The sequence below is a fragment of the Sphingomonas hankookensis genome (assembly GCF_022664465.1).
In the GTDB taxonomy this organism is placed as follows: domain Bacteria; phylum Pseudomonadota; class Alphaproteobacteria; order Sphingomonadales; family Sphingomonadaceae; genus Sphingomonas; species Sphingomonas hankookensis.
The window spans coordinates 959,261-1,074,603 of record NZ_JAKREV010000001.1 but is presented as its reverse complement, the minus strand read 5'-3'; the positions used below and the strand labels follow the sequence as shown (position 1 = coordinate 1,074,603).

89 protein-coding genes, 1 tRNA gene, 1 CRISPR repeat array and 1 riboswitch (2 of these 92 running past the window's edge) are annotated in these 115,343 nt (G+C 67.4%); of the genes, 52 read left to right on the top strand and 38 right to left on the bottom strand.

Features of this window, described 5'->3' with window-relative positions; translation table 11 throughout:
* The 3 genes in view from MF610_RS04965 to MF610_RS04955 are tightly spaced (at most 43 nt apart) and all read right to left on the bottom strand, a layout consistent with a single transcriptional unit that may run on beyond the window.
* On the bottom strand, positions 1 to 486 hold the start of the coding sequence (locus MF610_RS04965; protein ID WP_242193315.1) for a type II and III secretion system protein family protein. The gene continues 1,161 nt to the left of window position 1, outside the view; the window shows 486 of its 1,647 coding nt (coding positions 1-486); its start codon is at positions 484 to 486; its stop codon lies off the left edge, out of view.
* Positions 486 to 1,532 carry a Flp pilus assembly protein CpaB gene (gene cpaB, locus MF610_RS04960; protein WP_242193313.1) on the bottom strand — a complete coding sequence of 349 codons (1,047 nt, stop codon included), beginning with the start codon at positions 1,530 to 1,532 and terminating at the stop codon, positions 486 to 488. Before cpaB ends, MF610_RS04965 begins: the two co-directional genes overlap by 1 nt.
* Before the next feature lie 43 nt (positions 1,533 to 1,575).
* A complete protein-coding gene (locus tag MF610_RS04955) occupies positions 1,576 to 2,049 on the bottom strand; it encodes an A24 family peptidase (protein ID WP_242193311.1) in 474 nt (157 codons plus the stop codon).
* 47 nt (positions 2,050 to 2,096) lie between these two features.
* On the opposite strand from MF610_RS04955, the gene MF610_RS04950 reads away from it, so the two are divergent.
* From MF610_RS04950 to MF610_RS04935, 4 genes are all read left to right on the top strand, one after another.
* The gene (locus MF610_RS04950) at positions 2,097 to 3,056 is read left to right on the top strand and encodes an alpha/beta fold hydrolase (RefSeq protein WP_242193307.1); all 960 of its coding nucleotides are present in this window, start codon (positions 2,097 to 2,099) and stop codon (positions 3,054 to 3,056) included.
* Positions 3,053 to 4,147, top strand: coding sequence for an NAD(P)/FAD-dependent oxidoreductase (locus MF610_RS04945; protein WP_242193306.1), 1,095 nt, complete (start codon positions 3,053 to 3,055; stop codon positions 4,145 to 4,147). Before MF610_RS04950 ends, MF610_RS04945 begins: the two co-directional genes overlap by 4 nt.
* A 74-nt stretch (positions 4,148 to 4,221) precedes the next feature.
* Positions 4,222 to 5,799, top strand: a complete 1,578-nt coding sequence (locus MF610_RS04940; RefSeq protein ID WP_242193303.1) for an aldehyde dehydrogenase (NADP(+)) — start codon at positions 4,222 to 4,224, stop codon at positions 5,797 to 5,799.
* Positions 5,800 to 5,924: 125 nt separating this feature from the next.
* A complete protein-coding gene (locus tag MF610_RS04935) occupies positions 5,925 to 6,068 on the top strand; it encodes a hypothetical protein (protein ID WP_242193302.1) in 144 nt (47 codons plus the stop codon).
* A gap of 243 nt (positions 6,069 to 6,311) precedes the next feature.
* On the opposite strand, the gene MF610_RS04930 is transcribed toward MF610_RS04935, so the two are convergent.
* The 4 genes from MF610_RS04930 to ispH are packed head-to-tail and all read right to left on the bottom strand — an operon-like array spanning position 6,312 to position 9,332.
* Positions 6,312 to 6,977, bottom strand: a complete 666-nt coding sequence (locus MF610_RS04930; protein WP_242193301.1) for a spermidine synthase family protein — start codon at positions 6,975 to 6,977, stop codon at positions 6,312 to 6,314.
* Positions 6,974 to 7,429 carry a ribonuclease HI gene (rnhA, locus tag MF610_RS04925; protein ID WP_242193300.1) on the bottom strand — a complete coding sequence of 152 codons (456 nt, stop codon included), beginning with the start codon at positions 7,427 to 7,429 and terminating at the stop codon, positions 6,974 to 6,976. The genes MF610_RS04930 and rnhA overlap by 4 nt, the downstream gene beginning before the upstream one ends.
* Complete coding sequence (gene thrB, locus MF610_RS04920) at positions 7,426 to 8,379, bottom strand: homoserine kinase (RefSeq protein ID WP_242193298.1); 954 nt, start codon at positions 8,377 to 8,379, stop codon at positions 7,426 to 7,428. The genes rnhA and thrB overlap by 4 nt, the downstream gene beginning before the upstream one ends.
* A complete protein-coding gene (ispH, locus tag MF610_RS04915; protein WP_242193296.1) occupies positions 8,379 to 9,332 on the bottom strand; it encodes a 4-hydroxy-3-methylbut-2-enyl diphosphate reductase in 954 nt (317 codons plus the stop codon). The genes thrB and ispH overlap by 1 nt, the downstream gene beginning before the upstream one ends.
* 266 nt (positions 9,333 to 9,598) lie before the next feature.
* On the opposite strand from ispH, the gene MF610_RS04910 reads away from it, so the two are divergent.
* The 6 genes from MF610_RS04910 to MF610_RS04885 all read left to right on the top strand — a co-directional run bounded on the left by MF610_RS04910 (position 9,599) and on the right by MF610_RS04885 (position 16,102).
* Positions 9,599 to 10,249: a hypothetical protein gene (locus MF610_RS04910; RefSeq protein ID WP_242193287.1), complete on the top strand. Its 651-nt coding sequence runs from the start codon at positions 9,599 to 9,601 to the stop codon at positions 10,247 to 10,249.
* Positions 10,250 to 10,576: 327 nt separating this feature from the next.
* Positions 10,577 to 10,665: riboswitch (glycine riboswitch) on the top strand.
* A gap of 169 nt (positions 10,666 to 10,834) precedes the next feature.
* Positions 10,835 to 12,037, top strand: coding sequence for a glycine cleavage system aminomethyltransferase GcvT (gene gcvT, locus MF610_RS04905; protein WP_242193285.1), 1,203 nt, complete (start codon positions 10,835 to 10,837; stop codon positions 12,035 to 12,037).
* Positions 12,038 to 12,052: 15 nt separating this feature from the next.
* Complete coding sequence (gcvH, locus tag MF610_RS04900; RefSeq protein ID WP_242193283.1) at positions 12,053 to 12,424, top strand: glycine cleavage system protein GcvH; 372 nt, start codon at positions 12,053 to 12,055, stop codon at positions 12,422 to 12,424.
* Positions 12,425 to 12,614: 190 nt separating this feature from the next.
* Positions 12,615 to 13,973 (top strand): aminomethyl-transferring glycine dehydrogenase subunit GcvPA, encoded by a 1,359-nt coding sequence (gene gcvPA, locus MF610_RS04895; RefSeq protein WP_242193281.1) that lies wholly within the window; start codon positions 12,615 to 12,617, stop codon positions 13,971 to 13,973.
* Complete coding sequence (gene gcvPB / locus MF610_RS04890; protein WP_242193278.1) at positions 13,970 to 15,544, top strand: aminomethyl-transferring glycine dehydrogenase subunit GcvPB; 1,575 nt, start codon at positions 13,970 to 13,972, stop codon at positions 15,542 to 15,544. Before gcvPA ends, gcvPB begins: the two co-directional genes overlap by 4 nt.
* A 45-nt stretch (positions 15,545 to 15,589) precedes the next feature.
* A complete protein-coding gene (locus tag MF610_RS04885) occupies positions 15,590 to 16,102 on the top strand; it encodes a CcdC protein domain-containing protein (RefSeq protein WP_242193275.1) in 513 nt (170 codons plus the stop codon).
* Here MF610_RS04885 and MF610_RS04880 read toward each other — a convergent pair.
* Together MF610_RS04880 and MF610_RS04875 are read right to left on the bottom strand one after the other, a co-directional pair.
* Entirely contained in the window at positions 16,099 to 17,049 is a 951-nt protein-coding gene (locus MF610_RS04880; RefSeq protein ID WP_242193267.1) for an acyltransferase family protein, read from the bottom strand. The two genes, MF610_RS04885 and MF610_RS04880, sit on opposite strands and share 4 nt — an antisense overlap.
* Before the next feature lie 98 nt (positions 17,050 to 17,147).
* Complete coding sequence (locus MF610_RS04875; protein ID WP_242193265.1) at positions 17,148 to 18,044, bottom strand: DMT family transporter; 897 nt, start codon at positions 18,042 to 18,044, stop codon at positions 17,148 to 17,150.
* A gap of 94 nt (positions 18,045 to 18,138) precedes the next feature.
* Between MF610_RS04875 and MF610_RS04870 the strand changes: the two genes are divergently transcribed.
* A complete protein-coding gene (locus tag MF610_RS04870; protein WP_242193263.1) occupies positions 18,139 to 18,471 on the top strand; it encodes a hypothetical protein in 333 nt (110 codons plus the stop codon).
* A 67-nt stretch (positions 18,472 to 18,538) separates the two neighbouring features.
* Entirely contained in the window at positions 18,539 to 20,071 is a 1,533-nt protein-coding gene (locus tag MF610_RS04865) for an aminoacyl--tRNA ligase-related protein (RefSeq protein ID WP_242193262.1), read from the top strand.
* A 246-nt stretch (positions 20,072 to 20,317) separates the two neighbouring features.
* Here MF610_RS04865 and MF610_RS04860 read toward each other — a convergent pair whose 3' ends face one another.
* The gene (locus tag MF610_RS04860; RefSeq protein WP_242193258.1) at positions 20,318 to 20,785 is read right to left on the bottom strand and encodes a DUF3597 domain-containing protein; all 468 of its coding nucleotides are present in this window, start codon (positions 20,783 to 20,785) and stop codon (positions 20,318 to 20,320) included.
* Positions 20,786 to 20,893: 108 nt separating this feature from the next.
* On the opposite strand from MF610_RS04860, the gene MF610_RS04855 reads away from it, so the two are divergent.
* From MF610_RS04855 to MF610_RS04845, 3 genes are all read left to right on the top strand, one after another.
* Positions 20,894 to 23,134: a ribonuclease R family protein gene (locus MF610_RS04855; RefSeq protein ID WP_242193256.1), complete on the top strand. Its 2,241-nt coding sequence runs from the start codon at positions 20,894 to 20,896 to the stop codon at positions 23,132 to 23,134.
* The gene (locus MF610_RS04850) at positions 23,131 to 24,636 is read left to right on the top strand and encodes a DUF389 domain-containing protein (protein ID WP_242193254.1); all 1,506 of its coding nucleotides are present in this window, start codon (positions 23,131 to 23,133) and stop codon (positions 24,634 to 24,636) included. Before MF610_RS04855 ends, MF610_RS04850 begins: the two co-directional genes overlap by 4 nt.
* Before the next feature lie 80 nt (positions 24,637 to 24,716).
* Positions 24,717 to 25,985 (top strand): methyl-accepting chemotaxis protein, encoded by a 1,269-nt coding sequence (locus MF610_RS04845; protein WP_242193250.1) that lies wholly within the window; start codon positions 24,717 to 24,719, stop codon positions 25,983 to 25,985.
* Positions 25,986 to 26,309: 324 nt separating this feature from the next.
* On the opposite strand, the gene MF610_RS04840 is transcribed toward MF610_RS04845, so the two are convergent.
* Entirely contained in the window at positions 26,310 to 28,088 is a 1,779-nt protein-coding gene (locus MF610_RS04840; protein WP_242193249.1) for an ABC transporter transmembrane domain-containing protein, read from the bottom strand.
* A gap of 217 nt (positions 28,089 to 28,305) precedes the next feature.
* Here MF610_RS04840 and MF610_RS04835 point away from each other — a divergent pair, with 217 nt between their 5' ends.
* Positions 28,306 to 29,538 carry a polyhydroxyalkanoate depolymerase gene (locus MF610_RS04835; RefSeq protein ID WP_242193247.1) on the top strand — a complete coding sequence of 411 codons (1,233 nt, stop codon included), beginning with the start codon at positions 28,306 to 28,308 and terminating at the stop codon, positions 29,536 to 29,538.
* Between the two features lie 58 nt (positions 29,539 to 29,596).
* Here MF610_RS04835 and MF610_RS04830 read toward each other — a convergent pair whose 3' ends face one another.
* A complete protein-coding gene (locus MF610_RS04830; protein WP_242193245.1) occupies positions 29,597 to 30,076 on the bottom strand; it encodes a pyridoxamine 5'-phosphate oxidase family protein in 480 nt (159 codons plus the stop codon).
* 138 nt (positions 30,077 to 30,214) lie between these two features.
* Between MF610_RS04830 and MF610_RS04825 the strand changes: the two genes are divergently transcribed.
* From MF610_RS04825 to MF610_RS04790, 8 genes are all read left to right on the top strand, one after another.
* Positions 30,215 to 30,289: transfer RNA gene (locus MF610_RS04825), tRNA-Gln, on the top strand.
* A gap of 98 nt (positions 30,290 to 30,387) precedes the next feature.
* Complete coding sequence (locus MF610_RS04820) at positions 30,388 to 32,361, top strand: site-specific integrase (protein ID WP_242193244.1); 1,974 nt, start codon at positions 30,388 to 30,390, stop codon at positions 32,359 to 32,361.
* Positions 32,362 to 32,965: 604 nt separating this feature from the next.
* Positions 32,966 to 33,730: an aminotransferase gene (locus MF610_RS04815; protein WP_242193239.1), complete on the top strand. Its 765-nt coding sequence runs from the start codon at positions 32,966 to 32,968 to the stop codon at positions 33,728 to 33,730.
* A complete protein-coding gene (locus MF610_RS04810) occupies positions 33,730 to 37,356 on the top strand; it encodes a DEAD/DEAH box helicase (RefSeq protein ID WP_242193236.1) in 3,627 nt (1,208 codons plus the stop codon). The genes MF610_RS04815 and MF610_RS04810 overlap by 1 nt, the downstream gene beginning before the upstream one ends.
* A 433-nt stretch (positions 37,357 to 37,789) precedes the next feature.
* The gene (locus tag MF610_RS04805) at positions 37,790 to 39,502 is read left to right on the top strand and encodes a MobA/MobL family protein (protein ID WP_242193235.1); all 1,713 of its coding nucleotides are present in this window, start codon (positions 37,790 to 37,792) and stop codon (positions 39,500 to 39,502) included.
* A gap of 36 nt (positions 39,503 to 39,538) precedes the next feature.
* The gene (locus MF610_RS04800; protein ID WP_242193233.1) at positions 39,539 to 40,507 is read left to right on the top strand and encodes a hypothetical protein; all 969 of its coding nucleotides are present in this window, start codon (positions 39,539 to 39,541) and stop codon (positions 40,505 to 40,507) included.
* A 141-nt stretch (positions 40,508 to 40,648) separates the two neighbouring features.
* Positions 40,649 to 41,179 (top strand): hypothetical protein, encoded by a 531-nt coding sequence (locus MF610_RS04795; RefSeq protein WP_242193232.1) that lies wholly within the window; start codon positions 40,649 to 40,651, stop codon positions 41,177 to 41,179.
* The gene (locus MF610_RS04790; RefSeq protein WP_242193229.1) at positions 41,179 to 41,811 is read left to right on the top strand and encodes a hypothetical protein; all 633 of its coding nucleotides are present in this window, start codon (positions 41,179 to 41,181) and stop codon (positions 41,809 to 41,811) included. Before MF610_RS04795 ends, MF610_RS04790 begins: the two co-directional genes overlap by 1 nt.
* A gap of 378 nt (positions 41,812 to 42,189) precedes the next feature.
* Here MF610_RS04790 and MF610_RS04785 read toward each other — a convergent pair whose 3' ends face one another.
* Complete coding sequence (locus tag MF610_RS04785) at positions 42,190 to 43,317, bottom strand: DNA N-6-adenine-methyltransferase (protein WP_242193228.1); 1,128 nt, start codon at positions 43,315 to 43,317, stop codon at positions 42,190 to 42,192.
* Positions 43,318 to 43,839: 522 nt separating this feature from the next.
* Here MF610_RS04785 and MF610_RS04780 point away from each other — a divergent pair.
* From MF610_RS04780 to MF610_RS04730, 11 genes are all read left to right on the top strand, one after another.
* A complete protein-coding gene (locus MF610_RS04780; protein ID WP_242193227.1) occupies positions 43,840 to 46,041 on the top strand; it encodes a S8 family serine peptidase in 2,202 nt (733 codons plus the stop codon).
* A 21-nt stretch (positions 46,042 to 46,062) separates the two neighbouring features.
* Complete coding sequence (locus tag MF610_RS04775; protein WP_242193226.1) at positions 46,063 to 46,842, top strand: hypothetical protein; 780 nt, start codon at positions 46,063 to 46,065, stop codon at positions 46,840 to 46,842.
* A 12-nt stretch (positions 46,843 to 46,854) separates the two neighbouring features.
* On the top strand, positions 46,855 to 47,331 hold the full coding sequence (locus MF610_RS04770) for a hypothetical protein (protein ID WP_242193225.1): 477 nt from the start codon (positions 46,855 to 46,857) through the stop codon (positions 47,329 to 47,331).
* A gap of 33 nt (positions 47,332 to 47,364) precedes the next feature.
* Complete coding sequence (locus tag MF610_RS04765; RefSeq protein ID WP_242193224.1) at positions 47,365 to 47,760, top strand: lysozyme inhibitor LprI family protein; 396 nt, start codon at positions 47,365 to 47,367, stop codon at positions 47,758 to 47,760.
* Positions 47,761 to 47,950: 190 nt separating this feature from the next.
* Positions 47,951 to 51,739, top strand: coding sequence for a DNA methyltransferase (locus tag MF610_RS04760; protein ID WP_242193223.1), 3,789 nt, complete (start codon positions 47,951 to 47,953; stop codon positions 51,737 to 51,739).
* A gap of 88 nt (positions 51,740 to 51,827) precedes the next feature.
* Positions 51,828 to 52,652 carry a helix-turn-helix domain-containing protein gene (locus MF610_RS04755; RefSeq protein WP_242193221.1) on the top strand — a complete coding sequence of 275 codons (825 nt, stop codon included), beginning with the start codon at positions 51,828 to 51,830 and terminating at the stop codon, positions 52,650 to 52,652.
* Position 52,653: 1 nt separating this feature from the next.
* Positions 52,654 to 54,810, top strand: a complete 2,157-nt coding sequence (locus tag MF610_RS04750) for a DEAD/DEAH box helicase family protein (protein WP_242193220.1) — start codon at positions 52,654 to 52,656, stop codon at positions 54,808 to 54,810.
* Entirely contained in the window at positions 54,803 to 55,000 is a 198-nt protein-coding gene (locus tag MF610_RS04745; protein ID WP_242193218.1) for a hypothetical protein, read from the top strand. Before MF610_RS04750 ends, MF610_RS04745 begins: the two co-directional genes overlap by 8 nt.
* Complete coding sequence (locus MF610_RS04740; protein ID WP_242193216.1) at positions 55,000 to 56,952, top strand: AAA family ATPase; 1,953 nt, start codon at positions 55,000 to 55,002, stop codon at positions 56,950 to 56,952. The genes MF610_RS04745 and MF610_RS04740 overlap by 1 nt, the downstream gene beginning before the upstream one ends.
* 11 nt (positions 56,953 to 56,963) lie before the next feature.
* Entirely contained in the window at positions 56,964 to 57,332 is a 369-nt protein-coding gene (locus MF610_RS04735; RefSeq protein ID WP_242193214.1) for a hypothetical protein, read from the top strand.
* Between the two features lie 11 nt (positions 57,333 to 57,343).
* Positions 57,344 to 58,381 (top strand): hypothetical protein, encoded by a 1,038-nt coding sequence (locus tag MF610_RS04730; RefSeq protein ID WP_242193212.1) that lies wholly within the window; start codon positions 57,344 to 57,346, stop codon positions 58,379 to 58,381.
* A 172-nt stretch (positions 58,382 to 58,553) separates the two neighbouring features.
* Here the strand turns inward: MF610_RS04730 and MF610_RS04725 are convergent, their stop codons facing one another.
* Positions 58,554 to 59,096 carry a hypothetical protein gene (locus tag MF610_RS04725; RefSeq protein ID WP_242193210.1) on the bottom strand — a complete coding sequence of 181 codons (543 nt, stop codon included), beginning with the start codon at positions 59,094 to 59,096 and terminating at the stop codon, positions 58,554 to 58,556.
* 555 nt (positions 59,097 to 59,651) lie between these two features.
* Between MF610_RS04725 and MF610_RS04720 the strand changes: the two genes are divergently transcribed.
* The 3 genes from MF610_RS04720 to MF610_RS04710 all read left to right on the top strand — a co-directional run bounded on the left by MF610_RS04720 (position 59,652) and on the right by MF610_RS04710 (position 61,483).
* On the top strand, positions 59,652 to 60,125 hold the full coding sequence (locus MF610_RS04720) for a hypothetical protein (RefSeq protein WP_242193208.1): 474 nt from the start codon (positions 59,652 to 59,654) through the stop codon (positions 60,123 to 60,125).
* 90 nt (positions 60,126 to 60,215) lie between these two features.
* On the top strand, positions 60,216 to 60,434 hold the full coding sequence (locus MF610_RS04715; protein ID WP_242193205.1) for a hypothetical protein: 219 nt from the start codon (positions 60,216 to 60,218) through the stop codon (positions 60,432 to 60,434).
* Positions 60,431 to 61,483 carry a site-specific integrase gene (locus MF610_RS04710; protein WP_242193204.1) on the top strand — a complete coding sequence of 351 codons (1,053 nt, stop codon included), beginning with the start codon at positions 60,431 to 60,433 and terminating at the stop codon, positions 61,481 to 61,483. Before MF610_RS04715 ends, MF610_RS04710 begins: the two co-directional genes overlap by 4 nt.
* Positions 61,484 to 61,528: 45 nt before the next feature.
* Here MF610_RS04710 and MF610_RS04705 read toward each other — a convergent pair whose 3' ends face one another.
* Positions 61,529 to 62,692 carry an MFS transporter gene (locus MF610_RS04705; protein ID WP_242193203.1) on the bottom strand — a complete coding sequence of 388 codons (1,164 nt, stop codon included), beginning with the start codon at positions 62,690 to 62,692 and terminating at the stop codon, positions 61,529 to 61,531.
* Positions 62,693 to 62,709: 17 nt separating this feature from the next.
* Positions 62,710 to 63,744, bottom strand: a complete 1,035-nt coding sequence (locus tag MF610_RS04700; RefSeq protein ID WP_242193607.1) for an aldo/keto reductase — start codon at positions 63,742 to 63,744, stop codon at positions 62,710 to 62,712.
* 89 nt (positions 63,745 to 63,833) lie between these two features.
* Between MF610_RS04700 and MF610_RS04695 the strand changes: the two genes are divergently transcribed.
* Positions 63,834 to 64,742, top strand: a complete 909-nt coding sequence (locus MF610_RS04695; RefSeq protein WP_242193201.1) for a LysR family transcriptional regulator — start codon at positions 63,834 to 63,836, stop codon at positions 64,740 to 64,742.
* Positions 64,743 to 64,975: 233 nt separating this feature from the next.
* Positions 64,976 to 66,766 (top strand): ABC transporter ATP-binding protein, encoded by a 1,791-nt coding sequence (locus tag MF610_RS04690; protein ID WP_242193199.1) that lies wholly within the window; start codon positions 64,976 to 64,978, stop codon positions 66,764 to 66,766.
* A gap of 104 nt (positions 66,767 to 66,870) precedes the next feature.
* On the opposite strand, the gene MF610_RS04685 is transcribed toward MF610_RS04690, so the two are convergent.
* On the bottom strand, positions 66,871 to 67,605 hold the full coding sequence (locus MF610_RS04685) for an SDR family NAD(P)-dependent oxidoreductase (RefSeq protein ID WP_242193198.1): 735 nt from the start codon (positions 67,603 to 67,605) through the stop codon (positions 66,871 to 66,873).
* Between the two features lie 132 nt (positions 67,606 to 67,737).
* On the opposite strand from MF610_RS04685, the gene MF610_RS04680 reads away from it, so the two are divergent.
* A complete protein-coding gene (locus MF610_RS04680) occupies positions 67,738 to 68,049 on the top strand; it encodes an ArsR/SmtB family transcription factor (RefSeq protein WP_242193197.1) in 312 nt (103 codons plus the stop codon).
* On the opposite strand, the gene MF610_RS04675 is transcribed toward MF610_RS04680, so the two are convergent.
* Positions 68,050 to 68,910, bottom strand: a complete 861-nt coding sequence (locus MF610_RS04675) for an aldo/keto reductase family oxidoreductase (RefSeq protein ID WP_242193195.1) — start codon at positions 68,908 to 68,910, stop codon at positions 68,050 to 68,052.
* Positions 68,911 to 69,002: 92 nt separating this feature from the next.
* Between MF610_RS04675 and MF610_RS04670 the strand changes: the two genes are divergently transcribed.
* Complete coding sequence (locus MF610_RS04670; protein ID WP_242193192.1) at positions 69,003 to 69,899, top strand: LysR family transcriptional regulator; 897 nt, start codon at positions 69,003 to 69,005, stop codon at positions 69,897 to 69,899.
* On the opposite strand, the gene MF610_RS04665 is transcribed toward MF610_RS04670, so the two are convergent.
* On the bottom strand, positions 69,896 to 70,726 hold the full coding sequence (locus tag MF610_RS04665; RefSeq protein ID WP_242193605.1) for an aldo/keto reductase: 831 nt from the start codon (positions 70,724 to 70,726) through the stop codon (positions 69,896 to 69,898). The genes MF610_RS04670 and MF610_RS04665 overlap by 4 nt on opposite strands.
* Before the next feature lie 108 nt (positions 70,727 to 70,834).
* Complete coding sequence (locus tag MF610_RS04660) at positions 70,835 to 71,116, bottom strand: DUF427 domain-containing protein (protein ID WP_242193603.1); 282 nt, start codon at positions 71,114 to 71,116, stop codon at positions 70,835 to 70,837.
* 204 nt (positions 71,117 to 71,320) lie between these two features.
* Here MF610_RS04660 and MF610_RS04655 point away from each other — a divergent pair, with 204 nt between their 5' ends.
* Together MF610_RS04655 and MF610_RS04650 are read left to right on the top strand one after the other, a co-directional pair.
* Complete coding sequence (locus tag MF610_RS04655; RefSeq protein WP_242193190.1) at positions 71,321 to 71,518, top strand: hypothetical protein; 198 nt, start codon at positions 71,321 to 71,323, stop codon at positions 71,516 to 71,518.
* A 5-nt stretch (positions 71,519 to 71,523) separates the two neighbouring features.
* On the top strand, positions 71,524 to 72,174 hold the full coding sequence (locus tag MF610_RS04650; protein ID WP_242193188.1) for a UPF0149 family protein: 651 nt from the start codon (positions 71,524 to 71,526) through the stop codon (positions 72,172 to 72,174).
* A 117-nt stretch (positions 72,175 to 72,291) separates the two neighbouring features.
* Here MF610_RS04650 and MF610_RS04645 read toward each other — a convergent pair whose 3' ends face one another.
* A complete protein-coding gene (locus MF610_RS04645; protein WP_242193186.1) occupies positions 72,292 to 72,690 on the bottom strand; it encodes a VOC family protein in 399 nt (132 codons plus the stop codon).
* Between the two features lie 63 nt (positions 72,691 to 72,753).
* Positions 72,754 to 73,470: a glutathione S-transferase family protein gene (locus MF610_RS04640; protein ID WP_242193184.1), complete on the bottom strand. Its 717-nt coding sequence runs from the start codon at positions 73,468 to 73,470 to the stop codon at positions 72,754 to 72,756.
* A gap of 130 nt (positions 73,471 to 73,600) precedes the next feature.
* Here MF610_RS04640 and MF610_RS04635 point away from each other — a divergent pair, with 130 nt between their 5' ends.
* The 4 genes from MF610_RS04635 to MF610_RS04620 all read left to right on the top strand — a co-directional run bounded on the left by MF610_RS04635 (position 73,601) and on the right by MF610_RS04620 (position 76,031).
* Positions 73,601 to 74,140, top strand: coding sequence for a TetR/AcrR family transcriptional regulator (locus MF610_RS04635; RefSeq protein WP_242193182.1), 540 nt, complete (start codon positions 73,601 to 73,603; stop codon positions 74,138 to 74,140).
* Positions 74,141 to 74,341: 201 nt separating this feature from the next.
* Positions 74,342 to 74,959: a glutathione S-transferase family protein gene (locus MF610_RS04630; protein WP_242193179.1), complete on the top strand. Its 618-nt coding sequence runs from the start codon at positions 74,342 to 74,344 to the stop codon at positions 74,957 to 74,959.
* Between the two features lie 390 nt (positions 74,960 to 75,349).
* On the top strand, positions 75,350 to 75,670 hold the full coding sequence (locus tag MF610_RS04625) for a hypothetical protein (protein ID WP_242193177.1): 321 nt from the start codon (positions 75,350 to 75,352) through the stop codon (positions 75,668 to 75,670).
* Positions 75,671 to 75,809: 139 nt separating this feature from the next.
* Positions 75,810 to 76,031, top strand: a complete 222-nt coding sequence (locus MF610_RS04620; protein WP_242193176.1) for a hypothetical protein — start codon at positions 75,810 to 75,812, stop codon at positions 76,029 to 76,031.
* Positions 76,032 to 76,057: 26 nt separating this feature from the next.
* Here the strand turns inward: MF610_RS04620 and rtcR are convergent, their stop codons facing one another.
* A complete protein-coding gene (gene rtcR, locus MF610_RS04615) occupies positions 76,058 to 77,650 on the bottom strand; it encodes an RNA repair transcriptional activator RtcR (RefSeq protein ID WP_242193175.1) in 1,593 nt (530 codons plus the stop codon).
* Positions 77,651 to 77,906: 256 nt separating this feature from the next.
* Here rtcR and MF610_RS04610 point away from each other — a divergent pair, with 256 nt between their 5' ends.
* From MF610_RS04610 to MF610_RS04600, 3 genes are all read left to right on the top strand, one after another.
* Complete coding sequence (locus MF610_RS04610) at positions 77,907 to 79,133, top strand: RtcB family protein (protein WP_242193173.1); 1,227 nt, start codon at positions 77,907 to 77,909, stop codon at positions 79,131 to 79,133.
* Between the two features lie 55 nt (positions 79,134 to 79,188).
* On the top strand, positions 79,189 to 80,202 hold the full coding sequence (gene rtcA / locus MF610_RS04605; protein ID WP_242193171.1) for an RNA 3'-terminal phosphate cyclase: 1,014 nt from the start codon (positions 79,189 to 79,191) through the stop codon (positions 80,200 to 80,202).
* 254 nt (positions 80,203 to 80,456) lie between these two features.
* On the top strand, positions 80,457 to 82,415 hold the full coding sequence (locus MF610_RS04600; protein WP_242193169.1) for an AAA family ATPase: 1,959 nt from the start codon (positions 80,457 to 80,459) through the stop codon (positions 82,413 to 82,415).
* A gap of 186 nt (positions 82,416 to 82,601) precedes the next feature.
* Here the strand turns inward: MF610_RS04600 and MF610_RS04595 are convergent, their stop codons facing one another.
* The 15 genes from MF610_RS04595 to drmD all read right to left on the bottom strand — a co-directional run bounded on the left by MF610_RS04595 (position 82,602) and on the right by drmD (position 112,741).
* A complete protein-coding gene (locus MF610_RS04595) occupies positions 82,602 to 83,333 on the bottom strand; it encodes a GntR family transcriptional regulator (protein ID WP_242193168.1) in 732 nt (243 codons plus the stop codon).
* Entirely contained in the window at positions 83,330 to 84,211 is an 882-nt protein-coding gene (locus MF610_RS04590) for an N-acetylmuramic acid 6-phosphate etherase (protein WP_242193166.1), read from the bottom strand. The genes MF610_RS04595 and MF610_RS04590 overlap by 4 nt, the downstream gene beginning before the upstream one ends.
* On the bottom strand, positions 84,208 to 85,779 hold the full coding sequence (locus MF610_RS04585) for a sodium:solute symporter family transporter (RefSeq protein ID WP_242193164.1): 1,572 nt from the start codon (positions 85,777 to 85,779) through the stop codon (positions 84,208 to 84,210). The genes MF610_RS04590 and MF610_RS04585 overlap by 4 nt, the downstream gene beginning before the upstream one ends.
* 5 nt (positions 85,780 to 85,784) lie before the next feature.
* Positions 85,785 to 88,520 carry a TonB-dependent receptor plug domain-containing protein gene (locus MF610_RS04580; protein WP_242193162.1) on the bottom strand — a complete coding sequence of 912 codons (2,736 nt, stop codon included), beginning with the start codon at positions 88,518 to 88,520 and terminating at the stop codon, positions 85,785 to 85,787.
* A gap of 232 nt (positions 88,521 to 88,752) precedes the next feature.
* A CRISPR array of direct repeats spans positions 88,753 to 94,271; the repeat unit is 29 nt; unit sequence GGGTGGATCCCCGCGGGTGCGGGGGAGAC.
* Positions 94,272 to 94,368: 97 nt separating this feature from the next.
* Positions 94,369 to 94,698, bottom strand: coding sequence for a type I-E CRISPR-associated endoribonuclease Cas2e (gene cas2e, locus MF610_RS04575; protein ID WP_242193153.1), 330 nt, complete (start codon positions 94,696 to 94,698; stop codon positions 94,369 to 94,371).
* Positions 94,698 to 95,600, bottom strand: coding sequence for a type I-E CRISPR-associated endonuclease Cas1e (gene cas1e, locus MF610_RS04570; RefSeq protein ID WP_242193151.1), 903 nt, complete (start codon positions 95,598 to 95,600; stop codon positions 94,698 to 94,700). Before cas1e ends, cas2e begins: the two co-directional genes overlap by 1 nt.
* Positions 95,600 to 96,367, bottom strand: a complete 768-nt coding sequence (locus tag MF610_RS04565) for a type I-E CRISPR-associated protein Cas6/Cse3/CasE (protein ID WP_242193149.1) — start codon at positions 96,365 to 96,367, stop codon at positions 95,600 to 95,602. Before MF610_RS04565 ends, cas1e begins: the two co-directional genes overlap by 1 nt.
* Positions 96,364 to 97,095, bottom strand: coding sequence for a type I-E CRISPR-associated protein Cas5/CasD (gene cas5e / locus MF610_RS04560; protein ID WP_242193146.1), 732 nt, complete (start codon positions 97,093 to 97,095; stop codon positions 96,364 to 96,366). Before cas5e ends, MF610_RS04565 begins: the two co-directional genes overlap by 4 nt.
* Positions 97,092 to 98,306 carry a type I-E CRISPR-associated protein Cas7/Cse4/CasC gene (cas7e, locus tag MF610_RS04555; protein ID WP_242193143.1) on the bottom strand — a complete coding sequence of 405 codons (1,215 nt, stop codon included), beginning with the start codon at positions 98,304 to 98,306 and terminating at the stop codon, positions 97,092 to 97,094. Before cas7e ends, cas5e begins: the two co-directional genes overlap by 4 nt.
* 18 nt (positions 98,307 to 98,324) lie before the next feature.
* Complete coding sequence (gene casB, locus MF610_RS04550; RefSeq protein ID WP_242193134.1) at positions 98,325 to 98,858, bottom strand: type I-E CRISPR-associated protein Cse2/CasB; 534 nt, start codon at positions 98,856 to 98,858, stop codon at positions 98,325 to 98,327.
* Positions 98,848 to 100,386, bottom strand: a complete 1,539-nt coding sequence (locus MF610_RS04545; protein ID WP_242193132.1) for a hypothetical protein — start codon at positions 100,384 to 100,386, stop codon at positions 98,848 to 98,850. Before MF610_RS04545 ends, casB begins: the two co-directional genes overlap by 11 nt.
* 22 nt (positions 100,387 to 100,408) lie before the next feature.
* Complete coding sequence (gene drmB, locus MF610_RS04540) at positions 100,409 to 102,271, bottom strand: DUF1998 domain-containing protein (RefSeq protein WP_242193129.1); 1,863 nt, start codon at positions 102,269 to 102,271, stop codon at positions 100,409 to 100,411.
* Complete coding sequence (gene drmA / locus MF610_RS04535) at positions 102,268 to 105,708, bottom strand: DISARM system helicase DrmA (RefSeq protein ID WP_242193127.1); 3,441 nt, start codon at positions 105,706 to 105,708, stop codon at positions 102,268 to 102,270. Before drmA ends, drmB begins: the two co-directional genes overlap by 4 nt.
* Positions 105,705 to 109,544 (bottom strand): Eco57I restriction-modification methylase domain-containing protein, encoded by a 3,840-nt coding sequence (locus MF610_RS04530; RefSeq protein WP_242193125.1) that lies wholly within the window; start codon positions 109,542 to 109,544, stop codon positions 105,705 to 105,707. Before MF610_RS04530 ends, drmA begins: the two co-directional genes overlap by 4 nt.
* Entirely contained in the window at positions 109,541 to 112,741 is a 3,201-nt protein-coding gene (drmD, locus tag MF610_RS04525) for a DISARM system SNF2-like helicase DrmD (protein WP_242193123.1), read from the bottom strand. Before drmD ends, MF610_RS04530 begins: the two co-directional genes overlap by 4 nt.
* 167 nt (positions 112,742 to 112,908) lie before the next feature.
* Here drmD and cas3 point away from each other — a divergent pair, with 167 nt between their 5' ends.
* A protein-coding gene (cas3, locus tag MF610_RS04520) for a CRISPR-associated helicase Cas3' (RefSeq protein WP_242193121.1) crosses the window boundary here: on the top strand, positions 112,909 to 115,343 show its 5' portion. The gene runs 73 nt beyond the window's last position; the window shows 2,435 of its 2,508 coding nt (coding positions 1-2,435); the start codon lies at positions 112,909 to 112,911; the stop codon falls past the right edge of the window.

Sequence of the window (115,343 nt, the reverse complement as noted above, 5' to 3'; positions counted from 1 at the left end):
CGCGCTGTCGGCGGGCGACGCGATCGTGCCGTTGATGACCGCGATCTGGCCGACCGTGATCACGCGGATATCGGCTTCGGGCATCGCCGCTTTCAGCATACGGTCGAGCGAAGTCAGGTTCTGGCCGACGCGGACATTGGCCGAATAGACAACGCTGCCGCCGGCGCTGGTGGCGAAGATGGTCGCTTCGCCATCGGCCTTGCCGAACAGGTGGATCTGGCGCGGGTTGCCGACATAGACGTCGGCGACCGTGGGGTTCGACACCCACACGTCGGCGACGTTGCTGGGCAGGGTGATCAGCTCGCCCTGGCCGATCGACAGCTGCACATCGGTGGACGGGCGCATCGTGCCGGCGGGCGTGCCGACGCGTGCGGCGCGGACGCCGCCAGTGCCCGGCGCGGCGACGGCCGGTGCCGCCGATCCCGCGACCAGCGCGATCGACAGCGTCGCCGCCACCGACCGGTGAAAGAGCTTCAGACCGCGCATCACTTGTTCCCCCCGACCGACACAGCGGTCACATCATTTCCGCGGGTGATCCGCACGACCGGCCCGGTCGGTACCGCCGGTGCGGCGGGCGCGCCCGGCGTCGACGTCGTCGTCATGGTACCCGGTTCGCCCGATGGTCCGGAGGACGTCCCGCTGGCTTTGCCGGGCACCGAGCTGCGCTGGAACCGTGAGACGTCGGCGCCGGTCGAGAAGGTCGAGCTGCCATCCACCGGACGGCTCGCGATCTTTTCGAGGGCAGCCTTTTCGGCCTTCGCATCGCCATTGGCGGGCAGCTGTACGTCGCCGCTGGCGATCGCTTCCTCGAGTTCCGAACGATTGTCGGCGATGGAGCGCAGCGACAGCGACAGCGTGCCGACGGTCTGCGCCACCGCGATCTTTTCCGCGATGCGCGGCGTCGCCTCGACCGTGACGGTCGAATAGGTCGATACCAGCGTCTTGCCCTGATCGTCGGTATTCTTGTCGGTGCGCTGATCGGTCGCCAGCACGCGCAGGTTGCGCAGGAACGTTTCCGACGCCTTGAGCGGCGGACCGTCGCCGCCGCCGGCCACGGTCTGCGTCAGCACCAGGTCGACACGGTCGCCCGGAAAGACGAACCCCGCGACCGCGCTCTGCGCCGACACCGGCACCGTCACCGCGCGCATCCCCGGACCGAGCGCGGCGGCGAGGAAGCCACGGTCGCCCGGCTTCACCAGCGCCCCCTGCGTGATCGGCTGGCCAGCGGGAATGCCGAAGCGGACGACGGTGCCGACCAGGTTGCGCGATTCCGGCATCGATTCGAGGAAATAGGCGTTTTCCACCAGTTCCTTCGGCCATGGCTGGAACCGCAGTGCGGTCGCGTCGATAATGGTGCCGACCGGCAGCGCCTTGGTCGCGACCATGACGCGCGGGCCGTCGACCGGTGCTTCGACCGTCGTCGCCGCGGCGATCGGGGTGGAGGCGCCCGACATCAGCGTGCGCGCCATGAATGCGGTAATGCCCGCTACCACCAGCGCCCCAATCAGCAGGAACAGTTTGCGAGAGTCCATGACGTCGGAGGCCTTTCAATTCGCCTGGCCGGTTGATTCGCCGTTAAGCATCACCGAAATGGGTTAAGAACGGGTTCGCGACCGCGAGCATGCCCGCAATGGCGATGGCGATTCCGTATGGAATCTCCGGCATCTGCTCGGTCCGCCGCCGCCAGCGATCGGCGAGGAACAGGAGCGTCAGCGCGCCGCCGACGAGCGACATCATCACCAGCATCGACAGCACGGCGCCGGGCGGCAGCCACAGCGCCAGCGCGCCGATCATCTTCACGTCGCCGCCGCCCATCTGTCCGGCGACGAACGCCGCGAAGAACAGGGCGAAGACGAGGAGCGCCACGCCCAGCTGCCACGCCATGTCGATCCCCGACAGGCCGTTGGCCCACCACCAGGCGGGCGCCAGCAGCGCGATCGCCGCATTCTTCCAGTTCGCGATTTCGCGGGTACGCGCGTCCTCGATCCCGGCGATGGCCAGAAGCACGACCAGCGCGAACGCCAGCCAAGGAACGACGATATCCCCCATGTCGTTAACCCCTAGACGTAAGGGGTTTCCAAACCGTAACCGGACCCATGGCCGCACACGCCCTGTACCGCCGCGCGATTCCCGCCGCCGCCGCCATCACTCGGTGGCAGGCGCCCGACGGCTGGTCGCATCGCCGGTTCGATTGGACCGCCCCCGCCAATGTCCGCCCGCGCGGCAGCCTGTTGTTCCAGACCGGGCGTGGCGACGTGTTCGAGAAATATCTGGAGACGTTCGCCCACTGGCATGTCCGTGGGTGGAGCATCACCGCGTTCGACTGGCGCGGGCAGGGCGGGTCGGGGCGGTGCACCCCGGCGGGCGATTGCGGGCATATCGACCGGTTCGAAACCTATCTCGACGACCTTGCCGCCTTCTGGGACCAGTGGGACGCCGCTGGACCGCGCGTGCTGATCGGCCATTCGATGGGCGGGCATCTGGCGCTGCGTGCCGTCGTCGAGCGGCGGATCGATCCGGCGGCGTGCGTGCTGGTCGCGCCGATGCTGGGGCTGCGTTCGCCGATCGGCCCGCGTTTCGGCGAACGGATGGCACGGTTGCTCGCCGCGATGGGCAGCCCGCTGCGCCCGGCATGGCAGGGTAACGAGCGTCCGCATACCCTCAAGTCGCGCGAGACGATGCTGACGCACGATCCGGCGCGCTATGCCGACGAGGTGTGGTGGCACGGGACCGACGCGATGTTGCGCACCGGCCCGCCCAGCTGGCGGTGGGTGATCGATGCGTTCCGATCGACGCGCGAACTGCGGACCAATCCGGCACTCGGCGACACGCAGGTGCCGATCCAGATGCTGGTGGCGGAGGCCGATGCGCTGGTCGATGCGCGCGCCGCGATCGCGATCGCCGCGCACCTGCCCGATGTCGAACTGCTGCGCTTCGGCGCTGAATCGGCGCACGAGATATTGCGCGAGGCCGACCCGGTCCGCGGCCGCGCCATCGCCGCGATCGACGCGTTCCTCGACGCCCGCGCGCCCGCGCCGCAGCGGACCCACGCATGACGCGTCGGCGGATTGCGATTGTCGGCGCGGGGATGGCGGGGGCGAGCCTTGCCGCCGAACTGGCCGCGACCGACGACGTCATCCTCCTCGAGGCGGAGGCGCAGCCCGGCTTCCACGCGACCGGGCGGTCGGCGGCATTCTGGTCCGAAACCTATGGCGGGCCGCTGGTCCAGCCGCTGACGACCGCGTCGGGGCCGTTGCTGCACGCACCGCCCGCCGATTTTGCCGAACAGGGGTTTTTGCGGACGCGCGGCGAGTTGCTGCTGGCACGCGACCGTGGCGTGCTGGAGGGGTTGGCGCGGGATTTCGCCGCGACCGGCGTGCCGATCGACTGGCGCGATCCGCACCGTCAGGTGCCGGGGCTGCGCGGCGAGTGGCATGCGCTGTGGTCGCCGGGCTGTGCCGATATCGATGTCGCGGCGCTCCACGCCGCCTATCTGGCGAAGGCGCGGCGTGGCGGGGTCGAGCTGCGCTGCGACGCGCGGCTGACGCGCGCGTGGCGGAATCGTGGCGTCTGGCGGTTGATAACGGAAGCAGGCGATGCGGTCGATGCCGATATCGTCGTCAACGCGGCGGGCGCGTGGGCGGATGCGATAGCGCAGATGCTCGGCGCCGCGCCACTCGGCATCGCACCCTACCGCCGGACGGTGGTGCAGGTGCGGGTCGATCCGCCCGCCTCGCCCGACCTGCCGCTGGTGATCGACGCCGCGGGCGGTTTCTATTTCAAGCCCGAGCCCGGCGGGCGGCTATGGTTGTCCCCGCATGACGAGACGCCCGACCGCGCGCACGACGTCGCCGCCGAAGAGATTGACGTGGCGCTGGCGATCGACCGGTTCGAAGCGGCGGTCGACTGGCGGGTCGCGGCGGTCGAGCGGCGCTGGGCGGGCCTGCGCAGCTTCGCACCCGACCGGTTGCCGGTGTACGGCTTCGACCGCCAGGTGCCGGGCGTCTTCTGGTGCGCGGGGCAGGGCGGCTTCGGCATCCAGACCGCGCCCGCCGCCGCCCGCCTCTGCGCAGCGCTGCTTGGGCGCGGAAATGGACCGGACGGGGTCGACGCGGCGGTGTATTCACCGCATAGATTGTCGGAGTAATCAACGTCCGCCATTTACGTTAGCGCTATCAGTGCCTATCTGATTGCCAACGCCATCAGCCCAAGAGGATGCACATGACGATCACCGGCGAACTGTTCCTGGGATCCAAGCGGGTTGCCCGCGACGATCTGTTCCAGGCCTATGACCCCGCCACCGGCGCGCTGTTCGGCGAGGGCTTTTCGAAGGGCACCAAGGAAGACGCCGACGCCGCCTGTGCGCGCGCGGCCGAAGCCTTCCCGATCTATGCCGCGCTGCCGCTGGAACAGCGCGCCGGCTTCCTCGACGCGATCGCCGACGAGATCGAGGGGCTGGGCGACGCGTTGATCGAACGCGGCAGCCGCGAGACCGGCCTGCCGGTCGCGCGCCTGACCGGCGAGCGCGGTCGCACCTGCGGCCAGCTGCGCCTGTTCGCCAAGGAAGTGCGCGACGGCGCGTGGCAGCGGCTGCGCATCGACCATGCCGATCCGGCGCGGGCGCCGGTGCCCAAGCCCGACTTGCGGCTGCGCACGATCCCGGTCGGTCCGGTCGTGGTGTTCGGGGCATCGAACTTCCCGCTCGCCTTCTCGACCGCCGGTGGCGACACCGCGTCGGCGCTCGCGGCGGGCTGCACCGTGATCGTGAAGGCGCATCAGGCGCATCCGGGCACCGCCGAACTGGTCGCCTCGGCGATCATCAAGGCGGCGGAAAAGACCGGCATGCCCGATGGCGTGTTCTCGATGGTGTCGGGCGCGGGGCAGACGATCGGCACCGCTTTGGTCGCCGATCCGCGCGTGCAGGCGGTCGGCTTCACGGGATCGCGCAGCGGCGGCACCGCGCTGATGAAGGTCGCGCAGGACCGTCCGCAGCCGATCCCGGTCTATGCCGAAATGTCGTCGATCAACCCGGTCGTGCTGATGCCCGAGGCGCTCAAGAACCGCGGCGAGGCGCTGGCCAAGGCCTATGTCGGATCGCTGAGCATGGGCGCGGGGCAGTTCTGCACCAATCCCGGCCTCGTTCTCGGCATCGCCGGACCGGAGCTGGACGCGTTCCTCGACGTCGCAGGCGATGCGCTGCTCGGCACCCCGGCGCAGGTCATGCTGACCGACGGCATCCACAAGGCGTACGAGGAAGGCCGCGCCAAGCTGGCGTCGAGCCCGGCCGTGACGCTGGTCGGCGAAGGGCAGGCGCCGGACGGCCCGACCCGCGGCCGCGCGGCGATCTTCGCGGTGTCGGGCAAGGACTTCATCGCCGATCCGGCGCACGCGCACGAAGTGTTCGGCATGTCGTCGGTCGTGGTGAAGTGCGCCGATGCCGACGAACTGGTCGAGGTGCTGAGCAAGCTCGAAGGCCAGCTGACCGCGACGCTGCAGATCGACGAGGGCGATTACGCCGACGCGCGCAAGCTGATCCCGGTGCTGGAACGCACCGTCGGCCGCATCCTGTGCAACGGCTGGCCGACCGGTGTAGAAGTTGCCCATGCCATGGTACATGGCGGCCCCTTCCCAGCGACGTCGGACGGGCGCACGACCTCGGTCGGGACGCTCGCCATCGACCGTTTCCTGCGGCCGGTATCGTATCAGGACTTCCCGGCGGAGTTGCTGCCCGACGCGCTGCGCGAAGGGAACCAGCAGGGTGCGCTGGCACGGATCGACGGGGCGTGGACGCTCGGTTGATCGCCGTCTGATCCGCTCGCGCGGATGCGGTGCCGGCCCGAGGGAGCGGATCGGCACCGCACGGACGGAAAGAAGGGGGCGGCGGGTCGTTGATCCGCCGCCCCCTTTGCGGTTGGATGGAGCCCATGGACGACGATACGATCATCGATACCCCCGAAGGCCCGAAGCGCTGGGGCGACTGGAAGAAGAAGAATCCGGTGCAGGTGCCGTCGCGGCGGACCAAGGGCAAGGATTTGCCGAACAAGGTGAAGATTCGGACGGAGGAGTGAAGGGTTTGGTGCAACCACCGTTCTCGGTATCTACCTCTCCCCACCTACCCCGTTCGGTTCGAGCAGCTTCGAGCTTGTCGAGAAGCGTCTGTCGAGAACGCCCTGTTTGGGGCAGGCGGGTTCTCGACAGGCTCGAACCGAACGGTGGTGAGGGTGGCTTGCTGCCGATAGCTCTACCCCTGCGGAACCCCGTTCTCGACAAGCTCGAACCAAACGGGGAAGGGGAGAGGGTAGTGAAACCCCCTACCGTCGCCCGGCCAACCAGATCACATGCCGCGCGCCTTTGGTCCCGCGCGCCCGTACCACCTGCTCATCCACCCCATAACCGCAGTCCTTCAACCGCTTGGTGAACGCCACATCGGCATAGGCCGACCAGATCGCCAGCACCCCGCCGGACCGCAGCGCGCGCTGCGTCACCTGCAACCCGCGCGTCGAATACAGTTTGTTGTTCCCGGCATGGGTCAGCCCGTCCGGACCGTTATCGACGTCTAGCAGCACCGCGTCCCAGCCGCCCTCTTCGATCGCCCACGCCACATCGCCCACCGCGATCCGCACGCGCGGGTCGTCGAGACAGCCGTCGAAGATATGCGCCAAGGGTCCGCGCGCCCATTCGACGATCTTGAGCACCAGTTCGGCGACCACCACCTCGGCATCGCTTGGCAGGATGCGCAGCGCCCGGCGCAGGGTAAAGCCCATGCCCAGCCCACCGATCAACACCCGCGCGCCCTTGCGTCCGGTCAGATGCGCGCAGCCGAGATCGGCCAGCGCTTCTTCCGACGCCGACATGCGGCTGCTCATCAATTCGTTGCGGTCGAGGACGATCATGAAATCGTCGCCACGCTGGACGAGGCGCAGTTCGACATTGTCGCCGGGGACCTGCGCCGTGTCGATCAGGACGCGCGGGATCATCGCTGCGCCACCGCGGCATCGCTCGCCAGCTTGTCGGCGCGCTCGTTGTCGGGATGGCCGGCATGGCCCTTTACCCACACCCATTCGATGCGGTGCGGCTTGGCGGCGGCGAGCAGTGCCTGCCACAGTTCGGCATTCTTGACTGGCTGTTTCGCGGCGGTCTTCCAGCCGTTCTTCTGCCAGCCTTTGATCCACTTGGTCAGGCCGTCCATTACATAGCGGCTGTCGGTCGACAGGATCACGCGGCACGGGCGCTTGAGCGCGTTCAGCCCCTCGATCGCGGCCATCAATTCCATGCGGTTGTTGGTCGTCTCGCGCTCGCCGCCCGACAATTCGCGTTCGCGGCCATCGGCGGCGCGCAGCACCGCGCCCCAGCCGCCGCGTCCGGGATTGCCCTTGCACGCGCCATCGGTCGCGATTTCCACGCGGGGGAGTTCGGGGGTGTCGGTCATGCGAACGCGGTCGGGTTCGCGTCGTACCAGTCGAGCCGGCGCAGATAGGCGAGCGGGTCCTTGCGCGTCACCAGCGCGTCGGCGGGCGTGTTGATCCAGTCCCAGGCGCGGGTCAGCAGGAAGCGCAGGCATGCCCCCTTCGCCAGCAGCGGCAGCGCGGCGACCTCGGCATCCGACAGCGACGCCTGTGTCCGATAGCCCGCCAGCAACGCCTGCCCGATCACGGGGGCGAGCGGCTGCCCTTTCGCATCGAAGCTCCACGCCGAATGGGTGATCGCGACGTCATAGGCGATGATGTCGGTGCAGGCGAAATAGAAGTCGATAAGGCCGGTAACGCGGTCGCCCAGCATCAGGACGTTGTCGGGGAACAGATCGGCATGGATCGCCCCGGTCGGCAGGTCGCGCGGCCAATCCGCCACGACCGCGTCGAGCGCATCGCCTACCCGCGCGCGCAAGCCGGGCTGGATCGTGTCGAGCTGTTCGGCGCAATCGGCGAACAACTTCGGCCAAGCTGCGACGCCCATCGAATTGGTGCGGGTCGGCGCGAAGTCGCGCAGGCTGCGATGCAGCGCGCCCAGCGCCGCGCCGGCGGCATGGGCCTGTTCGGGCGTCGGATGGCTGACCGACACCCCGGACAGGAACTCGATCAGGCAGGCAGGACGTCCCTCCAGCGTCTGGATCACCTGTCCCGCGCGGTTGGGCAGTGCGCGCGGCACCGGGTTGCCGGTGTCGGCCAGCGCATCGGTCATCGCGAAGAAAAACGGCAGGTCGGCCAGATCGACCCGCTTTTCATACAGCGTCAGGATGAACCGCCCGGTGGTGGTGTCGACCAGATAGTTGCTGTTCTCGACCCCCTCGGCAATCCCCTTGGCTGAAACCAGTTCGCCATGGTCGTAGCCGCTCAGGAAGCGCGCGAGCGCCTCCGCCGACACCTGCGTATAGACGGCCATTACGCGGCTTCGAGGCCGCGCGGCAGCTTGAAGGCGATGGTTTCGCGCGTCATTTCGACCTCGCGCTCGGTCACCTCGAAGCGTTCGGCGATCCGGTCGACCAGCTCGCGCACCAGTATTTCGGGGGCCGACGCCCCGGCGGTGATGCCAAGCGTACCGACGCCGTCGAGCCATGCGAAGTCGAGTTCGGCGGCGCGCTGGATCAGCTTGGCCGAGGTGCCTTCGCGCTCGGCCACTTCGACCAGTCGTACCGAGTTCGACGAATTGGGGGCGCCGATCACCAGCACCATGTCGCAGCTCTGCGCGATCGCCTTCACCGCATTCTGCCGGTTCGACGTGGCGTAGCAGATGTCGTCGGCCTTGGGCGCGACGATCGTCGGGAAGCGGGCGATCGTCGCCTCGACGATGGCGCGGGTGTCGTCGACCGACAGCGTCGTCTGCGTCAGGAAGGCGAGGTTGTCGGGATCGGCGGGGGCAAGTTTCGCAACGTCCTCGACCGTTTCGATCAGCGTCATCTGGCCGGCAGGTACCTGTCCGAAGGTGCCGATGACTTCCGGGTGGCCGGCATGGCCGACGAACAGGATGTGGCGGCCCGATGCCACCAGCCGTTCAGCCTGGCGATGGACCTTCGACACCAGCGGGCAGGTGGCGTCGAGATATTCGAGGCCGCGCTCGCTCGCCGCCGCGGGCACCGACTTGGGCACGCCGTGGGCGGAGAACACGACCGGCACGCCATCGGGCACCTGGTCCAGTTCCTCGACGAAGATTGCTCCCTTGGCCCTCAGCGAGTCGACCACGAACTTGTTGTGGACGATCTCGTGCCGGACATAGACCGGGGCGCCATGCTTCTGGATCGCCAGCTCGACGATCTGGATGGCGCGATCGACCCCGGCGCAAAAGCCGCGCGGGGCTGCGATCAACAGTTCGATGGCGGAGCGCTGGGTGTCGGTCATGGCCGATGCGCTTACAGCTTGTTGACGGGCAGGCCAAGTCGTGTGGGGTTTGGGGGCACGGTAGCCCGTGCCCGATGGTGCCAGCCCGTTCCCCCACCCGACCACCCATTCAGCATACTTGCTTGGGGCGCCGGGTGGGGGAGCGGGCTGGCACCGCCCATCTCGAAAGCGACTCGATTGCTTGCACGCGCGAAAGCCGGTTCCTATGAAGCGTGACGATCAGGAGGCGCGGCATCGCCGCACCCGTGCATAAGGTACAGATTTCCGTGACCCTCCGCAAAACCGCCGCCGTCGCTACTCTCGCCCTCGTGGCGCTGTCGGGGTGCAAGCGCACCGGCGAACTGGACGTCACGCAGGGCGTCGGCATTTCGGCGGTGCGGTCGGCCTGTCCGGTCGCGGGCGTGCCGGCCGGGACCGGCGACATCACGCTGTTCGACCCGCCCGCCAGCCGCGATGCGAAGGCGATCGACGTCGTCGCGACGCTGACCAACGTCCGCGCGACCTGTGTCGAGGGGACGGACACGATCAACAGCGCGCTGACCTTCGACGTACAGGCCCGCCGCATTCGCACCGACGCCGCGCGGACGGTCACGCTGCCCTATTTTGTGTCGGTCGTGCGCGGGGGCACGCAGGTCGTGTCGAAGCGGGTGGGCCAGATCACGCTGAGCTTCGCGGCGGGTGAAGCGCGGGCATCGGCGCAGGGGCAGGGCACCGCGATCGTCGACCGCGCCGCCGCAACGCTGCCGCAGGAAACCCGCAACCAGATCAACCGCCGCCGCAAGCCCGGGGACCAGGACGCAGCGATCGATCCGCTGTCCGATCCGGCGGTGCGCCAGGCGGTGCTGTCGGCGACGTTCGAGGCGCTGGTAGGCTTCCAGCTGACCGACGAGCAGCTGCGGTACAATGTCACGCGCTGAATTCGTCGTTCCCGCGAAGGCGGGAACCCATACACGCAAAGGCAGCGACTCTTGCTCGAACGTCAGCGGTTATGGATTGCCGCCTTCGCGGGAATGACGAGTTGGTGTGGTAGTTCAGAACCCGCCATCCCGGCCCAAGCCGGGATCCACGAACAGGTGACGTCGCAGCTCCATTGATACGGCCCGTATCTATGGATCCCGGCCTACGGCGGGATGACGAGGTTTGTTGGAGCATCGGGCGTATCCGTCCGCTCGCCCACACCGCTTTCCCGATTGACTAATCCCGGCCTCCGAGCCAGAGCTTCGCGCATCGAAGGCTTGTAGCCGACGCCATGCGCGGGAGAGTGCGGAGCGATCCGCCGCCGAAGGAGCAACCGCCCCGGAATCTCTCAGGCAACAGGGACCGCGCGGTGGCACAAGATACTCTGGAAAGCGTCGCGGCCGAACCGGTCGGACCACCGAAGGGGTAAGCAGGGCCAAGGTCCTCGCGAAAGCTCTCAGGTTCCGTGACAGAGGGGGCGATGGTCGCAGACGGGCGCTTGCCCGTGCGTCCGTCGTTTGACCCATGCACGAAGGACGCGGCCCATGAGCGACATTGCCCCCGAACCCGCCCACGAACTGCGCGCCGACGGCACCGATCCGGTCGAGGAACTGCCGCCGCAGGTCTTGCCACTCGATGCATGGCATCGTGCGCAGGGCGGGCGGATGGTCCCGTTCGCGGGCTATACCATGCCGGTCCAGTATGAAGGCATCATGGCCGAGCATCTGTGGACGCGGGACAGCGCCGGGTTGTTCGACGTCAGCCATATGGGCCAGCTGGTGATCCATGGGCCGGATACGACTGCTGCCCTCGAAGTGCTGCTGCCCGGCGACCTGCGTATCCTGAAGCCCGCCAAGATGCGCTATTCGCTGCTGCTCGACGAACAGGGCGGCATCCTCGACGACCTGATGGTCACGCGGCTGGATGCGGCTGATCCGGGTATCCCGTTCCCGATGGACGCGGCGGCGGGCGACGACGCCTTCTACATGGTCGTCAACGGCGCGACCAAGTATGACGATATCGGCCATCTGCGCGAACACCTCGCCGACGAGATCACGCTCAACCACCTCGACGACCGCGCGCTGCTGGCGTTGCAGGGGCCGAAGGCGGTCGATGCGCTCGATCGCATCGTGCCGGGCGTCGCCGCGCTGACCTTCATGACCGCAGGTAGCTTCGCGTGGAACGGCCACGCGCTGTGGGTCAGCCGCTCGGGCTATACCGGCGAGGACGGCTATGAGATTTCGCTGCAGGAGGACGCCGCGACTGCCTTTGCCGAAGCGATCTGCGCCGAGCCGGAGGTGAAGCCGATCGGCCTCGGGGCGCGCGATTCGCTGCGTCTTGAGGCCGGGCTGCCGCTCTATGGCCATGACCTCAGCCCCGACACGACCCCGGTCGCCGCCGATCTGGGTTTCGCGCTGTCGAAGCGTCGCCGTGAAGAGGGTGGCTTCCCCGGTGCCGAGCGCATCCTTGCCGAACGCGCCGCTGGCCCCGCGCTCAAGCGGATCGGCGTGATCGTCGACGGGCGCCAGCCGGTGCGCGAGGGTGCCGAAGTCGTAGACGCCGACGGAAGTGTCGTCGGCCACGTCACCTCGGGCGGCTTCGCGCCCAGCGTCCAGGCGCCGATCGCCATGGCCTATTGTCCGCCGGCGCTGGCGGAAAGCGGGGCGATCACCCTGCGCCAGCGCGGCAAGTTGCATCCGGCGCGCGTCGTGCCGATGCCGTTCGTCCCCCATCGTTACGTCCGTTAAGAGGGAGTTGCCCCGATGAGTCGTTTTTTCACGCAGGAACATGAGTGGATCGAAGTCGACGGTGAAGTCGCGACGGTCGGCATCACCGAATATGCCGCCGGCCAGTTGGGCGACATCGTGTTCGTCGACGTGCCCGCCGATGGCCGCGAACTGACCAAGGGCGACGATGCCGCCGTGGTCGAATCAGTCAAGGCCGCCTCCGACGTCTACACCCCGGCATCGGGCGTTGTGATCGAGGGCAATGCCGCGCTGACCGACAACCCCGCGCTGGTCAACGAAGACCCCGAAGGCGGTGGCTGGTTCTTCAAGCTGACGCTGCGCGACGACAGCGAGCTGGGCGAGCTGATGGATGAAGAGAAATACGCGGCGTATGTCGCGCGACTGTAAGCGACCTGCGATCACCCGCCCCCCGTTCGTGCTGAGTAGGGGTTGAGCGCAGTCGAAGACCCGTATCGAAGCACCTTGCCACAAACGATCCTTCGATACGCCCTTTCGACAAGCTCAATGGCTACTCAGGACGAACGGGGGTGGCGGTTGGCATTTCCGGCCCGCCCCCGGCGGACCAACAAGGACCATCATGCGCTATCTTCCCCTGACCCCGACCGACCGCGCGGATATGTTGTCCGTGATCGGTGCCGACAGCATCGACGCCCTGTTCGTCGACGTCCCCGAAGCCGCGCGGCTCGACGGGCCGGTGCCCGGCTTGCCCAACCATGCCAGCGAGCTGGCGGTCGAGCGGCATCTGTCGGCGCTGGCGGCAAAGAACGTCGCGGCGGGGTCGGTGCCGTTCTTCCTCGGCTGCGGCGCCTATCGCCACCATGTGCCGGCCAGCGTCGATCACCTGATCCAGCGCGGCGAATATCTGACGGCGTACACGCCCTATCAGCCGGAAATCGCGCAGGGCACGCTGCAGATGCTGTTCGAATTCCAGAGCCAGGTCGCCCGGCTGCTGGGCTGCGACGTCGCCAACGCATCGATGTACGACGGCTCGACCGCCTGCTGGGAAGCGGTGACGATGGCGCGTCGCGTGACGCGCAAGGCGAAGGCGGTGTTTTCGGGCGGGGTGCATCCGCATTACGTCTCGGTCGCAAAGACCATGGCGAAGTTCACCGGCGACGTGCTGGCGACCTCGCTGCCGGAACTGAGCGCCGCCAGCGATGACGATGCGATTATCGCGGCGATCGATGGCGATACCTCGTGCGTCGTCGTGCAGTATCCCGATATCCTCGGCCGCATTCCCGACCTGCAACGCATCGCCGACGCGGCGCATGCCGTAAAGGCGCTGCTGATCGCGGTGGTGACCGAGCCGGTGGCGCTGGGCGCGATCGAGGCGCCGGGCAATCTGGGTGCCGATATCGTCGTCGGCGAGGGGCAGTCGATCGGCGTCGGGCTGCAATTCGGCGGTCCCTATGTCGGCCTGTTCGCCTGCTCTGAAAAGCTGGTGCGGCAGATGCCGGGCCGGCTGTGCGGCGAGACGGTCGATGCCGAGGGCAAGCGCGGGTTCGTGCTGACGCTGTCGACCCGCGAACAGCATATCCGCCGTGAAAAGGCGACGTCGAACATCTGCACCAATTCGGGGCTGTGTGCGCTCGCTTTCTCGATCCACCTGACGCTGTTGGGGGAAAAGGGGCTGCGGCAGCTGGCCGAGGTCAACCATGCCAAGGCGTGCGCCGCCGCCGACCGACTGGCGCAGGTGCCGGGCGTCGAACTGGTCAACGACAGCTTCTTCAACGAATTCACGCTGAAGCTGCCGACCGAGGCGCGGCCGGTGGTGCGTGAACTCGCTGATCGCGGCGTGCTGGCGGGCGTATCGCTCGGCCGGCTCTATCCGAACGACGCGGGCCTCGCGAACGGACTGGTCGTGGCGGTCACCGAAACCGTGACCGAAGAAGATATCGAGGCGCTGGCGACGGCGCTGACGGAGGTACTGGCATGAGCGTGAACCAGAGCGGCTGGCGTCCCGAAATGGGCGATGCCTCGCAAGCGGCGCAGACGACCTTCACCGGCAATCGCGCGCTGATGCTGGAAGAGGCGCTGATCTTCGAGATCGGCTCGAACGAGACGACCGGCGTCGATATCGACGAAGCTCCCAAGGTCGCGTCGCGTCTGGGCAGCCATGCCCGCAAGGGCGCGATCGGCCTGCCCGGCCTGTCGGAGCCGGAAGCGGTGCGTCATTATACCCGCCTGTCGCGGCAGAATTATGCGATCGACCTCGGGCTGTTCCCGCTGGGCAGCTGCACGATGAAGCATAACCCGCGCCTCAACGAGCGGATGGCGCGCCTGCCGGGCTTCGCTGATCTCCACCCGCTAGGTCCGGTCGACACGGTGCAGGGCGCGCTGGAGGTGATCCACCAGCTGGCGCACTGGCTGGTGACGCTGACCAACATGGATTCGGTCGCGATGAGCCCGAAGGCCGGCGCGCATGGCGAGTTGTGCGGCATCCTCGCGATCAAGGCGGCGCTGGAGAAGCGCGGCGAGGGGCATCGCAAGGTCATCCTCGTGCCTGAATCGGCGCACGGCACCAACCCGGCGACGGCGGCCTTTGCAGGCTTCACGGTCAAGGACATTCCGGCGACCGCCGACGGCCGCGTCGATACGCAGGCGCTCAAGGACCGGCTGGGTCCGGACGTCGCGGGGGTGATGATCACCAACCCGAACACCTGCGGCCTGTTCGAGCGGGACCTGAAGGAAATCTCCGACGCGGTCCATGCGGCGGGCGGTTACGTCTATTGCGACGGCGCGAACTTCAACGCGATCGTCGGCCGGGTGCGGCCGGGCGATCTCGGCGTCGATGCGATGCACATCAACCTGCACAAGACCTTCTCGACGCCGCATGGCGGCGGCGGTCCGGGGTCGGGGCCGGTAGTGTTCTCGAAGGCGCTGACCCCGTTCGCCCCGCTGCCCTTCGTCGAGCAGCAGGACGGCAAGTTCGTGCTGGTCGAGGAAGAGACGGCGGGCGAGCATCACGCCGACAGCTTCGGCCGGATGGTCGCGTTCCATGGCCAGATGGGCATGTTCACCCGCGCGCTGAGCTACATCCTCAGCCACGGCGCCGATGGCCTCAAGCAGGTTTCGGAAGACGCCGTGTTGAACGCCAACTATATCCTGCGCAGCCTCGACGACACGCTCGACGCGCCGTTCGGCCGTAGCGGGCCGTGCATGCACGAGGCGCTGTTCAGCGATTCGAACCTGGCGGAGGGCTTCTCGACGCTCGACGTGGCCAAGGGGCTGATCGACGAGGGCTATCACCCGATGACGGTGTATTTCCCCCTGGTCGTCCACGGCGCGATGCTGGTCGAACCGACCGAGACCGAGAGCAAGGCCGCGCTCGACCAGTTCATCGGCGCGCTCAAATCGGTCGGCGAACGGGCCAAGGCGGGCGATCCGGCGCTGAAGTCCGCGCCGCACTTCGCGCCGCGCCGGCGCCTCGACGAAACGCTGGCGGCGCGCAAGCCGGTGCTGGCGTGGAAGGAAAGCGTTGCGCCGGTGGCCGAAGCCGCCGAATAATCGCACCCGCCCCGTCCGATCACCGGGCGGGGCGGGGGACTTGCCATGAACGGACAAACGGGCTGGCTGCCCACGCTGATGCCGATCGCCATCGTCGCGCTGGTCGTCGGACTGCGCTGGTGGCGGGGGCAGAACATGCGCCTGCTCCGGCTGGAAACCCTGTGGATCATGCCAGCGATCATCACGGTCGTCGCAGGCGGCCTGTTCTACAGCTTTCCGCCCGCCGGCTGGGGCTGGGCGGTGTGTGCCGTCGCGATGGGCGCCGGGCTGGTGCTCGGCTGGCAACGCGGGCGGCTGATGCGGATTGAGGTCGATCCGGCCACCCACCGGCTGAACCACCGCCCGTCACCCGCCGCGTTGCTGTTCATCGTCGCGCTGCTGCTGGTGCGGACCGGCCTGAAGCAGGCGATGGCACATGGCGGCGCGACGATGCTGCACCTGAACGCGGCGACCGTCACCGATGCCTTCGTGGCGCTCGCCTGGGGGCTGGTGGTGGCGCAGCGGGTCGAGATGTTCGTCCGCGCCCGCGCGATGCTGGCCGCGGTGCGCAGGGTCTAGGCGATAGCGGGACGCAATGCCGACGGCGTTGGCCGACGCCAGCGATCGAAGGCGCATGCGACTACGGCGGCCAGGGTGATCGTGCAGGCCAGCGCAACCAGCACCGCGCCGTCTGCGCTCAGCCCGAGAGCCTGCAACCGGGCGATGATCGCATAGCCGATCACCGCGTGGAGCAGGTAGAAGGGGTAGGAAATTGCCCCAAGCCATAGCAGCGCCGGATGCGCCAGCCAGCGCGCCCGGTGCTGCGCCACGACGAAGAACAGCACCGCGATAACGATCGCCAGTCCGGTCCCATGGCGATCGCTGGTCAGCGCGGTGACGGCGATCACCGCGGCGGCCAGCGGCAACTGCTGCATCCAGCGCGCCGATCCCAGCCAGATCGAGCAACCGATCAGTCCGATCGCGAAATAGGGCGCGTCGTCGATCAGCAGCACTTCCTGCATCCACCCCGGCATCGGCAGCAACCAGCAGAGCAGCCGCAGCGCCATCCACCCCAGCACGAGCCGATCGACCCGCCGGGTCCACCCAAGCCGCCATGCGATTGCGATCAGGGTGTAGAACAGGATTTCGATGTTCAACGTCCAGTAGACGCCGTCGACCATCGGCACGCCGGTCCAGTTCTGGAGCAGGGGCAGATTCGCCAGCCAGTTGAGCGCATCGACCTGCAACCGCGCCGGGCCCAAGATCCACGCGATTGCCGCGGTCAAAACCATCGCCACCCAATATTCGGGCAGCAACCGCCACGCGCGGGCGTACGCGAACTCGGTCAGGTCGCGCGTCCGCTGCGATGTGGCGAGCATCGCGAAACCGGAAATGGCGAAGAACAGCTTCACCCCGTCGCACCCCCAGCGCAGTTGCAACGATGGCAGCGCGGTACCGGGGACCATGAACTGGATGAAATAGCTATAGTGATAGAGCGCCACCGCCAGTGCGGCGATGCCGCGCAACCCGTCGAGCTCGCGTAGACGGTGCGGGGTAGGGGGGATCGGTATCGGCTCCACCGGCGCATTCTGGAATGAGCGCGGTCAAAGCCGGGTTAACGCGCTCAGTCCTCCTCGACCATCGAGCGTATCTTCTGCCGGCCGAGGCGGTGTTCGCGCCACACGATGAACAACCCGCTGGCGATGATGATCGGTGCGCCTGCCCACGTCATCGGCGTCGGCAGCACGCCGAACAGCAGGAAGCCATAGACGGTCGCCCAGAGCAGTCCCGAATAGTCCATCGGCACGACCGCGGCGACCGGGGCGGCGCGAGATGCGGAGGTCAGCGCGATCTGTCCCATGCCGCCGACCACGCCGACCGCGGCGAGGTTCAGCCACGTCAGCCAGTCGTGCGAGCGGATGTCGAAGGCATAGGCCGTGGCGATGAACGGCAGCGTCAGCGTGGAGAACCAGAAGACGGTCGTCCCGGCCGGCTCGTCACGCAACTGGCGCAGCGCGATCGCGACCAGTGCAACGAACAGCGCCGCCATCAACCCGACGAACGCGCCGAACAGCGGCACGTGCGAGCTGCCCGGCTGCGCCACGATCAGCACCCCGACGAAGCCGACCAGCACTGCGCTCCACCGCTGCCACCCCGTCGGTTCGCGCAGCACCAGCGCGCCCAGCAGGGTCGCAAAGATCGGCACCGTGAACTGGAACGTCGTCGCCTCCGCCAGCGGGAGCAGCATGACGGCGCCGAAGGTGAAGACCATGCCGACCAGCCCGATCATCGACCGCGTCAGGTGCCCCTTGAACCGCGTGGTGCGCAGCGAACGCAGCCCCGGTCCCGCGGCGACGAACCCCAGCACGATCGGCAGCGCGCACGCTTGGCGATAGAACATCGTTTCGGGCAGCGAGGCGCCACGCGATTCCGCGAGCTTCACCAACGCCGACATGGTGGACAGGAAAAATATCGCGAGCAGGCGCAGCGCCAACCCCCGGAGGATACGGTCGCCGGGCATGGGCAGGCCCCTACAGTCTGTTCGGCCGCGATGCCACCCCGGCTCCACATAGTCAGGACGGAACGCAGCGGCGCTCGGCAAGGAATCGCTAACCATGACCGTCGCGACCCGGCCGGCATCTGCGGCGGCGCTTCGATGCCGTCCGATGCACCTCGCGTCTTTCGCGCAGATCGCCCGGCGGTGCCGTCAGCGGTTCGACAAGAAAGCGACGTCAAAACAATGCGATGAAGGCCAGCAGGTGGAAGACGGGATGAAGTACGACAAGGAAATGCACCGGTCCGGCCAATATGACGTCGTGACGCTCCATGCCGCCGACCGGCGCGACATGGGGGATGGGCGTCGATCGCGTCCTCGCGTTGCGCTGCTGTGGTGGGCGCTGCTCGGCATCGTCCCGTGGCTGGTGATCGCGGCGATCCTGTACCGGTAGCGATCGATGGTTCGCCGGCGCATCCGCGCTTGGCGAACCGCCCCGTTTCCCGCTATCGCCCCTGCCCATGAAGCATGCTCTCAACGTCACGCGCGAACAGGATTTCGCCGCCTGGTATCAAGCCGTCATCGCCGAGGCCGATCTGGCCGAGGAGTCCGGGGTACGCGGGTGCATGGTCATCCGGCCATGGGGCTATGGCATCTGGGAGCGGATCCAGCGGCTGCTCGACGACCGGATCAAGGCGACGGGGCACGAGAATTGCTATTTCCCGCTGTTCATCCCCTTGAGCTATTTCGAAAAGGAAGCCGAGCATGTCGACGGCTTCGCCAAGGAAATGGCGGTCGTCACGCATCATCGGCTGATCGCGGACGGCAAGGGTGGGCTGACCCCCGACCCCGAAGCGAAGCTGGAAGAGCCTTTGGTCGTGCGCCCGACCAGCGAGACGGTGATCGGCACCGCCTTTTCGCGCTGGGTGCAGTCGTGGCGCGACCTGCCGGTGCTGATCAACCAATGGGCGAACGTCGTCCGCTGGGAAATGCGCACCCGCATGTTCCTGCGCACCGCCGAGTTCCTGTGGCAGGAGGGGCATACCGCCCATGCCACGGCGCAGGAGGCGCGCGAAGAAACGCTGAAGATGCTCGAAGTCTATCGGGAATTCGCCGAAACCTGTCTCGGGCTGCACGTCATTGCTGGCGAGAAGCCCGAGAACGAGCGCTTCCCCGGCGCGGTCGCGACCTACAGCATCGAAGCGATGATGCAGGACGGCAAGGCGTTGCAGGCGGGCACCTCGCACTTCCTGGGCACCAATTTCGCGCATGCGCAGAACATCCGCTTCCAGAACGCCGAGGGGCAGTTCGAACACGCCAACACCACCAGCTGGGGCGTGTCGACGCGGATGATCGGCGGGGTCATCATGGTGCATGGCGACGATGACGGCCTGCGCGTGCCGCCGGCGATCGCACCGTGGCAGGTCGTGATCGTGCCGATGCTGCGCGACGCGCCCGAGGACGAACCGCTGATCGCCTATTGCCGCGAATTGCAGGCGGCGCTGGCCAAGCAGACGGCGCTGGGCGAACCGGTGCGCGCGCTGCTCGACCTGAAGCCGGCCAAGGCCGCAACCAAGCGCTGGGGCTGGGTCAAGAAGGGCGCGCCGATCATCATCGAGGTTGGCGGGCGCGACATGGCGGGCGGCAACGTCTCGGTCGTGCGGCGCGACCGGCTGTACCGTGAGGACGGCAAGCTCGACAGCGCGATCGTCGCCAAAGACGGGTTTATCGGCGACGTCGGCACCGTGCTGGCCGATATCCAGGCGACGTTGCTGGCGCAGTCGACCGGGAAGCTGCGGGAGCGGATCGTGCCGGTCGACGACTGGGCCGGAGTCGAAGCGCATTTCGCCGCGGGCGTGAAGAACCCCGGCTGGGTCGATGTCCGCTGGTCGAAGCCGACCGGCGACGCGCTGGAGGCGGTGGTGCAGCGGTTGAAGGGGTTGAAGCTCACCATCCGCAACGCCCCGCTGGGACAGACCGGATGCGATGACGGACCATGCGTGTTCACCGGCACGCCGGCGGTGGAACGGGTGCTGATCGGGCGGGCGTATTGACGGGGAGCTGATGCGGAGGGCGTATCCCCGCGCAGGCGGCGATCCAGAGCCACGAACGCCAACACTTGCGGCTCTGGACCCCCGCCTGCGCGGGGGTACGAGTGGTTGGTGGGGAAGACATCGGCCGATCCGTCGCCGTACCCCGGCGGAGGCCGGGGTCCAGTTTCGGGCCAATCGTTCTAAGTCACCGGCGTCCCCCGACTGGACCCCGGCCTGCGCCGGGGTACGCCGACGTCAGCCCGCGCCTTAATCCTGCAACTTCCCCGGGACCTGCCCGCCGGCCTTGCCCAGTTCGCGCAGCACCGCGGCGTGCAGCCAGATGTTCATCTCCGCACTGCCGTCCTTCGCGCCGGTATAGCCGAGCTCGGTCGCCAGTTCCTTGCGGTTGTCGAGGCTGGAATCGAGGTCGAGCAGCTTCATTAGGTCGACGATCGACGTCCGCCAATTGAGGTTCGGGTTGCCCTTTTGCTGGGCGATGCGCTCGATCGCGGTCATCGGATCGACCGGCTGCGGTGCGGCGGGCGCGGCAGGCGCTGGTGCGGGTGCCGGGGTGGCGGGTGCCGGGGCATGCTGTGTCGGGGCATGCTGCGTCGGGGCCGGGGCAGGCGTTGGCTGCGGTGCCGGCGCGTCCTTTTTCTGGCCGAAATAATTGTCGCCGAACGGGCCGCCGTCCTTGCCGAAAATCTGCGTCTTGATGCGTTCGAAGATGCCCATGGTCGTCTCCCGTGCGAAGTTGCTGGGCCGCTAACGGGCGGGGTGCGGTTCGGGTCCCTTGGGCGTTTGCCATTGGTCTGACGCGCGGGGCGTCCTATGTCGTTGCCGATGGTACGCACCAAAACGCCGCCCGGCCTGCCCACCCGCGAGCAGATCCTCGATTTCATCCAGTCGTCGGACACCCCGGCGGGCAAACGCGAGATCGCCCGCGCCTTCGCCCTGTCGGCGCAGCAGAAGATTTCGCTGAAGGCGTTGTTGAAGGACATGGCCGACGAGGGGCTGATCGACAGCGCCCCCGGCCGCGCGTTTCACAAAATGGGCGGGCTGCCCAAGGTGACGGTGCTGCGCGTCGCCGATGTCGATGACGGCGGCAATGTGTGGGCGGTGCCCGAGCGGTGGGAAGCCGAAACCCCGCCGCCGCGTGTGCGGGTACGCGAACGCGGGCGGCGCAGTGCGCTGGGCGTCGGTGACCGTATTCTGGCTCGGACCGAGGAGGCGGGGGCAGGCTGGGCCGCGTATCCGATGAAGAAGCTCGACCGCGCGGCCGATGCGGTGCTGGGCGTGCTGCGGGCCGAGGGTGACAAGCTGTGGCTGCAGGGTGTCGACAAGAAGGAACGCCGCGAGGTGCCGGTGTCCGACGCGGGCGGCGCGGCACCGGGCGACCTGGTTCTGGCGGCGCTGGGTGGCCGTCCGCCGCGGATCACTGCGCGGGTGGTCGAACGGCTGGGCGATCCGTTCGAAGCGCGCAGCTTCTCGCTGATCGCGATCCACAAGCACGGCATTCCCGACGTCTTTTCGGAAGAGGCGCTGGCCGAGGCGCGCAAGGTCGCGGCCTATCCGCTGGGCGATGATCGCGAAGACCTGCGCCATCTCCCGATCGTCGCGATCGATCCGATCGACGCGCGCGACCATGACGACGCGGTCTGGGCAAGCGCCGACGATAGCGCGGAGAATCCCGGCGGGTGGCAGGCGATCGTCGCGATCGCCGACGTGTCCTTCTATGTCCGCCCCGGCTCCGACCTCGACAAATCGGCGCGGGCACGCGGCAACAGCGTCTATTTCCCCGACCGGGTCGTGCCGATGCTGCCCGAAATCCTGTCGGCGGACGTGTGTTCGCTGAAGGCCGGGCAGGACCGCGCGGCGCTGGTCTGTCACCTGACCATCGCGAAGGACGGCAAGCTCAAGGACTGGCGCTTCACGCGCGCGGTGATCCGCGTTGCCGCCAACATCGCCTACGAACACGCCCAGGCGGCGATCGATGGCGTCGAAGATGCGCCGGTGCCGCGCGAACTGATCGACGGCGCGCTGAAGCCGCTATGGGACTGCTGGGGTGCATTGGCGAAGGCGCGGGCGGCGCGCGAACCACTCGACCTCGACCTGCCCGAACGGCGGATCGTGCTGGACGAAAAGGGGCGCATCCTGTCGGTCGCCCCGCGCGAACGGCTCGATTCGATGCGGCTGATCGAGGATTTCATGATCGCCGCCAACGTCGCCGCCGCCAAGGCGCTGGAGGCGAAGAAGGCGCCGGTCATGTACCGCGTCCACGAACCGCCGACGCGCGAGAAGCTGGTGGCGCTGAAAGACTATCTCGAAACCTTCGACGTACCCTTCGCGCTGGGGCAAGTGATCCGGCCCGCGACGTTCAACCATGTGCTGGCGCGGATCGGCGATGCCGACTTCAAGCCGCAGGTGATGGAGCAGGTCCTGCGTACCCAGACACAGGCATTTTACGGCCCGCAGAACCATGGCCATTTCGGCCTCAGCCTCGGCTGTTACGCGCACTTCACTTCGCCGATCCGCCGCTATGCCGATCTGCTCGTCCACCGTTCGCTGGTCGGTGCCTACAAGCTTGGCGACGGTGCGCTGCCGGCCGACGATGCCGCGAATATGGAGCGGGTGGGCGAGGCGATCAGCGGTCTCGAACGCCGCGCGATGGAGGCCGAACGCGAGACGGTCGACCGTTATGTCGCCGCCTATCTGGCGGAGCATGTCGGCACGGTGATGGAGGCGCGGATCACCGGTGTCGCATCGTTCGGCTTCTTCGCGACGGTCGAGGGGGTGGGCGGCGACGGGCTGGTCCCGGCCCGCGACCTCGGCACCGAATATTTCCGCTTCGACGAAAGCTCGCAATCGCTGATCGGCGATCACAGCGGCGAGACGTTCAGCGCCGGCCAGCGGCTGCAACTGCGGCTCGCGGAGGCCAACCCGGTATCGGGTGCGCTGCGCTTCGAACTGCCCGACGGCAAGGGATCGGCCGGCGGCGGCGACCGGCGCAAGGGGCCGCCGCCGCGCGTGCTGAAACGCCGTGGGCGGCCGGCGAATATCCGGCATAACGGACGCAAGCGTTGAACGTCGCGGTACCCGCCGGATCGCGCAGCCGCCGGGGACGGTTTCGCCGCTGGTGGCGGATCAACGTCATCGGATCGGTCGATCATGATGCGGTGCTGCGACAGGTCGCGGACGAAGCGGGGTGGTCGCCGCGCTATGGGCTGATGATCGTGCTGTCGATGGCGCTGTCGCTGCTGGGGCTGTTGATGCCGTCGGTTGCCGTGCTGATCGGGGCGATGCTGATCTCACCGTTGATGATGCCGATCATCGGGCTGGGGTTCGGCATCGCGGTGCTCGACGTGCCCGATATCCGCAAGTCGCTGATCGCGCTGGCGATCGGCGCGGGGCTGGCGGTCGGGCTGTCGGCGGCGCTGGTCGCGCTGTCGCCGATCCAGACGATCACCAGCGAGATTGCCGGGCGCACCCGCCCGACGCTGTTCGACCTGCTGGTCGCGTTCCTGTCGGCGATCGCGGGTGCCTATGCGCTGATCCGCGGGCGGGGGGCGACGGTCGTCGGGGTAGCGATCGCCATCGCGCTGATGCCGCCGCTGTGCGTCGTCGGCTTCGGTATCGCCACGCATAATGCGACGGTCGCGGGCGGGGCGTTGCTGCTGTTCTTCACCAACCTGATCACCATCGCGCTGACCGCCGCGGCGATGGCGCGCATCTATGGCTTTGGCCGGCATCTGACGCCGCGCAATACGACGTTCCAGATCGTGCTGTTCGTCGGGGCGATGCTGGCGCTGTCGGTGCCGCTGATGGCGGCGCTGCGCCAGATCGCGTTCGAATCGCTGGCGCAGCGGCAGGTCCGCAGCGCGATCCTGTCGCATTTTCCCGACGAGGCGCGGCTGAGCCAGCTGGAAATCACCTACGACCGCAACGCGATGCGCGTGCGCGCCGTCGTGCTGACTCCGCAGCTGGATGCCCGCGCCGATACGGCGCTGGCGACACAGCTGGGCCAGCGGCTGGAACGCCGGCTCGACCTGCATGTCGACCAGATCCGGAGTTCGGCCGACCAGCAGGCGACCGAAGCGGCACAGATCGCCAAGGTGAACGAACGCGCCGGTGCGACCTTTGGCCCGGCGCGCGAACGGGTGCTGGCACAGGTCGCGCTGGTCACCGGCGCACCGGTCGACGCGATGCAGGCCGACGATGCCAGCCGCACCGTCCGTACGCCCGTTGCCGAGCTGCCCGGCCTGCCGCCACGCGGCTATCGCGCGATCGAGGCGCGGGCGCGGGCTGCGGCACCCGGTTGGCAGGTGGAGGTCGTGCCGCCGGTGGCAGGCGATGCGCCGCCGGCGATCCCGTTCGAAGGAGGCGTCGTCGACGGCCGCGCACTGGACGATGCGGCGTGGCTGTCGGCGCGGCTGGGGCGGGGGATCGTGGTCGGTGGCGGGCTGGGGGCGCAGCGTACCGCGCTGGTGGACGGTATCGTCACGCGCGGCGGGCGGGCAACCGTCGGCCCGTCGGCTGGGCCGTTGTCGCTGACCTGGGAGGCACCGGTAGCGTCGCCGACGCGATGAACGGCAGAAAAATGTCGGTTGTAACGTAGGTGTAACGCCCGGTTAGCCCCCGGTTTACCCCCCGCACCTATCGCCGGGGCATGGCTTCGCTCCCCCGCCTCGATCCTGCCGCGCCGGCCGGGCCCCCGACCATCGGGCAGGATGCGACGTTGCGCGAGGTCGTCGACCGGTTCCGCCGGCATCACGACCTGCGGCTGCTGGCGGTCCTCGACGGGCAAGGCCGGCCGGTCGGGGTACTGCGCGAGGTCGATGTGCGCGACTTGCTGTTCAACCCGTTCGGCCATGCGCTGCTCCGCAACCCCAGTTTCGGCGACGGGGTGGCGCATCTCGTCCGCCCGGTGACGGTCACCGATCACGACACGCCGCTGCCCGAATTGCTGGCGATGCATGGCGACAACGGCGTGGCGCTGGTGCGGCGGGGGGCGTTCGTCACGCTGCTCGATCCGGTGCAACTGCTTCGGATGGCCACCGCATGGCATAGCGAGGCATCGGCATCGGCCGAAGCCCGGTCGCAACGCATCCAGGACGCGGCGAACACCTTCGAAGCGGGCATCCGGGCGCTGGCGAACGATATCGGCGGGGCGTGCGTCGCGATCGGGCAGGTCGCTGCGGACCTCGACCAGCGAGCGGTGGTGACGCGTGGCGGGGCGATGTCGGTCGCCGCCGCCGCGCACCAGACCGCGCTGGGGATGGTCGATATCGAACAGCGCGGGCGCGCGCTCGCCGCATCGTTCGAACGCATCACCCGCGATACCGCTCAGGCCGATCGGCTGCGCCATGACGCGGACGCGGTGGTCGACCGCAATCGCGACCATGTCCAGTCGCTGTCCGACGTCGCGACCACGATCGAGGCGATGCTGGACCTGATCCGCGCCTTGGCCAAACAGACGAACCTGCTGGCGCTGAACGCCGGGATCGAGGCGGCGCGGGCCGGCGCGGCGGGGCAGGGGTTCGCAGTCGTGGCGGGCGAGGTAAAGTCGCTGGCGCGGCAGACCGACGTTGCGGCGGGGGACATTGCGCGCCGGGTCGATACCGCCCGCGCGCTGCTGGGTGACGTCGCCGGCGGCCAGCGCGCGGTCCAGTCGGCCATCGCCGCGATCGGCGCGATCACGACGACCATCGCCACCGCCGTCGCCGCCGAACGCGACACGACGCAGGCGATCGCCGTTCGGGTCGAGGAAGCGCGCGAGGCCGGCACCGATATCGACGCGCGGGTGGGCGGCATCGCCACCGCGGCGGACGGGATCGGCGATCAGGCGGGGATGCTGACGCGGCTGGTGGAGGGACTGTCGGGGCTCAGCCGGCAGCTGCAGGGGCGCGCGGGGGAGTTGGTCGCGGCGGTGAGGTGAGGGGGGCGGGAGTGCACCGGCCGGTTCGAGGCAGGGTAGATATTCGATAGGCGCGAGTGCGGTCGCCAGGTTGACGAGCGGTAAGGGAAAGTCTCCTTTCCCCATCCCATCCCGCTTGGTTCGAGCAGCTTCGAGCGAAGTCGAGAAACGTCCGTCGAGAACCCCGTCACTTGGGGCAACCCCTTCTCGACTACGGTTCTCGACACGCTCGAACCTGCGCTCGAAGCAAACGGGGGAGTAAGGGGTTGAGGGGGCAGGAAGGGGAAGGGAAAGGGAAAAGACGAAGGAGCGGAAAGGAAGGCCAGAGAAGGGACGAAACGCCCCTCAACCCGCCTCGTGAAACTGCAAATTCGCCAGCCGCGCATACAGCCCGCCCTGTGCGATCAGCTCGCCATGCCGCCCGCTCTCGACGATCCGCCCCTGATCCATCACGATGATCCGCGACGCCGCGCGGACCGTCGCCAGCCGGTGCGCGATGACCAGTGTCGTGCGGTTCGCCATCAACCGGTCGAGCGCGTCCTGCACCAGCCGCTCGCTCTCGGCATCGAGCGCCGAGGTCGCTTCGTCGAGCAGCAGGATCGGCGCATCGCGCAGCAGCGCGCGGGCGATCGCCACCCGCTGCCGCTGCCCGCCCGACAGTCGCGCCCCGCCTTCGCCCAGATAGGTGTCGAGCCCTTGGGGCAGATCGCGCAGGAACTGGCTGGCGTTGGCGGCATCGGCGGCGGCCCAGAGCTGTTCGTCGCTCGCATCCCAGCGGCCATAGCGCAGATTGTCGCGCGCGGACGCGGCGAAGATCACCGTTTCCTGCGGAACCATCGCGATCCGGGCGCGCACCGCCGCCGGATCGGCCATGCGGACGTCCACGCCGTCGACCGCGATTGCCCCCCGTTCGGGATCGTAGAAACGCTGGATCAGCTGGAACAGCGTCGACTTGCCCGCGCCCGACGGGCCGACCACCGCGACCGTCTCGCCCGGCGTCACATCGAGCGAGAAGCCGGACAACGCCGCGACTTCGGGCCGGGTCGGATAGTGGAAGGTGACGTCGTCGAACGCCACCGCACCGCGCGCCGGTTCGGGAAGTGCCACGGGCTTCGCCGGCGCGGCGATGTCGGGACGCTGTGCCAGCAGGTCGGCAAGGCGCCCGGCGGCGCCCGATGCGCGCAGCAGGTCGCCATAGACCTCTGTCAACGCGCCGAACGATCCGGTGACCAGCGCCGCGGTCAGGACGAAGGCGGTGATCGATCCGCCGGTAGTACGTCCGGCGGCGACGTCGCTGACCGCGTCCCACATGATCAGCGTGATCGCGGCGAACAACATGCCGATGACGAACGCGGTCATCACCGCACGCGTCGCAAAGCGCTTCTTGGCGGTGGCGAAGCCGCGATCGACGGCGGATTCGAAGCGCTGGCTCTCGCGCCCTTCCTGCCCGAACGCCTGCACGATCTTCATCGCGCCGAGCGTTTCCGATGCGATCGATCCGATATCGGCGATCCGGTCCTGGCTCGACCGCGACAATTTGCGCACGCGCCCGCCCAGCCACATGATCGGCAGCACGATCACCGGAATGCCGACGATCAGGTACGCGGCGAGCTTGGGGGCGAGTGCGAACAGGTACAGCACCCCGCCGATGCCGACCAGCAGGTTGCGCAGCGCGATCGATACGGTGGTGCTGACGATCCCCTCGACGATCGCGGTATCGGCGGTCAGGCGCGACGCGATCTCCGACGGGCGGTTCTCCTCGAACCAGCCGGGCGACAGGGTCAGCAGGTTGCGGTGCACCGCCATGCGCAGGTCGGCGACGGTCCGCTCGCCGAGCCACGACACGAAATAGAACCGCCCGGCCGTGGCGATCGCCAGCACGACGACGACGCCCAGCAGCCCTTCGAAATAGGGGCCGATCTCGCTCGCCGCCGCACCGGTCGCGAACCCGTTGTCGACTACCTGCTTGAAGGTGCGCGGGATCCACAGCGTCGCGATCGCAGCGGTGACTAGCGACACCAGCGCACCGACCAGTTGCAGCTTGTACCGGATGGTGAAGCGCCAAACGAGCCGCAGCGCCGGCAGCATTTTGGTACGATCGGGGGCGGGGGGCGTGTCGGCCATGGTGCGCTGCCTAGCGCCTGGGGGCGGCGACCGCAAAGGGAACATCCGGTGCCCTTCATTGCTTGAACGTATCGAAGGACACGTATGTCGCATTCGTAACGATGCTTTCAGCGCAAGGACAGGCGCGGCGTACGACGTTCGAAGCGTTGCCGATGGCAACGAATCGCTATATTTTCACTGGTACGGGTGTTTCCCGTCAGCCAGTTTCGGGGATGCCATGTTGTACGACACTTATGAATGGCAGCGCTCGCTGCTCGCCGGCGCCAGCGCGATGGCGAATTTCGGTGCGGGGTTGCTGCAGAATCCCAATAATCCGTTCGCCTATTTCGGCGGTGGTCCGGTGCTGGGATCGGCGCTGGCCGTCTTTGCCCATGCCGCCGCGCCGCGCGGCAAGCCGGCCTTCGGGCTGACCACCACGACCGTCGCCGGCAAGCCGGTGGCGGTGCGCGAGGAGGTCGTGCTGCGGCGTCCGTTCGGACAGCTCAAGCGCTTCGTGCGCGAGGGCGTCGAGGGCGGGCCGAAGCTGCTGATCGTGGCCCCCATGAGCGGCCATTATGCGACGTTGCTGCGCGGTACCGTCGAGCGGATGTTGCCGTTCGCCGATGTCTACATCACCGACTGGCGCGATGCGAAGCTGGTGCCGTTGTCCGACGGGCGCTTCGACCTCGACGACTATATCGATTACGTCGTCGCCTTCCTCGAAAAGATCGGCGAAACCGGTGAAGCCCGCCCGCATGTGCTGGCGGTGTGTCAGCCGTCGGTCCCGGTCTATGCCGCGACCGCGCTGATGGGTGCCGACCAGCATCCCAACCGTCCGCGCACGCTGACCATGATGGGCGGGCCGATCGACACGCGCGAGGCGCCGACCGCAGTCAACACGCTGGCGACCGAACGGCCGCACGCCTGGTTCGCGCAGAATGTCATCGCCACCGTGCCGATGACCTATGCCGGCGCCGGCCGCCGCGTCTACCCGGGCTTCCTGCAGCTCGCCGGGTTCATGAGCATGAACCTGGGTAGCCACATGATCTCGCATTACGAGATGTTCAAGCATCTGGTGCAGGGCGATGGCGAAGGGGCGGGGACGACCCAGCGCTTCTACGAGGAATATCGCGCGGTGTGCGACATGACCGCCGAATTCTATCTCCAGACGATCGACGTGGTGTTCCAGACCCACGCCCTGCCCGAAGGTACGATGAAGCATCGCGGACGCCCGGTCGATCCGGCCGCGATCACCGACACGGCAGTGCTGGCGATCGAGGGGGAACGCGACGACATCTCCGGGCTGGGCCAGACCCGCGCCGCGCTGACGCTCGCCACCGCGCTGCCTGACGCCATGAAGCAATATCACATGGCGCCGGAAGTCGGCCATTACGGCATCTTCAACGGTTCGAAATGGCGCACCCGCATCGCGCCGGTGCTGGAAGAATGGATCGCCCGCCACGAAGGTTGAGCGATCGACTTTCTGTGAAACAAGAGGGCGAGGGTGTGAACCCCCCGCCCTTTTTGCGTCAGACGTCGACTTTGGCGTGGCTGCCAGCTTCGTCGCCACCCTTGATCGTCTGGCCGGTGAACATCTTGAGCTTGCCCATCAGTGACTGGTCGGTTTCCCAGATTTCCGCGCTGCCCAGATCGAAGCGCAGCATCAGCAGCGACGGGTCTTGCCGGCCCTGTTCGTACCATGCCTCGACCTGCTTGGACCAATATTTGTCGATGATCGCCGGGTCGCTTTCCTCGGTCAACGTGCCGCTGATGCAGGCGAACAGGTCATGCCCCTTGGCGATGAACTGCACCATCGCCGGACCCCCGTCGGCGGCGCGGTTGTCGCGCTTGGTATAGAACCAGAATTCGCTCTGTGCGTCCTCGTCCAGCACGGCGTACATCGGTTCGGAATGCTGCTGCTTGCCGGTCAGGCCCAGCATCACATAGGGGCTGGCGGCCATTGCCTTCCACATGGCGTCGCGGATTTCGGCTGGGCTCTTGGTCGACATCGTCGGGGTTCCTTCGTGATTGCCCTCCGACAACGACCCAGCCCCCACAGGTTTCCACGCCGTGCGGCGCGCAAATCATATTGCGCAACGCCCCCGATGGCCCTAGTGCCTCCCTCCACCGCGCGAAGCCGCGGCTGCTGGGGCGTCGCCAAGCGGTAAGGCACCGGTTTTTGGTACCGGCATTCGTAGGTTCGAATCCTGCCGCCCCAGCCAATTTCTCGCTAAGTAGTTGATCTCGCTGGCTAACCCCAGTCCGGTGATGCCCCAGTGTGCAGGTGACTGTGCCATGTGGCTGTCCGGGGAGGTCGTCCTTGGCGTCGCTTCAGCATGTTTTCCGCCGCGGCCACATTTTCTGGTGGCGCCGGGTTCATTATTCGTTCCATACTAAGCCGATTGATGTCCGCCTGTCGCTCGGGACCCCCGACCGGCTGCAGGCGCGTAACCGGGGCGCGGTTCTGACCGCGTCGTATGATCGGGTGGTGTCCATGTTGAACGACCGTATCCGCGCCAATGGCGGCATGACCGAACGCGAGCTTCAGGCGATCGCCAAGGCGATGTACGAGGAGCGGCTGGCCGAGGTCTGCACCGAGCAGCGTGCCACGCCCGACGACGCCGAGTATCATTTGGCTACCAACCGCGCTTTCGTCGACTATTTCCAGCGCTTGACGTCGCGGGGCGGACATATGTCGTTCCTGCCGGAGGAGCAGAGCGCGCTCGAAGCGCAAGGGTGGGACGCGCAGCGCATTGCCGACCTGCAGACCGTCATCGCGTTGCGCGAGAACAAGGGCGTCAACCCGATCCGCAAGGACGAGATCGACCGCCATCTTGCCGCGGCGGGCTTCGCGATTGACGACCGGTTGCGCTGGATGGTCGAACTCGCGCTCTACCCGACCTATCGCGATGTCTATGCCGATGCCGAGAAGCAGTTGCGCACCCTGGTTGACCCTGTCGACGAAGCAGAGGCGCCGCTGCCGACGTCGACCGCAACGCCCGTGCCCGCCAACGACATATCCGCAACGGGGGCGGGTAGCGTCTCGGTCGTCCCGCCCGCGTGGGCGCACTGCGGCCCGGTCGAGGCAGCGGAACGGATGATCGCCGAAACGCCCAAGCTGCTCGATCACCGGCGTCAGGGCAAGCGCGCGAGGGAAAGTGTCGATGAGCACACCCTGCGGCAGATCCTGTGGGCGGCAACCTTGCTGCAAAAGTCGTTGCCGTCGGGAACGCCGCTCTGGAAGGTGACCAAGGCCGACATCCTCAAGCTCGACGAATATTTCGACAGGCTACCGGTCCATTATGGCAAGTCTCCCCGTCATCGCGGGGTAGCACAGACACTTGAAGAGGCCGTGGCGCTGGCGGAAGAAGATGTCGCGGCGAAAAAGCTGAAGGCAGACCGCATCGGCTTTTCCACCGGAACGACAAACAAGCACTTTCACAAGCTGGCTCAGGTTCATGCCTTTATGCGCAGCCAAGTCCCGTCCGCGCCGGTCATCGATTTTTCGGAGTTCACCACCGCGATCGATGAGGACGAACGCGAAGCCCGGAAGCGCTACACGCGCGAGCAGGGCGTGGCGCTGTTCAGGTTGCCGCCCTGGACCGGCTGTGCTGGCACTGGTGACAGGCTGGAGCAGGGCGAGATCGTTATCCACGACGGCCTTTTCTATCTGCTGCTGCTGGTCTGGTACACGGGCGCTCGCCGCGAGGAACTGTGCAAGCTGATGATCGAGGATGTCGAACACCGGCACGGAATCGACTATCTGCTCATCCGCGCCACCGACGCGGGACGCGTCAAGAACAAGTCCGCCCGCCGAGTGAACGTGATCGCAGACGAACTCGTCCGGCTCGGCTTCCTGCGCTATGTGGACGCCATGCGGGTGGCGGGTGAGCGGCTGTTGTTTCCCGAATTGGTGCCGGGCGGCGATACTAAGCGAAAGCTGGGCGACGTCTTCTACAAGCTGTGGTGGATCTACATCGCTCCAAAGTTGCCGAATCTCGAGCCGGGGCAGGCGATGCATTCGGCCAGGCACATGGTGTCGGACGAATTGAAGGATCAGGAGGTTTTCCTCGAATTCCGCAACGATCACCTCGGGCACCGGGGTAAGGGCGGCGAAGGCGAGACGCGCTATCCCTCGGCGGCATCGCTTCAGAGGCTCAAGTCGGTCGTCGAGAAGATCCCGATCGTCACCGGCCATCTGCTGGAGCAGCGCGTCATCACACTGCTTCCAGCTGACCTGCGAAAGCCCCGTCCCACGAGACGTGCAGGTCAGGGCAACGACACGGTGACGTGATGAAAGCGGGCAATTCCGGACGCAGGGGCGAAGCATTGCACGCCAAGCGGCAACGCAGTTCGAATATCCTCCTAGGCATGGTCGTCTAATACCCATCGGCCATTATGGTCGATGGCGGCGACTTCGCGGAAACCGATGCCGTCTCATTGGGCCGCCTTTAGCAGAACATGGGCCGCTTCGCGGCGCGGATCAATTGATGGGTGATGGCCATACCGGCGGAGTGCATTGGGGCGTCCGTGATTTGCCGGACGCGGGTCGGCCTGAGGGACCTACACCGGTGCCTAAAGGCAGGTATCTGCCGGTGGACTATCTGGTTCGTTCCCGAGCCAGTTGTTCGGCCGACCGGACGGTTTCGATGCTTCACCCCGTTCGATCAGCGAGTTAGACTGCTGGTCGGAGGCTTGATTCATCCATGCATGATTGTCCACCGCCTGCCGATGCCCTGGATCGCTGGCTAACGGCTTACCCCAGCATCAAGAGCAAGGGACGCTATGGCCATCTTTTGCTCGAGCAGGATTGTGACTGCGACGCCGATCTGATCGCCGAGATGCGGCCGTATTTCGAGTCGGCCCATCGCGACGCACGCACCTTCTTTCATGACCAGATGGGTATTGACCTTCATCCTGACGCCGACGACCCGGCGGCGCATGCGACCTATCCGACCTGCCTTCCGCCGATCACCCGTCGCGGACTGTTCGGCGAGGTCATGGCCGGCATGGTGAGCGAGCATTACGAACTGGTCGGCAAGCATTCATGGCGCATCCCGGTCTTCCTGTTCCGCCACCATGAGGATGCCGAACATTACCTGTTCGCACTCGCCCGCGACGGCACGCGGACGCGCGAACTGTTCGGGCGCAAAGGCTCCGATTTCATCGGCATCGCGCTGGCTGCCGATGGCAGCGTCGCTCGTGCCATCGTTGGCGAGGCAAAGTGGCGCAAGGACCTGCAGCCCTCGGTGATGGACGACCTGATGCATGGCAAGCTGGTCAAGAACAAGAAGACCGGGATCAAGGCACGCAGCGGCAAGGGCATCTGGTACCAAGTCAACCGCGATATCCCGGCACCGCACGGCCTCCGCCAGCTCCAGCGCCTGTTGCGCGAACTCGATCCGGACGGTCATTCCGCCGCGATCCTGTCGCTCGACCGGCTGCTGTCGGTGCGCAATGCGACGCCGCTCCCGCGCACCAACCTGATCCTCATCGCCGGCGGCGACGTTCCCGGCCGTGACGCACAAACCTCCCTCATCCCGTGGGAGAAGATGCCCGCCGACTATACGGCTCCGCACGCTCTCCAGGTAGTCGAGATGATCCTGAACGACGGCGACACGCTGATCGACGGCCTGTATGACGCGCTCTGGCCGGCGCCCTGATGCCTGAGCACGATCCGCAGCGGCTGGAAATCGCTAATAATATCCGCATCGGCTTGGCGCTGGAGAACGAACTCTCCGCCGACCAGGCGCGCGCCTATGTGCGTTGCCTGCAGACGAGCTGGCAGGTGCCGACCATCCAGTGGGCCGATCGCGACTCCCGCGAGCAACTCGCCGACGCACGCCGGCTACTCCATGCGGCAGGCGTGCTGCGTGAAATCGAGGGGTCGGCATCGACGCGCGCGGTCGACTGCTACCGGCGTGCCGGTGAGATCTTCGAGTGGCTCGCCCGCGCGGACGACAAGATGCGAGCCCGCGCACCGATCGAGCTCTTCGCCGCTGCGGCCTTCCAACTCGGCGGCCTTCCCGCGATGGCGAACGCATTGTTGTCGCAGCTGCCGCTCGATGGCGCGGGGTCGGGCCTCTATGCCGACTTCCTGCGCGCCGACTTCGACGGGGTGCTGGCCAAGGTCGCGAGGTTCTGGCGCGACCATCCGGACCTGACACAGCGCGACGCGGCATCGGCCTTGCTCCGCGAGGAAGCCGAGGATCGCATCGGCTGGTACTTTACGGTCGAACTGGTCCGCGCGCTCGGGCTGTTCGCCGATGCCCTCCGCCGTGACGACACTGTCCGCCTGGCCCAGGCGCTCGCCAAGCTGAAGGCGCTCGATGCGATGGCCTTGCGGACCTTCAGCGATGACGTTTCGCTGCTGGTGATGCTGCTGCATCTTGTCGGGCAGGGATATGCCGCGGCGAGCATCTATCGTCCAGTCGCGCGTCTGGCCGACCTCGCGCCGGATCGGGCGCTGCGGGTGATCGCCTATGCACGCGAGCAGTTTTCCCGTGGCCGCGGTATCCTCTGGTCGTCGCAGCAGGCCGGCCTCGATCGCCTGCTGAATCACTCCTCCTTCGCGCTGTGCACGCCGACGGGATCGGGCAAGACGCTCGTCGCCAACCTGGCGCTGGTGAAGGAACTGCTGCTCCGGGATCACGGCGACGTGGTGCCGCTGGCACTCTACCTGGTGCCCTCGCGCGCGCTGGCCGGCGAGGTCGAGGCGAAACTTCATGCCGAACTCGGCGCCGACCTCATCATCACCGGCCTCTACGGCGGTGCGGACTGGGGCATCACCGATTATTGGCTCGACGCGGACAAGCCGACCGTACTGATCGCGACCGTGGAGAAGGCGGATGCGCTGATGCGCTATCTCGCGCCGCTAATCCTCAAGCGCCTGCGGCTGCTGATCCTCGACGAAGCGCACCAGGTCGTGCCCGAGGCCAACGACAGCGCGCGCGTGGCATTCGCCGAGCATGGCAGCCGCCCGCTCCGGCTGGAGAATTTCGTCGCCCGGCTGCTCGCCCGCGCGCCCGATCTCGTTCGGATCGCGCTGACCGCCGTGGCTGGCGGCGCCGCCGGTCCCGTGGCGCGCTGGGTGGAGAATGATCCGAACGCGCAACCGATCGGATTGCGCTATCGCAGCACCCGGCAGGTGATTGGCGTGCTCCAGACCGCGCCGCAGCGGCGCTGTACGATGCTGCTCGACCTGATGAACGGCAAGCCGCTCTATGTGCAGGGGCGGGGCGATCCGGTCTATCTCAACCTCACCACGCCGCCGATGCCGCAGCTGCCTGGGACCATGCGCAATAGCATCTACCGCTTCAACCAGTTGACGGTCTTGTGGACCGCCCTCCATCTGGTCGAGGCCGACCGCCGCATCCTGATCTCGCTCGCACAGCAGCCCGAGCAGACGATGCGATGGTTCAAGGAGGCGTTGGACCTGCCGGCCTGGCAGGCGCTGCCCCGGTTCCTGCCGCCCGAGGACTGGCGGGGCGAGCGGTTCGCCGAGGCGCGTGCCGCCTGCGTCGATTATTGCGGCGAAAACGCCTTCGAGGTCGTGCTGCTCGATCATGGCATCGCGACCAGCCACGGCCAGATGCCGCAGCGGCTGCGCCGACTGATGACCGCGCTGATCGACGAGCGGATCTGCCCGATCACCGTCGCGACTGCGACGTTGACCGAGGGGGTCAACCTTCCGTTCGACATCATCTTCGTGACGGCGCTGAAGCGAAGCGCCTATGACGCCGTGGCAAGACGGATGGTCGATACGCCGTATACCGCCGCCGAATTCCGCAATCTCGCCGGCCGCGCCGGTCGACCGGGGGCGACGCGCGGTATGGAGGGGTTGACGCTGGTCGCGCTTCCCACGGCGGTCGCAGCGTCGGCCCCCGGTCAGCAGGACACCCAGATCGGCCAGATCGCGGGGATGGCGTCGGACTACGATGTGCTGCGCGAGGCGTTGCGCCTCGACGAACTGGCGGGCGACGCGGCCGTGGGGCCGCTGGCGCTGTTGCTCGAAACGCTCCGTGACCGGGTCCGCACCCATTACCGCATCGCCACCGACGAGGCCTTCCTTGCATGGCTCGAAGCGGCATTGCCCGAGGATATTAGCGACGAGGCGGGAACCGGCGCCACCGATCCAGCTTCCCGCTTCGCCGACAGCCTCGACGAACTGGATGCGTTTCTGCTGACCGCGATCGAGGAGGTCGCCCGCATCGACGATGGCACGAAGGATGGCGCCGCGCTCGAAGCGGACCTCGCCGCGCTGTGGCGGCGCACCTTCACCTTCGCGGCTCAGGTACAGGAGGACTGGCTCGAACGGGCGATCGTTCGGCGCGGACAGGCGATCGTCTCGATCGTCTATCCCGATGCCGACGAGCGCCGGCGGCTGTATCAATATGGCTTTTCGCCCTATGTCGGTCGGCGTTTCGAGGTGATCGCGCCCGCTATCCGTGAAATTCTAGAAGCGGCGACCGACTATGGCCAGGCCGATGCGGCGTCACGGCTGGCGCGGTTCGCCACCATCGGCCGGCTGCTGACCGCCGATCGCGGCTTCGGGTTCCGCATCCGTGATACCCAGACCGATCGCCGGATGCTGGAGAATTGGGTCGATATCCTCGGCTGGTGGATGCATGTGCCCGGCGCCGCAAAGCCCGAGCCGGCGGAGTTGCGGGCATGGCAACGGTTCGTGTCCGACAATCTGGAGTTCCGCCTCGGCGTCGCCATCGGCGCGGTGGTGGCGCAGAGCTGGTCGGCGGGGGCTGGCGATCCGCTCGCCATCCCGTCCCTGGAGGCGTGGCGGGAGACGACCAGCCTGCCGTGGTTCGGCTTCTGGGCACGGGAACTGCTGCGATGGGGGACGCTCGATCCCTTCGTCGCGTTCGCGCTGGCGCAGGGCAGGGCGAAGACGCGGGACGATGCGGTGCTCCTGCGGATCGACTATGACGCATGGCTTGCGCAGGAGCTCGATCGACCGACCTCGGAGGATCGGATCGATCCGCAACTCTTCCTTAGCTGGGAACGCGCGATGCCGCGCGGGCCACGAGAAGATTTCGATCAAGAGCCCGAGGCCGCCCGCCTGACTGGCACGACGGGGGGCAAGCGCCGCTATGGTGTCCTGCCGATCGCCGTCGATGGCGCGACCCGGTGGATAGATCCGGCGGGTTACGAACTCGCCCGTTCCGATCATCCGGCGATTGCGTTCGACGCGAGTGCCCTTCGAGACGATTTCATCCTCAATACGGCTGGCAGGCCATCGGTCGATCGTGCCTTCCGCAGCGGAGGGCGACGCTGATGAAGCGTTGATGCGACATCCTTCAGAATGGAGGTGAATTGCTTCCCGGAAACATTCGCATTGGTCCTATCAGCCCCTTCGGGCTGACGACTGCCTGCGGAGGATAAGGACGGTTCGATCCAATGCCGGTGATGCGCTCGTCTCGTGATGCAAGCGCCTTCAGGCCGAAGGTTGATGAGATCGGCTTGGACGTAACGAGGGATGAGGAAATTTCAGGCGCAATTCCGCGTCGCTGGGGAAACCCCGAGCTACGCTGGTGCGCGGACCCGATCGCCGGGTCCGGATGGCGCCCTGCGGGCGCGGTCCTCCTCACCCGCGGGCGGGTGATCCGGAAGGTGACGGCTGCCGTCATGAGGGGGGGGCTATCGGTCGGCGCCGATCCATTACACACTGATGCCGTCACGCCGTCGGCACGGCGTGCCGGAGGCGGAACGTGGTCGGCGAGCGGGCAATCAGCCAGAGCATCGAAGCAGCGAACGGCAGGCTCGCCGCGCTGCTGCGCGCGCGCGAGGAAGACGAGCAGTTGCTTCAGATCGGCCACGTTCGAATCAGGGAGCAGGCGAAGGAAGAGGCCACAAAGAGGTCAGTCGGCGGTCGAAGCGCCTACAAGATCGCCGCCGATTTTAGCGCGCCGCTACCCCGCCCGGGTCGTCCGCGGGCGGCGGACAGGATCACGACCAGCTTCCACTTCCATTCCTGCTCCGTGACCCGCTCGTCCGTTGCCGCCAAGAAGGGCGGCCTGGCAGCGAACCACGCCGCCTATGTCGAGCGGATCGAGGCGGTCGAGCTCGGTTCCGCCCTCGATCACGCCTACTATGTCGAGCGCGACGATGCGGTCGAGGTCGCGGATCGCGCGCTCATCTTCAGCAACATATCGGACGATCCCGAGCGTCGCCGCACCTATTGGGAGGCCGTCGATCTGTGCGAGCGCCAGGGCCATGCGGGGCTGAGCATCAAGGCCGGCGCTATCAGCGAGTGGTTGGACGCAGCGGCAGCCGACCTCCCAGCAGCGTTCGTCGCCCATTGCCGCGCCGAACAGAAGCGCTGGGCAGCCAGTCGGAAAAGGCCGAAGTCCTTCAAGCCGAAGCGCTACCGCGCCGACGAGCCTGCCTGCGCGGCGATCCTCGACGTCCTGCGGCAGGCGCCGGGTTGGCCGGACGAGGATCCGCCGGTCATCTTCACGCCCGGTTCGGCCGGCCGGACCCAGTATCGCTATGTCGCCGAGCTGCCGCATGAACTCGGTGCCGACGACCGCGCCGCGATCGTTCGCGACTTCTGCAACCATCTCGGCTCCTTCGCCCGCGACGCGGAGGGGCGACCCACGGGCATGATGTATACGGCGGTGATCCACGCGCCGGGGCCGGGCAACGACAGGCGCAACTTCCACCTCCACGTCATCGCGCATGATCGCCCCGCCAAATGGATGCCCGACCCGGGCAAGTGGGATTTCGAAATTGCCGAGGAGTTCAAGCGCAAGGGCGAAACGCGAGTCCGCTATCCGCACCGGCAGGAAAAGATCATCGAGGTCAGCCGCAGCCTCGCCCCGGACAAGCGGCCGGACCACTACAACGCCGCGATCGCCGGCAAAGCTTTCGTGCCGCACCTGCGGGAACGCTTCGCCGGCATCTGCAACGACCGGCTCGCGCTCCGGGGCATCCAGCGCCGGATCGACGCGCGGTCGCACGAGGCACTCGGAATCGACAAGACGCCTGAATTGCACCTCGGCACCCGGGCCGCCGCGCTGGAGCGGGCGGGCGTGCCGACCGTGATCGGCCGCTACAATGCGGCTGCTAGCTGGCAATACGCCGCGTTGGCCGAGCGGTGCCGGACTGAAAGCTACTTCGGGACATGGCAGCAGCAGGATGATGCGCTCGCAAAGAGCGTCGTCGGCTCGCCCGAGGGCGTTGCTCTGATGGGGGAACGCCGCGCGGTGCTGCATGCGCTTGAAGAGACACGGGATCTGGCGTGGGAGAACGATCGTCTTCGCGATCAGGCGCGGTCCCGTGCGAAGGCGACGCTCGACCATTGCGTCATGTCCCTTGCCCAAGTGAGTGGTAGCGCCGCGCATCGTAAAGCGGTCGAAAAGCGCAAGCAGGAAGCCGAGGAGCATCTTGCCCGAGTCGAGGCCGCCATCGCGGCGGGTTAGGCCGACATTCAGGCGGCAGCCATAGCAATCGGCAAATTGCACCTGCGGCATGTCGCGATCGATGCCCGCCTGGCGGAAATCGCGCGCGAGAGGAAGGCGCGCCTGAAACTCGTGGCTGGGCTCGATTTTGCTCCGCCCGTCGGAATGATTTCCGAACAGCAGGCACTGCAAGCTGTCGGCGCGCTGGCTGGCGCCAGGTCGCTCACGTCGGTGGGTGTGATGGCGGTCGTGCCGGCCAATGACGACGCGATCGTCGACAACGCACCGATCCAGCGGCGCGCGCATGTTGTCGATGCCGCAGCGCCAGCTGAACCAGTGGCGATACCCGTCCATGATGGGCGGCATCACGCGGGTGGGGAAGCCGCCGCTTCGGCCGAAGTGGTGGCGCCGGATCGGATAACCGAAGCCATTACACGCGACGAGCCGCGGCCAGCGTGTGTGGTCCTGCCTCGGGCCGACGAAGAGGCGCGCATCAGGCTCGGACGGCGCCACGAACTTGACGCCCTGTTCCTCCGCATCGCGCGGGACCGTGTTCCTGTTGTCAGGGTCGCCGGACGATTCACCATCGACGCACTGCTGCCGAGCGATGCGGCATTGTTGGCCAGCCCGTCCTTTCGGGTGCTCATCGACAAGCGGCTGACCGGCATCGCCAAATCGCAGGCGGCTGAGATCAAGCGGCTCGTCGACGCCATCAGGAAGCGAGCGTTCGACCCGACTATCGAGGGCGGACCACAAGCGCTTCAAACCTTGTGGCAGCACTGGCAGGAACATCCGGACGTGCAACGCGCGCTGCCCAAGACGGAGGGTGACCGCACCCTGTCATTGGTCGATAGCACGCCGAAGCAGAATGACACCGCACCTGTTGCGGAGGAAAAGCCGGTCGGCGGCTTGTCCGCGCAGGCGGCGATCGTCGTGCCTGTGTCCGATCACCTGGTGACAAGGCCGAAAGGGCCGGGAAACACCGCGGGACCAGTCATTCCGCGCGGCAAGGGGCCGGAGCGCTAGGCGTAGCCCGCCCATCCGGGAAGGACCGCCGGGGCCGGCGGGGAGGAGCATGGAGGGAGCCTGCGGCTGTGCCGTGAAGGCGAAATGATCGCGCGGAGGCTGCGTGCAGCCCGCCGCCCTCGCGCAAGAACAAGGACTTCCATGTATATCGTCACCAAGGAGCGTGCGCTGGCCCAGGCGCGCGCGCTGTCCGGGGCGCTCGCGTTCGCCGAGCGGGCCGGCTGGCACTTCGACCACGCGGCGCGGCTGATGCTGCGCCCGCCGTTCAGCAACTATCTCCATGTCGCCGCGTCGGAGTTGCTGCTCGTGCCCTCGATCGAGCCGTCGCGCGGCGACCTCGATATCGTCGATCGTGGCATGCGCGAGGCGCGCTGCGACGCGCTGGTCGTCAAGGCGTCGACCGCCGGCAAGCCGATGCTCTACTGCGCGGTCGGCCGCTGGCGCCACCAGCAAAACCTGTGGTGTCACGAGCGGCGCCCGTGGCTGACGGAACACGGTCAGGTCTGGCTGGTGGCGGAACACGCCTGGGCCGAGGATCCCGGGACCTCGATCCTGCTCGGCCCCAAGCGCCTTCAGGTCGCCTCCGAACCGCCCAGGCTTTACGCCCGGGAAATGGCGGCGGGGTTCGAGCGCGCCGACGTCTTCCTCGCGCAGATCTGGGGGGACCTGTGATGGCGGCGCTCCCATGGATCAGCCCGGCGGCCGCCGACGACATGCTGTTCGACGATCCGCTGGGCTCGTCGCCCGAGTTCGGCTTCGCGCTGATGCGCCCCAAGGCGAAGGGCAAGCGCAACACCACCGCCGACCTCGCCCGCGCGAAGCTCCAGCCGAGCAAGCCTGAGGACGCAGCGTGGGGATCGGACGGGTTGTGGCCGATCACCTGCACGACCAGCCGGCTGGTGCTGGCGCCCGGCGTCGCGATCGAGCCGGACGCGCTCGAAGCGGTGTTCGAGGGGTACGACGCCAGGATCAAGCCGCACCAGAAGCTGCTGGCGACGGTGCTGACGATGCGCTTCGACCACGGCTGGCAGGCGGCCGATATCCTATCGCTGGTCGGCGCCTATGCGCTGCGCCACCTCGCGCTCGAACGCCGGCTGACCAGCCTCACCGTCGTCCATATGCCGGGTGACGAGCTGTCGGCACGCCGGCCGCATGCGCATTGCGTGACGCTGGCACGGGTTCACCGTGCCAGCGGATGGGGGGAGCTACACCGCGATCTCGTCGTGAAGGACGCGCAGGCCGCCTTCCAGACGGAGTGGGAGGCGTTCCACGACGAATGGGCGCCGCGCTTCGCACCCGGCTGAGCATGCCTGCGAGCACCCGCGATGATGATCGCGGGTGCCTTCGGCCAAGGCGGAGCGGCGCCCGCCAGGAGGGGAATGGTCCGATGAAGTGTCCCCGATGGTGGGGACGAAATTGGGAAGAACCAGATGACCAACGAAAACGCCATTATCCACGCCCATGTCGCCGCCGTCTCCACCATGTTGCTCGGCAACCGTCTCCTAAAGCCATCGGCTGGGCTGGTGGCAGGTGATCGGCTCGATCCGCTTGCGCGGCTGACTGTCGGGCAGATAGCCTGCGATGCGCGGGCCGACCTCGTTCACATCGGCTTCGAGGAGGAGGCGGGCGAGACGGTGATGACCGACATCTCGATCTTCGTGCCGCGCGACCGGATCTGCTGGTCACACCTTGGCTGCCGCCTGTGGCTGTCGAAGAGCGGAACGCGGGCCCTGCTGCTGCCGCAGCCGCACGTGCGCGGCAGCTTCCGGCTGGCGCCGGGCGAAATCATCCACCTGCCCTTCAAGCCCACCGACGCCGAGCAGGGCATCGCCCGCGCCGAGGCGCGCCTGCGCCTGCTGGTCGAGCGCGGCGTCGATGTCGCGGGCCGCGTCGTCATCAACGACTGGCCGATCTGGCAGTGAGGCGAGCCCGCGTGAGCGGGCCATCCAGTACCCCTCGGCGATCTCCTCCCAGCGTTCCCGCTGTTGGGCCGAGGTGCCGAACGCCACCAGCATCAAGGAGAACGGCGTGTGCTGCGACCGGCCGCGGATGTCGGCGAAACGCACCCGGCCCAGCAGGAGGAAGATGTCGGCCTGGACGGTTAACGTTTCGTGGAACCAGCGGGAGTCGGTGCGCGCGGGGACGAGGCAGACGATGCTGCCGACGTTCCCGCACGACCATTGCTGATGCGCGCGCTTCAGCCAGAGCAGCGTCTCGGAAAAGGGTGGATTGACGAAGGCGAACCCGCCCGACCAGTCGTCGACGAACCCGTCGCCGCCTTCTTCGAGCAGGATGCGGCGCTTCGCGACCACCGGGCTCAGCTCATGACCGCACGGGTCGAGGTCGATCGCGCCGAACGCATCGTTGATCTTGGCCAGAAACTCGGGCGGGGTGAAGCGGACGTCGCGGTCCGCTTTATCGCCCTCGCTCCAGTAAACGCGTTCCTGTGCCCGGCGCCGCGCTCGCGGTGCGACCACCTTCAGGAGGCGCAGAAGGCTCGCGACCGTTCCGCCGCCGCGCTCGAGGCTGGCGACCGTGGTGCGCGACAGCTTCGCGCGCGCCGCCACGTCGACGACCGTCAGGCCGCGCCGCAAGCGGCAGGCGCGCAGTTGGGCGGCGAGATCCTTGCCCGGCGCAATGCCGGTCAGCCGGAAGTCAAGCGCCGCCATCACCGCCGTCAGCGTAGCCACCGACCCGACGCCGCGTTCGAGCCGCTTAATCTGCAGCGCAGGCACGCCGATCCGTGTCGCCAAGGCGCGTTGCGACATGCCCATCGACTGCCGCGCTTCGATCAGTGCCGTGACCAACATATGCTACCAAAAGGGTTCATATTCTGGTCGATATCAGCAGCCGTATACACTGAGTCAATACTTAGCCGAAACGTCAGTCCAGCAACGCCATTACTTGCAGCCGGCCGCCTAAACATGTCGTGAAATCTCGACAAAAGTAAACATCTCTTTACCATGTCAAGAATACCCGACATTGCGCCGCGAAGATTTGCATTGCCGACAGGCGCGCAGATCGCTTAACCTGTGCCCGCTCACCAGCAGGTGGGCCGAGGCGTGGAAACCTCGTGATGGGTAGCCGTATGCCCGGTCGAACCAGTTTCGGCCGGGAGGCGGACGCGTATGTCCAGGGCCTTCGGGCCTAAAGGCGTTCGCGCCTGTCTCATCACAGGTTTCCAACTTCCGGCTTTCGGGCCGGCACCGCCTCGCATTATGGGAGGCGGTGCCGCCGGCTGGAGCCGACCGGCACCGACGCGAACGGGGGTTCAAGCGTTGGGTGTTGAGGGACGGATGCGCGGGCGCCGCGCGCGCATAGCAAACATATCGGTGATATCGGCGGGGCTGCTGCTGGCCGCCTGCGGTAGTGGCGGTGGCGTCAATTCGGGCGGATCAACCGCTCCGCCAACCGCCACACCGGCACCGACACCCGCGCCCAGCCCCGCACCGTCGCCGACGTCGTCCGCCGATAGCGCCGAATACAAGGCATCGGGCGCCGTAGTCATCGCGAAGGCCGCCTACGCCTATGACCGCGGCATCACCGGCAAGGGTGTGACGATCGCGGTGCTCGATACCGGCATCAACCGCGCGACGCCCGAGTTCGCCGGGCGCATCTCGCCCGACAGCACCGGCTTCGAGCAGCGGATCGCCAGATGCGGCACCTGTGCAGCGGAAACGCTTGCGCCGTTTCCGATCGACGACAAGGTCGGCCACGGCACCGAGGTGGCCTCCATCGCGCTCGCCGCCCGCAACGGTGCGGGGCCGCAAGGGCTGGCGCCAGAGGCGACGCTGCTCGCGCTCAAGATCGTCGGCGCCGACCTGTCGGGCCAGACCGCAGGCAGCACCGGTCCGATCCCGGAGAGCAGCAGCGCGAACGCGATGCTGATCGCACCGGCGATCCGCTACGCCGTCGAGAAAGGTGCGTTCGTCAGCGTGCTGTCGCTGAACGGCTTCGGCACCGGCCAGCTGGCGCAGGACCAGCGCGCCGCGATGGATCAGGTGCGCCTCGCCGACCGGCTGCTGGTCAATTCGATCGACAACGCGACCGGCAAGGACAGCTTCACCGGCGAGTTCGCCGAGAATCTCGTCGGCACCGACCGCGCCAACAAGGACTGGTTCCTGTTCGCGATCGGGGTCGACCAGAACGGTAACCCGCGCAGCGCGAACGGCAATGCCGGCCCGCTCGACGACCGGATGCTCGCGGCGGGCGGCAACAACGTCCAGGTCGTCGACAAGGACGGCAAGGTCGTCAGCGTCACCGGCAACAGCTTCGCCGCGCCTGCGGTGGCGGGAGCGGCAGCGCTCCTCAAGCAATATTGGCCCCAACTCGGCGGCAAGGCGATCAGCCGCATCCTGCTCGATACCGCCACCGACGCCGGGGCGCCCGGCGTGGATCCTGTATTCGGTGCGGGCATCCTCAACGTCGAGAAGGCGATGCAGGCGCAGGCGCCCGCTTCATCGTTCGTCGCCGCCGATGCGGTGCTAACGCGCTTTTCGTCGCTGACGACATCGGCACCGTTCGGCGGGTCGGCTGCGGCGGCAGCGCTGACCGGGCAGGTCGGCGGCATGACGGTGTTCGACCGCTACGGCCGCGATTATGGGATGACGGGCTCGGCCGGCGTGCGGGCTCGCGGGTCGGGTCTGCTGGCCAGTGCGATGGTCGGGCAGACGGATGTGTCATGGCGTGCGGCGCAGGCCGAGGCCGCCCGCTTCGGCTTCGCGACCAACGTCGGCGCCTATTCCGGGATGCGTCCGGCCGTACCTGCCGTTGTCTCCTTCGCACCTGCCGCCGGGCAGCAGGTCACGCTCGGCACCAACGTCGCGATCGGTGGCGGCAACGGGCTGGCGGGTTCGGCGCTGCGCGGCATCGCATCGATGCCGGTCGGCAGCATGTCGGCATGGTCCGGCGGGGGTTGGTCGGCGTCCTTCTCGAGTGGCACGTCTCGGGACGGCCGTCTCCGGCAACAGATCATCGGCTTCGCCATGCCGCTGGGTTTCGGGTTTGAACTGTCCGACCTCGCCGAACGCGATCAGGTGCTCGGCATGCGCAGCGACGCGATACTTGGCTTGGCCGGCGCGCGGACCACGTTGGCTACGCTGACCTACCGCCAGACGCTGGCAGGGATCGACATCGCCGCCCGCGCCACGGCTTCGTCGACCAGGGCGTCGGGGGGCTCGGACCTGCTGCGCTTCGGCGGACCGCTGATTGGAAGTGCCTTCGCGCTGGAGGGTGCACGCGGCCTGTTCGGCGGCCGCGCGACGCTCGGGCTGTCGTCGCCGCTGCGGGTGGAGCGCGCCCGCGCCATGCTGCTGGCGCCGGTGTCGTTCGACCTCGTCAGCGGTGCGCTCGTATCCCGCACCGTCGCAGTCGATCTCGCCCCGGAGGCTCGCGAACTGGACCTCGAACTGGGCTGGTCGACCGTCCTGTCGCCCACGTCGTCGCTGCGGGTCGGGGTCGCCCACGCCTTCGATGCGGGCCACGTCGCGGGCGCGTCCAACACCGCCGGCTTCGTCACCATCGCCATCCGCTGAACGAAACCAGGAGCAGGAACCATGAAGAAGACGCTCGCCGCCGCGGCCATCGTGATCGCCGCCGCACCCGTGCCGGGATCGGCGCAGACGCTATCGATTAAGGTCATCCAGCGGATCGGGGCCAGAAAGGAGGCACCCGCCGCCTTGCCGACTGCTGCAACACCGCAGGGCGGCAGTGGCCCGGAAACGCTGGCGTTTCCGCTCGACGTAGCCGGGGTCCGCCTGGGCATGTCGGCGAGCGAGGCACGGGCCGCGCTGGTGAAGGCCGGCTATGCGATGCCGGCGACCAGCGGCGTAAGCTACGGCCCGAGTTTCGCCGCCCGTGTCCGCGCAGAGGCGGCGCAGCGTCGCACTGGCGCCGCCACGTCGCCGGCGATGACCGACCGGGTGATGACCCAGCTTCAAGGCGTCGGCCCGAACCGCGAGACCATCACCGTCGGCCTCACCGCCGCGCCCGCTGGCGGGTCGACCGTCACCAGCGTCCATCTGACGATGCCGCAGGACGTGATGAAGGGCGACGTCTTCCTGCGCCAAGTCGTTGCCAAATACGGCAGGCCTGATGGCAGCCGCGACCAGGGCATGACGCTCGCGTGGTGCAGCGCGCCGCTGAAATCCGTCTGCGGCACGATCACGCCGTTCCAGCGCCGGCCCGGGGCGCTGCCGAACCTGACCGCCTCGGTCGTCTACAACGACAACACGATCCGGCTGCAGGACGGCACCGAGCAGGGCCGCGATCGCGACCGCACCTTCGCTGCGGCCGTCGATGGCGCCGCGCCAAAGACCGACCGCGCGGCGTTCTGAGGGCGCACGGTCATGATCGCCGTCATCGGAGCCGTCGCGATCGTCGCGCTGCTGATGCTCGTTGGTGTGCTCAACGCCACCGGCTTCTTCCGCGCGCTGCCGCTGATCCTGCTGCTGTGCGTGCTTTCGTTCGTCGCCGCGATGGTCGCGAAGGTGAACCTCGGACCGGAATGGACGGTGTGGGCCGGGATTGGCGCGCCTGCTGCGCTGCTATTGTGGGCGGCGTGGCGGCCGGGATCGTCGCGGACGAAGCTGTGGATCATGAGCGGCGCGTCGTTCGCGATGAACAGCCTCAAGTGGCTGGCGGTCACCGTCTGCGGGCTGACGCTGCCTGCCAACGGCTTCCACCTTGATGTGTGGCTGACGCGCGGCTGGCCGTGGGCGGTATTGGCGGCAGTCGCCTGGGGCGTGCAGGTGTTGGTGGACCGGGTGACCATCCGATCGATCGCTAGCGAGCCGGGGGCGGTTGATCGGGTCGAAACGTTGTAGATCGAACCGCGTCGATTGGCCGAGAGGAGAGGTATGTCGATTATCATCGCCGCGCTGCTGCTGGCAGCCGGAAACCCATGCGACGGCTCGGCCACCCGCGATGTCGAGCAATGTCTCGCCGCCGAACTCTCCCGCGCCGATGCCGAGCTCAACCGATATTATGCGGCGGCAACGAAGCGATTGACGGAGCAACAGGATACGGCCGCGCTAGCGAAGCTGCGCACGGCAGAACTGGCGTGGATCGCCTACCGCGATGCCGAATGCGACGCCGTCTATCAATGGTGGGGTCAAGGCACGATCCGGGGCGCTATGGCGCTTGGCTGCCGGAAGAAGGTCACCGAAGCGCGCACAATGGTTATCTGGCAGAACTGGCTGACCTACGCCGACAGCACGCAACCAATCTTGCCCAAACCGCGAAAAGAGGAATAATTTTCGTTACCTAAGGGCAGCTGTGCGCTGATGAAGGAAAGGTCGTGTCCGCTTTAGAGCGGTCATCTCGGCTCACCCCATCGCGAGTTAAGTTGCTTCGCATGCTCGACGTTTCGGCGACGCGAACCACAGCGGATAGCCCGTTGACTATTTTTGTCAACTAGCTCAATCGGGCTCCACGGAGGAAGCGATGGTCGCGGTAGGTTTGCAAATTAAAAGACGCCGCGATGCAATGGGTATATCTCAAGCATCGTTAGCAGCGCAGATTGGTGTCGATAAAAGTTACTTGAGTATGGTGGAGAGTGGCAAGCGTCTTCCGAATGAAGAGCAAATCGGTTTGATTGGTGCGATCCTTGGCCTGCCGCCAGAGTTGCTTTTATTGCAGGCCGGACGCTTGCCGAAGGATGTGCGGGGCGCGATTGAATCCGACGCTACAGCGGTCACAGCTGCGGTCCGCGTGTGGGCTGAGCAAGATGCAATCGTGTATCCGAGCAGGCCTTCGATTATCCCATCATCGACCGGTCGATCAAAGGCTGCTCCGAGGACGGCTAAGGCGATCCCGCCCCTCATCCATGTGAGCAAGGCCAGTACAACGTATCGTGCTCATAGCTATCACACGAAAGTCCCGCCGTCAGCGATCATCCCTTTCATCGAGGCTTTCACCAGTCCTGGCGACTTGGTCAGCGATCCGTTCTGCGGATCGGGCATGACCGGAGTTGCCGCATTAGACACCGGCAGGAACGCGCTTCTTTCGGACTTGTCGCCGGCGGCGGTCCACATCGCTCGGAACTACACCGCGCCCTGCGATCCGGTCGCATTCAAGGAGGCGTTGGTGCAGGTCGAACGCGACGTGCGGGCGACGATGGACTGGCTCTACGTGCCGATCGGAAGTCAGGGCGAGCGGATCGAATACACTGTCTGGAGCGACCTGTTTGCATGCGACGGCTGCTCTGAGCACATCACCTACTGGGACGCGTTGCATGAGGGGCTCGGCAAGGAGCTGGTCTGCCCGGTATGCACTCTGATACTCGAGAAGAGTCGACTGATCTGGGTCGGCGAGGTGCCCGTCCAGACACACGTTTCGAAATCGGGTAGGCGCATTTCAGCGCACGAGCCGACGGCTTCGGAGATGGCGCTGATCGAAGAGGTCGCCGGAACGGCAATCCCCTACTGGATACCCTCGAATTCGTTCGGGTCCGACCGCGAGATGTGGAGGTCGGCGCATGCGGCGATGGGCATCGCAACGGCCGCCGACTTCTACAGCAGACGCAATCTGCACGCGCTCGCTGCGATCCGGCACGCGATCGTGCAGGTGGCGGAGGGCCGAACGCGCGAGGCGCTGCTTTTCGCGTTCACCGCCTGCGTCAACCGCGCGTCGAAGCGCTATCAGTGGAATGCCAAGCGTCCCACGAACGTCATGACCGGCACGATGTATGTGTCGTCGCTGCGTTACGAATGGAACGTGCTCAGCCTTTTCCGACGCAAGGCTGCCGACGTCCTCCGCTTCTACGAGAGCCGGCAGGGCATCCAGACCCAGGCGCAGGTATTCCAGTCGTCGGCTACCGATCTTGGTTGCATCCCCGATCAGGCGGCGGACTTGGTGTTCATGGATCCGCCGTTTGGCTCGAACATCTTCTACGCCGACAGTTCGCTGCTCTGGGACGCTTGGCTGGGAGCGCAGACCGACCAGACCAACGAGATCGTGGTCAATCAGCGCCGACCCCGCGAGTCCGGGGGCAAGAATCTCGATCTCTACGGAGATCTCATGGCGAAGGCGTTCAGTGAGGCTGGCCGGATCATGCGCAGGGATGGACGAGGCGTTTTGGCGTTCTCGAACACGGACGACCGCGTGTGGACCGAAGTGCAGGATGCATTGTCGGATGCGGGCCTGGAGACGCGTAGCGTCCACGTCCTTAACAAGGGGCAACCCTCGATCAAGGGCGTAAAGGGGCTGTTGGGGCAGGAGAAGGTGACGAGGCTCGATCTGACCTTGACGCTCGCGCATCGGACCCGCCCTGTCAGAAAGCGCGAAGGCGCCCCGCCGGCGTTCGTCGATGCATCGATCCAGCGTGCGCTATCTGAGGGCGCAACCGATCCCGACCACCTCTATACCGCAGTGCTGCGCGACGTGCTGCAGGCTGATCTTTCCGCCACCGGCATCACGATCGGCGGTGTCGAGGCGAGGCGCGCCGCGCTCGGGCCGGTTCCAGCCGCGGGGCGGATGACGGACTTCGTCGCGCGCTACGTGACGGACGGTCCGCTGCCGGCGAGCAACGGCGGCAGGGCTCCTGACGGGCCGCCGTCGGACCGCCTGGTTCCCGGGTCGCGGAACACGGCGTTCTACAATGCGCACAGCTACCATACCAAGGTGCCGCCCGAGGCGATACGCCCGTTCATCAGCCACTTCTCTAAGCCGGGCGACGTCGTGCTAGATCCGTTCTGTGGTTCCGGCATGACCGGCGTCGCCGCTGCGATGGAAGGTCGCCGCGCGATCTTGAACGACCTGTCGCCGGCGGCGAGCCATCTCGCTTGGAACCACACGAACACCTGCGACGGCGCGGCGCTTGAGGCGGCATTCGACAGGATTGCGGCTTCGGTGAAGCCGGAGTTCGATCGCTTCTACTCTACGCGCGACGAGAACGGCGAACCGGCGGTCATCAGGTGGACGTTGTGGAGCACGAGGCACCGCTGCCCCGAGTGCCGCCACGACTTCCTGCTGTGGGACACGGTGGATCGGGCGACGGGCCGGATCACACGCGAGACGGAGTGCCCGTCGTGCGATCATCGGGCCGACCGGCGCCATTTCGAGGTCATCGGCAACGAACCAGCGTTCGTCGCCTTCGACCGTGCGGACGGCAGGCGTGGCCAGCGTGCGGCGACCGAGGAGGACCGTCGCGACGCAGATCTGCTGGCTGGCGTCATCGTCGATGCTCCCTTTCCCGACGTACCGCTCGGCGCCGATCGAGAGATGTATCAGCGATGCGCGCTTCATCTGCAGGGCGTCAGGGCGGTGCGGGACATGTATACCGATCGAAATCGGCTGGCCCTTTCGGTCTTGTGGAAGGCCATTCAGGCGGAGCTCGACGAGCGGCTTCGCTCCGCGCTGGCGTTCGCCTTCACCAACACCGCCTGGCATGGCACAAAGATGCGCCGGTTCAATGCGCGAGGAGGGCATCGGCCCCTAACCGGCACGTTATACGTTCCCCAACTGTCCGCCGAAGCGAACGTCCTGCAGGTGATGCGCAAGAAGATCGGCCAGCTGAAGTCCTACTACGCGGCTTTCAAGCCTGCGACGCCCGATGCGCCGAAGGTGCTGACGGGAAGCGCGACCGACCTGTCGCGCGTGCCGGATGGCAGCATCGACTACGTTTTCACCGATCCGCCGTTCGGTTCGAACATCTTCTACGCCGATTGCAATCTGATCTGGGAGGCGTGGCTTGGTCGCGTCACCGACCCCGCGCTGGAGGCTGTGGTCAACCGTTCCCTCTCCCCCCAGCATGGTGGGAAGACGTTGAACGACTATTCCGGCCTGATGGCCGCGTCGCTGGCCGAGATCTCGCGCGTTCTCAAGCCGGGGGGGTGGGCCACGGTCGTCTTCCACAATACCAACAGCGCGGTGTGGCGGTCTCTGAGCGAAGCTGCCGCCGCCGCCGGCTTCGAATTCCATGAGGCCGCGTCGTTGGACCGCAAGCAGCAGAGCCATAAGGGCTACAAGGGTCGCGACGGGCAGGAGAACGTCGCCCACTTCGATGTGGTCATGAACCTCCGCAAGCCGTCGGCGGCGCGAGCCGCGCCCGTCGGCCGCAATGCCGAGATCGACCTCGTCCGCCTCGTCGATGATGCGACCGCCATACCCGAAGTAGCGGCGCGGGGCGTGCAAGGCGTCCATGCGGAAGTCATGCGGCGGCTGATGTCGGAGGGGCGGACGTCCTTCCCCGACTTCCACCAGATCCGGTCACTGATGAACCACGTCAGTTGACACCAGCTGATTTTTAGCTGATCTACAGCTTACTAAGCTGCGTAGTTTGCGGAAAAGGCAGCTGCGTTGTCGATATGGGCTGAGGAAAATGGACGATATTCTCACCATCCGAGACGTTGCGACTCGCCTCAAGCTGGGCGAGCGCACGGTCACGTCCATGCTCGCCGACGGCGAGCTGCCTGGCTTCAAGCTGCGCGGCCAATGGCGTCTTCGTCGTGATCACTTCGAGCGTTGGCTCGCCGAAGTCGCCGCAGGCGGACACGTCCAGTCGGTGACTGCCGACATCATGGGCAGCGTCCAGATCGTCCCGGTAGCGCCCGATCAGGAACGAGGGGGCGATGAGGCCGCTTTGGGCGCTGACGATGGCCTGTCGCTGCTGACGGAGAAGGTCCCGCAGTCGGAGTTGCATCGCCGGTTTCTTCAGGCGCTCGGCGGCCGTGTGCGCTCGCACAGCGACTTCGACCAGAAGCCGATGGAGGCCGACCTTGCGCCGCCTCTGCCGACAAGGGTGCGGGTCTACATGTTCAACGCGACCCGCCCCCCCGGGGGCAGGCCCACGGGCGAGCACAAGATCCAGCTGATTGTTCCGGGCCAGAAGCGGGGACAGCGGGCGAACTTCGACCATTCGGGCGGGCGTATCGTCCTGCTGGCCGGATATGCGGCGGAGGACGACGTGTTCGTGATCTGGGATGCTGGTCTCTACAACGACTTCGCTTGGTCGCGTAACGTTCAGGTCAGGGCGGCCACCATCATCGAGGCCACGGCGGGCAAGATAGCGCATCAGGAGCGTCGACTGCGCCCCGGCGACGGGGACGCGGTCACCGAAACCCTTCTTGCGTGCCCGCCGGGGCGCTTGGCCGATGCCATAGTCAAGCGCGTCGAGATGACGCGCGACCGGATGGCCGGGGCGTAGCATGGGCCGGCTTCGCGATCACGACTTCAAGCGGGCGTACCACAAACCCGAGGACGACGTGGCGGAGGGATTCTACCTTCCGGCGGTTCGTGCGGCGCTGACGTATGATCGCGCGGTCGGCTTCTTCTCGAGCACGATCTTCCTGCTGGCCTGGCCCAGCCTGAAGGAATTCGTGGGTGCGGGCGGGAAGATGCGTCTGATCTGCTCGCCGATACTCTCCGATGGCGACCATGAGGCGCTGCGCGACGGCTACAGCGAGCGCGCCGAGGCCGAGGCGGGCGCCGCGATCGCGGAATCGTTCAGGCAGCTGATGGCGAGCGACGGAATGTCCAAGCCCGCGGTCGTGCTTGCCTCCCTGGTCGCCGCAGGCGTGATCGACTGCAAGATCGCATGGGTGGGCGACGAGGCCGGCGGGCGGCCGAAGCGGCTTTTCCACGACAAGGTGGGCATCCTCGCCGACCGTTTCGGCGATCGTGTCGCGTTCAAGGGTTCGATGAACGAGACTTGGCCTGGTCTGGCGAGGGACGGCAACCTCGAGTCCGTCGACGTGTTCGCGAGCTGGCGAGATGACGGCGAGGGGCTGCGAGTCGAGGACGAGGCCGCCTATTTCGAGAGGGTGTGGGACGATCAGTGGCCGGGGATCACAGTGCGCTCGCTGCCCGACACCGCCCGCGAGGCGATCGTGTCGGCCGCCGATGCGGGGCGTTGGCCGGACTTCGTCGACGAAATCTGCCTCGAGCTCGAGCAGGCGGCGCGTTGGTCGGCCGAAGCCGGCAGCGCCGACGGGCGCGCGCCTCGTCCGCATCAGGTCGCTGGGCTGGATGCGTGGGAAGCGCGAGGGCGACGGGGAATCCTGAAGCACGCCACCGGTTCGGGCAAGACGTTCACCGCCCTGTGCGCGATCGGCGATGCGTTCCGGCGCGGCGAGACGCCGCTCGTTCTAGTCCCGAGCGAACTTCTCCTGAATCAGTGGGAGGTTGAGCTGCGCGGCACGTTCGCGCATGCCGGCTTGCAGCTGATGGTCTGTGGCGGCGGCAACGCCACCTGGCGCGACGGCGCCAGATTGCGCACTTGGACGCGTCCGGGGGCGCAAGGCGCTCCTCGTGCGGTCGTGTCGACCATCCAGACCGCTTCGAGCGAGGAGTTCCGCGGGCTGCTGGTCGGGGGTAACCATCTGTTCATGGTCGCCGACGAAGTGCATCGGCTGGGCGCCGCTGGCGCCAGCCGGCTGCTGACCCTGGATACGGGTCCTCGGCTTGGGCTCAGCGCGACCCCCGAGCGGGCGGGCGACCCCGACGGCACCAAGCTGATTTTGGATTACTTCGGGGGCATCGTGCCGCCCCCGTTCGGGCTCGAGGATGCGATCCGGGCTGGCGCCCTCACGCCCTACGCCTACAACGTCCATACGGTGTCGCTGGACGCGGGCGAGCGGGCCGAGTGGATCAGCGTGACCGACGAGTTCCGTCGGCTCTACGCGAGATCGATGGCTGGCGGCGGCGACGCCGACTCGGGTCAGTCCGCGCGTCTGAAGCTGCTGCTGATCAGGCGCGCCAGGATCATCAAGTCGGCAAAGGCCAAGGTGCCGCTCGCCGGCGCGATCCTGGCTCGCGCGTATCGGGCTGGCCAGCGCTGGATCGTCTACTGCGACGATCAGGGGCAGCTGGCATCCGTCAAGCGAGCGATTTCCGAAGCGGGCATCGCCGACGTCTACGAATACCACAGCGCGATGGTCGGTGACCGCGCCCGCACGCTCGAGGTGTTCGGGGAGCGCGGCGGCGTCGTTGTGTCGATCCGCTGCCTGGACGAGGGGGTGGACATTCCTTCGGTTACCCACGCGTTGATCCTGGCGTCGTCGAAGAACCCGCGCGAGTTTATCCAACGCCGCGGCCGGGTGCTGCGCCGCTCTCCGGGTAAGGCGCTTGCGCATCTGCACGACGTGATCGTCGTGCCGGAAACCGACGACGACGACGCGATGGGCGGCTCGATCCTGAAGGGAGAGCTGGCGCGCGCGATCGAGTTCGGCGGCCACGCCGTCAACCCTGGCGCGGTCGCCGACCTCCGGCGCCTGGCCGCGGCGGCTGGCTTCGACTGGGCGACGCTGACCGGAAACGGCTTCGAAGCCGACGAATTGGAAGAGATGGAGATGGCAGATGCCTGACGAAGCTCGCGTGAATCGGGACGCATCGGTCGCCGACACTATCGAACGGGTGCGATCCGACCGGTATCCCGACGTCGATCGCGATCTCGTGCTGGAGATCCTGCGCCTTCACGCAGACGGCGTGGTGGCCGACAACGTTCTTCGTCAGGTCGACGAGGCGATCGCCCAGCGCGCGGCGGAGGCGAACTGATGCTGCGGATCAAGTCCCTTCACCTGAAGGATTTCGGTGCGTTCAAGGGCGAGCAGGCGTTCGACCTGCCCAGCGACGAGGGCGTCACCGTGTTCTACGGCGAGAACATGCGGGGCAAGACGACCTTGCTGAACGCCTTCCGCTTCGCGCTGTTCGGCAAGATCATCGGCCGAGGGCGCCGGGCGGTCTCCTTCCACGACATGATCAACTGGGAGGCCCGCGCAGACGGTGCGCGCAGCTTCGAGGTGCGGCTCGAGCTGAGCCACGCAGGGGCGGACTACCGGCTCACCCGGACCTGTCGACCGAAGTCCGGGGCGGGCGCCCCCGCCGGGCATTCGGACTACGTCGCCGACTACTATCTCGAGCGCGGCGGACACATCCTGCCCGCGCAGCAGGCGGCGATCGAATTGGAACGCATCCTGCCGGAACAGATCGCTCGGTTCTTCCTGTTCGACGGCGAATTGCTGCAGGAGTACGAGGACCTGCTCCACGGCGACACGGACATGGGGCCCAAGATCAGCCAGGCGATCGAACGCATCCTCGGTCTGCCGACGCTGACGAAGTCCCGCGACACTCTGAAGCTGGCGCTGGACAAGGCCGAGGAACGGGTGGCGGTCGCCGCCCAAGGTGATCAGAAGACGCGCGAATTCGGCAATCAGCTCCAAAGTCTGGTCGAAGAGCGCGAGGTGCTCACTCAGGACCTGTTTCGGCATGAGAGAGACCTTGAGGGGCTGCGAGCGAAGAAGGTCGCGATCGAGGACGACATGCGCCGTCGCGAGCGCATGGCGACGCTTCTGGACAAGCGTGATCGGCTCGCCGGTGAGGTGGGTGGCCTGCAGAAGATCATCAGCGAGAAGAAGGACGATATCGGGAAGGCCATGGCGCCGGCCTGGTCGGCCATCATTCGACCCCGGCTGGTCGTGGCGGTCACCGCTCACCGGGCCCGTGAAGTGGAACTTCAGAGCGCCGTCACGCGGGCGCAGGTCCTTCACAGTCTCGCCGAGGGTCACGAGGCGTCCTGCCCCACATGTCTGCAGACCGTCCCGCCGGAAGCGCAGGCCAAAATCCGAGCAATGCTTCCGAGCGGGCAGGGTTCGACGGACGAGGCGCAACGCGAGCTGGGCGGGGTTCGCCGCAGACTCGACGCGCTCGAAGCGCAGCTTGCAGTGTCCAACCCCGAGGCCCTGCGCCTGCTATGGGCAGACCTCGAGGCAAAGCGTCTCGAGATGTATGCGAAGTCGGCCGAGATCGAAGAGATCGAGAAGCAGCTGACCGGCGATGCCGAGGATGAGTTGAAAGGGCTGCGTCGAGATTACGATTCCATCGTTCGGCAGATCGCGGCCTTGGAGGAAGGAATCAAGGCGACGAACGAAAAGCTCGCCGGGAACGCCAACTACCGCGACAACATTCAGAAGCGTCTCGACAAGCTGGCTGGCGGGCAGATGGACTCCGAACGCCGGCGCCGCGACATGGCGAGCAGGCTGTATGAGTTGTTCAAGGACAGCGTGGACGTCTACCGCGACCAGCTCCGTCATCGGGTGGAGGCGGACGCAAGCCGATACTTCAAGCTGCTGACCACGGAGCAGGACTACGCAGGACTGCGCATCAACGACAGCTACGGTCTGATGATCGTCCATCGGGATGGCAGCGACATCCCGGTGCGATCGGCGGGCGCGGAGCACGTGGTCGCGCTCTCGCTCGTCGCGGCGCTGCAGAACAACGCGCAGCTACGCGGTCCGATCGTGATCGACTCTCCCTTTGGACGTCTCGACGGCGGCCATCGGTCGCGGATCGTGGAGGTTCTTCCGGACATGGCCGACCAAGTCGTCCTGCTAGTCTACGAGGAGGAACTGCCGCCGGCTCGCGCACGGGAGGCGCTGAAGGGTCGCCTTCGGTCCGAGTGGGCGCTGGAACGTCAGTCGGCCCGGCACACCGAATTGGTCAAGCGATAGGAGACGGAGAGATGGCAGCGGAGAAGACCACCGACAAGAAGACTATCGGCGTGACGTCCGGCAACGAGCGGATACTGGCTTCGCTGGCCGCCGAAGGGCTGTTCTCTACCGATATCGAGGCGGCGAAGTTCGCCATGGCGCACGCGATCGACATGGACGTCAAGCGCGGAACGACGGACGGCGCCGGGACGAAGTGGAACGTCGGCAGCTTCGATTCCGATGGGGCGCTCAAGGCGGTGGTGGAGGCGCTCTATCCTGAGGAGGGGCAGCCCTACAGACTCGTTGAGCACCTCATCAACGAAGGTTTGAAGCTATTTGACAAGGGCTCCGCCCTCCCGCCCGACGTCGCCGGAACCCTGTTCGCGACTAAGTCTGCATAGGAGCACACGAGATGGCTCGTCTCAACAAGGAAGGCCTGTTCGGGCGGGTCATCGACGCCATCGTCGCCGACGGTTGGCACGTCGAGCGGTTTACCGGCCTTGGCGTCCATCCAGCGCGTTTCGCCATGCGCAAGGACGGCGTGGAGCACGTTGTCAGGCTCTACATCTGGAATCTGTCGCACGGAGGCAAGAGCCGTTCAGCAGAGGAGTTCCGCATCCAAGTCACAGGGATTGACGGCTTCGAGGTTGAGCCGAACGGCCGGACGCTTATCCTCGGCTTTAGTCAGCAGTTCGGCGTCTTCGCCGGATTCGATATCTATCACCGGCTCAAGGGTATCGGCGTCTCGCCTTCGATCCAGATAACAGCCGCAACGCTTTTGGCTGCGGCTGATCATGGAGCTGAAAAGCAGGACAAAACGAAGAGCGAGTGGGCCATCGCAATCCGTCCCGACAGGGTCGCGCGATACATTCAGCATTTAAGCTCAGCCCATACTGGCGACATCGGGCCGCTTCTCGCTGATGCCCAAAGCCCATTCGCTGACGCGCTATCTTCGGAGATCGCATCCCTCGCGGAGACTGCCGCCGGTTTTGATCTCAGTAGGCCAGGCGAAGTCGACCTTCGTGCCAATATCGAGGCTGGTGTTGACGGAGTACTTGCCGCCCTTGGCGAAGGCCCGACCGGTGCGCTGGCACAAATTGGGCATAACCAGCCGCCTGAGCCGATCGAGGAACCGCCATCCCTCGGTAGCGAGATTAAAGACGCAGCGGAGCAAATCAGGGACCATTTAAAGTCGGACACCGTCGATCCGCGTGAAATAGGTAGACGAGGTGCTCTGCTGGCGTGGGCACGCAAAATCCTCGATGCGGCCAAAAGCGAGGGTGCCAAGGTTCTCGAAAAAGGCAAGGATATAGCACGCGAATATATGGCTAAGGCCCTGTGGGGCGGCGCTGGTACGGTAGGCATGATCTTTAAGGAGGAAATCGTAGAGGCATTGCGCCATCTTGCCGGCAGTGTCCTAAATTGGCTCCAACATATCGTTGTTTTTTGAGATGAGACGTTAGCCGCGTAGATTGTCGTTCCTGCGATGGCGAGATAAAATAATCCCAAGTAGCCGCTGCAAGAAGATGCGATCTTTGTATAACAAAGTTCATTCCATTTGGTCATTCAAATTTTCTCGTCGACCGATCTGAAGCGACTTCGCGGCTTTCTATGACATGCAATTAATAGCCGATTACAATGAGATGGTAAGGCATTCGAACCCTGCTATGGCCGTAAAGTGCGTCCGCGACCGCACAGGTCCCCTCGTAGTCCTTGCTAACTACGGTTCGTCCCAGACTCTTACGCCGGTAGCCATTGGGAACAGCAAGAGCGAGAACGTTCAATTCAACCATGACCAGTGCTTGTATGAGGTCTCGATAAATCGCATTACCAAGCCATGCGCGGCCTGCCTCGATTTCAAGACCGCAGCGCCATTCGTGGTGAAATGCATCAATTTCATATTGCAGCGCCGGAGCGCCATTCTCACCGAAGAAGACAGGTCGCTTAATTTTGTCAGCTTGCGCTTTCCCCTGCTCGACGACAAACCCCAACGCGACCAAATCTGCAGCTAGGGTGGAGAGGACCTGGTTGCTCGTCATGCCCTTTTCTCTGCCTGTAGTGGCGATTAAGGCTTCCTTAGTTCTAAACGCATCAACCAGTTGCGCGGCGAAGCTTGGGGGTGACTCAGTCCTGGGAAACGTCGAAAAGCGTATCGTCGAGCTCATTCAATCTCCCCCATCGGTGTTGTACCACGCATTGATGCAGCCGGGGGGCGAGGCGGTAAAGCCTGGCGGTCAGGTTTCGTATTCCGGTCGCTGTTGGTCGCTCAAACCTGCTCGCTGGTCGAGAACGGCGAAGGTCAGCGCGAATGACCGCTTCTGGCTACTGATGTCGAAAGTGCGCGGCAGAGCAGTTTAGAAGCCTTGCACGTTGTGCCATCACAGTGTAGCAACTTGGTGTGCAAGTCTCTCTTGCGCGTCAATGATTTCAACTACTTGATGAGCGTGCTGGACGGGTGGGACTCCTGCCGCCCCAGCCAATTCACAGCTAAGTGATTGATCGAACTGGCTAACCCCGGTCCGGATACCCCAGTATGTACAGTCGACTGTGCCAATGGGGTGTGCGGGGAGATCAACGCCCTTGGCCTCGCTCCAGCATGTCTATCGCCGCGGCCACATTTCTGGTGGCGCAGGGTTCATTCTTCGTTCCATAATGCACCCATCGACGTTCGCCTGTCGCTCGGGACCCCCGACCGGCTGCAGGCGCGGAACCGGGGCGCGGTGCTGACCGCGTCCTATGATCGGGTGGTGACCATGCTGAACGAACATGTTCGCGCCAATCGCGAACTGACCGAGCGCGAACTTCAGGCGATCGCCAAGGCGATGTACGAGGAACGCCTCGCCGAGGTCTGTACCGAGCAGCGCGCCACGCCCTACGATGCCGAGCATCATTCGGCCGCGAACCGCGCCTTCGTCGACTATTTCCAGCGCCTGACGCTGCAGGGCGGGCATATGTCGTTCCTGCCCGACGAACGGCGCAAGCTGGAGGCTGAGGGTTGGGATGCGCAGCGCATCGCCGATCTGCAAACGATCATCGCCTTGCGGGAGAATAAAGGCGTCAGTCCGATCCGCCGGGACGAAATCGACCGGCCCCTTGCGGCTGCGGGCTTCGCGATCGACGACCGGCTGCGGTGGCTGGTCGAGCTCGCCCTCTATCCGACCTATCGCGACGTCTATGCCAATGCCGAGCAGTAATTGCGGACATTGGTGCAGCCGGTCGAGGCGACGGCGTCTCCGTCACCACCACAATCTGTCCCTGCGCCGGCCAATGACCCATCGCCACAGGTGTCATCCGGCATTTTCGGTGTTCCGGACGACTGGATGCACTGCGGCCCTGTCGAGGCGGCGGAGCGGATGATTGCGGAAACGCCAAGGCTTCTTGAGCATCGGCGCGACGGCAAGCGCGCGAAGGATAGCGTCGGCGAGCAGACGCTTCGGCAGATTCGCTGGGCGGCGACCCTGCTGCAGAAATCACTGCCAGCGGGGACGCCGCTCTGGAGGTGACCAAGGCAGACATTCTCGAGTTGGACGGCCATTTCGACAATCTGCCGATCCACTACGGCAAGTCGCCGCGTGATCGCGTGCTGGAGCAGACGCTCGACGAAGCCGTCGCGCTGGCGGCGGAGGATGTCGCCGACGGCAAGCTGAATATGGACGATATCGGGTTTTCCACTGGCACGACCAACAAGCATTTCAACAAGCTGGCGCAAATCCATGCGTTCATGCGCACCCATGTCGACGCGGCGCCGGTCATCGACTTTGCGCTGTTCACCGTTGCGATCGACGCGGACGAACGCGAAGCCCGAAAGCGCTACACGCGGGAACAGGGCGAAGCGTTGTTCAAGCTGCCACCCTGGACCGGATGCGAGGGGACCGGCGAGCGGCTGGAGGCGGGCAAGACCGTCGTCCACGACGGTCTGTTTTTCGTGCTGCTGCTGGTCTGGTACACCGGTGCCCGCCGGGAGGAACTGTGTAAGCTGATGCTGGACGATGTGGAGCATCGGCACGGCATCCACTATCTGCTGATCCGTGCGACCGAGACGGGGCGCGTCAAGAACAAGTCCGCCCGCCGGGTCGTCGTCATTGCGGACGAACTCGTCCGCCTTGGCTTTCTGCGCTACGTAGACGCGATGCGAGCGGCGGGCGAACGCCTGCTGTTCCCCGAACTGGTGCCCGGCGGCAATACCAAGCGGAAGCTCGGCGACGTCTTCTACAAACTGTGGTGGATGTACATTGCGCCGATGGTGCCCGACCTGAAGCGCGGACAGGCGATGCATTCGGCGCGGCACATGGTGTCGGACGAGCTGAAGGATCAGGAAGTGTTTCTCGAATTCCGCAACGATCATCTCGGGCACCGTGGTAAGGGCGGCGAGGACGAGACGCGCTATCCCGCAGCGGCCTCGCTCCAGAAGCTGAAGTCGGTGGTCGAGAAGATCCCCGTGGTGACGGGGCATCTCCCGGATCAGCGCAAGATCAACCTCTTGCCAGCAGGATTGCGTCAGCCACGGCCGACACGGGGTAAGGAGCGCGACAGGGAGGAAACAGGTGCCTGATACCCGTCTGTTCGCCCAACGCGCGGCGAACGGACTGGCGATGCGTCAGGCCGGACAGACCGCTGCCGTTTGCCGGCACTGAACGAACAGCAGGATCACCAGCGCCAGGGCTGCCATGCCCGCACCGGCGATCGCGACGGCGGGCAAGCCCAGTCCCGCACCGATCACCCCTCCGCCGAGCGCCGCGCCGATCGCGTTGCCAAGGTTGAACGCGCCGATGTTCATCGCCGAGGCAAGGTTCGGCGCATCGGCTGCCGCCACCATTACCCGCATTTGCAACGGCGGTACGATGGCGAAGCTGGCGATGCCCCAGATGAGGATGGCGCCGCCGGCGGCCCATGGCCATTGCATGACGCCCGCGAACACGACCAGCACCGCCGCGAGGACGGCGAAGCTGCCGATCAGCGTCCGCTCGATCGACCGATCGGCAAGGCGACCGCCGAGCGTGTTCCCGATCGTCAGCCCGATCCCGTACAGCACCAGCATCGCCGTAACGAACCCGGTCGAGCCATGGGTTTCCTCACGCAGGATCGGGACGATGTAGGTGAAGACGGTGAACATCGCGCTGGCACCGACCACAGTCAGCGCCAGCGCCGCCAGCACCGGTCCGCGTGTCAGGACGCGGAGTTCCGCCGCCATGTCGCCCTCCGTCGATGCCGGGAGCGAGGGCAGGGCAAAGCGCAGCGCCACGATCGCCACGGCACCGACGCCGGCAATGCCCGCAAACGCCGTGCGCCAGCCCAGCACCTCGCCGGCCCAGGTCGCGAGCGGCACGCCGCCGATCGTCGCCACCGTCAGCCCGGTGAACATCGCGGCGACCGCGCCCGCGCGCCGGTCGGGCGGCACGAGGCTGGCGGCGACCACCGAGCCGACACCGAAGAACGCGCCGTGATTGAACGAGGTGACGATCCGTGCCGCCATCAGCATCCAATAGCCGTCGGCGATCGCGGACAGTGCGTTGCCGATCGTGAAGATAGCCATCAGCCCGATCAGCAGCGTTCGCCGGTTCAGGCGCCCGGTCGTCAGTGTCATCAGCGGCGCGCCGATCAGGACGCCCATCGCATAGGCGCTGACCAGCAGCCCCGCCGCCGGGATCGAGACGCCCAGATCGGATGCGATGCCTGGCAGCATGCCCATCGGCGCGAACTCGGTCACACCGATGCCGAACGCGCCCATGGCGAGCGCGAGAAGGGGGAAATTCAGCTTCATCGAATGGCTCCCTTTCGTCAGACGAGTGGCGGGTTCAGGCGGGCGAAGCCCTCCTGCTGCACGTACGGGGTGTGCGGGTACGGCGGCAGCACGGCGCTCGCCGCATCCAGCGCGGTCATCTGCTCCGCCGTCAGCGACCAGCCGACCGCGCCGAGATTGTCGCGCAACTGCGCTTCGTTGCGCGCCCCGATGATGACCGAGGCGACGGTCGGCCGCTGCAACAACCAGTTGATCGCGATCTGCGGCACGCTCTTGCCCGTCTCGGCCGCGACCGCCTCCAGCGCATCGATCACGCGGTAGAGATGCTCGGCCTCGACCGGCGGCGCGAACTGTTCGGTATCGTGCAGGCGGCTGCCTGCAGGGATCGGACGGTCGCGCCCGATCCTGCCGGTCAACCGGCCCCAGCCGAGCGGGCTCCAGACCAGCGCGCCGACGCCCTGGTCACGGCCGAGCGGCATCAGGTCCGCCTCATAGGCGCGACCGATCAGCGAATAGTAGACCTGATGGGCGACGAGCCGGGGCCGACCGTGCCGATCCGCCAGGCCCTGCGCCTTCATCAACTGCCAGCCGGGATAGTTCGAGACGCCGGCATAGCGGACCTTGCCCGACGCGATCAGCCGGTCGAGCGTGGCCATCAGCTCATCGGTCGGTGTGGAGGCGTCGAAGGCGTGGAGCTGGAGCAGGTCGATATGGTCGGTGCCGAGCCGGCGCAGCGATACCTCCACCGCGCCGATCAGCCGGGCGCGCGAGACACCCCAGTCCTGCGGTCCGTCACCGATCGGCAGGCCGGTCTTGGTCGACAGCAGCACTGCGTCGCGCCGCCCCTTGATTGCCGCGCCCAGCACCTCCTCCGAGGCGCCGTTGGAATAGACGTCGGCAGTGTCGAATAGCGTGACCCCGGCATCGAGGCAGATGTCGACCAGCCGCCGCGCCTCGGCCGCATCGCTTTGTCCCCATGCGCCGAACAGCGGCCCGGTGCCGCCGAATGTGCCGGTGCCGAACGACAGCGCGGGTACCCGGAGTCCCGATGCGCCCAGTTGCCGATATTCCATTTGCCGCCCTTCCGTGTTTTCCATCAGGTGCATAGATGGCGGGACGGTTGCCGACACATAACCCGGCGGAAATGCGAAGGAGCTGTGCGTTGGATGCAAAGCTGATCGGGGGCACCGACCGAGCGCGTTCACTGGCGCTGTTCACTGCGGTGGTGGAGCAGGGGAGTTTTTCCGCTGCGGGCCTAGCGGTCGGCCTGACCGCTTCGGCGGTCGCGCGTGCGATTGACCGGATCGAGGCACGGTTGGGCGTGCGGCTGTTGCTGCGCTCGACCCGCATGTTGACGCTGACCGCCGAGGGCCAAGCCTATCTGCAAACCGCGCGGCGGATCCTGTCCGACCTCGACGACGCCGAGCAGCAGATCGCCGACCAGGGCGCGCCGCGCGGTCGGCTGCGGGTCAGCGCGGCGCTGTCGCATGGGCGGTTGTGCGTGGTGCCGCTGCTCAAGGATTTCGCGCGCCTCTATCCGCATATCCTGATCGACATCGCGCTGACCGATACGCTGGTCGACGTGGCCGGGGGCCAAGCCGATGTGGCGATCCGGTTCGGGCCGCTGGCGGACAGTAGTCTGACCGCGCGCAAGCTGGGTGAGAGCCGGCGGGTGATCGTCGCCGCACCCGACTATCTCGCCTGTCACGGAATGCCGGTGGTGCCGGAGGATCTGCACGGCCATAACTGCCTGAACTTCAATTTCCGCCGGGCGGAGCCGAGCTGGCCGTTCCGCCGCGACGGTCGGGATATGACGCTGACCGTGAAGGGGAATATTGAGGCGAACAACGGCGAGACGCTGGGGCAACTTGCCGCGGCGGGTGTCGGCATCACCCGTGTCGGCCGGTTCAGTGTGGTGGATGCGATCGCAGAGGGGCGGCTGGTGCCGCTCCTGGAAGACTATAATCCCGGCGACGTCGAGCTGATCCATGCGGTATTTGTGGGCGGCTCGACCGTGCCGGCGCGTGTCAGGGCCTTTGTCGACTTCCTCGCCGACCGGCTGGCGCATTGACGGCGGATCCATGTCGCGCCCGCCGGTATGGCGATGGAAAGCATCTTCTGCTATCAGCATCGCCGTCAAGCGATTCACGGAAGGAGGGCGACCATGACCGATCAGATCACGCCCGTCCGTGGGATTCGGTGCATCGGCGGCCTGTTTCGCCACTGACCTGCGCGGCTTTCCCCGACAGCCGCTGCCACCATCGCTGATACAAGGGCCGCGCCGGCTGGTGCGGTGACGTTTCCATGACCGACGACGACGAAGACCTGTTTCCGCGCGCATCCGTACTGCGCAAGGTTCTGTCCTTTACCTTCCGCCTGTGGCGCCGGACGCCGCTGCTGGCGGCCGCCTGTGCCATGGCGATGCTGCTTTCGACGCTGACCGAGGTGTTCGTGCCGCTCTATGCCGGCCGGATGATCGACGCCGTTGGTGGCGGTGATGCCGGTGCGGCGTGGCTGGCGTTCGGGGTCATCGCTGTTCTCGGGGCGGCCATGGTTGTGTTCCGCCATCTCGGCTGGTGGGCGATCACGCCGCTAACGCTCGACATGATGCGCGACGTGACGCAGGAGGCGTTCGCGCGCGTCCAGCGGCTGTCATCCGACTGGCATGCCAACGCCTTTTCCGGATCGACGGTGCGGCGGATTACGCGCGGCATGTGGGCGCTCGATACGCTCAACGACGTGCTGCTGCTTTCGCTATTGCCGTCGCTGACGGTGCTGGTCGGGACGGTGGTCCTGCTTGCCGCACACTGGCCGTTGCTCGGGCTGGTGATGGGGGTGGGGGCTCTTGCCTATATCGTGCTGACCGTCGGCTTGGCGACGCGCGTGCTCGCCCCGATCGCGCGACTGTCGAACCAGTGGGACACGAAGATGGGCGGCGTGCTGGCCGATGCGATCGGCACGAACGCGGTGGTGAAGGCATTCGGCGGTGAAGCGCAGGAAGAAGCGCTGCTCGCACGGACCGTCGCCAAGTGGCACCGGCGTACGCGCCGGACCTGGATGGCATTCACCTGGGCCGGGTCCGGCCAGCTCGCGCTGCTGTGGCTCATCCGCATCGTGGCCACCGGGGCGGCGTTGTGGCTGTGGTCGCGGGGGCAGGCGAGCGCGGGGGACATGGCCTATGTCATCACCAGCTATTTGGTGCTCAACGGCTATCTTCGTGACATCGGGCAATATGTCCATCAGCTCCAGCGCTCGGTGAACGAAATGGAGGAACTGGTCGCGCTTCACGACGAGCCGCTGGGTGTCGCCGATCGTGCCGACGCCCGTCCGATCGCGATCGAGGCGGGCGCGATCCGGTTCGAGGATGTGACCTTCCGTTATGCCGGGCAGGATCGCCCGCTCTACGAGCATCTAAGCGTCACGATCCCGGCCGGGCAGCGGGTCGGTCTGGTGGGACCGTCGGGATCGGGCAAGACCAGCTTCGTGAAGCTGATCCAGCGGCTCTACGACGTCGATGGCGGCCGGGTGACAATCGACGGGCAAGATGTGGCGCTGACGACGCAACGATCGCTGCGTCAGCAGGTCGCGATCGTTCCGCAGGAGCCGGTGCTGTTCCACCGCACCCTGGCCGAGAATATCGGCTATGGCCGCCCCGACGCCAGCCAGGCCGATATCGAACAGGCCGCGCGGCTTGCCAACGCCCATGACTTCATCATGGCGCTGCCCAAGGGCTATCGCACATTGGTTGGGGAACGTGGGGTGAAGCTTTCGGGCGGCGAGCGCCAGCGCGTGGCGATAGCGCGCGCGTTCCTGGCGGATGCCCCGATCCTGATCCTCGACGAGGCGACGTCTAGCCTCGATTCCGAGAGCGAGGCGGCGATCCAGCAGGCGATGGAACGGCTGATGGTCGGCCGTACCGCCATCGTCATCGCGCACCGGCTGTCGACCGTCCGGGCGCTCGACCGCATTCTGGTGTTCGCGGCGGGACGGATCGTCGAGGACGGCACGCATGACGACCTGCTGACGCTGGACGGTGGCCAGTATCGCCGCCTGTTCGAGCGGCAGGCGGGATCGGCGACGCCGGAAATCGCCTGACCGGGCCGGGATGCCGGCCCGGTCAGGCGACCCGGCATCGCATTCTCGCATGGAAAGGCGCATTCGTCGACGGCCCCTCATGGGGAGGGGCCGCCTTCCCCATCCTACGCGGTCGCGCCGCCATCGATGTTCAGCGTGGTGCCGGTGATATAGCTCGCATCTGGCCCGGCGAGGAACGCGACCGCGCCGGCGATCTCCTCTACCCGGCCATAGCGCCCGAGCGGAATGGCGCCCAGCACTTGTCCGGCGAACTCGCTGTCGGCGGGGTTCATGTCGGTGTCGATCGGCCCCGGCTGCACCGTGTTGACCAGGATGTTGCGCGGGGCAAGGTCCTTGGCCCAGCCGCGCGCCAGCGCCGCTACCGCCGCCTTGGTCGCGCTGTACACGGTGGTCGCGGGGAAGGCCATTTCGCCGGAGATGCTGCCGATCAGGATGATCCGCCCGCCATCGTTCAGGTGCGGCAGCGCCGCGCGGGTGCCGACATGCAGGCCCTTCACATTGACGCCGAACTGGCGGTCAAAGGTCTCGTCGGTGTCCTCGGCGACGGTCGAGAATTCCGCCACGCCGGCATTGTGGACCAGAATGTCGATCCCACCCAGAGCAGCGGCGGCCTGTTCGACGCCCGCGCGCTGCGAGGCCGGATCGGCGGCATCGGCCTGGAAAGCGAAGGCGGTGCCGCCCGCGCGCTCGATCGCCGACACGGTAGCGTCGGCGGCAGCCTTGTTGCCGGCATAGGTGATCGCGACGGTTGCGCCATCGGCCGCCAGCCGCTTGGCGATAGCCGAACCGATGCCGCGCGATCCGCCGGTGACGAGCGCCGTCCTGCCCTGAATCGACATAGATATTCTCCAAAAAATGCTGGCCCGCGATCACGCCGTCGTGCGCTGTCGGCAGGCGGGAAATGGGGTGATGCTTCGATAGTTCAAGAATGCCGAACTATTAAATCGAAGGTTGTGCCCTATATCGGTTCCATGGCCCGCTTCACGCATCCCCGGCTAGAGGACGTTCCGCTCGATCTGGCGCTGCACGCGCTGGCCGATCCCAATCGGCTGGCCATGGTGGCGCGGCTCGCCGAGACCGAACGGCTGAGCTGCACCGATGCCGCGCCGTGCGACTCCATCCCGAAGAGCACGCTGTCCAACCACCTGAAGCTGCTGCGTGCGGCGGGGTTGATCGACACGACGCAGGCCGGGCGTGAAATGATCAACACGCTGCGCCGCGCCGAATTTGACGGGCGCTTTCCCGGTCTCCTCGACGCGGTACTCGCCAACCGGCCGGTCTGATTACCGGCCGATCGTGACGAGTTCGGCCACGACATCCTCGGGCAGCGTCAGCGATGCCGCGGCGAGGTTTTCGTGGAGGTGCGCGACCGACGAGGTGCCGGGGATCAGCAGGATGTTGGGCGAGCGCTGGAGCAGCCATGCCAGCGCGACCTGCATCGGCGTTGCCTTCAGTCGTGCCGCCACATCGGAGAGTGTTGCCGACTGAAGCGGGCTGAACCCACCGAGCGGGAAGAACGGCACATAGGCGATGCCCTCCGCCGCCAGTGCGTCGATGAAGGCGTCGTCGTCGCGGTGGGCGAGGTTGTATTGGTTCTGCACGCAGACGATCGTGGCAATGTCGCGGGCTTCCTCGAATTGCGTCGGCGTCACGTTGCTGAGGCCGATATGCCGCACCAGACCCTGTCGCTGGAGATCGGCCACCGCCTTGAGCGGCGCGGCGAGCGATCCTTCGGCCGGCCCGTGGACGTCGAACATCAGGCGCAGGTTGACGACGTCGAGCGTCTCCAGCCCGAGGTTGGTCAGATTGTCCTCGACCGCACGGGCCAGTTCGTCCGGTTCGAACGCGGGCAGCCAGGATGCATCGTCGCCGCGGCGCGCGCCGATCTTGGTCACGATCAGCAGGTCGTCGGGGTAGGGGGACAGCGCTTCGCGGATCAGCCGGTTGGTGACGTGCGGGCCATAGAAGTCGCTGGTGTCGATGTGGTTGACCCCCGCCTCGACAGCGGCACGCAGGACGGCAAGCGCGGCATCGTGGTCGCGCGCCGGACCAAACACGCCGGGCCCGGCAAGTTGCATCGCGCCATAGCCGAGCCGCGTCACTTCGCGCCCGGCGAAGGAATAGGTGCCTGCCTGATCGATCATCGTCGTATCTCCTGTGCTGGCACCGAGATACGGCTTGCGGATCATAACGATAAGCCAGAGTGATCCGCACGGGCTGTACGGAAAACCGAACGATGAAGGCTGACCTTGCCGATCTCAATGCGTTCCTTGCGGTCGCGCAAGCGCGGGGGTTCCGTGACGCTGCGCGCACCGTCGGGTCGAGCGCCTCGACGCTCAGCGAAGCCGTGCGGCGGTTGGAGGCGCGGCTGGGCGTCCGGCTGCTCCACCGCACCACGCGCAGCGTCGTACCGACCGAGGCGGGGACCCGACTGATCGAACGTCTGGCACCGGCGCTGGGCGAGGTGGAGGCGGCGCTCGACGTCGTGAACCTGTTTCGCGACCGGCCGGCGGGGACGCTCAAGCTCAACGTGCCGGTCAGCGCGGCGCGGCTGGTGCTGCCGGCGATCCTGCCCGGCTTTCTCGCCGCCTATCCGGACATTCAGGTCGAGATCGTCGCCGAGGACGGTTTCGTCGACATGGTGGCATCGGGCTGCGATGCCGGCATCCGCTATGACGAGCGGCTGGAGCAGGACATGATCGCGGTGCCGATCGGCCCGCGCGTCCAGCGCTTTGCGACGGCGGCGGCACCGGCCTATCTCGATGCGCGCGGGCGGCCGGACCATCCGCGTGACCTGCTCGACCATGCCTGTTTGCGCGGTCGGTTCAGCAGTGGTGCGCTCACCAGCCCGTGGGAGTTCGAGCGCGATGGCGAGATCGTACGGATCGAGCCGCAAGGGCCGTTGATCGCCGGTGTCGCCGGCGCAGTGGACCTGCTGGTCAATGTGGCGGTGGCGGGCGGAGGGATCATCCACCTGTTCGAGGATTGGCTCGCGCCGACGTTGGGGAGCGGTGCGCTCGAACCGGTGCTGCCCGACTGGTGGCAGTCGTTCTCCGGCCCGTTCCTCTATTATTCCGGCCGCCGCCTCGTACCGCCGCCGCTGCGCGCGTTCCTCGACTTCCTCCGCGGTTAGAGCATCGCGAGCGGCTCGGGGCCGCGTGGCGGCGGGAACAGGACGTCGAGGCGTCGTAGCTCGGCCTCGGATAGTGTGAGGTCCAACGCCGCCCGGTTGGCCAGCGCATGGGCGATGGACCCGGCCTTGGGGATGGGGAGAATACCGTCCCGCGTCAGCAACCAAGCGAGAGCGAGCTGCGCGGGCGTGGCGTTGCGCTCGACGGCCATTTGGGCAAGGCCGGGATGGGCCACCAGGCGGCCTTGCTCGACCGGGCTGTAGGCCATGACCGGCATGCGATGCTGTGCGAGCCAGGGGATCAGATCATATTCGGGGCCGCGCCGGGTAAGATTGTAGAGGATCTGGTCGGTCTGGCATCCTTCGCCGCCACCGGCGACCAGTTCCTCCATATCGTCGGTGTCGAGATTGCTGACGCCCCAGCGCAAAATCTTGCCCGCCGCGACCAGCCGCTCCATCGCCTCGACCGTCTCGGCCAGCGGAACATTGCCGCGCCAGTGCAGCAGGTACAAGTCGAGCCGGTCGGTACCCAGCCGGTCGAGGCTTGCTTCGCAAGCTCGCGGCAATCGGTCGCCCGAGGCGTTCTGGGGATAGGCCTTGCTGACGAGGAACACCTCGTCGCGCACGCCCACGATCGCCTCGCCGACCAGGCGTTCGGACTCGCCATCGGCATACATCTCGGCAGTGTCGATCAGGGTCAGGCCGAGCGACAGTCCCTCGCGCAGCGCGGCGATCTCGTCTGACCGACGGGCGGGATCTTCCGCCATCATCCAGGTGCCTTGGCCAAGCGCGGGAACGGTCGTCCCGTCCGGAAAGCGGATCGTTTTCATGTGGCGGTCAACGTTCAACCCGGCGCATCAGGCCAACGTCCGGTTGGTGACGGCCAATGCCGACACGGAGGACCATGTCGCCGGACGCAAGATGCGGCGCATCTCGGGTCAGCTAACCGTGACCCCCTTCCAAAAGGCGATGCGTCCGCGGATGTTTTCGGCTTCGGGCTTGGGATCGGGATAATACCACGCGGCGTCGGGATTGTCGGCACCCGCGACGTCCAGACTGTAATAATGCGCCGTTCCCTTCCACGGGCAGATGGTCGTCGTGCTGCTTGGTCGCAGGAACGCGGCGTCCACACTCTGCACGGGGAAATAATGGTTGCCCTCGACGATCACCGTATCGTCGCTATGGGCGATCCGTACACCGTTCCATCGTGCTTCCACCATCATACGTCTCCTGACGCGGATGGACGTCGGCATTCTATCTACCTTCTTCAAGGTCAGGTCTGGGTCATTCGACGCGCGGGGGTTGATGAGCGCTACCGCATCGGTTCGCCGTGGCGGACGGAACTGTCGACCGATCTTGCCTCCAACGCGCTTGCCAGGAGATCGGGCGATGCCAAATGCGATCGATCCTGTTACCGGACGGTGATGCTCAAGACCCGCATGAAGCGCCTCGCCACCAGGACGGAACTCGACCTTCAGCGCCTTGCCGCCATCGAGGCGGCGGTGGCGGGCTTGAGCGATGAGGATCTGCTAGACTTCGCCGACATCTTTATCGGGGGTGATCCGACGCCGCTGCATGCCATGGCGGAGGAACAGATGCGCAAACGCGGTATCAGCCTGTGAGGAAAATGCCGTCTCGCTTCCGGCGGCTCGATGGCGCGCTGGCGGAACTTCCGGTCGAAGAGCCGATGCTGCTCACCGAACTCGACGGTTTCCTTACCGGGCTTATTGTCTGTCCCGAACCGATCCCCGTCGATGAATGGATGACGGTCATATGGGGCGTCGAGGCCGAGAGCGTCCCACCCTTCGAGGAGCCGCTCGACGTGCAATGGTTCGTCAAGGCGGTCGCGGCGCGGCGTGACGAGATCGCGCGCGACTTGTCCCGTGGCAGGTTGCAGCCGATCCTCGACGTCGACGAGCGCGATGGCGAGGTTCTGTGGGAATATTGGGTAGACGGCTTTTCCGACGCGATCGCGTTGCGGCCAGACGCATGGGGCGGGGCGGCCGCCGCTGCCGAATGGACCGATCCATGGCACCGACTTCTGGCGCTGATCGCGATCGCGCGAGGCGAAAGCGATCTCGACAGCGTCGAGGTCAACGCCTTTCAGGATCGTGCGGTGGCCGAGCTGACGGATACGGTCCAGCGCCTCTACGCGGCCCGTGCGCACGCTGGCGAGATGAAGCCGATAGCCGTGGATGCGATTGCGACGGCAAAGATCGGCCGCAACGATCCATGTCCTTGCGGATCGGGCAAGAAGCATAAGCATTGCTGCGCCTGACCCGACCCGTGGACCCGGCAGGCGGTCTCTTCTGATCCTCGCCGCACAGATGGCCAAGCGCTGCCCGTCCGCGACAGGGACGGGCAACACGGTCAGGCCATTATACGATGCGCCCGATTATTTAGGGAAATGGATTCCGCAAAGCTTGTTGCCGTCGGGGTCACGAAAATAGGCGAGTTCGATCGTACCCATCGACGCGGTCTGACGCGGGCCGGGCGGGGCTTCGATCGAGGTGCCGCCATTGGCAACCGCCATATCATGAAGTTGCTTCACCTGCTCGGGAGAGTTGCAGGAAAAGGCGACAGTGCTGCCGTTCGCAACGGTCGCCGGTTCGTCGTTGATAGGCTGGCTGACGATGAAGTTGGTTCCGTTGCCGTTATTGTAGATGAGCCGGACATGGCCGCTGTCGGCGATATTCCGCGCGGGTTCGCCGACGCCGAGCGTCCCCAGCACCTCGTCGTAGAAACGCTTCGACCGCTCGATGTCGTTCGATCCAATCATCGTGTGAAACAGCACTATATTCTCTCCTGCTCAGGGTCTTTTCAAACGGACATGAACCGCGTCCGTCGTCTGCAGTCGCTACGGACGGTTATCCAGTTCCGGCACGCCGCTGCTCCGATCGGCATAGGCGGCGAGGAAGGTCGGGCGGCGCTGCCACCGCTGCCAGAACGCATCGATATGTTCATAGCGTTCGTCGAGCGGCATCGCATTCACCTCGAACTTGGAGAAAGCGATCGCGGTCGCCAGCGTGATGTCCGCAAAGGTCGGCTCCGCACCACCGAGCAGCCAGTCGCGGCCATCGGTCAGATGCCGATCGACCAGCGCGGTGTGCGCCAGCGCTTCCTTGCGACAATGCTCGCCCCATGCCGGGTTCGAGGTCAGTTCGAGCTTGGGGCCAAGTCCCTGGTGCAGGACATGGAACGCGGTGGTGATGCGGTAGAGGATATGCACCCAGATGCGGTTGTCCCACATGGCGTCGAGCCCTTGCTCTTCGGGCGTCTCGCCCATGATCCGGCGGCCCGGAAACGCCTGGTCGAGATAGCGCACGACCGCGGCGGTTTCGGAGATGAAGCTGCCGTCGCCCAGTTCGAGCGTCGGGGTTTCACCCCACGGGTTCATCTTGAGATGCTTCCACTGCCGCTGCTCACCGACCGGCGACATATTGTAGACCTGCTCGTCGAAGCGGTCGGCAATGCCCTTTTCGTGCAGGAAGATGCGCAGCCGCTGGGGATTGGGGAACGCCGACGGGGAGGTAAAGAGGCGGAATTTCGTGGGGAGCGGCGACTGGAATGTCATGAATGCACCTACCAAGTGATCGGTAGGCGCGTAAATGCGCGCTTGCGTGAACGGCGTCAAGGTCTATCTACCACTTGGTCGGGTTGGTGGACACGGGTGAGCAGTGGCGGTTTCAACATCCAGGGAGGCAGTGCTGGCTGTGGCACGGCGGATGGCGATGGCGCGGGGCTATAGCGGCCTCAACTTCCGCGATATTGCCGCCGAGGTCGGGATCAAGGCGCCCAGCATCCATCACCATTTCGCGACCAAGGCCGATCTCGGCGCCGCGGTGGCGCGGCGCTATTGGGAGGACACGGTCGGACAACTTGATGCGATCTCGGGAGAGGCGCCTGACGCGATCACAGCCCTGCGCCGCTACCCGGAGATTTTCCGGGCGTCGCTGTCGAACGACAACCGCATCTGCCTGTCGAGCTTTATGGCGGCGGAGTATGACGACCTTCCCGATCCGGTGAAGGCGGAAGTACAACGCTTCGCCGACGTCAACGTCGCCTGGTTGAGCAGGCTGCTGATCGACGCTAAGGTCGTCGAACCGGGGGAAAGCGAAGTCAGGGCACGCACCATTTATGCAGCGGTCGCAGGCGCACAACTTTTCGCGAGGGGCCGATCGGACATCGCGCTCTTCGATGCGATGATCGCCAGCTACCGCGCGGTCGGGCTCTTACCGGCTTAACGGCTGATGGGAATTGCTGACCAGTAACGGATAACATCCGCCACAAGGCGTATCAGGTCGCGCGCAAACGCATCCAGACGGCACTTCATCGCTTGCTGCCGAAGTCCGAAGCCGTAACACCGAACGAAATCGCGCATAGTATCGACTAAGCCGGCTTGTAGGCTGATCCGTCATGTTTCTGCGCCGAAATGGGGAAGTGACATGAAATTGTACGGAGTGCCGGCCTGGGGTTCGGCAATCGTCGAGACGATGCTGGCACTGGTCGGCGAGGCCTATGACTTCGTCGATGTCGAAGGCTTCGACCATCCGGGCGCGGCGCAGGACAGGCTGGCAGCGGTCAATCCGCTGCGGCAGGTTCCGACGCTGGTGCTGGACGATGGAGACGTGCTGACCGAAACCGCCGCGATCGCGCTGTGGCTGGCGGACCGACACGCGCGGCTGGCCCCTCCGCCGGGATCGGCCGAACATCGCCGGTTCCTGCGCCTGCTGATCTGGATCGTGGCGAACGTCTATCCGACCTTCACCTACGGCGATTACCCCGAGCGCTGGGCGCCTTCGGCACAGCACGAACTGACCGATACGACCAACGCTCATCGCGAGCGCCTTTATCGCTGGCTCGAGGCGCAGGTCGTCGGCCCCTATGTATTGGGCGAGCAGGCGTCCGCGCTGGATTGCTACGCCGCGGTGATGATCGACTGGGGTCCGGGCCGCGAGTGGTTCGCCGAGAACACACCGAGATTGTTTGCTGCCGCCGAGTTGATGCGGCGCGATCCCAAGTTGGCGGCCGTGATGGCGCGCAACGAGCTGACCATCAATTAATGATCGATCTTCGTCGCTGCGCCGCGCCATCTGATCATCGCATGCGCCTACAAGTACCGACCAAATGACGATTGCGCGTTGTGCCGATGCATTGGAGCAATGCGGTGTGCAGGCGGTCCCTGCATGTCAATCAAATCAAGCGCTTAGCAGGTGTATTGGTTGGTGGGACCCTTGTCGCCCCAACCAGCTTTCAAAAACCTAGACATTACAGAAACTTGCCTCGTGCTCTCGTAGGCTTGCGGGGCAGTTTTGCCTGGCAGTCTTCAGGTGCCACAGTCCTTGATCCGCCGCCTGCAAATTCCTGCCATCCGACGATAGCTGAGCAGGGTGATGCGGGGGCGGGAACCTGGGTTTGTGCCTGTGCTGCTTTGCTGTGCTAAAGGCCCCGCCATGTCGAAATCCCACACGAACGCCGGAACCGTCACTGTCGATGGCGTCGCCTATGATTGGCACCTGCACAGCGAACCTCATCAGTCGGATGCCGAGGGATGGAAGGGCATGACGATTGCGATCCTCCAGCAGGACGCCAAGCGCGAAGCCCTGCTCGAATTTCCGCCGCCCAAGCGGCTGCTGAAGGGCTTGCCGCGCGGTCGGCTCCAGCTGGACGACGCGACGATCACGCGGTGTGTGCGCTCGGCGATTTCCGCGGGTTGGGAGTCGATGTCTCGCGGTAGGCCGGTGGTGGTCATGGTCGACGCCGAGGGCAATTGAGCCGCGCGGTGGATACCGGTCAAGACCGACAGCGTGGCAAGGGATTTGCCTTGTCAGCGGCTTTGGCGCGGGCCTACCTCGTCTTCAGATGAAAACATCACCAGTTTCTGACGAATATGCGCGCGGACGACGTGATGGGTTGCGCCTCGCGCTGTCGATCCTTGAGGCGGAGGAGGCCAAGTGGGAAGCAAGGCTGGGCGAGAGCCCGTCCTGGCGGACGAATGCTATGCGGGTCATCCGTCACAAGGCGTATCAGGTCGCGCACAAACGCGTGCAGACGGCGCTGCATCGGTTGCTGCCTAAGTCGGAAGCAGCGTTGCCGAGCGAAATCGCGCAACGGATCGATCAAGCCGGCTTGTAAGCCATGACGCGCCGACTACCACGACGTCAGCGGTCGTCGACCATGTCCGCCCAGTTCAGGTCGAACCGCGCCAAATACTTGCGCAAGCGATCTGCGTCGTTCGTCGACGTGCGTTGGCGGCGTGAGGCGGCGAACAGCGTGCGGCCGGCGTCGGACAGCGAACGGCTGGCCCGACATGTCGCCACGACGTGCGCGAGCTGCACGCGGTCGAACGGATCAAGTTCGTCCAGTTGCTCGGGCGACATCAGTCCGGTGAGCAGGTCGGGTGCATCTGATCCGTCGGTCCATAGCCGTTTAAGTCGTGCGATTTCCCCCATGACGCAGTCGACGTTGATCCGGCCGGACGGGCTGAAGGTCGCCATTCGCGTGACGCTGGCGGCAAGATCGCGGAAGTTGCCCGGCCAGCGGGCCTCGGCACCGGTCGCGAAGCCGAGATAGCGGTCGCGCGCTTCCTTGTTGAACGTGATGCGGTCCCCTTCGCGTTCCGCGTAACGATCGAGTTCATAGTCCAGATTGGGCGCGATATCCTCGCGGCGCCCGGCGAGCCCCGGCAGGGTGAAGGTCCAGAGATTCAGCCGCGCATAGAGGTCGTCGCGGAACGTGCCCGCCGCGACGCAGGCGGCAAGGTCACGATTGGTGCCTGCGATAAGCTGGAAGTCGCTCTCGACTTCCCGGTCGGCGCCGACTGGCAGGAAGCGCTTGTCCTCGATCGCACGCAGGATCATCGCCTGCTCGTCGAGGCCCAGTTCGCCGATCTCGTCGAGAAACAGCACGCCGGTATCGGCAGTGCGCAACAGGCCGGCACGGTCGGCGGCGGCACCGGTGAAGGCGCCCTTGCGGTGACCGAACAGCGCCGACATCGCGCTGTCGCCCTTCAGTGTCGCGCAGTTTACCTCGACCAGCGGGCCCTTCACCTGCCGCTTGATCCGTTTCAATTCGTAGATGCGCCGGGCCAACTGGCTCTTGCCGGCGCCCGTCGGACCCATGAGAAGCAACGGTGCGCGGCTGCGGACCGCTACCTGCTCGATCTCGTCGATCATCGTGTTGAACGCGGCGTTGCGCGTGTCGATGCCCGATTTGAGGAAACTGGTGCTCTCGGCGCTATCGGCGGCAAAGCGCGTGGCGATGCTGTCGTAGCGCGACAGGTCTAGGTCGATGACGTTCCAATTTCCGGCCGCACCACCAGATCCACGGGCTGGCTGCGTCTGGAGCAGCCGACCCGGCAGATAATGCGCTTCGGTCAGCAGGAAGAGGCAGATCTGCGCGACGTGCGTGCCGGTGGTAATGTGGACGAGATAGTCCTCGGCGTCCGGATCGAAGGGATAGGCCCGCGCGAAATCGAGCAGCTTTCCATAGACTTCCTCGAAATCCCACGCGTCGGTGAAGTCCATCACCTGCAACTCGACCTGTGTTTCCGGCGATACCGAGGCGATGTCGGTTTCGACGAACGCGGCAAGGCGCGCATGCTGCGTCCCGTGGATCAGGACGAGCCGGTCGACCCGCAAATCTTCGTGCATGGTCAGGGCGACCGTGGGCCGCCACCGGTTCCAGCGTTGCGTGTCGAACCTGCCCGCATCAAGGGTCGAACCGAGAAAACCAAGGGCAACGACGGGTTTCATTGCGATACCATAGGATAAAGTGCGATCCATGTCGATCGTCTGCAGCGGGCGACACTGCTGCCTGCTGGCGGTACGCCAGCAAGAAAAGAGCATAACTAACAATAGGATAGAGGTAATTCTCGTTGGATCGGCACCGTTTGGCACGCTCTTCGCAAAGAAAGCTGCGTCGGGTCACATGATATCGAACGATCCGACACGCGGCAGAGGCGGCCGGAATAGGCCGGCCGCCTCAAAGGTAAGTCCGAGGAGTTAGACGATGACAGCCACCGCTTACGAATACACCGACGTACCGGGCGGTGTGCCCATCAAGGCGTGGACGCGGGGCGTGCCGGTCGAGGATGGTGCGCGGGCGCAACTGGCACGCGCGGCGCAGATGCCCTTCATCTTCAAGCACGTCGCCGCCATGCCCGACGTCCATATCGGTATCGGCGCGACCGTGGGGTCGGTGATCCCTACCAAGGGCGCGGTCATTCCCGCCGCGGTCGGGGTCGATATCGGTTGCGGCATGATGGCGGCGCGCACTTCGTTGATGGCGAGCGACCTGCCCGACACCCTCGACGGTGTCCGTTCGGCGATCGAGCAGGCGGTGCCCCACGGCCGCAGCGTTGGCCGCGGCAAGCGCGACAACGGCAGCTGGGGTTCACCCCCGCCCGCGATCGTCGCGGCGTGGTCGACGCTCGTCCAGCGGTTCGACCGGTTGTGCGAAAAGCATCCGCGGCTCAAGAACACGAACAATCTCGTGCATCTGGGGACATTGGGCACCGGCAATCACTTCATCGAGCTATGCCTCGACGAAGAGGCGCGGGTATGGGTGATGCTGCATTCGGGTTCGCGGGGCGTCGGCAACGCGATCGGCACCTTCTTCATCGAACTCGCCAAGCAGGACATGCGCAAATGGCACCTGAACCTGCCCGACGAGGATCTGGCGTATTTCCCCGAAGGGACCGATCACTTCGATGAGTATGTCGAGGCGGTCGGCTGGGCGCAGGATTATGCGGCGCTCAACCGGCGGATGATGATGACCAACGTCATCGCCGCATTGCGCAGCGTGATCGCCAAGCCGTTCGAGGCGGAGCTGGAGGCGGTGAACTGCCATCACAACTACGTCACGCGCGAGAACCACTTCGGCGAGAATGTGCTGGTGACCCGCAAGGGTGCGGTGCGCGCGGCGAAAGGGGTGATGGGGATCATCCCCGGATCGATGGGCGCCAAATCGTTCATCGTGCGGGGGCTGGGCAACCCGGAATCGTTCGACAGCTGCTCGCATGGCGCTGGCCGGGTGATGAGCCGCACCGCCGCCAAGAAGCTGGTGACGCTCGATGAGCACATCGCCGATACGGCGGGGGTCGAATGCCGCAAGGACGAAGGCGTGATCGACGAGACGCCCAAGGCGTATAAGCCGATCGAAGCCGTGATGGCCGCCCAAGCCGATCTGGTCGAGATCGTCCATACGTTGAAGCAGGTGGTGTGCGTCAAAGGGTGAAGCGGAGCGCGAAGGCGGCCGTGGACGACGCACACCACGGGTCAGAGTGAATATCATGATCGAGATTGATGGAGCGGAAGGCGAAGGCGGGGGGCAGGTCGTGCGCAATGCGTGCGCGCTGTCGCTCGTCACCGGGGAGCCCGTCCGCATCACGAACGTCCGTGCCAAGCGGTCGAAGCCGGGGCTGATGCGCCAGCACGTTACCGCCATCGAGGCGGCCTGTGCGATTGGGGGTGCGAGCTGCGAGGGACTGGTTGTCGGGTCATCCGACCTGACCTTCCGTCCCGGTCGGGTGGCAGCGGGCGACTATCGCTTCTCCGTCGGCACGGCGGGCTCGACAGGCCTTGTCCTCCAGACGGTGCTGCTGCCGCTGCTGCTCGCCGATGGGCCCTTGCGGCTGGTGTTGGAGGGCGGCACCCACAACATGCTGGCCCCGCCGTTCGAATTCATCGAGCGGTGCTTCCTGCCGATCGTCCGGCGGATGGGCGGGCAGGTCGAAGCGCGGCTGATCCGCCACGGTTTCTATCCGCGCGGCGGGGGGCGGATCGAGGTGGACATCATCCCCGGCCCGCTTCAGCCGATCGAATGCCTGACACGGGGCGGGGCGCTGGCCTTCTCGGCGTGCGCCTTGTACGCCGGGCTGCCCATATCGATCGCCGAGCGGGAGATCGCGGTCGTCCGCAAGGCGTTCGACTGGTCGGACCGCGAATGCTTCATGCGGCAATTGTCGACGGATCAGGGGCCGGGCAACATCCTGCTGCTTGAGGCGCGGTTCGAGCATGTCACGGAGATCGTCAGCGGCTTTGCACAACTGGGTACGACGGCGGAGCGGGTCGCGAAGACCGCGGTCGGGCGGATGCGAGGCTATCTGGGCTGCGACGCCTTTGCCGGGCCGTATCTGGCCGACCAGTTGCTGTTGCCGATGGCCCTGGCGGGCGGAGGCGTGTTCACCACGGTCAAGCCGAGCGAACATGCCCGTACGGCGGCAACGGTGATCGAGCGTTTTACCGGGCGGCGAACCCGGTTCGAACAGCGCGCCGGGAGCTCCCATGCCGTGACGATCGCCTGATGGATTGCGAGCGTAACGACTTTCTGCTATCCGCCCCGCAGCCCGCATGAACCGGCGGGCCACACGGAGACATGCCTTGTTCGACCTTGCCGCCCATCGCGGTGCACGGGTTGGCGGTCTCCGGCCTTTCGCGTAGACGTCCCACGACGTTGGCGGCGGGCGGGCATCCGCCCCCGCCGCACCTCACCCATTCGACAGGAATGACGTCGACGCGCGCCTTTGCGCCGTCGGCCTGAGAGACTCGTGGATACGATATGGACGAACTGGATATCGTCCGGGGCCTGATGCTCCGGACGGCGGGCGCGTTGCCCGCCACGGCACCGCTCGCCAAAGCGCTGCTGGAATGGACGCAGCCGCACGGGCCGTGGCTGCTGCCCGCGGTGGAAGGCGAATGGAACTGGGAAACCCTGCTGGCAGGTCTTGCCGCCCCGCGTGGTGCGCCGGTACGGGCGGAGGCGCTAGAACTCGCGGATACGCTGGCCCGGTTGCTGGTGTTGTCGCCGGTCGATGCGGCGTTGCTGCGCCTGATGGTCGCGTGCGACCGCCTGCCCCGCATCGGTACTTTGGTGCGCTTGCTCAGCCGTCACGGGCAGGATCTGCCACAACTGCTCGGCGAGATGGCCGGGGCCGCGACGCAGGATGCCGAACGTGCGGCGCGGCAGGGTGCCGTCACGCGGCTCGGCCTCGCGTGCTTCACCGCCACGCGCGAGGGCGAGGTGGACGTGGAGGTTCGCTGGACGTTGCAGCGCCTGCTCGATCGGGCGCCGACCAGCGACGAGGCGATGCTCGACACGCTGATCGGTCGGCGACAGACCGCGACGCTCGATCTCGACGCCTTCGCGCATGTCGAGCCGATCGACTTTCTCGTCCGCCTGCTGCGCGGTGCGCTGGGTGCGCGGGCGGAAGGGATCAATATCCTGATCTACGGCCCGCCCGGAACCGGCAAGACCGAACTGGCGCGCACGTTGGCGGCCGCCACGGGATCGGTGCTGCACGGCGTGGGTGAGGCGGACGAGGATGGCGAGGAGCCGCGCCGGTGGGAGCGTGTCGCCGCGCTCGCGCTGGCGCAACGCCTGCTCGGCGGGCGCGGACCTGCGGTGCTGCTGTTCGACGAAATGGAGGATCTGATCGGCGATGCCAGTCCGTCGTCGGGCGGCGACTGGTTCAGCCGGCGCGAGGGCAGCAAGGTCTTCGTCAACCGGCTGCTGGAGGCGAACCCGGTGCCGGTGATCTGGACGACCAACGCGATCGGCAATGTCGACGCGGCGATCCTGCGGCGGATGAGCTTCGTGCTGCGGCTCGACCTGCCGTCGCGCGCGGCGGCGGCGGCGATGCTCGACCGGATGGCACAGGAGGAACGGGTGACGCCCGGCCCCGGCTTCGCCACGCTGCTCGACGCCGCGCCGGAAGCGGCGACCGTCCTGCGGATGGCGACTCGTGCGGGCAAGCTCGCGGGCGAAGCGGATGGCGGGAGCGTCGCGGCCGAGGCGCTGGTAAGCGCGCTGCGCGGCGGCACCTTGCCGCCACCGGGCCCGGCGGCGTTCGATCTCGACCTGTTCGAGGCCGATCGACCGGTCGATCGCCTATTCGCGGCCATGGCGGCGGACGGCGCGAGTGATGTGTCGCTGGTGCTGACGGGGCCACCCGGCACCGGCAAGACGGCCTTCGCCCACCATCTCGCGCGTGCGCTCGACCGACCGTTGCTGGTGAAACGCGCGTCCGACCTGTTGTCGAAATGGGTCGGCGAGACCGAGGCGCAGATCGCCGCTGCGTTCGCCGAGGCCCGGCGGCGTGAGGCGGTTTTGCTGTTCGACGAGGCGGATTCGCTACTCTTCGACCGCAGCACGGCGCGGTCGAGCTGGGAGGTGGAGCAGGTCAACGAATTGCTGACGTGGCTCGACCTGCACCCGTTGCCGGTCGTCGCGGCGACGAACCACGAGGCCGGACTCGATCCCGCCACGCTGCGGCGGTTCGTCTTCAAGTTGCGGTTGAAACCGCTTGGGACCGAGCGTGCTGCCGCTGCATTTCGGCGCTTCTTCGGCAAGCCTGCGCCCGGCAGCCTTGCCGATGTCGAAGGGCTCACCCCGGGCGACTTCGCAATGGTAGCCCGGCAGTTGCGCCACTGGCCTGCGGCGGATGCGCTGGAGCTGGTGGAACGGCTCCGGGCCGAAGTGGCCGTGAAGCCGTGCCAAGCGGTGCGACTCGGCTTTTGACCAGGCTGAAGGGATGTTCCCTGCGAGCGTGAGATCGTACGAGTCCCGCTGTGTAACCAGCGGACGATGGCATCGCCGGGCAAAAGAGCAGCAGCAGCGCGCTCGCCAATCCGGCCGCACCGCATCCCGCGATGGCGATGTTCAGACGCTGCATTGCCCCGGCCTTAGCCCGAAATGTCGAGCGGACTAGCCTTCGTTCAACTCGGTCACGAACTCATAGCGGTCGCCGCGATAGACCGAGCGGGTGAACTCGACGATCCGGCCGTTGGCGATGCGGGTGCTGCGTTCGATGCGCAGCACTTCGGACTGTTGTTCGATCGAAAGGATGCCGGCCTCGGTCGCGGTGGCGAGCGAGGCGCGCACCCGCTGGGTGCCGCCGACCGGGCGGAAGCCATGTGCCTCCAGCGCGGCGTACAGCGAGTCCTGCAGATGATCGAGATCGGGCATGAATTCGGCCGGCACCACCGCATGTTCGATCGCCAGCGGATCGCCATCCGACAGCCGTACCCGGCCGAGCCGCGCGACCCGCGTATCGGGCGCGACCTCCAGCGCGGCTGCCTCCTCTTCGGTCGGAAGGGCGTAGCTTTTGTAGATCCACACCACGCCCGCTGCGTCCCCGCGCGCGCGCGCGTCGTCGCTGAAGCTGGTCAGCCGCGCGCCGCGGGCTTCGATCCGGGGGGTGACGAAGGTGCCGGACCCCTGTTTGCGCACGACGATGCCTTCGTCGATCAGCTGCTGGATGCCCTTGCGGACCGTGACCCGCGACAGGCCGGCCATTTCGCTGATGTCGCGTTCGGACGGCAGCGCGCCGCCGGGGCCGATCGCGCCGCCGCTGATATGGTCGCGCAGGCTGCGCGCGAGTTGCAGGTAGAGCGGCGTATCCTCGTCGCTGCTCGGCCAGGCGATGGCGCGGGTCATGCCGATGCCGCGATCGCCGCGCCCAGCCGGCCATGATGGCAATCGAGCAGCGCGGCGGCATCGTCGGGGCTCAGACCGCGCGCGATCAGCACCGCGCGGCGAATGTCGTTACCGCCCTGCGTCAGCGCATCGGCGGCGGCGTGCGGCTCGATCCCCGTCAGCTCCTGTACCATCGCCCGCGCCCGGCGCAGCAGCTTGGCGTTCGACACGCGCATCGCCACCATTCGCCCGTCATGGACCAGCCCCAGCCGGATCATGACCGCGGTGGACAGCAGGTTCAGCGCCGCCTTTTGCGCGGTGCCCGCCTTCATCCGCGTCGATCCGGCGATGATCTCGCTGCCGGTCGCGGCGACGATCACATGCTCGGCGGCCTGGGTCAGCGGGGTGTCGGCATTGTTGGCGATGCCGATGGTCAGCGCGCCGGCGGTGCGGGCGGCGGCGATCGCGGCGACGGTGAAGGGGGTGCGGCCGCTCGCCGCCACGCCGATCATCACGTCGTTCGCGCCGACCCCGGCGGCGGCGACATCCTGTGCTGCGGCGTCGGCATCGTCCTCCGCCCCTTCGCGCGCGCGGGTCAGCGCGTCGGCGCCGCCCGCCATCAGGAACGCGGTGCGCTCGCTCGGCCAGCCGAACGTCGGGTGCAGTTCGGTGCCGTCCTGCACTGCCAGCCGCCCCGACGTGCCTGCGCCGACGAAGACCAGCCGTCCGCCCTGTTCCAGTCGGGCGGCGGCGGCATCGGCGGCATCGGCGATCGCGGCGATCTGGGTATAGAGCGCGGCGATGGCGGCCATCTGCCCCTCCAGCATAGCTTCGACCGCGGCATGGGTCGGCCAGCGTTCGACATCGCGAAACCGGGGATCGAGCGTTTCGGTGTTCATGGGCGAAGTCCGTCCGGTTGGCCGCGCCCGACTGTACCCGCCGGAGTGGCGCAGACGAGGAACGCGACGAAGGTGCCGATGCACAGTTGAAAGGGGAAGGCGAGGCCGGTCAGCGCCGCCGGCAACGCCAGCGCACGGGCGATGCCGGGCTGGAGCAGCACGATCACCGCGAACCCGGTGAGCAGCGCGGCGATCACCGATCCGGTCGTGCCGCGTGCGGTGAACAGCGCGGTGAAATAGACGCCGAGCAGCCCGGCATAGGTGAACACCATCACCTGCAACGCGAACTCCAGCAGACCCATGTCGCTGTGCCGCTGCCAATAATAGGACGCGACCGCCATCGCCAGCATGGCAAGGCCGATCACCCCCATGCCTGCGCGTCCGGCGCTCACGAAATGCGTCTCCGCCACGCTCCCACGCCGTTCGCGCCACGGGCGATAGAAATCCTGCACCAGCACCGACGACATGGCGTTCAGCGCCGAATTGGTCGTCGCGACCGCCGCCGCACAGATGCCGATCGTCACCAGCCCGCGCAAACCGCCGGGCAATTCGGTCAGGATATAGTGCATGAAGATGCTGATCTTCTCGCCCCCGAACGCCTGGCCCGCGGTCGCGGCGGCACCGCCCATCAGGTCGGGGCGGTTATAGAAGACGTGCAGTAACAATCCGATGACGATGAACAGTCCGACCGTCGGGATCGTCGCGAATACCGACAGATACAGGCCGCGCGCGCCGGTCTTCGCATCTTTGCACGCCAGCAGCCGCTGGGTCGTGTCCTGATCCATGCCGGCATTGGCGATGTAGAGCAGGGTGATGCCGGTCAGGATCGCCAGCAACGAGAAGGGGCGCGACAGGTCGATCGACAGGTCGAACAGTCGCAGCTTGTCGACCCCGCCGGGCGCATTGCGCAGCGCATCGACGATCGCTTCGTTCGACGCCGGAATCGACAGGCGCAGGAACACCAGCACCGCGATCGCCGAGCCGAGATACACAACGAACTGGACCAGGTCGTTCCACAGCACCGACTTCAACCCGCCGATGAAGGTGAACAACACGCTGGCGATGACCAGCAGCGCGGCGGCGATCAGGATGCCGGTCGCGTCGACCGATCCGGTGATGACCATCGCCAGCGCGATCGCCGCCAGATAGACGCGCGCGCCGCCGGCAAACACCCGCCCGACCAGGAACATGCCCCCGGCCCAGCGCGTCGCGCGGATGCCGAAGCGCATCGTCAGCAGCTCGTATGCCGTCGTCGCGCGGATCGCATAGAAGCGCGGGATCATCACATGCGCTACGAACATCGCACCCAGCAGCCCGCCGATATTGCCGGTCAGATAGGTCAGGTCGGCACCATAGCCGAAGTCCGGCCCGCCGAGGAACGTCGCCGCCGACTGCGTCGCCGACAGCACCGACACCGCCGCCAGCCATGCCGGCACATTACCGCCGGCAAGGAAATAGTCGTGCGCCGACGCGGTCTTGCGGGGGGTGAAAATCCACCCCCCGGCAATCAGCAGCAACAGATAGGCGGCGATGACCAGCCAGTCCGCCAGCGAGAAGGGCAGGTGCATCGCCCTTACATCTTCGCCGTCAGCGTGAACCCGATGGTGCGGCCGAGAATGTCATAGGTGTCGGGGAAGGTATTGAAGACGCCGCCGGCCGACACGCGCGGCGGACGGCGATCGAGCAAATTGTAGACGCCCGCGCTCATCGTAATTGCCGGGGTGAAATCGCGCGACGCCGACAGGTCGAACGTGTCCTGCGCGCCGATCGTCTCGGTCGATCCGGACGCGCTCGACTTTACCTTGCCGATCCGCTGCCAGTCGAACTGGATCACGCCATGGTCGAACAGCATTCCGATGCCGGCGGTGTGGCGGTAATCGGGCTGTACCAATGTCGTACCATCGCTGGAACAGGTAGCGCCGAACGTGCCCTTGCACTGGACCGCGTTCACCGTCGGGTTCGCCTGGATCAGGTACGACGTGACGATATTGCCCTGATAGCTGGCGCGCAGGCCGATACCGTCCATCCATTCGGGACGCAGCGTATAGCTGGCGGCGACGTCCAGCCCGCGCTGGAGCAGGCGGCCGAGGTTCTGGTTGTTGACGAACGCGTCCTTGAAGCTGCCATCGGCATTGCGCGTCACCAGATTGCACAGCGGATTGCCGGCGGTCGGATTGGTGATGTAGCAGCTGGTGATCGCCGCGATCGGCTGGATCACGCCCACGGCGCCGCGCAGGTCGAGTTCGTACCAGTCGACCGTCACGTTCATGCCCGGCAGGAAGGTCGGCGTCAGTACGCCGCCGATCGTCTTGGTAAAGCCGGTTTCCGGCTGGATATCGGGATTGCCGCCATAGAAGTAGTTGCCGGTCAGATAGCTGGCGGCAGTCGAATTGACCGACCCCTGTGCCGGTGCGCCCAGCCGGTCGCACTGCGCGGGGTTGCCGGTGCCGATCACGCACGGATCGCCGCCATAGCGCGGCCGCAGCCGGTCGACGGTCACCAGACTGCTGAAGGGCAGTGACGAGGTGCTGGCAGCGAACTCGCCGAAATTGGGGGTACGCAGCACGCGCTGGTACGTACCGCGCAGCCGCAGGTTACGGTCGACCGCCCAGTTCGCCTCGACCTTCCATGTGCCATGGGTGCCGAACAGGTCGTAATCCGACAGGCGATAGGCGCCGCCGACATCGAACTGGCGGATGAACGGCGTATTGTGGATCAACGGCACGCGCAGCTCGCCGTACAACTCCTTCACGTCGAACGATCCGGTATAGGCGGCCTGCACGCCCTGCCGGTAGGTGTTGCCGCTGATGAGCGCGCTGTCCTGCTGGATGCTCGCGGTTTCGCGGCGATATTCGACGCCCGCCGCGAAGCCGATCGGCCCGGCGGGCAGGGTGAACAGGTCGTCCAGCGTGCCGCTGACCGTCGCGGCGGTGACGAACTGGTCACGCTTGCGGTTGAAGCCGTTGATCGGGCTGCCCAAAGCAGCCGCGATACCGGGGCGGTCGGGACCGAAAATGTCGACCGTGTTGACGATCGAGGCGAAATTGTTGACCCCGCTGGCATTCGCCACCAGTCCGTCGCCACCGATCAGCGAATTTTCGATCGAACGGCCATATTGGGCATAGACGTTCCACTGCAGCGAACCCGTCAACGGCCCGCGTAAGCCGGACTGCAGCTGCAACGTGTCGCGCTCGGTGCGATAGGTGATCAGCCCTAGTTCGGCGAGCGAGCGGCTGACGTTCACCTGCGCCACGCCGTTGACAAAGGTCAGCTGGCTGCGGATCGCGTCGGTCAGGAACGGGTTGGTCGCATTGATGCCGACCGTGCGGCTGACGCTGGCCGGCTGCGCGCCGGGCGTGCCTGTCTCTTCGGTCCGGGCATTGGTGAACATCGCGCGACCATAGAGTTCGACCGCCGGGGCGATGTCGTATTTGTACAGCGCGGCCAGGTTGATTCGCTTCAATGGCGACACCAGCGGATAGCTGCCCGAGATGTTCGACGTCGCCGACGGACTGGTGGTGAACGTGCCGGCATCGGTGAAGCCGAACCGCCGCCCGCTCGCCACATCGGTGAACACGCCGCCGATGCTGGGAATGGTCTGGTTCGGCGTCGCCGCCCAGTCGCGCTGGCGCGCGAGGATACCGTCGCGCTGGGTATAGTCGGCGGCAAACACCAGATTGCCGCGATCCCCGACGCCCAGCCCCAGCATCACCGACCCGCCATATTGCGCGCCGCCGCGCAACGACAAGCGGCTGGCGGCGGTGCCGCGCACCCCTTCGAACTCGTCGTTCAGGATGAAGTTGACGACGCCCGCCACCGCATCGGCGCCGTACACGGCGGCAGCACCCCCGGTCAGCACATCGACCCGCTTGATCAGCGACGCGGGAATGGCGTTGACGTCGACCGAATTACGAAAGCTGAACGGTGCCGCGCGGGTGCCGTCGATCAGCACCAGCGAGCGACTCTGTCCGAAATTGCGCAGTTCCAGCACCTGCGCCCCAAACGCATCGCTCCCCTGCGAACCCTGCCGCACGCCGCCCGACAACTGCGGCAGCTTGGTGGAGAAATCCTCGATCGTCAGCGCCGACTGCAGGCGTATCTGCTGTTCGCCGGTCGACGCGACCGGGCTGCTGGATACGAGGCCGGGTGTCGGGATGCGCGTACCGGTAACGACGATCTCGCCTTCGGGTGGAGCGTCAGGTGTCGCCCGGGCCGGGGCATTGTCTTGTGCGATCGCGGCGGTGGGCATCTGCGAAAGGCCAATGGTGAGCGCGGCGAGGGCGATGGTGTGCCGGAACGACTGGGCCATGGATTTGCTCTCTCACTGTGGCGCTGGTGGGCTTTGCGGAGCGTAGCTTGTTGTCAATATAATACGACATGCATACCTATGACCGAAGCGGGGTGGCAAGGTATTATTTTGGTAATGGATTTAACGGAGGCATACAAACTATGGGGACAGCTCGACCTAGTTTAGGTGTCATACCGGTTCTATGATCGGTTTATCCATGTGATTCGCGATTGGGTCAGTTCGCAGGGGCAAGGGGTAAATTCCCGCGGATGCGGGGGAGACCCGTTAGGGAAGCCGCAAGCATCAGCGAAAACGGGTGGATCCCCGCGGGTGCGGGGGAGACGCGATACCTGCCGCCGTGTGACCTTGCGTCCGGGGTGGATCCCCGCGGGTGCGGGGGAGACTCGAAACCCGCAGCCGACGATCCAGACCCGTAGGGTGGATCCCCGCGGGTGCGGGGGAGACATCAACGAAGGTCGCCACGATCCACGCCCGCAGGGTGGATCCCCGCGGGTGCGGGGGAGACACGATGAGAAATTCCGGACGGATGCTGAGGAAGGGTGGATCCCCGCGGGTGCGGGGGAGACGGGGACTGTTCAGCCGCGCTCGCGCGCGACCTGGGTGGATCCCCGCGGGGGCGGGGGAGACCGGTCCGGTAGCCTTCACCATCCAACAGGAGGGGGTGGATCCCCGCGGGGGCGGGGGAGACACCTCGGTACCGATCGGCGCGCCCTTCGTCGCGGGTGGATCCCCGCGGGGGCGGGGGAGACCGGGTTCCTCGGCTTCATCGCCGGACCTTGGGGGGTGGATCCCCGCGGGGGCGGGGGAGACAGCGTCATATACCGCTTGTGATCCCCCGCGCCGGGTGGATCCCCGCGGGGGCGGGGGAGACCGCGCTGGCGGATCAAACGCGATACTAATACGGGGTGGATCCCCGCGGGGGCGGGGGAGACTGGGGTGGCCGATTGCGTCCAACCACTTGATCGGGTGGATCCCCGCGGGTGCGGGGGAGACTGGCACGCCCGGCAGGTCGACGCTGATCTTGTGGGTGGATCCCCGCGGGTGCGGGGGAGACTCGTCCAATTCGATATCAGCGGTGAGCGCCTGGGGTGGATCCCCGCGGGTGCGGGGGAGACGTCATCGCCGCCTTGATGGCCCCTTTCGCCGCGGGTGGATCCCCGCGGGTGCGGGGGAGACGCGCAGGACATCGTCGCGCTGTGCAACGCCAAGGGTGGATCCCCGCGGGTGCGGGGGAGACGCGCACCAGGCGCGCGATCGATCATCTTCTCGGGGTGGATCCCCGCGGGTGCGGGGGAGACCCGGAGAGTACCCGCGAAGGACCGGATTCGACGGGTGGATCCCCGCGGGTGCGGGGGAGACATCGGCGAGGGCCGGCAGGACGAAGCCGAGGCGGGTGGATCCCCGCGGGTGCGGGGGAGACGCGTCTATTCCGTTCTTGAGGAAATCGCGAAAGGGTGGATCCCCGCGGGTGCGGGGGAGACTGGTGGTTCTGCCACCACGGACGGACCAGCACGGGTGGATCCCCGCGGGTGCGGGGGAGACATACCTATAGCGTAGGCGCAGCCGTCTGGCTCGGGTGGATCCCCGCGGGTGCGGGGGAGACCCTTCGGCCAAGCGGTTCTGATACCCGGTGGCGGGTGGATCCCCGCGGGTGCGGGGGAGACCCGCGCTACGCAAAGCCAAGTATCGCGGCCCGGGGTGGATCCCCGCGGGTGCGGGGGAGACGGGGATTCGTTCCACGCGAAGGACAGCGCGCCGGGTGGATCCCCGCGGGTGCGGGGGAGACACCCTTCGCCCATGCGGTCGCGACGGCGATCAGGGTGGATCCCCGCGGGTGCGGGGGAGACGCCCTCAAACTGCCCCATAAGACCAAAGGCCAGGGTGGATCCCCGCGGGTGCGGGGGAGACTCGCTCCGCGCATCGACGCGCCGCCGCAATCAGGGTGGATCCCCGCGGGTGCGGGGGAGACAAAGCCGCCTGGTCATCGCCTTTCACCGTGCGGGGTGGATCCCCGCGGGTGCGGGGGAGACGGAGTATGAGGACGCCGCCGCCGGCATGCTCAAGGTGGATCCCCGCGGGTGCGGGGGAGACTCCTGCTGCTGCTGCCATTCCTTGAAAGGCTCGGGTGGATCCCCGCGGGTGCGGGGGAGACGGGATCGTGATTTCGGTGTCCTTGCGGATGACGGGTGGATCCCCGCGGGTGCGGGGGAGACTAGATGGACGCGCGCACGCCGATTTCGCGGAAGGGTGGATCCCCGCGGGTGCGGGGGAGACGGTGGACAGCAGGCCGGTGCGGCTGGTGTTCAGGGTGGATCCCCGCGGGTGCGGGGGAGACCCGCCCCACAGTGCGACGATCAGGTCGGCATAGGGTGGATCCCCGCGGGTGCGGGGGAGACCGCGACCGATCCTTGCCCCCTCGCGCATCATTGGGTGGATCCCCGCGGGTGCGGGGGAGACGCCAATCTGCGAATTGCTGGCGACTTTGGCTGGGGTGGATCCCCGCGGGTGCGGGGGAGACGCCGATTGCGGCGGTGGCGGCGGCCAGCTTGCGGGTGGATCCCCGCGGGTGCGGGGGAGACTCGCACGGCGCAGCTGGTGGCGCTGATGGAAAGGGTGGATCCCCGCGGGTGCGGGGGAGACCCTTAGAATTTGATGCAGGCCAGCAGCGCGACGGGTGGATCCCCGCGGGTGCGGGGGAGACATGTCCGAGCAACGCATCAAGCGGCCCGTTTCGGGTGGATCCCCGCGGGTGCGGGGGAGACTCTGCCTGCGTGATGATGCGATACCGCTGCTCGGGTGGATCCCCGCGGGTGCGGGGGAGACGGGCGCAGATGCACTCGTCCTGCTCTTCGAACGGGTGGATCCCCGCGGGTGCGGGGGAGACCCGGACAGCAGTGTGATGGTCCCCGACAGAGGGGGTGGATCCCCGCGGGTGCGGGGGAGACATCGCCACCGCCCTGCCCGACCACGCCGGCAAGGGTGGATCCCCGCGGGTGCGGGGGAGACGTCGTCTATATTCAGCGTGCGCACGATGGCGTGGGTGGATCCCCGCGGGTGCGGGGGAGACGCTGAAACCGAACCTGGCATCGGGATGACGGCGGGTGGATCCCCGCGGGTGCGGGGGAGACGAGACGGGGTGGATGGTGCATCGGCGTACCAGGGGTGGATCCCCGCGGGTGCGGGGGAGACCAAGGTGCGCGGCTGATGCGCTGGCTTCCCCTGGGTGGATCCCCGCGGGTGCGGGGGAGACATCGCGGATGGTCAGGTCGCCGCCGAGGCTCGCGGTGGATCCCCGCGGGTGCGGGGGAGACGTCCATGCGCGTGACCGCAAATGTCCTCGTTTGGGTGGATCCCCGCGGGTGCGGGGGAGACCCCGATACGGCGCCCGCTTGGCCGCCGAAACGGGGTGGATCCCCGCGGGTGCGGGGGAGACCATGTCGAGCAGCAGCGACCGGTCGAGCACCGGGGTGGATCCCCGCGGGTGCGGGGGAGACCGACGGGTGCCGGCCTGCGCGTAGCGCGACAGGGGTGGATCCCCGCGGGTGCGGGGGAGACTGGTCTGGATTGCCTTCGGTCCGAAGGGGCTGGGGTGGATCCCCGCGGGTGCGGGGGAGACTGACATCAGCCCCGCCCCGGCACGGTACCGAGGGGTGGATCCCCGCGGGTGCGGGGGAGACCGGCACGCGTCGCGAAAGGGATTGAGGATCGAGGGTGGATCCCCGCGGGTGCGGGGGAGACTGGCGAACGCAAGGCTGTGCGCGTCTAGGTCGGGGTGGATCCCCGCGGGTGCGGGGGAGACACTCCGTCTCGTCGTCAACATACTCGAACGGGGGGTGGATCCCCGCAGGTGCGGGGGAGACGACGTGCCGCCAGCCGCGACGGTGCCTGACCCGGGTGGATCCCCGCGGGTGCGGGGGAGACGCGTGGACCTTTCGCCTAGCGATGACCGTGTGGGGTGGATCCCCGCGGGTGCGGGGGAGACTCAAGGTCGTGCTGGCGGACGGCGAGAACCAAGGGTGGATCCCCGCGGGTGCGGGGGAGACGACCACGACGTCGCGACACCGACACTATCCCCGGGTGGATCCCCGCGGGTGCGGGGGAGACTGATGATCGCGACTGGATCGGAGCCGCGATAGGGGTGGATCCCCGCGGGTGCGGGGGAGACGTGAACTCGCCCGTCAAATCGCTCCAAGCGGCGGGTGGATCCCCGCGGGTGCGGGGGAGACGTCGCCGCGACGAGCTGCTGCGTGTGGGCGATGGGTGGATCCCCGCGGGTGCGGGGGAGACCAATGCGGCACGTGGGGCCAGCGCGACCGCGATGGTGGATCCCCGCGGGTGCGGGGGAGACAACGCGGGAAATAGCGCGCAGAACGCGGTGATGGGTGGATCCCCGCGGGTGCGGGGGAGACCGCGCCCGCCGGGATGGGCACAGCCAAGATCAGGGTGGATCCCCGCGGGTGCGGGGGAGACGCGCAGGTCGATGCGGTGACCGATGCTATGCGGGGTGGATCCCCGCGGGTGCGGGGGAGACATCGTCAGGCCGATCCGCTTGCAGCCCGAAGCGGGTGGATCCCCGCGGGTGCGGGGGAGACTAGGCTTCATCGTACAGCGTGGACGGCGGGAAGGGTGGATCCCCGCGGGTGCGGGGGAGACGCGGACCCGCTGCGCTTGGCCGTAAAATTAACGGGTGGATCCCCGCGGGTGCGGGGGAGACCAACGGCACCATGGGCATGTCGCTGCGGGACTGGGTGGATCCCCGCGGGTGCGGGGGAGACCTTTGCGATCGTGCCGGCATCCATCAGGACCAGGGTGGATCCCCGCGGGTGCGGGGGAGACACCGCCACAGGGTTCCTGTGGCTGAAAACTCAGGGTGGATCCCCGCGGGTGCGGGGGAGACCACTAGTCCGTCACCTATCCCCATTCCGATTGGGGTGGATCCCCGCGGGTGCGGGGGAGACTTGAACTCGATACCGTGGCGGATAAACCCGCCGGGTGGATCCCCGCGGGTGCGGGGGAGACTCGCTCAAACAATAGCCCCGACCAGCCAGCAGGGGTGGATCCCCGCGGGTGCGGGGGAGACTGCCGACAGCGCGGTGTTGGCCACGGACTGCAGGGTGGATCCCCGCGGGTGCGGGGGAGACGTTCCGAAAACATCGGAATGGATGACAAGGACGGGTGGATCCCCGCGGGTGCGGGGGAGACCGCACCGTGCCCACGATGCCGTTGATGGTCTGGGGTGGATCCCCGCGGGTGCGGGGGAGACGCTTGGCCTTGCGGATATTGAGGATGGACATTGGGTGGATCCCCGCGGGTGCGGGGGAGACCGTGTGATACGCAGATGCGACCGGCCGACGTCGGGTGGATCCCCGCGGGTGCGGGGGAGACTTCGGCGTCCGGTGGACCTATCGCCACGACCGGGGTGGATCCCCGCGGGTGCGGGGGAGACTGCGACGTGCTCTGCTGCAGCGCCAGCTCGAGGGGTGGATCCCCGCGGGTGCGGGGGAGACGCGGGGCCGCCGCCCAAACCGTCGGATGCGGGGGGTGGATCCCCGCGGGTGCGGGGGAGACGCCGGGGGACGGAACCGGCATTGGCATTCAGGGGGTGGATCCCCGCGGGTGCGGGGGAGACGTGGCGCTGTAGGCTTCGGCAAGAGCGTGGCGGGGTGGATCCCCGCGGGTGCGGGGGAGACTGACGCGCTGCTCGACAAGCTCGCTGGTGTCGGGGTGGATCCCCGCGGGTGCGGGGGAGACTCTTGGGATTAAGATGTTCAACTTGTTTGGATTGTTGGTAACGGCCTTGCATCCGTCAATTTCTTTACGATTTCAAAGACACGCCTGCAACGCTGCTTCAGCCGGTTGGCTGCTGCGGGCCGTTGCGGGAGGAGAGGGCGCGGCGGACGAGGAGGATTCCGTCGTGCGATACGACGTCTTTCGGCGGTTCGCCGAGCACCGACAGGCCGAGTCCGCCGGCAGACGAAGGTTCGGCCCAGCACATCACGATGCTGCCCCGGCGCAGGCGGGCGTGCCATTCCTCGACCACCGTCCAGATGCGGCCACGCACGCCGGCACTCATCCGCGGCTGGGCATAGACGCCGGGCGCCAGTTCGAGCATCGCCGAGCCGAGAAAGCCGCGATAGCGGTCCTCCACGTCGCGGGTGATGACGACCGTCAGCGGCATCAGGTCGCCACCCCCGCACCGGTGTCCGCCGCAACCGCCTCTCCGGGCATCAGCAGCGTCTTGATCCGGTCGATCATGCCCGGGATCACGCTGCGCTGGCGGAACAGCAGCGCCGCGCGTTTCCGCACCAGCCGTTCGATCGGGGCGGCACCCCGCCCGCGCGCCTCGCGCACCGCACCGAAGGCGATGTCGAGCAGCACGTCGTGGCGGTACAGGTCGGCGATATCGAGGACGAAACTCTGCCCCGAATCCTCGTGCACGAAGCCTAGCTGCGGGATGGCGCCGGTCGCCGCCACCGCGACCGCCGCCGCGGCGGTCATTGCCGATCCGGCATGGTTGATCGCCTGGTTCGCGAGGTCGCCGCCTTCCGGATTTTCGCGGTCGTAGCGGCGCCCGTTCCACACGATGCCATGGCGTTCGGCGGCCATGACATAGGCACGCTTGATCCGCGCGCCCTCCTGCCCGCGCAGCACGGTGATGTCGCGCGTCCGCACGATCTGTCCGAAGCGCATCGCATACATCGCCCGCGCGGTTTCCATGCGGAGCTTCGGGTCGGACCAGCGCCGTACCTGCGCGCGGGCCAGCGCCGAACTGTCCGGCATCAGCGGCGGCGCGGTGTAGAAGCGGACCGCGCCGTCACCGATCGCCGCCAGCGCACAGCCATGCCGCGCCAGCAGCCGGAGCGCGTCGTGCGTCACGCTGGACCCCGGTCCCAGCAGCACGATCGAGATCGCATGGTAGGGAATCTGGTAATCGCCCGCGCCCAGCGCCCCGCCACCGGCGGTCACGAAGCGCAGGCAGCCATCCTCCACCTCCAGCCGCCCCCGGTCGAGCCAGACCAGCCCCTGCCGGTCGGCATGGGGGATGCGGGCCTTTTCGAGGCCGAGGCGCCCCGACAACATTATCCGCGGGCGGGCGGGGCGAGCAGCAACATGCCATAGCCGAAGGCGCTATGACGCCCGATGCCCTTGGCCAGCAGCGTGGCAAAGGCGGCGGGATCGGCGATGGTCAGCGTCCCGCCGATCAGCGCGTCGGGCCCTTCGACCCGCTGGGTGCGCCGTCCTTCGCTGCGGTGGGTGTTGCGCAGGGTGCGGGTGCGGCGGAAGTGCCGCAGATCGGTATGGTCGAGGGTTGCGGCATCGGCGAGGCGTTTCGCGAGCCAGTGGATATAGACCGCCTCCCGATCGACCGTATCGGGGTCGCCACCAGCCAGTTCGGCCCGTTCGCGTGCGGCGGTGTGGGCGTCGATCTCTCCGGCGCCTTGCAGCCAGCCGCCGGCACGGTCGTTGCGCGCGGCGCGCACGCTCTTGCCGAAGCGGACGACGGGGCGCACCCGCACCTCGAAGCCATAGCGCGCGCCCTCGCGCCACGTTTCCGGCATGGTTCGTAGACCGGGTTCGCCTCCGAACACGGCATCCACAGCAGCATCGGCCGGCGGCAGCGCGGCAGCGTCGTCGAACGCGGCCCGATCCTCGACATAGCCCAGCAGATGCGGTCCCGATTCATGGTCGGGGAGGAAGCGGAACGGACGCGGCGCGGCATCGCCGAAGCGGGCGGTGAGCGCGGCGTGGAGCGCATAGCCGAAATCGTCGTCGCTTAGCCGTCGCGCCACCGCGAAGGATGCGAGTGCGCGGACATGGATGCCGATACGGATGAGGTGCAGTGTCATGGCGTCACCTGCGGCCAGTCGAGCCGGCCATGGACCACGCGGCGGAGGCCCGCATGGACCCCGGCGGGCCAGTGGCGTTCGTCGGTCAGTTCCGCCGTTTGCGCACCGTGGGTCACCACCGCGCCAGTCGGTTCGCCGAAGGGCCATTGCGCGCGGATCGCGGCGGGGCGGGCAAGATCGATCCTTTCGAACCCCAGCGTCAGCGCGTCGAGGATCGTGTCCGCTTCGACCACCGCCAGAAGCAGCGGACGCGACGGCACGAACGGCTTGCGCCCGAGGAAGAGCGGGCGTTCGGGGCGGATCAGCGCCGCAGCCAGCGCGTCGAGATCGGGCGCGGCGTCCGCCGGTTCGAGCCGGCAGGCAATCAGCACGCGGGCGTCGGCGTCCATGTCGCGGTAGCGGATGTGCGGCGATTTATAAGTGTCGGCACCGCCCGCGCGGCCCTCCACCCGGCCGCGCGTGGTCCAGCCGCGATCGTTCGCGCCCAGCTGCGCGGTCTGGAACTCGCGCTCACGCCGTCCTTCGCCGACCCGCGCCGATCCGATCGTCAGCCGCGCCTGCAACGCGGCATGGGCATCGGCGTCATGGCGTTCCCAGCCGAGCGCGTTGGCGAACAGCCCGGCAACCATCGATTTCGCCGGGAAGTCGCGCACCACGCCATACGCATCGACCAGATCGCCGCCGAAGCTCATCAACGGCGCGTCGCAATCGAGCAGCAGGTGTTTCACGCCCGCGCGTCCCGGACGACTTGGCCCGCCCAGGCGGCGAGTTCGCGCAGGCTGCCATTGGCGACTTCCGGTACGGCCATGTCGGGCAAGGCAGCGAGGCGGCGGGCCTCGCCGGTTTCGTACATCGTGTCGAGGTCGTGCAGGTGCTTAGTCATCGCCTGCGCCGTGCGGTGACCGAGCGAACGGTTGGAGGTGCGATCCTCCGTCGCGATCGCGTCCCGAAAGGCGTTGGCGAGGGTGCGCGGCTGGCGGTCGCCCGCCTCGACCAGCACCAGTTCGGCGCGACTGTACGGCGCAGTCGAGCCCTTCTTTGCGCCGGGCGAGATTTCGGCGACGAGGTGGACGAGATGCTCGACGACCTGCGCAGCAAGCGCGCGGTCGTGATCGCCGGTCCAGTCTTTGCGGTCGCAGCCGGTCAGGTTCGATACCAGCAGCGGCACGTCGACGACGACATAGCCGTAATAGAGGCCGGAGGTCAGTTCGGTGTCGAAGACGCCTGCCGCACCGGCATCGTCGCCCTGTTCCTTGTCGCGCAGGTCGTCGACGACGGTGAAATAGTCGGTTTCGGTCTGGAGCGCATGGACGGTGAAGGCATGGGCGACATGGATCGCGGCGTCGCGGTTCGCGCGGGTGTCGCTGGTGACCATGCGGCCGAACAGCGCGGCCTCCAGCGAGGCGGCCAGCAGATTCTGGTCGCGCAACTGGTTCAGATTGTTCTTCTGTTCCTTGACCCAGACTTCGGCGGCGGCCTTTACGCCCGCCGCGCTGCCGCTTTCGGCGAGCAGGCGTTCGGCTTCCTCGCGCAGCCAGTTCAGTTCGGGTCGACCGAACAGCAGTGCCTGACGCTGCTGCTTGTCCTTGGCATTCTTGCCGTAGAATTTGGTGATGAACGCTTCCTCGACCGCGTCGATCATGTCCTTGTCGAACCGGGCGCGCAGCGGCCCGGTGACTTCGCGCTCGATGGCCTGTTTCGAGCGGAGGCCCTCGACACCGTTCTGCTTGGCCAGTTCGTGCAGTGCGCGCGGATCGTCGGCCATGCGCCAATGGCGTTTCAGGCATTGCGACGACACGCGCGTCCGGGTCGCGGTGCCGAAGGGCAGGCGCTTGGCGAGGCCGGCATCGTCGCGGTTGAGCAACGCACCCGGCCATGCGGCGAGGAAATGGATCTGGATAAATTTCGGCACGATGCCGTCGGTTGCGGTGGTCGTCATGCGGAATCCCCCTTAGTTCTATTTCGCCTGCGCGGCGTAATAATGCCGCGCCATGCGCAGCCGGGCGGCGTCGGATTTGACCGGATCGCCGCCCAGCAGGTGATAGATGTCCCACAGGTTCACCGGCTGACGTTCCCGCGACAGAATGCGGACGGCGAGCGCCAGCTGACCGCCCAGCGCCTCCCCCCGGCTGGCGAGCAGCCGCAGCAGGCGTTTTTCCGAAAAGCCAGCTTCGAACAGCGCCGCCCCGACCCCGCGCCGTTCGTCATGCGGATAGAGCGCGGCGGTGCCCGACAGCAGCCCGGCGAAATGGCCGATCAGGCGCAACCGGGTCCAGTCGTCCCTGACCCGCAACTCCGGCACGTCCGCCCGGAGCAGCATCTTGATCGCGACCGCATCGGCGCCCGGCGACCTGGTCAGCTCCATCCGACGCAGCGCCGCGCGGTCGCCGCTCGACATGCCATGCGTCTGGCGCGAGATCGACGTCATCCAGTCGTCGGGCTTCTCAGCGGTCGTGGGGTCCGCGTTCGCGGCGGCGGGGTTACTCGCCATATTCGGCATCCTCGACCCATTTCTTCATTTCATAGTGGAGTAGCGATCCGGCGCGGGCGCGGGCCGGGATACGGCGGACTTCGGTACCCGGTGCCGCTTCGGCGGCCACGTCGAAGACGTCGCGGGCGATGTCGCGCAGCGTGATCCGCCAGGCCATGCGCGGATTGTCGGTCACGCCCGACACCTCGTCCCAGAAGGGGGCATCGAAGAAGATGCCGTCGACCGCGTCGTTGAAGCGGGCGAGCCAGCGTTCGGTCTTCTTCTTGGCGGAATCGTCGTCCAATCGGGCGCGTTCGGGGCCGCCCTGTACCAGTGAGATCAGCGCGCGGCTGAGGCGGCGGCTGGCCTCGAACCCTTCGTCGGCGCGTTTGCGGGCGACTTCGCCGATGCGTTCGATCGCGATCGGGCGAACATCGGTGTCGCGGCGCGCGCCATGGGTGCGGATGGTGCGGCGGTGCAGCCCCTCGGTCTTGCCCTGCCCCCGCACCAGCGCCGCCGCGACGATCGACAGGCCGTCAGGGGCGTCGGCCGGGTCGGCATAGGCGAGCGGGGGGAGCGTGATCTTGGTCTTGTCGAGCAGGTTCGCCATCTGGCGATAGCCGAAGCCCGCGCCGGTCGGGGTGTGGCTGGTCGATCCGTCGGCCTTCATCGGCGCCCATGGGTCGCGCGTGCGGCCTTTCAACTCGCTGGCCGCGACGCGGGGGGCCTTCGACCCGGCCGTCAGCGCCTCGATGCCGGTCGACGTGCGGCGCAGGCGGACCCGGCGGCAGATTTCGACATAGAGTTCGTCGAGCTTGTCATAGTCGAGCGGCAAGGCGCCGTCCCATGGCACGGTCCACAGCAGCGGGGTGCCGGTGCGGCGGTTCGGGCGCGCGCGGGCGTCGGCGAGCAGGCGCTCGACGTCGCGGCGGAACGCGTGGCCCGCGCCGCCCGCCGGCCGGATGCCGAGGCTCATGCGGGTGGCGAACCCGCCATTCATCCGCGAGATGCCGTAGTTGCCGGCGCCGAGAAAGCCTTCGGTCGTTTGCAGCGTCACCAGCGCGAACAGCCAGTGTTCGTCGCCCGCGCCGACCATCCGCGCTTGCTTCAGGTCGTGATTCTTGGCGGTCACCAGCATGTCGAGCGTGTCGGGGGTGGGCAGGCGGTTCTTGTACGCGGCCTTGTCGGCGGGGGTGGCCGTCGGCGGCTGGAGCAAAGCGGGTTTCGACCAGTCGTCGACGACCAGCTCCCACGCCTCGGGCGTGTCGGGGGTGAGGGCGAGCAGCAGGTCGCGCCATGCGGCTTCGCCGGTCGGGAGCGTGTCGGTACCGGCGTGGATCAGCGCGAGCGCGGCGACCTGTACGGTGAAGGCGTGCCACGGCTCGCGCTGATGCGGACGGAGCGCGGGGAAGCTGTGCGCCTGTCCGCCCGCCAGCGCCGCGAACGCTGCGAACAGGGTGCCGCGATGGGTGTCGCCCGCTTCGTCCTGCCAACCGATCATGTGCCCCTCCGCCATGTGCAGGGGAGCGCGATCGGCGGCGTCGGTCAAGCCCGGCAGGGGACTTATACGATCAACCACCGAACAGCGCTGCGGCATCGGTCAGGATCGTCGGCGCGGTGAGCGCGCGGTCGAGGTAGAGGTTGCGCGCCTCGCACGACGTTTCGGCGACCAGCAGGCAGCTGTGGCAGGCGGCACCGCTCAGCGCGCGCTCGTCGACATGGGCGTCGGGATCGTGTTCGGCGCAGATCGGGTCGCCCGAACACAGCGCCAGCCGGTCTAGCGCGCGCTCGGCGATGGCGCCGAGGCGAGGCAGGACGGCGACGAGCCCGCCCAGCGTGCCCTGCGAGCCGGTCGAGGCGGTGTAGAGCAGCAGGCCGTAGCGCGGGCCGTCTTCGTCGACGACGGCGTAGAGGCGTTCCTTGAGCGCGGTGGCGGGGTAGCCGCAGTCGAGCGCGATCTCGTTCATCAGCGCGTGGCTGAAGCCGTGCATCGCGTAATAGGCGAGGTTGGGGAAGCGCAGCTTGTCGGCATGCGCCTGCGTCGCGCTCCAGCGTTCCCAGCCATTGTAGAGTGCCTCGCCGCGGGCGGCGACGGCGGGGCGGGAGAGCCACGCGGCGATGGCGGCGGCGTCGAAGCGCAGGAAGATGCCTTCGCCGAGTTGCTCGACCGCGGGCAGCCATTCGAGGTCGTTGGCGAGCGCCGCGCCCTCGACCGCGATGTGCAGTTCCTCCAGATCGCCGTCGATCGCGGTGGGGGCGGCTTCGAAGCGGGTGAAGCCGTAGAGGCAGGCGACCTCGCGCAGGCGGTGGACCGCGACGGCGCACGCGATCGGCGACAGGCGGGGGCGGTCGCCGTCCCACTGGTCGCGCGTGAGGGTGCGGGCGAACAGGCGGGCGTCGGGAGTGTCGGCGCCGATTTCGGGGAGGCCGGAGGCGAGCAGGTCGAATTCGGCGACCTTGGGTGCCTTGGCGAGCGTCAGGTGGCCGGTGGCGCGGAGCTGGGCCACGCGCGCGACGATCTCCGCATCGCTCCATCCTTCCAGTGCGGCGCGCAAGGGTGGGTTGGCGCGGCGGGCGATCGCCATTTCCGCTTCGGTGGTGACCCAGTCGATCGCGTCCAACTGCGCCTCGACCAGGCGGGTCAGTTCGTCTTCGGCGGCGGGGAGCGAGATGACGGTTAGCACCTGCGGAAAATAGGCGTTGGTCGCGGTGCGCGTGAGGAAGCGCAGGTTTTCGCCGCAGTCGACCGGCTCGTCGCGGTTGAGCCAGGGGCGGCGGCCGCGGCACTTGCCGAAGCGGCCATCGGCCTGCGCATCGCGCAGCGACAGCGCCGCACCGCAGCCGCAGACGATGCGGGTCGAGGCCGGATCACCCGACGTGCCGCGCTCTTCCAGCCACAGCGGCTGGACGCAGCGGCTGCCCATGTCGACATGGACGGCATAGCCCCAGTCGATGTCCTGCAAATGCCCCTTGTGACAGCCGGCGACGAAGCGGATCGGGGTGACGGGCAGGCGGCGGTCGTCCTCGTCGACGAAATCGGCCCGGCCGCGCGGGTTCAAATCCTGCCAGCGGACCAGCCGGCGGCGGCGGATGTCGCCCGCGGCCTCGCCCTCGCGTGCCACGAACCATGCCGGGAAGATGCGCGCCTCGATCCCCGGCGGCTCGGCCGTCGCGGTGCGCCCCTCGTCATGCGCGGGCGGGGTGCGCAGCGTCAGGCGGACGTCGTCGCCCAGCCGGTGGGTGGCGCGCAGCAGCGTTTCCAGCACCGCGACGGCACGCGGTTCGTGAATCGTGCGCCAGCTGCCGCGTTCGCGCATGTGCCACAGGTCGAGCCCGCCGACGACCACCGACCGCGTCGGCAGGTCGACCATCGCGCCGGGGCCGAAGCCGAACACCAGCTGCGACTGGCGCAGGGTGATGCGCTTGTTGCTCATGCCATGTCTCCCGCGCCGGTCACTTTTTCGCCACCCGGTCCGCGCGGCTTGACCAGCACGCCGGGTTCGACGTCGCGCATGCTCCACCCCGCCTGAAACCGGCGGTGCGCGGGGGAGAGGTTGTCGAGCACCGGGTCGAGCGGCGGGTTGAGTAGCCGTTGCGGCCGGTCGTCGTAGCTGAAGCGCCCACCGGCCTGCACCTGTTCGTCGGCGATCGCGATCCAGTCGTCGAGCAGGCCGTCGATCGTCGCCGCCAGCCGGTCGCGCCCGCCGTCGATGCCGGGCGGGGCGCGATCGACCAGATGCGCGACCACCGCCGCGCGGGTGGCAGGCGCGTTCGCCAGCGCCGCGACCGCAGCCGAAGGCGTGAGCGCCGGGTCGAGGTGGCGGGCGATCGCCACCACCACGGCGGCCAGCGACCGGTCGAGCGCGCGCGCCGACCATGGCGTCACGCTGGTCGCCTCCACCGCGCGGTAGAAGGTGTCGTGGAAATGGGTGAATTGTTCATAGTGCATCCGGTCGCGCGGGCGGTGGATGTTGAGGACGACCGCCACCAGCCCGGGTCGTGCCGGGTTGCGCCCGACGCGGCTGGTCGCCTGGATATATTCCGCCGCCGTCTTGGGCTGGCCCTGCACCAGCATCAGCCCGAGCCGGTCGATGTCGAGCCCGACCGAGATCATGTTGGTCGCCAGCGCCACGTCGACCGGTTCGGCTTCGGTGTCATCGAAGCGTGCCTCCAGCCGGCGCTTGGCCGCCGCAACCTGATCGGTCGATACGCGCGAGGTCAGTTCGACCGGCTCGCGCAGCGTCCGGTTGCCGAAGGGCTGGTCGACGGGCTCGATCCGCCGCCGCCGGTCGCCATAGTCGGCGAGGCGGGCGGCGACCTCGTCCTCGACGATGCGCCGCGCACCGCCCAGTTCGCGCAGCGCGTTGAAATAACAGAGCGCGGTGCGATAGGCGTCGGCATCGCCGTCGCTATCCGCCAGCCCCTGCGCCGCACCGAGCAGCGTCACCAGCGCCTGCAAGAACACCAGTTTCGGCCCGCGTCCCGATGCGGCGATGCCGACATACCAGCGTGCAGGATCGGCGGCGCTTTCGGGCCGGGTCTGCGCGAAGAAGCTGTCGCGGCGGTCGATGCCGGGCGGCGGGAAGATATGGGTCGCGTCGCGATCGAACAGCGCGCGGATCTGGTCGCGGGCGCGGCGGACGGTGGCGGTGGAGGCGACGATCTTCGGCCGGATGCGGTGACCGGTGACGGTGCGTGACGCGAGGCCGTCGATCGCCGCTTCATACAGCCCGGCGACGGTGCCCAGAGGACCGGAGATCAGGTGCAGTTCGTCCTGCACCACGAGGTCGGGCGACGACAGGCGGTGGCCGTTGTCGAGCGGACGTCCGCGCCCCGGCTCCGCCGCGCCATAGAAACCGTCCTCGTCGGCGCGGTCGACATGGCCGAAGAAGGCGCCCGCCGCGCCGTTCCACGGCAGCGCGGCGAATTTGTCGACGGTGGCGATCAGGAAGGCGGGCAGCCGGCGATAGATCGCCTCGTCCACCGTCACCACCGGCAGGGCGCGGTCGCCGGTGAAGGGACAGACATGGTTGACGCAGCGCAGTTCGAGGTTGGTCGGCGCATCGGCATTGGGCACGCAGCGAAAGCTCTGCGGGGTGAAGGCGGTGCCGCACCATGGACACGCCTTGATCGGGGCGGGCGCGCGCGTGTCGCGCCCGATCGTATAGGCGCGGACGCGGCGGACGGCGGTGCCCTCGCTGCGGTCGCCGCGGCGGCCCAGCCGGTTCGGGCTGGCGTCGGAGCCGACCCACAGTCCGATCTCGATCGGCCAGTCGCCGAGCAGCGGGCGACCGGCGTCGTCGCGATAGTCCGACCCGGTGCGCAGCAGTTCGAGCGCGCAGACCAGCCCAGCGGCACGTCCGAGCTGGTCGAGCGTCAGCAGCCGCAGCGTGTAGCGCATGACGACCGCGACCCCGGCGCCCAGCACCCCGCTGGCACGCAGCCGGCGCAGCGCGATGGTGAAGGCGGCGAGGCCGAGATACGCCTCGGTCTTGCCGCCGCCGGTCGGGAAGAACAGCAGGTCGGCGGCGTCGCGATCGGGGTGGGTCGGATCGGCCATGCCCGACAGGTTGAGCAGCAGGAACGCCAGCTGGAACGGGCGCCATGCCGGGGTGGTGTCGGACGGGCGGCGGGCGCGGGTGGCATCGGCGACCGCGCGGTTGGCGATGGCGAAGGCGGTGCGGACGCTCGCGTCGTTGGCGAGCAGAGCGATACCGGACGCGATGCGGGTACACGCTTCGTACTGCGCGGCGATCAGCGTGGCGGCGGTGCGGGCGCGTTGCGGGGCGTCGGCGACGCTGGCGGCGGCGGCGTGCTGGTCCGACGACCATGTGCGGTAGGCGGCGACCAGTGGGGTGAGGGCGGCATGTAGCGCTGTGCCGTCGTCGGCCAGCGCGGCGAGGAGGTCCATGCCGAATTCGGTACCGGCGACCGGAGCGGCGACGGTGCGTTCGACGGCGGCGTGGGGCAGGTGGGTGGTGTGGACCCGGCGGACCGTGCCATCGGGATCGGCGACATGGCCGGTCGCGCAACCTAAGCCCACCGCATAGGCGGCGACGTCGCGATAATGCAGGTCGGCGAGCTGATCGTCCCAGTCGTCGCGGGCGATGCGCGACAGGTCGTGCTGCGCGACGAAGCCGTCGTCGCAGCCGAGCGACAGGCGCACCTGATAGGCATGGGCGAGGTCGCGGTAGCGCGGGGCGGGCTCCAGCCGTTTGTTGACAAGGAACACCGTCACGACCTGCACATGGCGGACGGTGCCGCTGGCGAGGCGCAGCGCGAAGGGGCGCGCGCGCACCGCGAGTTCGAGCGCGCCGCCGGGCCGGGCGGTCGCCGCCGATCCGGGGATCGCCGTCCGTTCGATCCCCGCTTCGTCGGCGGGAATGTCGAGGGTCAGCGTTGCGCTGCGTGGGATGCGGCGCCAGCCGACCGGGCCGCCATGCGGATCGCCGCCGCCGTCGAGTATCTCGGGGGGCAGCGGCGGTTCGGGGACGTAATCGCCCCAGTCGACCGTGACGTCGAGGGTGCGGACGCCCGGTGCGACCATTGCCGACAGGCCGATGGTACTGGGCAGGAAGCGGCGGCGCGCAGGCGGCGTGTCGGGTTCGTCATGATCGCCCGCCGCGCCGCCCGCGCCGAAGCCTTCGTCGGTCAGGAAGCCGTCGATCTCGTCCCATTCCGCTTCCTCGGCGGCGGGGGCGTCGGTGGTCAGCTCGCCCGACGGGGCGATGAAGCCCGCCAGATACCAGCGCGATGGTGCCTCCCCCGGCGGCAGGCGTTCGGTGGCGAGGTCGGCGTCCTCCTCGCCCGGCCCGATCAGGTTGCGCCGCAGCCGCGCCACCATCTCGCTGCGCACCTGTGTGGCGTTCATCGCATCAGCTCCTGTCGTGCGCGTTCTTCGTTGAGCAACAGCAACCGCCCGAGCGCCGCGTCGCGCAGCGGCGCGGGCCAGAACAGGCGGTTGCGGTAACGGTGGTCGTCTTCTTCGACTTCATCGAGGAAGACGGCGGTGGCCTGTTCGGCGAGGTCGTCCCAGCCGTACGCCGTCAGCACCGCGCGATCGATCGCGTCGTGCAGCGTGCGCAACCGCGCGATGTCGGGGGCGGTGTCGCCCTTGCGGTGGAAACGGTTGTAGGTCGGGGTCATGCCCTGTCCACTCACGATCATCAGGTCGGCGCGGTGGTCGTGATAGGCTTGGCCGGCGGCATCGAGCACGGGGGCGTCGTCGAGGCCGGGGGGCAGGGGGAAGGTTTCGAAACAGTCGGACGGGGTGTAGCGGAGGTCGTCTTTCATCGACGACGCGAAGAAGCGCGCCCAGACTTCGTGGACGCGCGATTGCAGTGTGGCGAAGGCGGCGTGGGAGGCGAGGGCGAAGACGGTCAACTGCTTGCTGGGCAAAAGCGACGTCGGTAGCCGGGCGATCGCAAGGTGCGGGGAGACGCAGGGGCAGCACAGGAACGTTGCCAACGGCGCCAGCGCCGCCCGCATTTCGGGACGGTCGCGAAGATATTTCCACCAGTGGCGCTTTGCGATCGGATCGGCCTGTTTCAGCCGTTCCGGCTTCACGCGATCCTCGACGATCCGCAGCAAGGGTGCCGCTTGCTCGCGCGCTTCCTCCAGCGTCAGGTCGTTGAGCCAGATCGCGAACCGTTCGTTCCCGGGCACGACCGCCGACATCAGTTCGTCACCGCCGACCAGCGGACCGACGAAGCGCGCCTGATCGGGATACCGAATAGTCAGCGCGGCCAGATCGTGCAGCGAGCAGGATTTGCCTTTCCCCGCGAGTTGATCGTCGAACAGGAAACCCTGGCCGAGAAGGTCGAAGCCCTTGAACGACAGACGGGCGTTCTGCCGCAATCGAGCGGGCGAACGGTCGAGATGGCCTTCGACTAGGTAGGCCGAAATGCGCTCGACCGCGCGATCGTCGAGATGCGGGATCATGTCGGCCCCGCCGGGCGACTTGCCGACGAACACCTGTGCCACGACGACGGCGGCATCGCCTTCCCAGCGATGGCGACTGATCGCGCGGAAGATGACGCCGCCTTCCTCGACGATCCGTTGCAGGCCGGTTTCGCGCGTGTCGCCTTGCCGGATGCTGTTGGTCGCGATAAGTCCGAACGCACCGCCGGGGCGCAGGAGCGAGAACGCCCGCCGAAAGAAGTGTGCGGAAAGATCGGCGTTGCCGTGCGTGCCGGCATGCATCGTCTTGAGCCAGTCGGGATAGGTCTGGACGTGACCTGCCAGCACGGTGTCGCGTCCGGCGAAGGGCGGGTTGCCGACGATCGCGTCGAAGCCAGGATTGGGGCGGGCGAAGACGTCCTCGAATTCCAGCTCCCAATGGAACGGGCGTATGCCGATCGGGGCGGCGTGCAATGCGTCCTGCCATGCCGACAATTGCGTCCAGCTGGCGGTGCTGGGCGCGAGGACGCATTGCTGTACTTCGGCCAGCAGCAGCGCGCGGTCGCGGACCTTGGCGCCGGTGAAGAACGACCACAGGATCGCATCGGCGACCAGATGCGCGCGGGCGAGCGCGGTGGTGGCTGCCAGGTGACGGCGTTCCTGCGCGGCATAGGGCGCGATCTCCGCCTCGTGCCGCATCAGCCGGCGCAGTTCGGCGGCGGCGTCGATGCCGTCGCGCACGATCGCCTCGACGAAGCTGTGCTGGCCCGACACCTTGTCCCACGTCACCGCGACGATCTTGGGATTGGGCAGGCCGACCAGGCTGTCGCCACAGCGCAGCACCGCGTCGAGGAAGGTGAATTCGTGCGCGCTCGCCAGCGTTTCCAGCCATAGCGACAGCTTGGCGAGGTCGATGGCCAGCGGATTGCGGTCGACGCCGCGCAGGCAATGCTGTGCCACCAGCCGCTTGGCGTGGAGCAGTTCGTCCTCGTCCGCCGGGATCGTCGGGCGCTGGGCGGGCCAGCGGGTCCAGGCGGCGACCAGCCGTTCGCCCAGCTGGCGGCACGCCTCGACCAGGAACGCGCCCGACCCGGCGGCGGGGTCGCAGACTTTCAGGTCGAGGATGTCGGCGGGGCCGGCGTCGGGGCCGAGCCGGGCGAAGGCGGGGGCCAGGGCGTGGGTCACGATCGGGCCGGTGAGGGCGCGGGGGGTATAGTGGCTGCCGGTGCGGCGACGCTCGTCGGTCGGTTGCAGTATCGGGGTGCCCGCCCCGACCGGCATGGCACGGGGGCAGGCGCGCGGGTCGGCGACCGGAGCCAGCGCGGTCGCGAGGTCGGCTGCGTCGGTGGCGGTGCGCAGCGCCTTCGACACCGCGGCCGGCCATGCGCTGCGCCCGGTATCGGTCTTCAGCCGCTTTTCGCGGTCCTTGTCCGCGACGTTCGCCAGCGCGGACAGGTCGACCCAGACCGGCACCTTGTTGCCCTTGCCCGCGCGGATCGCGAGCATCGGACCGGCGGCGCGTTCGGCGGTGAAGCCCATGACGGTTTCGTAGACCGAGCCGATCTGTTCGACGCTCAAGGAGCGATAGGCGATGCGTTCGCCGCGGTCCATCAACAGCCCGTCGAGGACGCGCAGCACGCAGCCGTCGCCGACCGGCAGCACGGTTTCGGGATCGCTTGAGCCATCGCGGCCGAGCAGGAAGGGAAAGGCATGTTCGCTGAACAACTTGCCGCCGCGTGCCTGCATGAACCCCGACGGATCGCCGCGATCGACCAGCCGGAACAGCGCCAGCAACCGGCCCCAGCTCCCACGCCGTTCGTCCATCGTGTCGGGATAGAGCGCGGCATCGTCGCGCAGCCGCAGGTGGAGCGCGCCCAGCGCATATCCCTGTTCGTACAGCGCCGCCGCCGTACCGCCCGGCGTCGAGGGCATCAGCGCGCGATCCTCGGCATAGAGGATGAAGATCAGGCGCAGCAGGACGGTCAGCAGCCCTTCGTAGAGATGCTGCGGCCGTTCCTCCGCAAGGGCGCGGATACGCTGCGGATCGGCGGCGTCGAGGCCGCGGAGCAGTTCGTGGAGGCTGGCAAGCACCTGTCCGGCGAGGCGCGACGACACGTCGGCCTGCGCCGCGCGGCTTTCGGCCAGCAGCGCGGGCAGGCGGTGCGACGGTGGGCCGGTGAACAGTGCGTGCGCGTCGAGCAGCAGTTTGAGGCCGGCGAGCATCGTGCGACCGCTCGTTTCGGTGAGCGCGGCGAGCGGCCAGCTCATATGCCCCGACACCTCGCCGCGCGGGGCGACGACCAGCCGCAGGACGGGCTCGCTGTCCGCGCCCTCGCGCCGCCCGGTCTCGCGCGCGCCGACGATCACCCCGGCGCCGACGCCGGTTTCACGCAGCAGCCGCTCGAAGCGTTGCTGCGCGGTCGCTTCCCATCCGTCCAGCGTACCACGCCGGTCGAGGATCAGCCCCGGCGTTTCGATCCGCACCAGCAGCATGGGCGTGCCGTCGGCGGCCAGCACTGCCCAATGCGGTTCGAGCAATAGCTCCTGTTCGGGAAAGGCGATGCGCAGCGTGTCGGCAAGCGGCGGACCGCCCGGCGCCCCCGCCACGCGGGTCGCGATCCAGCCCAGCACGTCGCGGAAGAAGGGCCAGCGATCGTCCTGCGCCAGCGCCGCCGCGACCGCGCTGCCATCGGCGGCACTCTGCGGCGTGACCCACGCGCCGATGCGGGTCAGCGCGGCGGGGGCGACGACCAGCCCGACCGGTTGCAGATAGCCGATCCAGTCGTGTGGGCCGGGACCGTCGCTCATGCCGCGGGCCATAGATAGACGAGGCCGATCGGTTCGATCCGGCTGGCATGGACCCGCGCGGCGGCGCGCAGCCGTTCGGGTTCACGGACCAGTTCGTCGTCGAGCCGGGTGGCGGTGCGCTCCCACGACCGGCGATCCGCCGCACGTTGCCGTTCCTCGGCGGAATCGAGCAGCAGGTCGAGCTGGGTGTCGTCGCCGCGGCGTTCGCGCTGGATGCGGGCGATGCGCTGCCTGAGCAGCGTTTCGAGGCCGTGCGCTTCGGCAGCGGCCCGGCGGATCAGTTCGGTGGCGACCTTCGCCAGTCGTGCCTCGGCGCGTTCGGTCAGGATCGGGCGCAGATCGGCGACGTCGCGGGTGGCGCCGGCGGTGGCGTGGCGGATCGTGTCGGGATCGGCATCCTGCGCATCGCGCAATGCGGCGAGCAGTTCGTCGAGGACGCGTGCCTCCGCCTCACGCCCCTCGGCCAATGCGCGCAGCGGCGCATCGTTGGCGTCACGCGGGCGCCAGTCGGCGGCGACGCTCAGCACCTCCTCATGCAGCCGTGCGGCCTGTTCGCCATAGAGCGCGAGGCGCCCGAGCAGGACGACGCGCGGGGCGGCGGTGGTCGCGGTGCGGATGACGCAGCTGCGCTCCAGCCCCTGCCGGAACCCCGCCGACAGGAACCGTCCGAGCAGTCGCCGCACCAGCCGGTGTTCGAGGTGGAGCTGCACCACCCCGCCGGCATCGCGCCCGTCGGGCAGGATCGCGGGGGCGAAGCTGACCTGTCGCACCGCCGCGTCGGTGCTGGCGCGCCAGTCATGGGGACGCTCGCCGGGGCGGGCGGGGCGGGCGCGCAGGTCGTCGAGCAGCGGCGTCCAGCTGGGGTCGCCGGCGAAGCATGTGGTATCGAGCGCGAAGACCGGGGTGTCGCCGACCGCGGCGGGCATGGTCCATTCGCCGCCGGCCCGCTCCAGCGCGAGCGCGACGACCGACTGCAACTCGTCCGGATCGACGCCGACCCGCGCGCGTGCCCGTTCCAGCGCCTGTGCCAGATCGGCCTGTTCGCGCCGCAGCCGCGCCAGCCGCGCATCGGCACCGTCGTCGAGGTCGCGGACGGCGGCGGCGACCTGTGCATCGGCCTGTGCCGAACGGATGCGATCGGCGATGTCGCGGGCCGACGCGCGGTCAATGCCGTTCGCCAGTCGCCCGGCGATGCGGTCACCCAGCACTTGCCCCGCCGATCCCAGCTGCCGCCGGATCAGTTCGGTCTTGCGCACCAGCGCGTCGAGCACGACGTCCTCTGGCCGCTCGGAATATACGAAATAGCGGCAGGTGACGGTGTCGGCCGGTTGCAGCTTGCGGTCGATCCGCCCGTTGCGCTGCTCCAGCCGCGACGGGTTCCATGGCAGGTCGACATGGATCAGGTCATGGCATTGCGATTGCAGGTTGATGCCTTCGCGCGCGGCATCGGTGCAGATCAGGATGCGCAAGGGGTCGGCGGGATCGTTGAACGCGCGTTTGATCGCGTCGCGCCGTTCGGTCGAGGTAATGCCGGTGAAGCTGTCGACTCGCCGTGCCTCGTGCGGATCAGCGGGGTCGAGCAGGACCGACAGCTGTCGCTGCAACCAGCGGCGGGTGTCCTCATATTCGGTGAAGAGGATCAGCCGGCGGTCGCGCCAGCGCCCTTCGCCATCGAGCAGATGCGTCGTCGCCCAGTCGAGCAGCCAGCGGACCCGCGCATCGGGGGCGCTGCGCGCGGCATCGGCATGGGCGAGCATCGCCAGCACTTGGTCGCGTTCGGCGGCGAGCTGGCGGGGCAAGGCACCAGCGGCGCCGTCGATCGCGGCGGCTTCGGCGCGGGCGGCGTCGCGCTGGGCCAGCCGGTCGAGTGCGGCATCCTCTTCGGCGATCGTGTCGGGGGCGTCGGGCAGGTCGAGCGTGGCGGAGGCGGCGGCGACACCGGCGATGGCGCGGTCGATCCCGGCCAGATGCACCCGTAGCGTCCGGGCGAAGGCGGCGACCGACGACAGCAATCGCTGCTGCAACCCGACGAACGCCAGCCGCGCCCGCGCCGCCTGTGCCGGGGGCAGCGCGGCGATGCGGGTCTCGCGCAGGGTACGATAGCCGGCGAGCATCGCCGCCAGCACCAGTTCGGGCGTGTCGTCGGGCAGGCCGTCCAGCACCACGGGCTCGACGACCCGTTCAGGGAAGCGTTCGCCCAACGCGCGCAGGTCGCTTTTCAGGCGGCGGACCATGACCGGTTCGAGATCGGCGGGGCGCACCTGTACGCCGCGGGTGAAGCGTTGCGGGTCGAGCAGTTCGAGCAGCGTCGCGAAGCTGTTGGGATGGCCGTTGTGCGGCGTCGCAGACAGGAACAGGCGATGTTCGAAGCGATCGGACAGGTCGCGCAGGCCCCGTGTGAACTGGCTTTCGATCGCATAGCGTCCGCTGCCTGCCGGGGCGGCGTGATGCGCTTCGTCGAGGATCAGCAGCGAGCGCGCGCGAAAATCCTCCAGCACGTCGCGCAGGCCGGCGACGTAATTCTCGTCGCCGAGCAGCCGGTGCGACAGGATGAAGCGCGACCCCGCCGCCCATGGGTTCGCGCCATAGCCGCGGCGGCGGCGGAGTTGTTCGAGGTGGCGGGCATCGACGATCTCGAAGGCGAGGCCGAACTTGCTCTGCAACTCGTCGCGCCACTGTCCGGTCATCGCCGCCGGGGCCAGCACGACGGTATAGTCGACCCGGCGACGCAACAGCAGCTCGCGCAGCACCAGCCCGGCCTCGACCGTCTTGCCCAGCCCGACATCGTCGGCGATCAGCAGGTTGACGCGCGGCAGGCGCAGCGCCTTGCGCAAGGGCAACAGCTGATAGGGATCAAGGCGGATGCCGGCGCGGAACGGCGCCTGGAACAGGTCGCGTTCGGCGGCGGTCGCGGTACGCCAGCGCACGGTGCGCAGATAGGCGGAAAAGGTCGCCGCATCGCCGCCGCCGGCACCCCCTTCGGTGCCGAGCGTCGCCCATGCCTCCTCGTCGTGGAGCCGGGCATCGACCTCCGCGCTCCACAGGATGCGCGCGTCCTCGCCGCTGGCATCGTCGTCGATACAGGCGAGGCGGTGGCCGTCGAACGGGCCGTCGGGCTGCGCCTCGACCATCCACAGCCGGCCGCGCAGCGACACGAACTGGCCGACGCCCGGCTGGGGCATGCGGATGCTGGCCATGGTGTGTCCCCTCCCTTGCCCGGCAGGGTGGGGGGGAGGGGGTGGGTGTGCCAACGGGGTACTGACTCCGCTTTGCTCGACGTGGGTGGCGGACGTGATCCGTTTTGGATGTATCGGGTGTTGACGTGTGGCTTGTCGGGTCGGTGCGCCGCGCTAGGATTCAGGACATGACGATCGAACCCGGGCCGTGGGCCAAGCTGATCCGTGACGACGACAGGCAGGCGATCGCCGCGCTGCCGCTGGTCGACCACTGCCTCGACGTCGGTGCGGCAGGCGAGGCGGTGGTGCGGGCGTGGGCGGCACCGCTGGCGGCGGCGGGGCGGGTGCTGACCGAACAGGATGTCGCGCGGCTGGTCGTGCTGATCGCGCTGCACGATCTGGGGAAGGCCAATCGAGGGTTTCAGGCGCGGATCGATCCGAAGGTGCGCGAGTATGTGGGGCATACCGGGGTGGTCGCGGCGTTGCTGACCCACTCGAAGCTCCGCCAGACACCGGCGGCGGTGTCGATGCTGGCGATGCTGGAAGACTGGGGCGCGACCGAGCATTTCGCAGGCGTGATGGCGCACCACGGGCGGCCGCTGGTCGAGTTCGGTGAGGACGTGACATCGACCGATTGGACAAAGCATACCCGCCAATGGATGCCCAAAGCCGATGGCGATCCCGCCGCTGCCGTCCTACTGCTGCTGGAAGCGGTTCGCGAACGCTGGCCGCTCGCGTGGGAGGCCGGGCCGGCGTTGCCCGATGCGCCGCGCTTCGTGGCGTTGTTCGCCGGGCTGGTGACGCTGGCCGACTGGCTGGGGTCGGACGAGCAGCGCTTTCCGATCGATGGCCCCTACGGCGCGGCGCGCGATGCGCTGCGGGCGGAACAGGTCGCGGCGGCGGCGCAGGCGCGGGGGTTCCTGCCGCTCGATACCCCGCCCGGCGATTTCGAGGGAGCGCTGGGGTTCGCGCCATTTGCATTCCAGTCGGCGGCGGCACGGGGCGATCTGGGGCCGGTCGCGTTGATCGAGGCGGAGACGGGGTCGGGCAAGACCGAGGCGGCGCTGTGGCGCTGGCTGGAATTGAGGCGGCGGGGGGAGGTCGACGGGCTGTTCTTCGCGCTGCCGACGCGGTCGGCGGCGGTGCAGTTGCACAAGCGGGTGAACGACATACTGCAGACCGTCTGGGGTGCCGGCGAACTGGAAGCGGTGCTGGCGGTGCCGGGATATCTGAAGGCCGGCGCTACCACGGGGCAGGCGCTGCCGGGCTTTGCCGTGCGCTGGGACGATGGTGCGGCGGGGGACGAGCGCTGGGCGGCGGAGCGCGCCAACCGCTTCCTCGCCGCGCGGGTCGCGGTGGGGACGATCGACCAGGCGCTGCTGGGCGTGCTGCCGGTGAAACATGCGTTGTTCCGCGCCGGCGTGCTGACGCGCAGCCTGCTGGTGGTCGACGAGGTGCATGCGTCGGATGCCTATATGACCGGGCTGCTGGAACGGCTGCTCGACCATCATGTCGCGGCCGGGGGCAGGGCGTTGCTGCTGTCGGCGACGCTGGGCGCGGCGGCGCGGGGGCGGTTGTTGGGCCAGCCGGTCCCGTCGCTGGCGGAGGCGGTGGGCGTGCCGTATCCCGCGCTGTCGGGGCGCGATGCCCCGCCGGTTGCGGCAGAGGGGCGGAGCGGGAGCAAGCCGGTCCGGATCGAGGTCGCGCCGATCATCGACGATACGGACTCGATCGCCGCGCGCGCGGTCGAGGCGGCACGCGCGGGCGCGGCGGTGCTGGTGGTGCGCAACAGCGTGCGCGGTGCGATCGCGGTGGCGCAGGCGGTGGCGGCGCAGGGCGATGACGTGGCGTTCAAGGTGGCGGGCGTGGCGACGCTGCACCATGGGCGGTTCGCGCCGGTGGATCGCAAGCGGCTCGACGAAGCGGTGACGTTGGCGTTCGGCAAGGGACGCGCGGCGGGCGGGCGGGTGCTGGTGGGCACGCAGACGCTGGAACAGTCGCTCGATATCGATGCCGATCTGCTTATTACCGATCTGGCGCCGATCGACGTGCTGTTGCAGCGGATCGGGCGGCTCCATCGTCATGCGCGGGACAACCGTGGCGGTTTCGCGCAGGCGCGGGCGATCGTGTTGCGGCCCGCCGAGCGTGATCTGGCGGCGCTGCTGGCAAGGAAGGCAGCGTTGCATGGGCTGGGCGGCGGGGCGGACCGCAGTCCCTATCCGAACCTGATCCAGCTGGAGGCGACGTTGCAGCGGATCGAGGCGACGCCGGACATCGTCATCCCGCGCGACAATCGGCGGCTGGTCGAGGAAGCGCTGCACCCGGAGGTGCTGGCGGCGGTCGCGGCGGCGGGGAGTGCGGCATGGGCCGGGCATGGTCATGCGCTGAGCGGCGGGGCGACCGCCGAACGGCAGACGGCGGAGCAGGTGGCGCTGGATTTCACGCAGCGCTTCACCGCGATGCGGCCGTTCGATCGGGAGGAGACGGTTGCGACGCGGCTGGGCGTGCGCGATCTGCTGATCGATCTGCCGCAGCCGTTGGCGGGGCCGTTCGGCGGGGCGATCGAGCGGATGGCCATTCCGGGGTGGCTGGTGTCGGGTCGTGGCGGGGACGCGGTCGAGAC

Coding starts and splice junctions, on each gene's coding strand:
- MF610_RS04945 (WP_242193306.1), top strand. CDS start 3,053: ATGACGCGTCGGCGGATTGCGATTGTCGGCGCGGGGATGGCGGGGGCG.
- MF610_RS04735 (WP_242193214.1), top strand. CDS start 56,964: ATGGCAGCGGAGAAGACCACCGACAAGAAGACTATCGGCGTGACGTCC.
- MF610_RS04585 (WP_242193164.1), bottom strand. CDS start 85,779: ATGCACCTGCCCTTCTCGCTGGCGGACTGGCTGGTCATCGCCGCCTAT.
- MF610_RS04675 (WP_242193195.1), bottom strand. CDS start 68,910: ATGATCGATCAGGCAGGCACCTATTCCTTCGCCGGGCGCGAAGTGACG.
- gcvT (WP_242193285.1), top strand. CDS start 10,835: ATGAGCGACATTGCCCCCGAACCCGCCCACGAACTGCGCGCCGACGGC.
- MF610_RS04885 (WP_242193275.1), top strand. CDS start 15,590: ATGAACGGACAAACGGGCTGGCTGCCCACGCTGATGCCGATCGCCATC.
- MF610_RS04690 (WP_242193199.1), top strand. CDS start 64,976: ATGACCGACGACGACGAAGACCTGTTTCCGCGCGCATCCGTACTGCGC.
- gcvH (WP_242193283.1), top strand. CDS start 12,053: ATGAGTCGTTTTTTCACGCAGGAACATGAGTGGATCGAAGTCGACGGT.
- gcvPA (WP_242193281.1), top strand. CDS start 12,615: ATGCGCTATCTTCCCCTGACCCCGACCGACCGCGCGGATATGTTGTCC.
- MF610_RS04580 (WP_242193162.1), bottom strand. CDS start 88,520: ATGGCCCAGTCGTTCCGGCACACCATCGCCCTCGCCGCGCTCACCATT.
- MF610_RS04845 (WP_242193250.1), top strand. CDS start 24,717: ATGGCTTCGCTCCCCCGCCTCGATCCTGCCGCGCCGGCCGGGCCCCCG.
- MF610_RS04765 (WP_242193224.1), top strand. CDS start 47,365: ATGTCGATTATCATCGCCGCGCTGCTGCTGGCAGCCGGAAACCCATGC.
- MF610_RS04865 (WP_242193262.1), top strand. CDS start 18,539: ATGAAGCATGCTCTCAACGTCACGCGCGAACAGGATTTCGCCGCCTGG.
- MF610_RS04685 (WP_242193198.1), bottom strand. CDS start 67,605: ATGTCGATTCAGGGCAGGACGGCGCTCGTCACCGGCGGATCGCGCGGC.
- MF610_RS04930 (WP_242193301.1), bottom strand. CDS start 6,977: ATGATCCCGCGCGTCCTGATCGACACGGCGCAGGTCCCCGGCGACAAT.
- MF610_RS04670 (WP_242193192.1), top strand. CDS start 69,003: ATGAAGGCTGACCTTGCCGATCTCAATGCGTTCCTTGCGGTCGCGCAA.
- gcvPB (WP_242193278.1), top strand. CDS start 13,970: ATGAGCGTGAACCAGAGCGGCTGGCGTCCCGAAATGGGCGATGCCTCG.
- MF610_RS04860 (WP_242193258.1), bottom strand. CDS start 20,785: ATGGGCATCTTCGAACGCATCAAGACGCAGATTTTCGGCAAGGACGGC.
- MF610_RS04770 (WP_242193225.1), top strand. CDS start 46,855: ATGATCGCCGTCATCGGAGCCGTCGCGATCGTCGCGCTGCTGATGCTC.
- casB (WP_242193134.1), bottom strand. CDS start 98,858: ATGGCGAGTAACCCCGCCGCCGCGAACGCGGACCCCACGACCGCTGAG.
- MF610_RS04630 (WP_242193179.1), top strand. CDS start 74,342: ATGAAATTGTACGGAGTGCCGGCCTGGGGTTCGGCAATCGTCGAGACG.
- cas1e (WP_242193151.1), bottom strand. CDS start 95,600: ATGTTGTCGGGGCGCCTCGGCCTCGAAAAGGCCCGCATCCCCCATGCC.
- MF610_RS04590 (WP_242193166.1), bottom strand. CDS start 84,211: ATGAACACCGAAACGCTCGATCCCCGGTTTCGCGATGTCGAACGCTGG.
- MF610_RS04855 (WP_242193256.1), top strand. CDS start 20,894: ATGGTACGCACCAAAACGCCGCCCGGCCTGCCCACCCGCGAGCAGATC.
- MF610_RS04730 (WP_242193212.1), top strand. CDS start 57,344: ATGGCTCGTCTCAACAAGGAAGGCCTGTTCGGGCGGGTCATCGACGCC.
- MF610_RS04745 (WP_242193218.1), top strand. CDS start 54,803: ATGCCTGACGAAGCTCGCGTGAATCGGGACGCATCGGTCGCCGACACT.
- cas7e (WP_242193143.1), bottom strand. CDS start 98,306: ATGACGACCACCGCAACCGACGGCATCGTGCCGAAATTTATCCAGATC.
- ispH (WP_242193296.1), bottom strand. CDS start 9,332: ATGACCGACACCCAGCGCTCCGCCATCGAACTGTTGATCGCAGCCCCG.
- MF610_RS04650 (WP_242193188.1), top strand. CDS start 71,524: ATGCCGTCTCGCTTCCGGCGGCTCGATGGCGCGCTGGCGGAACTTCCG.
- MF610_RS04595 (WP_242193168.1), bottom strand. CDS start 83,333: ATGACCCGCGCCATCGCCTGGCCGAGCAGCGACGAGGATACGCCGCTC.
- drmA (WP_242193127.1), bottom strand. CDS start 105,708: ATGAACGCCACACAGGTGCGCAGCGAGATGGTGGCGCGGCTGCGGCGC.
- MF610_RS04760 (WP_242193223.1), top strand. CDS start 47,951: ATGGTCGCGGTAGGTTTGCAAATTAAAAGACGCCGCGATGCAATGGGT.
- MF610_RS04830 (WP_242193245.1), bottom strand. CDS start 30,076: ATGTCGACCAAGAGCCCAGCCGAAATCCGCGACGCCATGTGGAAGGCA.
- rnhA (WP_242193300.1), bottom strand. CDS start 7,429: ATGACCGACACCCCCGAACTCCCCCGCGTGGAAATCGCGACCGATGGC.
- MF610_RS04935 (WP_242193302.1), top strand. CDS start 5,925: ATGGACGACGATACGATCATCGATACCCCCGAAGGCCCGAAGCGCTGG.
- MF610_RS04625 (WP_242193177.1), top strand. CDS start 75,350: ATGTCGAAATCCCACACGAACGCCGGAACCGTCACTGTCGATGGCGTC.
- MF610_RS04795 (WP_242193232.1), top strand. CDS start 40,649: ATGTATATCGTCACCAAGGAGCGTGCGCTGGCCCAGGCGCGCGCGCTG.
- MF610_RS04680 (WP_242193197.1), top strand. CDS start 67,738: ATGGCCCGCTTCACGCATCCCCGGCTAGAGGACGTTCCGCTCGATCTG.
- MF610_RS04705 (WP_242193203.1), bottom strand. CDS start 62,692: ATGAAGCTGAATTTCCCCCTTCTCGCGCTCGCCATGGGCGCGTTCGGC.
- MF610_RS04640 (WP_242193184.1), bottom strand. CDS start 73,470: ATGACATTCCAGTCGCCGCTCCCCACGAAATTCCGCCTCTTTACCTCC.
- MF610_RS04835 (WP_242193247.1), top strand. CDS start 28,306: ATGTTGTACGACACTTATGAATGGCAGCGCTCGCTGCTCGCCGGCGCC.
- MF610_RS04740 (WP_242193216.1), top strand. CDS start 55,000: ATGCTGCGGATCAAGTCCCTTCACCTGAAGGATTTCGGTGCGTTCAAG.
- MF610_RS04785 (WP_242193228.1), bottom strand. CDS start 43,317: ATGTTGGTCACGGCACTGATCGAAGCGCGGCAGTCGATGGGCATGTCG.
- MF610_RS04950 (WP_242193307.1), top strand. CDS start 2,097: ATGGCCGCACACGCCCTGTACCGCCGCGCGATTCCCGCCGCCGCCGCC.
- MF610_RS04655 (WP_242193190.1), top strand. CDS start 71,321: ATGCTCAAGACCCGCATGAAGCGCCTCGCCACCAGGACGGAACTCGAC.
- MF610_RS04660 (WP_242193603.1), bottom strand. CDS start 71,116: ATGGTGGAAGCACGATGGAACGGTGTACGGATCGCCCATAGCGACGAT.
- cpaB (WP_242193313.1), bottom strand. CDS start 1,532: ATGGACTCTCGCAAACTGTTCCTGCTGATTGGGGCGCTGGTGGTAGCG.
- MF610_RS04955 (WP_242193311.1), bottom strand. CDS start 2,049: ATGGGGGATATCGTCGTTCCTTGGCTGGCGTTCGCGCTGGTCGTGCTT.
- MF610_RS04530 (WP_242193125.1), bottom strand. CDS start 109,544: ATGAGCGACGGTCCCGGCCCACACGACTGGATCGGCTATCTGCAACCG.
- MF610_RS04755 (WP_242193221.1), top strand. CDS start 51,828: ATGGACGATATTCTCACCATCCGAGACGTTGCGACTCGCCTCAAGCTG.
- MF610_RS04870 (WP_242193263.1), top strand. CDS start 18,139: ATGACCGTCGCGACCCGGCCGGCATCTGCGGCGGCGCTTCGATGCCGT.
- MF610_RS04565 (WP_242193149.1), bottom strand. CDS start 96,367: ATGACACTGCACCTCATCCGTATCGGCATCCATGTCCGCGCACTCGCA.
- rtcR (WP_242193175.1), bottom strand. CDS start 77,650: ATGAAACCCGTCGTTGCCCTTGGTTTTCTCGGTTCGACCCTTGATGCG.
- MF610_RS04600 (WP_242193169.1), top strand. CDS start 80,457: ATGGACGAACTGGATATCGTCCGGGGCCTGATGCTCCGGACGGCGGGC.
- drmD (WP_242193123.1), bottom strand. CDS start 112,741: ATGGCCAGCATCCGCATGCCCCAGCCGGGCGTCGGCCAGTTCGTGTCG.
- MF610_RS04815 (WP_242193239.1), top strand. CDS start 32,966: ATGGGTATTGACCTTCATCCTGACGCCGACGACCCGGCGGCGCATGCG.
- drmB (WP_242193129.1), bottom strand. CDS start 102,271: ATGAGCAACAAGCGCATCACCCTGCGCCAGTCGCAGCTGGTGTTCGGC.
- MF610_RS04610 (WP_242193173.1), top strand. CDS start 77,907: ATGACAGCCACCGCTTACGAATACACCGACGTACCGGGCGGTGTGCCC.
- cas2e (WP_242193153.1), bottom strand. CDS start 94,698: ATGCCGCTGACGGTCGTCATCACCCGCGACGTGGAGGACCGCTATCGC.
- thrB (WP_242193298.1), bottom strand. CDS start 8,379: ATGGCCGTCTATACGCAGGTGTCGGCGGAGGCGCTCGCGCGCTTCCTG.
- MF610_RS04790 (WP_242193229.1), top strand. CDS start 41,179: ATGGCGGCGCTCCCATGGATCAGCCCGGCGGCCGCCGACGACATGCTG.
- MF610_RS04840 (WP_242193249.1), bottom strand. CDS start 28,088: ATGGCCGACACGCCCCCCGCCCCCGATCGTACCAAAATGCTGCCGGCG.
- MF610_RS04810 (WP_242193236.1), top strand. CDS start 33,730: ATGCCTGAGCACGATCCGCAGCGGCTGGAAATCGCTAATAATATCCGC.
- MF610_RS04750 (WP_242193220.1), top strand. CDS start 52,654: ATGGGCCGGCTTCGCGATCACGACTTCAAGCGGGCGTACCACAAACCC.
- rtcA (WP_242193171.1), top strand. CDS start 79,189: ATGATCGAGATTGATGGAGCGGAAGGCGAAGGCGGGGGGCAGGTCGTG.
- MF610_RS04665 (WP_242193605.1), bottom strand. CDS start 70,726: ATGAAAACGATCCGCTTTCCGGACGGGACGACCGTTCCCGCGCTTGGC.
- MF610_RS04775 (WP_242193226.1), top strand. CDS start 46,063: ATGAAGAAGACGCTCGCCGCCGCGGCCATCGTGATCGCCGCCGCACCC.
- MF610_RS04940 (WP_242193303.1), top strand. CDS start 4,222: ATGACGATCACCGGCGAACTGTTCCTGGGATCCAAGCGGGTTGCCCGC.
- MF610_RS04725 (WP_242193210.1), bottom strand. CDS start 59,096: ATGAGCTCGACGATACGCTTTTCGACGTTTCCCAGGACTGAGTCACCC.
- MF610_RS04700 (WP_242193607.1), bottom strand. CDS start 63,744: ATGGAATATCGGCAACTGGGCGCATCGGGACTCCGGGTACCCGCGCTG.
- MF610_RS04875 (WP_242193265.1), bottom strand. CDS start 18,044: ATGCCCGGCGACCGTATCCTCCGGGGGTTGGCGCTGCGCCTGCTCGCG.